Genomic DNA, 115,343 nt, shown 5'->3' with positions numbered 1-115,343 from the left:
TCCGCGATGCTGCGGTCCACCTCTTTCCAGCCGGCAATCCGTTTGTCTTCGTCGGCCTCGCCCCAAAGCGGCAGGATTTTGTTAAAGGTGTCTTCCCCGTCCCAGACAGAGTGCGGCGAAGGACCGAACATGGCAAATCCGGTAGAGGTTGTCGGATCACCCACCGAGTTGCCCCAGTTGTAGAACGCCGCAGGGGCCAGTTGATCCGCCGCGCGCAATTCAAAGTGTTTGGCGATTTCGTAGACTTCAATCTCTGCCTCGATCCCGACACGCCGCCACAAGCCGACGATGGCCTGCACCATTTCATAGTCTTTGGGTTTGAACCCTTTGGTGGTCTGGATCTTGAACTTTACCGGATTGTCGGTGCTGAATCCGCTATCAGCCAGCAATTTCTTGGACAGCTCGGGGTCGTAAGCGACCTTGATGCTGTCGTCGTACCCGACGTAATCCGGCGTTTGCAGCGTGTCGATGGGCACACCATAGCCCGACAGCAAACGGTCGACGATCAGCTGCTTGTCAATCGCATGCGCGGCCGCTTTGCGCACGTTAGGATCTGTCATCGCTTCGATGTCATTGAGGAAGATCATGCCGATGTCGGAAATCGGTTCGGCCACACCGGCCAGGCCGTCCTTGGCCTTTAGGCGGTCGAATTCCTCGTAAGGGATTTCAAGCGTTACATGGGAATTGCCTGACTCGACTTCTGCCACACGGGACGCCGCATCGGTGACGAATTTGATCGTGACGGTTTTGAATTCCGGCGCGCCACCCCAGTAGTTTTCATTGGCTTTCAGACGCACAAACGCGTTGCGCTCGAATTTCTCGACCATATAGGGGCCGGTGCCAATCGGCGCGGCCTCGAACCCGTCGGCACCTACTTCTTCGTAGTATTTCTTGGGCATGACATAGCCGGTCAGGAAAGACATCCATTTAAAGAATGTCGGTTCATATTCCGGCATATCGGCAGTCACGCGGGTGCCTTCGGCTTTGATGTTGGTGATCTTGCCCCAGATGAACTGGATCGGGCTGCCCGTATCAGGGTTCGCCACACGGGCAAGGGACCAAGCGACGTCTTCCGCCGTCAGGGGATCGCCATTGTGCCAGGTGACGCCTTCGCGCACGTCCATCCAAATGGCGGAGTTGTCGTCGTTCCATCCGTAATCAGTGATGATGCCGGAGCCAAAGCTCAGATCGGGGTTCTGCGGGATGAACAAATCAAAAACCGACTGGTAAAATCCCTGAATGGTCGGGTTTACCGCTGAAAGGCCCACGGTCGGGTCCCAGCTGGGCAAGTTGACGTTATAGGCAATGACCAGTTCGTCGATCGCTTGCGCAAAGGACGGCAGGCCGACGGTGGCAAAAGCTGCGGCAGCGGCGGTGGTTTTTAAAAGACTTCTTCTTGAGAGTTTCATGGTGATTTTCCCTGTTAGGCTTTGGTTTTATGTTTATTTTCCGGCAAGTTTCTTCGCCAACAGGGTGCCGGACCCTGCGCCTGTGCCTGCACCGGGCCAAACAGCGGCGCCGGTGTGATACAGGTTTTTGATGGGAGTGGTTCCATCGGCAAATCCCCGTGCGGGACGGTTCATGAAATGTTGGTGCAAATGATGACTGCCGCACACCTGATCCCCGCCCACAAGGTTGGGGTTGTCAGCTTCAAGCATGTCGGGTGTGACAATGTGCTGGCCCAGAATTTTGGCGCGCGTGCCGGGGGCGTAGCTTTCCAGAATATTGAGGGCGCGTTCGGCAAAGGGTGCAGCGGCATCCTGCCAGTTTCTGTCAGGAATGGTGCCGGCGGCATCGCCTTTGATCTGGCCGGGGGCCATGCGGACTTGTAGCCATAAAACATGTTTGCCCGCCGGGGCGCGTGACGGATCAACCACCGTTGGTTGCCCGACGACAATGACCGGTTCATCGGGGAGCAAACCGGCCTTGGCCTGAGCGTAGGTGCGCGCCATCTGGTCGAGCGAGGGCGCGATGTGCACATAGGCAAACCGTTTGAGTTCCGCGGCGGTCCAGTCGGGCAGGGCGTCCATCGCCAGATGGATCATCATCGTACCCGGCGCGTGTTGGTATGTGGTCATCGCCGTGTCATGGCGCGCATCATCCGTGCCACCGGTCAGCTTGTGCAACGCGGTGGGCGAGACATTGGCGATCACGGCTTTTTCAGCCTCTACCAAAGTGCCATCTTCCAGAATAATGCCAAAGGCGCGGCCTGCTGCATGTTTGATGCCGGTCACCTTGGCCCCGCAATGCACTGAACCACCGCGCGATTCGATCATTTTGACCATCGCTTTGGTCATTGTGTCGGCTCCCCCTTGACCCAACACCATGCCAAACGCCTGTCCGGCCATCGCTTCGAGATAGGGAAACACCGCACCGCCGGCGATGTCGGGGGCAAAATCAAGGTGCATGCCCCATGCGGCAAGGGTTGCTTTGACGTGATCACTTTCGAAGGTTTGATCCAGCCATGCGCGGGGGGACATCATCAGGAAACGGGCGAGATCAAGCGTGCCGCCGCCCCCCCGTTTGCGCCAGGTTTTCCAGCCCAACGTGGAAATCGCCCGCAAATCCATCGACGCCCCAAGCACCGCAAAAATCGATTCGGCTTCGGTCGGGAAATTATTTGTCAGTTCGGTCCATACTTCGGCGTCGGCGTCGGAAAACCCCCGCACCCGTGCGGTTGTCAGGGCGGCATCATTGGAAACACCCAACCAACGCCCGTCAGGAAAGACCGAGGCAAACGGATTGCCGGTTGGTGCAAAGCTTAATCCGTTTCTGGCAAGTTCATCTGCGTTTTCAGTGTGAAAGGCGGAGCCAGCAAAGAGGGACAGGTTCATCGCCGCCCAGTCATGGCGAAACCCCGGCAGTGTATATGCGCCTGATTTAACCGCGCCGCCCGCTTCGGCCGCTTGTTCGTATACGGCGACTTTCCAGCCGCGCGCGGAAAGATGACATGCACAGGCCAATGAGTTGTGTCCGGCGCCGATAATGACTGCGTCTAATGCGTTTGACATGCGTTTCAAGCACTCCCTTGCGATAAGATAATTGCAAACGCATATAATTTTGTCTAGCTTTGATTCATCATACAACCGCGAAGTTAAACGAGCGGGACACAGGGAGATTAGAAAATGAGCGCATCTGTTATTTTGGGAAACCTCGGGGCCATGCTGGCTTCTGGCGGTGTTGAAGTCGTCGATTGTTCCGGCGTGCTGGGACCGGACACACCGATCCTGCAACTGCCGCCGGATTTTGCCAAGAACACACCAAAGGTCGAAATTCACAAGATCAGCGAATATGACAATGACGGCCCGTTCTTTGCGTGGAACTGGATGGTTCTGGGTGAACACTCCGGCACACACTTTGACGCGCCGCATCATTGGATTACCGGCAAGGATTATGATGACGGTTATACGGACAAGCTGGATGTGCAGCGTCTGGTCGCGCCGGTCAACGTCATCGACTGCTCAAAAGAGAGTGCTGAGAACGAGGATTTCCTGCTGACCGCCGACGGCGTCAAGGCGTGGGAGAAAGAGCACGGCGAGATTGGCGCAGGCGAATGGGTCGTCATGCGCACCGATTGGGACAGCCGCGCGGATGATGAGGCCAAGTTCCTTAATGCAGACGAAACCGGTCCCCACTCCCCCGGCCCGACACCTGATTGCATCGAGTACTTGCTGAGCAAAAAGATCGTCGGTTGGGGTACGCAATGCATTGGCACGGATGCCGGTCAGGCTGGCGGGATGGAGCCCCCTTATCCGGCGCATAACCTGCTACACCGCGACAATTGCTTTGGCCTTGCGTCATTGGCCAACCTGTCACAGGTGCCAGCCAAAGGGGCAATCCTGATTGCTGCACCGCTCAAGATCAAGGATGGTACCGGTTCGCCGATCCGCGCCTTGGCTTTGGTCCCGAAGGCCTGAACCGGTGGCCGCGTTTGATCATCTGATTATCGGCTCGGGCATCAATGCCTTGGTGGCTGGCGCATTGCTGTCGCGTAAGGGCGATAGCGTGCTGGTGGTCGAGCGCGAAGACCGCGTTGGCGGTTGCATGTATACCTCGGATGAGGTGACGCTTCCGGGGTTCCATCACGACGTTATGGCCGCGACCTTTGTGCTGTTTCTGACCAGTCCCGCCTATGCCGCGTTGGCAGAAGATCTGAGCAAACACGGGCTTGAGTTCTGCCACAGCGCACATCCCACCGCCGCGCTGCGCCCTAATGGCACCTCGATTGTTCTGGGCATGGACCGCGCGGCGAATGTTACGGCGTTCAATGCGCGAGCGGGAGGGGACGGCGATCAACACGCGCGCGATGTGGGTGCTGTTGAAGCGGATGCAGAGTTCCTGTTTGCGCTTCTCGGCCAACCTTTGTGGTCCCGCCAGACAATAACGCTGTTGGCGAAACAGGCGTGGAAAAAGGGTCTTGGCCCGCTTAAGACATGGTTTGGCGAGGCAATGGAACCGTCGCGTGGTTGGCTGGAAACCCGGTATGCATCGGCCGATGTTCAGGCGCTTTGGGCGGCATGGGTGTTGCACGTCGGTCTGACGCCTGAAGCGACCTATGGCGGGCAAATGTCGCGTGTGATCGCCTTTGCACTGGAAGCCGCCGGCGCGCCGGTTGTGAAGGGCGGGGCAGGGCAAGCCGCGGCCGCGTTCCGATCGCTGATCGAAGCCAATGGCGGCATCATTCGCACAGGTGTCGAAGCGACGAAAATTATCGTCGAAAACGGCAAAGCCATTGGCATAGAGACGGCGCAGGCAGAAAGAATACTGGCCAAGAACGTGATTGCCAGCACCGCGCCCGGACAGCTTTATGACGGGTTGCTGGGCGGCAGTCCACAACCTGAAACGGCCAAAAAATTCCGCCACGGGCGGGGGAATTTTCAACTGCATTTCGCCTTGGACGGACCGGTCGATTGGAAGGCCGACGATCTGGAGGACGTCGCCCTGATCCATTTGACCGACGGTATTGATGCGGTGTCAAAATCCAGCAACGAGGCAGAGCGCGGCATGTTGCCCGCCGTGCCGACGATATGTGTGGGTCAGCCGAACCGGCTTGACCCCACGCGGTGTCCTGAGGGCAAGGCGATCCTGTGGCTACAGATCCCTGACGCACCGAGCGTGATCAAAGGTGATGCCGGTGGTGAGATCGAAACCACGGCCGACTGGACAGAATACATGCGCGAGGCCTTTGCCGACCGGATCGAGGGTATCCTGTCTGGACACATCAATAACTGGGATCAGATCAAACTGGCGCGGCGGGCCTATTCGCCCCGCGATCTTGAGCAGATGAACGTCAATCTTGTGGGCGGCGATCCCTATGGCGGGGCCTGCACGCTTGACCAGTTCTTTGTCTGGCGTCCTGTCGCGGGGCAGGTCAACAACGCGACGGCGATCAAGAACCTGTATCACATCGGTGCCTCAACACATCCCGGTCCGGGATTGGGCGGCGGTTCTGGATTGAACGTGGCGAAAGGACTGGGCGCATGAACAAACCCGTGAAAGATCAGGTCAAGGCGCAAGATTTGGGCGAAATGGGCCTTGGCAATTTCGCACCCTATCTGATGAACCGGATCATCGGGCGGTATAACGCGGCGATTTCCAGTGAAATGGCAGAGCAGGGGTTAACCACCCCGCAAATGCGGTCGCTGGCGGTTTTGTCGGTGATTGACGGTATTCTGATCCGCGAACTGGCCGTTTATGCGGTTGTGCAACAATCGACCCTAAGTCGCGCATTAGACACGTTGGATCAGAACGGATTGATCCGGCGCGAAACCGATCAACAAGACAGTCGCGCCACCCGTGTGTTTATCACGAAGGCGGGGCGTGAAGTATATGACCAGCTTTGGCCGCATATGTCAGCGGCGTATGACGCGATGTTCAAAGGTATCGATGACGCAGAAAAACGTGCCTTTGTCGGCACGTTGCAAACCATGCTGCGCAACATCCGCAAGCACGATTTCTAAGGAGTAAAAATGGCTGAACGTTCATTCAAGGCCGAGGTGGAACACCTGCGCAAAGGCGACGGCGACGTCTTTACCGGAGAGGGGATTCTGGCGATTACCAAGGCGTTGTTGGAAAATGGCGTGGGCTATGTTGGCGGCTATCAGGGGGCGCCAATTTCGCATCTGATGGATGTGCTCGCCGATGCCGAAGAACTAATGGGCGAATTGGGTGTGCGTTTCGAGGCAAATGCCTCCGAAGCGGCGGCGGCAGCGATGTTGGCGGCGTCTGTGCACTATCCGATCCGGGGTGCGGTGACGTTCAAAGGGCCGGTTGGCGTGAACGTAGCCTCGGATGCTTTGGCGAACCTGTGTTCGAGTGGTGTGAACGGCGGTGCTTTGGTGATTGTCGGCGAGGACTATGGCGAAGGGTCTTCGATCATGCAGGAGCGCAGCCACGGGTTCGCGATGAAATCGCAGTTCTGGATGCTGGACCCGCGTCCGAACCTGCCGTCGATCACCAAAGCGGTGAAAGACGGGTTCGAGTTGAGTGAGGCCAGCAATACGCCGGTGATGTTGATGGTGCGCATCAGATCGTGCCACGTAACCGGCAGTTTCGCGACCCGAGATAACGTGCCACCCCCGCTGACGGTCAAGGATGCCATCGCCAACCCGCAGTCCGATTTCAACCGCGTGGTATTGCCGCCAATGTCCTATGTGCATGAACAGGACAAGATCAAAAACCGCTGGCCCGCCGCCGAGAAATTCATCGTTGAGAACAAGTTGAACGAGGTTTTCGGACCGGACAAGGCCAAGCTGGGCATCGTGGTGCAAGGCGGCATGTACAACGGGTTGATCCGCGCGTTGCAGCGCCTTGGGCTGGCGGATGTCTTCGGGAAGACAGAGGTGCCGATTTATTGTCTGAACGTCACATATCCCATTGTTAGAGACGAATTTGACGCCTTTTGCGAGGGCAAGGATCACGTGATGATCGTTGAGGAAGGGCAGCCCGATCACATCGAACAGCAACTTGGGTCATACCTTTATAAAGCGGGTCGCAGTCTGAAGCTTCATGGCAAGGACGTTCTGCCGATGGCGGGGGAATATACCGGTCAGGTTTTGCTGGACGGGGTGACGGCATTTTTGAAATCTGCGGCTCCCGATATGTTGCCCGGACAGGTGCGCGCGCCGAATATGGAAGCGCCAGCGATCCCGGATCTAAGCGAAACCGTGCCTATCCGTCCGCCGGGGTTTTGTACCGGCTGCCCCGAACGACCGATTTTTGCGGGGATGAAACTGGTTGAACAAGAGCTGGGCAAGCACCAGATCACCGGCGACATTGGATGCCATTTGTTCGGCTCACTGCCGCCGTTCGAAATCGGGGGCGCGACCATGGGCTACGGTCTTGGCCCGGCGGCAAATGCGGCCTTTGACGGGGGCGGTGAACGTCGTGCGATTTCCATGCTGGGCGATGGCGGGTTCTGGCATAACGGGCTTAGTTCCTCGATCGGGAACATGGTGTTCAATAAGTCGGACAATGTCGTTGTGATCGTCGACAATTATTATTCTGCCGCGACCGGCGGGCAGGATGTTTTGTCCAGTCGCGCGCAAAACGATACCAAATCCACCGGCAATCCGATTCAGGCGGCCTTGAAAGGTGTTGGTGTTGAATGGATCCGCCAGATTGATCACACCTATGACGTGGGCCATGTGCGCGACACGGTGCGCGAGGCGCTGACGACGGATTTCAAGGGGCCGAAGGTGATCGTTGCCTCGTCCGAATGTATGCTGAACAAGCAGCGGCGTGAAAAACCGATCCGTAACAAGGCGATCAAGGAAGGGCGCCGCGTGGATGTGCCGCGCTTTGGTGTGGATAGCGATGTTTGCACGGGTGATCACGCCTGTATCCGCTTGTCGGGGTGTCCGTCCCTGTCATTGAAGCGGCTGGATGATCCGCTGCGCGATGACCCGATTGCGCATATCGACCAGACCTGCGTGGGGTGCGGCAATTGTGGCGAGGTCGCGGATGCGGCTGTGCTGTGTCCGTCGTTCTACCGCGCGGATGTGGTTCATAACCCCAGCGGGTTTGAAAACTGGCGTGCCGGGTTGCGCAGCAAGATCATCGGCTGGTTGCAAGCGCGCCGCGATGGCAAACGCCTGCGGCTTGAAGGGGCGATGCAATGAATATGGTACTGCCGCAAAAAACACCGGATGCACGGGTTGGCCAGATCATAAAACTGGTTGTGATGGCTGTAGGCGGTCAAGGCGGCGGCGTGCTGACCGGCTGGATCGAAGCGGTCGCGCGGGCGCAGGGTTTTACCTGTCAGGCGACCAGCGTTGCGGGGGTGTCCCAGCGTACGGGTGCAACGGTTTATTACGTCGAGATGATGGAAGCGGCGGCTGAATCGCCGGTCTATGCTTTGGCCCCATCGGCGGGGGATGTTGATATCCTGATCGCGTCGGAAATGATGGAAGTCGGGCGTTCGATCATACGCGGGTTCGTGACGCCGGATCGGACGGTGTTGATCGGGTCGACCCACCGCGCCCTGGCGGTGTCGGAAAAGATGGCCCCGGGTGATGGCATTGCCGATGCGGATGAGGTGGTTGCAGCGGCAGAGATCGCAGCCCAGCAACTGATCCTTGCGGATATGGACCGGTTGGCCGTTGATCAGGGGTCGGTTATTTCATCAAGCTTGTTTGGTGCACTTGCCGGATCAGGCGCATTGCCGTTTCCGCGCGAAGCTTTCGAAGATGCAATCAGGGCAAGCGGCAAGGGTGTCGATGCGTCGTTGCGTGCGTTCAATGCGGGATTTGATGCCGCTGTGAACGGCGTCGTGGAAGAAGAAGTTGAAACCGACGTTGCCCAACCGGCTCTTCAAGGTCCGGCAGCAGAAATGCAGACATGGGAAACGCTGGTCGGACGGGCAAAGGCCCTGCCTGCACCAGTTCAGCAAATGGCTTTGGCGGGGTTGACCAAGGTCGTTGATTTTCAGGATTGCGCTTATGGTGCCACCTACCTTGACCGGCTTGACGCGGTGATTGCACGCGATAGTGCCGCGCAAGACTGGCAGTTGGGCGCGACCGCCGCGAAATATATTGCCAACGCGATGGCGTATGACGACATCATTCGGGTGGCGGATTTGAAAACCCGTGCGCCGCGTCTGGACCGTATCCGTCAGGAGATGGGCGCAAAAGAAGCCAATCTGGTTGAACTGACCGAATTCTTTCACCCGCGTGCCGAAGAGGTGGCCAGTTTGATGCCCGCCAGAATGGGCGCGAAATGGGAGGCGAACCCCAAACGTATGGCTTTGCTGAACCGGTTGTTTGGCAAGGGTCGGCGGTTGCGCACCCATACATTGCGCGCGTTTTTGATGCTGCACTTTCTGGGGGGGCTAAAGGGCTATCGAATGAAAACCCGCCGACATGAGGTCGAGGTTGCGCATCTTGAAAGCTGGCTGAGCGAGAGTCTGGCAATGGTGGAACACGACTATGCGCTGGCCGTCGAGATGTTGAAAAACCGTCGTTTGGTCAAAGGATATTCGGACACGCACGCGCGCGGCCTGACAAAGTTCGGCACAGTCATGGGTGCAGTCAGCTTGCTTAAGGGGCGTGAGGATGCGGCGGCCTGGATGAGCCGTTTGCGCGAAGCAGCTTTGCAAGATCCCGAAGGCAAGGCGCTGGAAGGGGCGTTGCGTACGGTGCGCAGTTTTGTCTAAAGCGCGGCTTTAACGATCCTTGAAAAACTGTAGGGTGCCGGTGATATGAGCGATTCACCGGTACAGCCTAAAAAAGTCACTGCGATTTTGGTCGTGGCTGCGGGCCGTGGTCGCCGGTTCGGGTCTGACGTGCCCAAGCAGTATTTGCCTATCTCGGGGATTTGCGCCTTTCGCCGGTGTCTGGATACGTTTCTGGACCTTCCCGAGGTGTCGTGCATTCAAACGGTGATCCACAGGGATGATCAGCAAGCCTATGCACAGGCGATCGAAGGGTTGAACGACAGCCGCCTTTTGCCCGCAAGCTTTGGCGGTGAGACACGGGTGGAGTCGGTATTGAACGGGCTGACGGCCTTGGCCGGTCACAAGCCGGACACTGTATTGGTGCACGACGGTGCGCGGGCCTTTGTGACACAGCGTATCGTGCGTGATGTCATGGCAGCACTTGTACAATCTGACGCGGCTTTTGCGGCTTTGCCGGTTGTTGATGCATTGTGGCGTGCCGAAGGTGATCGTGCGACATCCCCTGTTGCGCGGGATGGTTTGTGGCGGGCCCAAACGCCGCAGGGGTTTCGGTTTGATGTCCTGCGTGCGGCCCACTTGGCTTATCAGGGGGATGCCGCGGATGACGTGGAAATCGTGCGTGCCATGGGAACGCAGGTGAAAATCGTGCACGGCGATCCGGCAAATTTCAAAATTACGACGCCGGACGACTTGCAACGGGCGGAACGATTTGTGGCAGGCGACACCGCCGACAAAGCGCAGCGGTAAAAAACCGGTGGCCCGAAAGCCGGTGTCGTGTAAGAATGTGGGTGATTTAAGCAGAAACGACCATGCCCGGATTATCGAGCATACTGGAGAATATAATGATTTATTTGAGAAGTTTACCTTCGACGCTAAGTGCTGTTTTGCTTGCTGCGGTTTTGATGGTTTCGGCATTTGGCCAAGCGGCACAGGCACAGCAGAACCCGTTCGCCGGCGGCTGGACCTTGCAACCAGAGATGTCTGCGTTGAATTTCCAGTCTGTCAAAAAGCAGACTGTCGTCGAATCCAGCAGTTTTGCCACGCTGGAAGGGACGATCGCTGCGGATGGCGCAACCGAGGTACGGGTCCTGCTTGATTCCGTTGATACGAAGGTTGATCTGCGTAACGTCCGCATGCGGTTTTTGTTTTTCGAAACGTTCAAATTCCCCAGCGCAACCATCACCACCCAGATTGATGCGGCCGTGTTGAATGATCTTGCCACCGTGCGGCGCAAGACTGTGCCGGTCACCTATACGATGGATTTGCACGGGGTGAGCAAAACCTTTGATGCAAACGTTGCCGTTACATTGTTGAGCCAGGATCTTGTGTCGGTGGCCAGCACAACGCCGGTTTCGATCAGTGTCGACGATTTCAACCTGACAGAAGGATTGGAAAAACTGCAGGATGCCGCAAGCGTGACGATTGTGCCTTCCGCAACGGTATCGTTCGATTTCGTGTTTGCCCGCAACAGCACAACGGCAGCCGTCGCACCGGTGGTCACGCAAAAGCCCGAGTCGGTGGCGCTTGAGGTTGAAGGCGACTTTGATCGCGAGGCGTGCAAGGGTCGTTTCGAAATTCTGTCGCGCACGGGCAACATCTATTTCCCTTCCGGCAGTGCGCGTCATGACGCCAAAAGCGAACCATTGCTCAACAGCCTTGCCGGTATCATCGCCCGCTGCCCCAATATGGTGATCGAAGTGGGCGGGCATACGGATTCGGTTGGCAGTGATGCCACAAACCAGCGTCTGTCGGAACGCCGCGCGGCGTCAGTCAAACAGTATTTGGCCTCGCGTGATCTTGATCCGAATGTGCTGGTCAGCAAGGGCTATGGCGAAAGCAGTCCGATCGCGACGAACGACACGGCCAAGGGCCGTTGGGCGAACCGTCGGATCGAATTCAAAGTGCTGAGCAACTAAGATAAAAGGGCCTGTGACGTGAGAGTAACGATTGGCCGGATGGCTGTGTTGATCACCCTATTGGTATGGGGGATGGCGGGTATTGCGGCGGCACAATCCGACGCGCCGCGCATTGCGCTGATTGTGGGCAACGGTGGCTATAGTTCCGTCACGCCGCTGGACAATCCAGTGTCGGATGCCGAATTGATGGCGCAGACGCTGGAGGCGCGCGGATTTGTTGTGACCTTGTTGCCCGATGCCAATCAGGTGACGATGAACCGTGCGATTGCGCAGTTCGGCCGCGACCTGCGCAAAGGCGGCAAGGACGCGACAGGGCTGTTTTATTACGCCGGACATGCGGTGCAATCTTTCGGGTCGAACTATCTGTTGCCCACTGATGCCAGCCTGATTAACGCTGCGGACCTAAGCCTTGTCGCGGTGCCTGCGCAGGCGGTGTTGCGGCAAATGTTTTCGGCCAAGAACAAGACCAACATCGTTATTCTGGACGCCTGCCGGAACAACCCGTTTGATGACATTCCTGAACTGAACGACAATGGTCTGGCGGAAATGAAATCACCAACAGGGACGTTTTTGGCCTATTCAACAGCGCCGGGCGCGGTGGCATTGGACGGGGTCGGCGGTAACAGTCCGTTCACATTGGCGCTTGCGGATCAGATTCCGGTTGCCGGTCTGCCGATTGAACAGATGTTTAAAAATGTCCGTGTGGAAGTGATCGAACAGACCGGCGGGCAACAGACACCGTGGGACAGTTCGTCCTTGACCAATGATTTCTTTTTCACCGCTGGTGTACCGTTAAGTGCGGAAGAGCAAGCCGAAGAACAGCTGTGGGCGTCGGTTCAAAACAGCACCGATCCGGTGCCGGTTGTCCTGTTCATGCGCGGCTATCCCAACAGCAAATATATCGACGAAGCGCGGGCCTTGCTGGATCGTATCGTTGATGCCGAACGCACCCCGGCGGCAGAGCCTGTTGATACCACCGCCGAACAGGAGCGGTTGATCGGCATCGCCCAAAGCTCCGGCAGTGTCGCAGATTACGAGGCCTATCTGGCCGCCTTTCCCGAAGGCATCTATGCCGAATTCGCCGCTTTTGAGTTGAAGATTCTGGCCGAGAAGGCCGAACGTGCCACGGCGCAAGATGAAACAGAGGAACCGACTGTTGTTGCGTCTGTTGCGTCCCGCGCGCCGGCTGCACCGATGGGGCCGGAATTGACGTTCCTGATGCCATTCACCAGCGGTGATCCGGCGATCATGGGCAAAAGCATCGAGGAATTGGTCACCGGTTCGCCGTTGTTTTCCCCGATCGAAGGGCTGCCAGAGGAGTTGTGGAAAGAACAGAACTGTTCCAATTGCCATCAGTGGACCAAAGAGGCGCTTTGCACCCAAGGGACCACTTACGTGAACGCCGGTGACGATGAAGCCGTGTCAAAACAGCATCCCTACGGGGGCGGGTTCAAATTGAATTTACGGGCTTGGGCGTCGGGCGGGTGCAAATAGCGGCTCCCGCCCTGTGCACCTAGACAAAGCGGTTTACGATATTTTCCAGAATTTCCTGACGTCCCGAACGGGGTTGCGGCCCTGCGCTGTCGGGATCGACCAGACCGGCAATTCCTGACAGGTCCATATCCAGCATGGCTGCGGCTTGCGGCGTCTGCCACCCCGCATAACGCTGTTGTTTGGCGGTTTCCAACGCGCCGTCTTCCAGCATCGCTGCGGCGGCTTTAAAGCCACGGGCGCAGACATCCATCGCCCCCGCATGTGCGGCAATCAGGTCTTCGGCATCCAGCGATTGGCGCCGCAGCTTGGCATCGAAATTCGTGCCCCCTTTGGTCAGCCCGCCGCCTTTCAGGATTTCATAATAGGCAAGCGCGACCTCGGGCACATTGTTGGGGAACTGGTCGGTGTCCCAGCCGGATTGATAGTCATTGCGGTTCATATCAATCGACCCGAAAATGCCCAAGGCATTGGCCGTCGCGATTTCATGTTCAAAGCTGTGGCCGGCCAGAATGGCGTGGCCCTGTTCGATGTTGACCTGCACTTCGTTTTCCAGCCCGAACCGTTTAAGGAAACCGTAAACCGTGGCCACGTCGTAGTCATACTGATGTTTGGTCGGCTCTTGCGGTTTGGGTTCGAGCAGGATCGCACCCTTGAACCCGATCTTGTGTTTGTACTCGACCACCTTCGACAGAAACCGGCCCATGTGTTCGGTTTCCTGCCGCAAGTCGGTGTTCAGCAGAGTTTCATACCCCTCGCGTCCGCCCCAAAGCACATAGTTTTCACCGTTCAAGGCGTGTGTCGCATCCATGCAAAGCTTTACCGTGGCCGCGGACCACGCAAAGACATCGGGATCGGGATTTGACGCAGCACCGGCCATGAAGCGGCGGTTGGAAAACAGATTGGCGGTGCCCCAAAGCAGGCGGGTTTTGCGGGTTTCCATCTTTTCGGCAAAGATGTCGGTGATTTCCTTAAAGTTGCGTTCGCTTTCGGCAAAGCTGGCCCCTTCGGGCCGGATATCGGCGTCGTGAAAGCAAAAGAACGGCACGTTGAGGATATCGAACATCTCGAAGGCAATGTCCGCTTTCAGTTTGGCGTCCTCCATGGTTTCGCCAAACCACGGCCGTTCAAATGTCTGTCCGCCAAAGGGATCGCCACCGGGCCATGCAAAGCTGTGCCAATAGGCGACCGCAAAACGCAGGTGATCCTCCATACGTTTGCCCATCACCACTTCGTCGGGGTTGTAGTGGCGAAAGGCAAGCCCGTCGGACTCGGGGGCATAGCTGAGCGGTGTCAGGTCTTGGAAAAAGCGGCTCATGGGGGTGGTTCCTTGGGGTAAGTCAGAGGTTTTTGAGTGTTTGATAGGCGGCGCGATAACGACCGTGACCGTCGGAAAATGCCTGTGTTAGAGCCTTATCCGGCTCGAAGCCGCGGGCGATTTCGGGAGGTGTTGCAATGCTTTGGTCGGCACCGGTGGCGGCCATCATCCCAAGACGCGCAGCCCCCATTGCGGCGCCGAATTCACCGCCCTTGGGCAGGTGCAGCGGAAAATCCAGCGCAGTGGCAAGGACCTGCAACCAGTATTCTGATCTTGCCCCGCCGCCCAAAGCCAGCGCGCTTTGGATACGGGTACCGGTGCTTGCCAAAGCGTCACGGCAATCGGCGAAGGCAAAGGCGACCCCCTCAAGCACGGCGCGCGTGGCGGCCTGCGTATCGGTTGCGTGGTCGAGATGCAGAAACTGGCCCCTGATCTGCGCGTTGTTATGCGGGGTCCGTTCGCCCCCGAGGTAGGGGAGAAACAGGGTCTGCGACGGAGGTTTTAGGGACCCAAGATCCTGGGTCAGAACCTGCGCGGATTGGCCGGTCAGACGCGACAGCCATTCCAATGCGTCCGTGGCGGCAAGGATTACGCCCATCTGATGCCATGTGTCGGGTACAGCGTGGCAAAAACTATGCACCGCGCTGGCGGGATCGGGCCGGTAGGCGTCATTCGCGGCAAACAATACACCGGATGTGCCCAGCGACAGGAAGGCGGTGCCGTCCTTGATCACGCCGGCACCGATGGCGGCGGCAGCATTGTCACCAGCGCCCCCTGCAACGATCACGTTCTGTGCGCCAAGGATGGCGGCAAGGTCGGGGCGCAGCGTGCCGGATGGCGCGGACCCTTCGACAAGGTGGGGCATTTGACTGCGATTAAGATTGCAGGCGCTGAGCAGTGGATCGGACCAATCGCGCGCGGCGGTATCAAGCCAGGCGGTGCCCGCAGCATCCGACATTTCAGAAAAATGCTCCCCCGTCAGGAACAGGCGCAGCGCATCCTTGGGCAGCAGGATTTTTGCAATCCTGTCAAAGACTGCGGGTTCGTTCCGTCGAACCCATTCAACCTTGGGTGCGGTGAAACCGGGGAAGACGATATTGCCTGTTGTGGCTCTAAACAGCGGGTTTGCATCTATTTCACCCGCTTCGACATGGCTGCGCGTGTCGTTCCACAGCATGCAGGGGCGCAGCGGTTTATCATTGGCGTCAAACAGGGTCGCGCCATGCATATGGCCAGAAAGTCCGACACCTTTCACGCTGCTGCAATCCGCCCGCGAAGCCAGTGCAGCCAGTGCTTGTTCCGCGGCATTGAACCAACTGGTGGGGTCCTGTTCGGACCATCCGTCATGGGGGCGCTGTACTGTTAGCGGGACGGTATGTTCGGCCAGAACGGTTTGCGCATCATCGATCAGGATCGCCTTGAGCGAGCTTGTGCCAAGGTCGAGACCAATAAACATTACGCCGCCGCCTTGGGGTTTTTGCCAAGGATAATCATCGACAGGATGTCATCTTCGGTCACGTCCTCGACCCGTTCGGTGCCGACCATCTGGCCGTTTTTCATCACCGAAACACGGTCGCACAGGTCCATCATTTCGCGGGTGTCATGGCTGATCAGGAAAATACCAAGCCCCTGTTTCTTCAACTCCTGAATCAACTCCGCGACCATTGCAGTTTCATGCACGCCAAGGGCGGCGGTGGGTTCGTCCATGATCAGGATTTTCGCGTTGAAATAAACCGCACGGGCGATGGCCACAGATTGGCGTTGCCCGCCCGACAGCGCGGAAACGGGTTCTTTCAATTTCTTGAAGTTGGGGTTGAGGCGGGCCATGATTTTGCGCGTCTCGGCCTCCATCCGGTCATCATCGACAAAGCCAAGCGGCGTGGTCAATTCGCGCCCCAAGAACAGGTTCGACGCGGCATCAAGGTTATCGGCCAGCGCCAAAGTTTGATAAATCGTTTCGATGTTCTGGTCACGCGCGTCGCGGGGGGTGGTGATCGACACTTTCTTGCCGTTGATCAGGATTTCGCCGCTGTCCATTTTGTAAGCGCCGGACAACATCTTGATTAGGGTCGATTTACCTGCGCCATTATGGCCCAAAAGGCCGACAACTTCGCCGGGATAGAGACTGATCGAGACGTTATCGACGGCTTGCACGCCACCGAACGCGATGGAGACATTTTTCATTTCTACGAGGGGCGTTGTCATTACTTTGCTCCTGTGCGCTTGCGGTATTGGATGTCGATAAAGACGGCAAAGACCAGCACGGCGCCGACGACGATATTTTGCAGGGGCGCATCCACGCCGACCATGGCCATGCCCGATTGCAGCGATTGCATGATCAACGCGCCAAGGATGGCACCGTAAATCGTGCCGATGCCACCCGAAAGCGCGGTACCCCCGATGACGGCGGCGGCGATGACGCGCAATTCATCAAGCGTGCCCAGATCGTTGGAATGATTGGCAAGACGGGAGGACGCGACCACAGCGGAGATGGCGCAGAGTATTCCCATCAGGGCAAAGATTTTCACGGTCAGGAATTTGGTGTTGATGCCGGACAATTCTGCCGCGTCAGGGTTGCCGCCGGTGGCAAAGATATAGCGGCCAAAACGGGTGCGTCGGGCGATGATGGTCATGATGATCGCGATGCCGACCAGCAACAGGACCGAGATGGGCAGGCCGTAGACGGGGGTGCATCCTTCGGCGGCCTCGCAGCCGAATTTCGCGGGGTCGCGGGCGACGACACGTTCGGGCACGGAATAGTTGGTCAGGATGGCAATGAAACCTGCGATCGCGGCGGTACAGATGGCCGCAAGGCTGACTTCGGCCCACATTGGTTTCACGGGGAAACCATGTGCCACTTTGGTGCGGCGGGCGCGAAAGATCAGGACAACGCTCGCAAGGATGGCGAGGATGCCAAGCGCCCAGCTGAGCGGGCCACCGAGGGTGCCGTTGATGCCGCCGAACGTCATAAAGGTCTTATCAAGTGGGCCAATGGTTTGGCCGCTGGTCTGGTACCAGCCGACGTTGCGCCAGACAAGGAAACCGCCAAGGGTAACGATGAATGCGGGGATGCCTTGATAGCCGATCAGCCAGCCGTTGAAGGCCCCGATCATGGCTCCAAGGATAATACCTACGCCAATCGCGATCCACGGGATGGCCCAATGGCCGATTTCGAACCCCATACCGGGCAGGAAACGCACCTGTGTCATCGCCATCAAGGCAGAGCAGGCCGCCAGCACGGCGCCGACAGAAAGATCGATATGGCGGGTGACGATGACGAAAACCATGCCGGTGGCCATGATGGCAACGGATGCGGTTTGGATCGTCAGGTTAAAGATGTTGCGTGGGGTCAGGAACCGACCCTCGGTCAGGATGTTGAACACCAGCGCCACAAGGACAAAGGCGCCAATCATGCCAAGCAGCCTTGTGTCCACTTCGAGGGTGTTCAGCAGGCTGCGGCGCGGGGCCGGTTTGGTGGTGGTTTGATCGGTCATCGGGCGTGCCTCGCAGCTGTGCGGTTTGGCGTCGCGACAAAAGGGCCGGGACGGGTGCCTGTAGTGAAAGGGTTGAGGGGTCTTGTCGGGACGCGCCCGAGAGAGAGGGGGCGGCGGTCAACCCGCCACCCCGCAATAGGTTTAGTTACAAGGGGCAGGGCCGCCTGTGACGCCTTGGCACAGTTTGTCCTGTGCGATCCAACCGGCATCGGTCACGGCTGTCAGGTTGTCCTTGGTCACGGGCACCGGCGCAAGGAACTTGGCCGTCATTTTGGTGCCGGCGGGGGATTCCCATTCGGCAGCACCGTCAACCGACATCATGTCGCCGTCGTTTTCGGCCAGTGCCACAGCGATTTCGCCAGCCGCTTTGCCCAATTCACGTGCGTCTTTCCAGACAGATACGGTTTGGGTGCCCAGTGCCACGCGGTTCAATGCGGCGTGATCGCCGTCCTGACCGGACACAGGAATGCCTTCCATGCCTTGCGCCGTCAGGGCTGCGACAACCCCACCCGCGGTGCCGTCATTGGAGGCCACAACCGCATCAACGCCATTGTCGTTCGCTGTCAGGATCTGTTCCATGTTGCGCTGCGCATTGGCGGGCAACCAGCCGTCGGTATAGGCTTCGTCCACGATGGTGATGTCGCCGGCGTCAATCGCCGCTTGCAGCACTTCCTGTTGGCCACCGCGCAGGAAATCCGCGTTCGGGTCGGTGGGCGACCCCTTGATCATGACATAGCGCCCTTTTGGGGCAGCGGCGAGAACGGCGCGGGCCTGCATGCGGCCCACTTCGACGTTGTCAAAGGTCAGGTAAAACGCGCGGTTGTCTTCGATCAGGCGGTCATAGCCCACAACCGGAATGCCTTCGGCAGCGGCGGCTTCGATTGCGGGGCCGATGGCGGCACTGTCTTGTGCAAGGATGATCAGCGCGTCGACGCCTTGGGCGATCAGGCTTTCAACGTCGGAAAGCTGCTTGGCCGAGGATGACTGCGCATCGGCGGAAAGGTAATTTGCACCGGCGGCGTCAAGCGCACCTTTGATGGCGGCCTCGTCCGTTTTCCAGCGTTCTTCCTGAAAGTTGGACCAGCTGACGCCAACGGTCAGCCCTTCGGCCAAAGCTGCGGATGCAAAACCTGCGACAGCCACGGCTGCCGCTGCGATTAATTTCTTCATGTTTTCCTCCCAGAAACGTTTTCCCTTCCGAAAGGAAGAGTGCCCGAGTCGTTGCCCCGGCTGACCTATTTTGGCTTATTTAATTCAGTTGTCAAAATAAAAAAATCGAGCAGAGCAGGTTTATTGCAAAAATGGCTTTCTTTTCTTTCGAAACCGCGCAATCCTTTTGCCGAAAGCATGTTTTTCGTGCTGCATCAGGATGCTTTAGTTTAGGTAGTGAAATTTATGGATGGCGAAGCTGATTCAACGACGATCCTTGTTTCTGACGGGTGCGGCCCGTTGCTTGTGGATACGTTGGGCCAGCTGAAACCCTTGCGTCAACGGGTGTTTGAATATGTGCGCGCGCAATCCAGCGCGGCCCGCAGTGACATCAGCCGCGCGCTGGAAATCAGTCCGGGGTCTGCAACCACGTTAACGGCCGACCTGATCCGCGCCGGTTTGTTGCGCGAGATGGCTGAAACAGAACGCGACCAGACCCGCGGCCGTCCGCGCGTCGCGCTGGAAATCGTGCCCGACGCGGGCTTTGTCATCGGGATCAAGCTGGGGGACGGGGTGCATACAGCGGTCTTGGCGGATTTTTCCGGTGCGATGGTCAGCAATGCCAGCATGACCGTATCGCGCGCAGTGCGGCCCGTGACGCAGATGCTGGATGATGTGGAGGCATTGATGACCCTGCTTTTAGAAAAGGCAGGGCGCGGTATGGAACACGTGCGTGGCATCGGGATCGGGATGGCGGGGTTGATTGATCACACCCACGGGCTGGTGCGGTGGTCGCCGCTGTTGGAAGCGCGCGATCAACCTTTTGGCGCGGCGGCAGAGACGCGATTTGACCGGCCTGTGGTATTGGAAAACGACGCGAACATGCTGACGCTGGCAGAGCTGTGGTTCGGGTCGGGTCGCGCAAAAAGCGACTTTGCCGTTGTCACGATCGAGAACGGCGTGGGCATGGGGTTGGTGTTGAACAACGAGCTGTATCGCGGGTCGTTCGGGATGGGGCTGGAGTTGGGGCATACCAAGGTGCAGATGGAAGGGGCCTTGTGCCGCTGCGGGCAGCGCGGATGTCTTGAGGCGTATATTTCCGACTATGCGCTGGTGCGCGAGGGGGCGACGGCGCTGAACCTTTCGCTGGATCAAAATGTGAACGCTCGCGCTGTGTTAGAGACACTTTTTAAGGAAGCCTCGGCCGGGAATCCGTCAGCCGAAAAGATATTCAAGCGTGCAGGCCGGTTTCTGGCGCTGGGATTGTCCAATGTGGTGCACCTGTTTGATCCGGCGCTTATTATCCTGTCGGGTGAGCGGATGACCTATGATTTTATGTATGCGGGTGAAGTATTGACCGATGTGCAACAATTGACTTTGTCACGCGGGCAGATGCCCTGTCAGGTCGAGGTACATCCCCACGCGGATCTAGATTGGGCGCGCGGGGCGACTGCGCGGGCCTTGGCGCAGGTCACGGATATGATGTTCACGGCGGAGGCCGCAGGCTGATGCGCCTGCCCTTGGCAGCGTTGATGGTTTGTGCCCAGGGTGCTGCCGCGCAGGTCGCTTTCGAGGATCGTTCGGCTGGACTGCCGGAACATATCTATTCAGGCGGCTGGGAACATTTCGTTGGCGGCGGTGTGGCGGTTTTCGATTGCGACGGCGATGATCTACCGGATCTTTTTGCTGCCGGTGGCGAAAGCCCTGCCAAGTTGATGCGAAATGCCGGCGATTTCCGGTTTGAAGCCGTGCCCGTGCCCGAACTGACCGGTGTGACCGGTGCCTATCCTTTGGATATGGACAGCGACGGAAGGATGGACCTGTTTGTGCTGCGGGTCGGGCCGAATGTCGTTTTACGCGGCACCGGCGATTGCGGTTTTGACGATGTAACCAAGGTATGGGGCATCCCCGCAGGTAAGCGGTGGAGCACGGCCTTTACCGCGTGGTGGAAAGCGCAGGATGAACGCCCCCATCTGGCGGTTGGCAACTATGTGGACCGCGATGATCCAAACGGCCCGTTCGAGGCCTGCGACGACAATACGCTTTTGACACCAACCGTTCAGGGATATCGTGCAACGGCTTTGAGACCGGGTCACTGTGCCTTGTCGATGTTGGCGGCACAGGATGCTTGGGGCAAACTGCGTCTACGGGTGTCCAATGACCGGCATTATTACGTGTCGGGGGGAAAGGAACAGATGTGGGATGTTGCCACTGGCCGGTTTCTGACACCGTCGGATGGCTGGCCGGACCTTTCGGTTTGGGGCATGGGCATTGCGTCGCGTGATATCACCGGTGACGGGCGCGACGAAGTTGTCCTGACCTCGATGGGGGATCAGTTGTTGCAGCTGGCGGGCAGCGGCGGATATCGCGCGGCACCTTTCGACATTGGCACCTATGCGCATCGCCCGCATGTGGGCGGTGACGGGCGGCCCTCAACCGGATGGCATGCCGAATTTGGCGATGTCGATAATGACGGGCGGCCCGATTTGTTTATTGCCAAAGGGAACGTGGACCAGATGCCTGGCATGGCGACGCGCGACCCAAACAATTTGCTGATGCAGCAACCCTCGGGAGTGTTTGTCGAGGCGGCAGCAAAGGCGGGTGTCGCAACGATGGCCCGCGCGCGTGGCGCTGCGCTGGCAGATTTTGACGGCGACGGGCGGCTTGATCTGGTGGTGATGAACCGGCGCGCGCCGATGGAACTTTACCGCAATGTGACGCAAGACACCGGCAACTGGGTCAAAATCAAGCTGGCGCAAACAGGTGGCAATCGCAATGCCGTGGGTGCGCGGGTGGATGTCGTGGTGGGCGACACCCGCCAGTCCATGCAAAAACTGGTCGGTGGTGGCCATGCGGGCGGGCAGGCAGTGCCGTTGCATTTTGGTTTGGGGCAAGGTGCGGGCGCGCAGGTCGTGGTCAGATGGCCCGATGGCACCCTAACGGCGCAAGCGGTGAAGGCCGGCCAGACCGTCACTATTAGACACGAAAACTAGGGGTTGGGAACCGGCAGACCACTGGGGACCGTTTCGGGAATGCCTAGTCCGCCGGTAAGGGCGTTTTTGTCCGTCAGGGTTTCAAGAAAACTGACAATATCGGCAACGTTCTGACGGGTTAATGCGATCGCATCGTGTTTGACAGCGGCACCGATCGCGGCGACTTGTTCGGGGTCCTGCATCACCGTGAAGTCCTTTACCGGCAGCGCGGGCAGGCGCACGCGGCGCGGATCAAAGCGGGCAAGAGCGGATATCGGGTCGGCGTGGTTGGTGACGAACTGCGTCAGATCGGCCTCTGCCCCTGTGTGCCCGTAAGGGCCGGTTAGGGTCACATTTCGCAACGAAGGCGTGCGAAACGCGAACAGATCGGCAGGATTACCGGTGACCAGATAGCGGCCGGTATCGGTGTGATGATCCTCGAAGGCGGCGGACTTACCGGGCCCGATCTGGGGGGCCCCCATCGCGTGAAAACGGTGGTCCGTCTGGAATGGACCGCTGTGGCAAGAGGCGCAATTGGCCGTTCCGTAAAACAGGTTCTGACCGCGCAATGCACCCCCCTCAAGTGTCGCTTGTCCGCGTAGGACTGCATCAAAAGGGGCCGTATCAGAACGCCATTCGAACGCCATGAAAACGGCAATCGCATTGGAAATGTCGGTAAAGGCAATATCATCACTGCCGTCGATATGCGGATAGAGCGCGCGAAACATTTGCGTGTATGCGGGCACGTCGGCCACGCGCCGCGCAATCAGGTCCCACGCCCCGCCTTGACCTGTGATCAATCCCTGACGTACCGCGCGGCCAATATCGTTTTCACGAAACCCGCCCGCCATTTCGTCCCTGCTGAGCACCGGAAACATCGTTTGCGCCGACAGAACAGAGGCAAAGCCGCTGACCATATCCGCATCCATCGGGGTCCTGATCCCGCCCGGCTGTGTCGGATCAGATTGTAACCTGCCGTCGTGGAACATGGTTGAAAATTCATAAGCACCCAGATTGAACAGCGCGGGGGCATTACGCGGAATACGTTCTTCGGGCATGTGATCGGGGTCACTGCGCCGTTTCGGGCCAAGGCCGACGCCCCCTTCGCCAATGGCAAGGGGCACACCATCGGACGTGCCGAATGCAGGATGATGGCAGGTGGCGCAGGCGATGTTCTTGTTTCCCGACAGCAGCGGATCATAGAACAGCAACCGGCCCAGCGATGCCTCGGCCAGTGATACCGGTGCGAACATGTCATCAGTAACAGGGGGCGGAAGGGAGTCGGCCCGTACGACAGCAGCGCAAAGCGTGAAGATGGACAGCAAGAACGAGAGGCGCATGAGGCAGGGCAATCCGAAAAACCAAGCCTGCGTGTTGGCGGGCCGTTCGGATACGGTAGCGCGGATTTGGAAAGGTGCAAAGCCGTAGATTTTACCAAGCCCGATAAATAACTTGCCCTGTCAGAGGGGTTTTGACAGGCTTGTTTAACTGAAACCGTTCGTTGCGAGGGACAGATGAAACTAACTGCATGTGCATCGTTGCTGGTGGGTCTCTTACATTCGACAGCGGCACTGGCTCAGGTCAATCTGACGGCTGAAACCACCGGTCCGGGGGGATCGACCTATCTGGCCACAAGTCATTTGGCCGAAGTGGCGGGCACGGCGGGCATTGCGAATATTCAGCTTTCTGATGGCCAGACGCTGACCAACGCCGTGCAGAATGTGGCCGAAGGCAAAACAGATATCGCAAGCGCGCCCCATATCCTGCCGTTTCTGATGCAGCGCGGCGTCGGGCCATTTGGGGCCTTGGGGGCTGAAGAAGGGGCGGCGCTCGCGGGTAATTTGCGGGCGATCTACCCTTACACATTGGGGGTGTTTTTCCTTTATGCTTATGATGCCAAAGGGATAGAGGGCTGGAACGGGCTGGAGGGCAAAAAGATATTTAATGGCCCGCCGCGCGGGGGCGCATTGGCGAATGCGCGCGCTATGATCCAGATTGTTACGGGTCTGAAAGACGGCGAAGGGTACGAGGGTGTACAGGCCAATTGGGGCCAGTCGACAGCGATCATCAGTGGGGGCGAACCCGATGCGGTCATCCTGCCCGAGCTTTTTCCAAGTGCGCGGATTTCGACCCTTGGGGCGTCTGGCAGGTTAACAGCTTGGTCGCTGCCACAAGACATTTATGACAGCGAAGCAATGCATAAATACAGCCGCGCGCCGGGCAGTGCGCCGTTTGAAAGGCCCGTCGCGGAGCTTGCCGCGATCCTTGGTGAAAACTGGACCTTCGTTTCCGAAGACGACAGTTTTCGCGCGATCGCTACCATCGGCGGGGATGTCGTGCACAAGGATATGGACGAGGATCTGGTGTATCAGTTGGTCACCGCCTATATCGCCGCACTTGATGCGTTGAAGGCCAAGGCACCCTTCGGTGAAACGGTAAATTATGACAACCCCGCGTTGGGCATGTGCGGTGCCAACCCCGTCAAGTATCACAAGGGTGCAACCCGTGCTTGGGAAGATGCAGGATATGCGATTCCGGCCTGCGCAAAGGACGGGTAATCCCGTGAAAATGCGTCTCTAACCTTAGGAAAGTCGGCATATTGAACGCAGAGGACAGGGCGGCATTTGTGGCGAGTTTTCCCAATCGCTGGCTTTATGCCCTCGCGTTGATTTTTGTGTTTGCCGGCATCGTCAACAGCACCCCCGCGATCCCCGGCTGGACGGAAATGTGGCGCGGTTTGAGCGGCGACAGCACGCTGCGTGTTCGGGCCTTTGCGACCGAATGGTTCTATCCGGTCGTGTTTCTTATGATGATGACCATCGTTGCCCTGAAACACTCGATGTGGCGAGCGTGGCGGGGGACCCCTTGGGCAGGGTTTGGCCTGTTGATGGATGTGGCGCTGGTTGCGGCGGCCGCACTGATTGCGCTGACCTATCTGATCGAAATCGACAGTGTTTGTTTGATTGACCGGTTGAATGGCGATCGTGCACGGTTGATCGGTGAAACGCTCAAGGCCGAGGTTGCGTTCGCGAAAGAATACGGTTTGCCGGTGCCCGATACCGTGGATGATCCGAAATGTATCACGACCACAGGGGTGTGGCTGGTGCTGATCATGGGTGCGTCGGTGCTGGTGTTTCTGGGCTATACCGTTCGGGTCTGGGGGCTGGCCTTGGTCGTCGTCGCGCTTGGCGCGGCGGTTTATGCCATCACGACGGTGCTGGTGTGGTATTTTCACGGACCCGATGACATCAACAAATACCTGATGACCAAGCTGGGCGGCGAACCGCGTCAGTTTCTGGATGGACGGCCCAATGTGCATGATGCGCTGGTCAACAATGCCTCGGGGATGTTGGGCCGATTCATGTATGTGACGATGAATATGGTGTTTCCCTATATCATTCTGGGGGCGCTGTTTGGCAAATCGGCGGGGGGGCGGTCACTGATCAAGCTTGCCTTTCGCTGGACGCGTCATTTGCGTGGCGGACCGGCGCATGGCGCGATTGTGGCCTCTGCGATGTTTGGAACAATTACCGGCGGGCCGGTCAGCAACGTGATGTCTACAGGTGCGCTGACCATTCCGATGATGATCAAACGCGGGTTTTCGCCGGTCTTTGCCGGGGGGGTAGAAGCGGCAGCCTCTTCCGGCGGTGCGATCATGCCGCCGATCATGGGGGTCGCCGCCTTTGTTTTGGCGGCAATGACGGGAACACCTTACGGCAATGTGATCATTGCGGCGACGATCCCTGCGGTCGCCTATTTCTTTTGTCTGTTCCTGACGGTCACGTTTCAGTCACGCAAACTGGGGTTTAGTGCCTATGGTGCCCTGACCGAAGACATGCTGATGTCGCGCCGCGAATGGCTGTTGCTGGCGCAGATTGTTCTGCCGATCCTTTTGATCCTGATCTTGTTGCTGACACCGAAAGATGGGGTTGGATGCGGATTGTTGGGGTGGGTGCTGGGTGCGCAAACCGATACGCTGACGGGTGTTTGTCGCGCGACTGACCTGCCGTGGGTTTTGCAGATCTATCAGAATGCGGCGGGGGATGCGGGGGCCACAGGATGGTGGGGTGCTGCGTTCGTATGTGGGTTGCTGTTTCTCGACAGGGATTTTCGCAAAAGCCCGCGCAAAGTGTTCGACGCATTGGCAGAGGCGGGGATCACGGTTTCATCGCTGTATCTGATGTTTCTTGCCGTGACCGTGATCGATGTTTGCCTGAACTTTACCGGCCTGTCCAAATTCGTGGCCGTTGATGTGCTGCGCTTTTTGCTTTCGCTTGATCTGGGCGGGGAAGGGTCTGTGGTATTCCTGTTTGTGGCACTCGGTGCGACCATGGTGCTGGCGGTCTTGCTTGGCATGGGAATGCCAGCGGTGCCGGCCTATATCAACGCGGCGCTTTTGATGGGGCCGCTTTTAATCGGCCTCGGAATTGCAACGTTCACGGCCCATATGTTCATCTTTTACTTTGCCGTTGCGTCAGCCATTACGCCCCCCGTGGCATTGGCCGCCTTTGCCGCGGCGGGCATCACGAAAGCGGAGCCGATGGAAACGGCAGTAAGTGCGGTGCGTTCGGGCATTGTGATGTTTTGCATCCCGCTTGTGTTCGCCTTCTACCCGGAAATATTGCTTATAGATCAGGCGCTTATTGACCCTCAGAGCCTGAACCGGAGCTTTCTGCCGGGCTATGAAAACGGTGTGCAGGTTTTGCCGTTGTTCTGGCTGCTCGTCAGACTGGCGCTTGCGCTTTATCTGGTGGCCAGCGCCCTGTCGCGGTTCGACATCGCCCCCTTAGGGGCGATGTGGGTTACGTTGCGCCTTGCCATTGCAGCGGGCCTGTTGGCACGGCCGGAGGTCATTCACCTAGGCGCAATCGTTGCTGCACTTGCGGTTCTCGCCCATCACAGGGCGCGCAGCGTCGTGGGTTAAGGCTTGGCGTTGAACACGAACAAGGCTTCGCCGTTGATTTTATAGTTATTAATCAACTCAGCCGCCTTGGGGGACACCAACCAGTTTTCCAATGCGGCGACCGCGTCGGTGTTGACATGCGGGTGGCGTTCAGGATTGACCGGCAAATATGCGTATTGGTTGAACAACACGGGATCACCGGAAAACAGCAATTCCAAACCGGCCTTGTTGCCAAAGTTCAACCAGCTGGCGCGGTCGGCCATGATATAGGCATCAACCCCGGACGCGGTATTCAGGCTGGCACCCATTCCGGCGCCAACCGCTTTATACCACGGGCCAAAGCTGTCGGGATCAAGCGTTGAGTCCTTCCACAACGACAGCTCCTTTTTGTGGGTGCCGCTGTCGTCACCCCGGCTGACAAAAGCCGATTGCGCAGTGGCGATTTTTTGCAGGGCATCGACGGTTGTGGCGCTGCCCTTGATCTTGGCGGGGTCGCCAGAGGGGCCGATCAGGACAAAATCGTTATACATAATTTCGCGGCGATGTGTGCCGTGACCCGCGGCGAGGAATGCTTCTTCGGCGGGTTTGGAATGTACCAGAATGGCATCGACATCACCGGCTTCGCCCAAACGGATCGCCTGACCTGTGCCGACAATCAGCAGCTGGACGTCAAGTCCGATGTCTTCCTTGATCACCGGAAGAAGGACGTCGGACAGACCGGAGTTGTTAAAGCTGGTGGTCACTGCAAGCTTCATGGTTTCTGCGTGAAGCTGGGTGGTGAAAACAAATATCAGGGCAATAAGACTGCGGATCATTCGACAATGTCTCCTTTAAGAAAGGCTTGCGCCTCGGGTGTGCGGGGCGCGTTAAAGAATTCTGAAGCGGGGCCGCTTTCGTGCACAGCACCGTTCAGCAGGAATATGACCGTTTCGGACAAACGCATGGCCTGTCCGATGTTATGGGTTGTCATGACAATCCTTGTTCCCGCCTTGGTTGCCACTGTCAAGAGCGCCTCGATCTCGCGGGTGGAACGGCCGTCAAGGTTCGCGCAAGGCTCGTCAAGGAAGAGAACTTTGGGTTGGCGGATCAGGGCGCGCCCCAAGGCCAGTTTTTGTTTTTCCCCGCCTGACAATCGCGGGGCTGGCGTGTCCAGCATGTCCTCAAGCCCGATGTTGCGCGCCCACGTCGCAACGCGCTCTGCAGTTTCATCCTTGCCGATCCCAAGCAGTTGCAGCGGGTAGGCCAGATTTTGGCGCACCGACCGACGCAGCATGATAGGGCTTTGGAATACATAGGCTTGGGCCTGTCGCGCCTGTTCATCGGGGACCGACCACTGCGCCGTCCCGCTTGAGACCCGTTCGACGCCGTGAAGCACCTTGAGCAATGTGGTTTTCCCAGCACCGTTCGGGCCGATCACGATCGTGAAACGGGCCGCGCCAAGGTCAAGGTTTACCGGCCCCAGCACGGTTTTCCCGCGCCGCTTCACGACGACATCGACAAGCTGGACGGACATCTGCGGATCTACCATGTGCCCTCCCGTTCCGTGCGTGACAGGGCATGGATAGTCAGGTTCACCACCAACGCCAGTGCGATCAACACAAATCCCAAACCCAGCGCGAGCGCAAAATCACCTTTGCCAGTTTCAAGTGCAATGGCGGTTGTCAGCACGCGTGTGGCGTGATCAATATTGCCGCCCACGATCATAATCGCCCCGACCTCGCCGATGGCGCGGCCAAATCCGGCAAGGGCTGCGGTCATCAAGGTACGCCTGCCGTCCCAGATCAGGGTCATCACCCGCTGGCGTTTACTGGTGTTCAGGGAAATCAAAAGGTCGTGGTATTCCGCCCAAAGTTCCCGCATCGCCTGATGGGTGATCGATGCAATCAACGGTGTGATGATGATGACCTGCGCGATGATCATTGCGGTCGGGGTGAACAAAAGCCCCAGCACCCCGAAAGGACCAGAGCGGGACAGCAGCAGATACACGATCAGCCCGACAACAACAGGCGGCAGCCCCATCAGCGCATTCAATGTGGCGATGGCGGCGCGGCGATACCTGAAACGGCGAATGGCCAACCAGGTGCCAAATGGCAAGGCGATCAGGGAAGCGACAACAAGGGCCGAAAGACTGACGCGCAGTGACAACAGGGTGATTTCAACAAGGTCGGCATCAAGCGTGAGGATCAGCCGGAATGCCGCCTGAAGTCCGGCCCAGATATCGTTCATTGCAGGATGTCCTAGCCGGCCCTATGCAGTTCAGTTGCCAAGACGAACGGTAGGGCCTGCCGTGCGATCCTGACTTGAGAAACCGGCCTGTTCAAGCACGGTGTTCGCCCCGACAGCAATGACGGCAACGGCCAGAAATGCGAGCAGCATGGCTTTCATCTTTGTTTTCTCCTTGCACCGCTAAAAGGTGTCGATCTGCGGGTGCGCATGACTATTGCGCCGGTGTCGCGTTTGCGCGCTGTGTTTCGTCGTGTGCCGTAACTTCGTCTGCCCAGATGGAATGGTGTTCGCGGGCCCATTGTTCTTCGACTTCGCCGCTGGTCATTGCGTCAGCGGCACCTTCCATCCCGACGGTGCCGATATAGATATGCGCAAAAATAATTGCCATCAGCACGAAACTGACAATCGCGTGCCACAGCTGTGCGTATTGCATTTCTTCGTGCGGGGCGAGGGTTTCGCGCAATTCGCCCAGACCTAAGGCACCGGATATGCCGAAAGCGTTCAGCTTGGCAAAGGTGGCCGCGAACATATTGATTTCGAAGGGAAACAGAAGCGCGAGACCCGAAACAGAGATCGAAGTTCCCAGCACGATAACGGACCAGAAGATCAGTTTTTGACCCGCATTGAATTTTTTGGCGGGCGGATGCCCCTTGGAAAAGATTCCGCCGCCTTTCAGCAGCCAGTTGATGTCGGTCCGGTCAGGCAGATTGTGGATGACCCACATGATAAAAATCATGACGAGCCCCAGCATGAATGCCCAGGACACGTTGTTGTGCACCCATTTGGACCCCACAGCGAGAAAGGCGAATGCCTCGTGACCGAATGCGGGGATCAGTACCTTACGGCCGAACAGGGAAATCAGACCGGTAAGCCCCAGCAGCAGAAATGACCCCGCGAGCAACCAGTGACCAAAACGTTCAATCATTTTGAACCGCAGAAGTGTGCGACCGGTTTTCTCGCCGTCTATCTTGATGCGTCCGCGGATCAGATAGAACACCGCCAGCAGCACAAGCGTGCCGATCAACAGGTATGCCCCATAGGTTGCCAGCGGACCCTGCCGGAATTGCAGCCATTTCATCCCGCCGTCCTGCACCAGTACGGTTGCGGCGGGGCCATTGTTCGATGCGGTGACATCGGCCGTACCAAAGCGCAGGGCACGCCAGAGTTCGGGATCGGACGCGCCGCCCAATGTGCCAAGCTGGTCCGCCATGCCTGCAGCGCTGTCCGGGTCACCGGTGGCCTGACTGCGGAAACTGTTGTCCACGTCCTCGCCCCGCTGGCGGGCCAGAATATCATCAAGGGTCTGTGCACCACCCGTCGCGCTGCGATCAGGTGTCGCGGCGTCTTGGGCGTGTGCGGTCGATATGAAAGACAGGGTCAGCATCAAAGCGATCAGGGCGCGCAACATGTCAGATCCTCAATGGGTGTGTGTCGAAAAGGGCGACCCGTTGGACCGCCCTTTGGTGTTCACATATTCAGACGGGGGGCATCAACCGCCTTTTTGTTCGTAAGCTGTGCCCCAGCCCCATGCGCCTGATCCAAACCCGCGTGCAACGACACGTTCGCGGTAGATGCCGGACACGACGTCACCATCGCCAGCCAACAGTGCCTTGGTCGAACACATCTCGGCGCAGATCGGCAGTTTGCCTTCGGCGATCCGGTTGCGTCCGTATTTGGCGAACTCGGCGGAGGAGTGGTTTTCCTCGGGGCCACCGGCGCAGAAGGTACATTTGTCCATCTTGCCGCGGGATCCGAAGTTGCCAGCCTGCGGGTATTGTGGCGCGCCGAAGGGGCACGCGTAGAAACAATAACCGCAACCGATGCAGAGGTCTTTGGAGTGGAGCACCACGCCTTCTTCGTTCTGGTAGAAACAATCGACCGGACAGACCGCCATACAAGGGGCATCCGAACAATGCATACACGCGACCGAGATGGAGCGTTCGCCCGGCTTGCCGTCATTGATCGTAACGACCTTGCGCCGGTTGATGCCCCACGGCACCTCGTGTTCGTTTTTACAGGCTGTGACGCAGGCGTTGCATTCAATGCAGCGTTCGGCGTCGACGAGAAACTTTGCTCTTGCCATTGGTTGGTCTCCTTATGCTGCTGAAATCTTGCAGAGAGTACATTTCGTCTCCTGCATTTGCGTGACCGAGTCATAACCGTAGGTCTGTGCGGTGTTTGTACTTTCACCCAGAACATAGGGGTCGGCACCGTCGGGGTACTTGCTGCGCAAGTCCTCGCCTTCCAAATGGCCGCCAAAGTGGAACGGCATAAAGGCGACGCCCTCGCCAACCCGTTCGGTGACCATGGCCATGACTTTGACCTTGCCGCCTTCGGGGCCTTCGACCCAGACCTGTTTGCCATCACGAACACCCAGATTGTTGGCGTCCCGTGTGTTGATTTCGACAAACATGTCTTGCTGAAGTTCTGCGAGCCAAGGGTTGGAACGACTTTCGTCACCCCCCCCTTCGTATTCAACCAGACGACCGGAGGTCAGGATAATCGGGTAATCCTTGCTGAAGTCCTGTTTCTGGATCGAGGCATACATGGTCGGAAGGCGATAGAATTTGCGATCCTCATATGTCGGGTAATCCTCAACCAGATCACGGCGGTTGGTGTAAAGCGGCTCGCGGTGAACCGGTACCGGATCCGGGAAGGTCCAGACCACGGCACGGGCCTTGGCGTTCCCGAAGGGCGCACATTCGTGGGCGATCGCAACCCGCTGGATGCCGCCGGAAAGGTCGGTCTTCCAGTTGATTTTGCTGGCCTTTTCGTTGAAGTCCGACGGGAACGGCGACATCGACTGTTCGCCGACTTCCTCATCCGCACCCTGTTCGCCCGACGGTTTGGTCAGGCCGCTGGCCGCGGCTGTATCGGTCGCTTCTTCGCCATCATCCGCATTGCCAACATCGCCTTCCTTGACGTCGCCAAGCGAAACACCGGCGACTTTTGCAATCGAGCGGCGTTCGGCGTCGGTCAATTCGCTGTCCCAACCCAGATCAACCAGCATCTGGAAGGTGAATTCGGGATAGCCGTCCTGAATATCACTGTCCTTGCTGTAGACCCCTTCGGCGAGCAGGTTGTCACCGTCACGTTCCACACCAAAGCGGGCGCGGAAGGTCAGACCACCTTCGGAGACACGTTTGGACATGTCATAAAGGTTCGGCGTACCGGGGTGGTTCATCTCTGGTGTGCCCCAGCAGGGCCATGGCATGCCGTAGTAATCGCCATCTGCAGGGCCGCCAACGGCCTGCAAAGTGGTGCGGTCAAAGGTATGCTGGTTCGCCATGTGTTTCTTGATCCGCTCGGGGCTTTGACCCGTATAGCCGACCGTCCACATGCCCTTGTTGAACTCACGCGTGATGCTTTCAACGTTCGGCGTTTCGGAATCGTCCATTTCGATGTTGCGGAACAAGCGATCCGCCCAGCCGAATTTATTGGCGAACTTGGCGATAATAACCTCGTCCGGCAGGCTTTCGAACAGGGGATCAACCACCTTGTCACGCCACTGAAGCGACCGGTTTGATGCGGTGACAGAACCACGCGTTTCAAACTGGGTACAAGCTGGCAGCAGGTAAACGCCGTCGGTGCGGTCATGCAGAACGGCAGATACTGTTGGATAGGGGTCGATCACGACCAGCATATCCAGCTTTTCCATTGCTGTTTTCATTTCCTTCTGGCGGGTCTGCGAATTCGGCGCATGCCCCCACAGCACCATAGCCCGTACCTTGTCGGGGTTGTCCATGTTGTCAGGGTCTTCAAGCACGCCGTCAATCCAGCGCGACACGGGAATACCCGTAAGGTTTTGCAGTGACTTGTCCTTGCCGTCGGCACCTTTGGTCATTGCGAACTGGTTCTTCAGCCAATCGCTGTCTTCACCCCAAACGCGGCCCCAATGTGCCCATGCGCCTGCGGACAGACCGTAATAACCCGGCAATGTGTGGGACAGAACGCCCAGATCGGTCGCCCCTTGAACGTTATCGTGGCCACGGAAGATGTTTGTGCCGCCGCCTTCGGTGCCCATGTTGCCAAGCGCCAGCTGGAGAATGCAATACGCGCGGGTGTTGTTGTTGCCGTTGGTGTGCTGCGTGCCACCCATGCACCAGATTACAGTGCCGGGGCGGTTATTGGCCAAGGTGCGTGCAACGCGACGCAGCTGTTCACCCGGCGCGCCGGTGACGCGCTCGACTTCTTCAGGGGTCCATTTGGCCACTTCGTCCTGAATCTGGTCCATGCCCCAAACACGGGTGCGGATGAATTCCTTGTCCTCCCAACCGTTTTCAAAGATGTGCCACAGAATACCCCAGACCAGCGCCACATCGGTGCCGGGACGGAAACGCACATACTCATCAGCATGGGCCGCCGTGCGGGTGAAGCGCGGATCACAAACGATCACGGGCGCGTTGTTCTGTTCCTTGGCTTTCAGCAGGTGCAGCAGGGAAACAGGGTGCGCCTCGGCAGGGTTGCCGCCGATGATAAAGATCGCTTTGGAATTGTGGATGTCGTTGTAACTGTTGGTCATGGCGCCGTAGCCCCATGTGTTCGCCACACCAGCCACAGTAGTGGAGTGACAAATACGCGCCTGATGATCGACGTTGTTCGTGCCCCAATAAGCGGCGAACTTGCGGAACAGATAGGCCTGTTCGTTATTATGCTTGGCCGAACCGAGCCAGTAGACAGAGTCCGGTCCGCTTTCTTCACGGATGTCCATCATACCATCGCCGATCTCGTTGATCGCCTGATCCCATGAAATGCGCTTCCACTCGCCGCCTTCTTTTTTCATCGGGTACTTAAGACGGCGTTCGCCGTGGGCGTGTTCGCGGACTGCGGCGCCTTTCGCGCAATGCGCGCCAAGGTTGAACGGGCTGTCCCAGCCGGGTTCCTGCCCCGTCCAGACGCCATTGGCGACCTCGGCGATGACGGTACATCCGACCGAACAGTGGGTACAAACGGATTTGATGGTTTCAACCGCACCGTTTACGGCGGTGGCGGCGTTGGCCTGTGTGACCGAACCGGCAGTTGCCGAAATCGCGGCAAGCCCCCCGATGGCCAGACCGGATCCGCGCAGAAACGCACGGCGGTCCACAGATTTTTCAGCGATGTCAGACAGGATGCCGGTCCGCTGGGGGCGTCGCGCAACCCCGTTGGTCTTTTTCCTAAGCATTTTCGTTCTCCCTTGCTTGCTCGGGCATTGCCCTTGCTTGCTTGGTTAATATTGGGGCCTCGGACAGTCGGGCGTCACGCAACCAGTCGTCCTTGGATCGTAAAACAGCGTCCTAGAAGCGGGCGCTGTCGAGGTAGGCGCGGGTGTGCGCCGTGTCTTGCATCTTTTCCGATGTCAGGTCGGCCGGTTTGGCCTCTGCCGCTGATGTGCCTGCGGTTAGCGCCACAGCCGCAGCAGGTGCCGCAGTACCGGCAAATTTTAGAAAATCGCGCCGGCTTGCGCCGTCTTCGGTCTTCTTGGTCATGGGGATGTCTCCCTCCCTTGTGGTGGCGGGCATCCCCGCCGGTTAAACGCGGCCCCGATCAGGCCGCTGTCATTCTGAATGCTTCGCGCTCGATCTCCATGAACGCCCGCCCGACGCTGCCAATCGACGCGTAAAGAACCGAGTTTTTCGCGGCTTCGAGATCGGAAAAGAAATGTCCGGCCCAAGGCGCGATATGGCGGTTAAAGAACACTTTCTGGTCGGCCAGATCGGCCGGCGTGGTAAAGCGACCCACGATCATCCCGCCCATCATTTCCATCAAAGACGCGATGTTGTCTTCTGGTTCATAGACATTGGGCGATCGGGTCATCCCGCGTGTCGACATATCGGTGCGCAGGGTCGCGAGCGGTTTTTCGTTAAGGAAACCGGTCAGATAATAGCTGGCGTAAGGCAGCAATTCACCGCGCCCCAAGCCGACAAACAAAGCGTTGAATTCGCTTTCGACCTTTTTGGGTTTGGAAACGCGCGCAACCCGCGACAAACTGCCGATGGCTTTGCCGAGGTCGCTGTCATCGCCTGACAGGGCCGCGCATTGATCAAGTAGCATCTGTCCGGGTGGTCCCGACAGCATCAGCCCGATGAAGTTATACAGATCAGCGCGCAAACGGTCCTCGGATGGGATTTTGATGTCTTCGGCGGCGTTCACGCGGCGCTCTCCTCGATTGTGAATTTCATCCGGCGCGGGCTGGGGGCGATCACCGGTTCGTCCGCCTCGGCCTGCTGAGTTTCGACATACGCAACAGGTTCTTCGACGTCTATGGCGGTGTCGGCCAACACTGCGTCTTCTTCTGGATCTTCTTCAATCACCTCTGGCGGATTTTCACGCTCTTCGGCCTGTCGGGTCATTTCCTCTATGTGTTTCAACATGCCTTTACCAACCTGATAGGCGGTTTGCATGTTCTCCACGACCATTGCGGAATCGGTGAAATCCTCGCCGTAATCAACCAGTGAATCGACATTCGCCAAAACCGGATTTGACCGCCAAAGCACGCGCAAGGCACGCCGGCGGATCCGGTCGGGGACGGCTTTGGCCATGAAGGCCGAAAAATCATCCCCCGCCGTAAGCAGATCGGGATCGGGTAAATTGAGGTCGGCCAAAATTTCCGCATCGGATTTTTCATCCAAAGCAGCCTGCTGTTCTTGCACGGCTTGCTGTTCCAAAGCGGCTTGCGCGGCCTGTTCTTCGGCCTGCACGCCGGCTTTGCGCCTTGCCCAGAAATCAACACGGCCGCTCAATGCACGATCTCCTTGCTTGAAGGCGCACGGTAAACGTCGGATGTCTGGCGGATACGGGCGTCGCCGATACCGTCTTCCTGTTTGTCCACACGGGATTTGTCACGGCGGCGTTTGATGAACACCTCATCCTCGTGATGCAGCTCGACAAAATCACGTATCCACGCAATCAGCCCTTCGGGCATCGGCACTTTTTCGACCAGTTCCTCGCCCGTGTCGGCGTAATCCTGCGCCTCGTAAGGGGAAGCCGTAGCGAGAACCAACTCAAGCGGATGTGCCCCGCCGGTTTCACGCATGACCACATAGATTGCTGGAACCTTGGCGGATAGCCCGTGCAAATAGGCTTCGGTGTCGGTGCGAAAAAGTTCGAGCGGCAGGGTCGCGGCGTGATACTCGACGGTTTCGCCGTCACGGCGCAGTTCTTTCCACGCGGCATTGCCCGCACCGGGCAAGACGGCAACGGCCTGCCAAACGTGTGAAACCCAGCGCGTCACGCCGGGTACCTTACGGATCACGATCCCCAATGGCATCGAAACAGATTTTCGCGGGCTTTTGGTCAACAGACCTCCAGTGTATTCTTTGGCATACTGCAAGTTTGGCTTACCGGGAGGCAAAGGCAAAGTAATTTTTTCCCGTAAAAGGAAACGAGGCGGGCCTTTTGCGGCGCAGAAAAAACCGATTTCGGCGAATTGGACGGCTTATGGACCTGATAGGGCGCTGTAACGCGACTTTCTGCAAAAAGCGGTTCGCGCAAATTTTTTATGATGCAGTCGCAGCATTGTCGGATCGGTGCAACATCTTGAAGAAACACGGTTTACGAGTGGTGCGAATCACGACTAGCCTGACGGGCGCGCGGCTGTTTCGGTCCGCATCGAGAGGGGCTTTGACGTGGCAAAGAAACTGATTTTATGTGATTGTCTCGGGTCTCAGGCCCTGGATGCGGATGCCATTTCACAAGGGGCCGGTCTGGCTTGCTCAAAGGTGTATTCCAACCTTTGCGGGGACCAGATTGATCACGCGGCACAGGAACTTGCGCAGGGGGATGTAATCCTTGCCTGCCAACAAGAACGTCAAAGATTTGAAGAGCTTGCAGAAGAATTAGCGGTCGAAGTGCCAGGGTTCGTCGACCTGCGTGATCGTGCGGGCTGGGGCGAAGGGAATGCCACGCCCAAGATGGCGGCATTGGCGGCAGAAGCGGCAATGTCGGTGCAAACGGGCCGGTCTGTTGATGTGATTTCCGAAGGCACTTGTCTGATCATCGGTGGCGAGGCCGCGTTAAAAGCGGCAGCTGATCTATGCGAGACGCTGGCGGTGACTGTTTTGCTGGGCGACGCTGATCTTGTGCCCACGGATCGGCGGTTTGATTGCGTGATCGGTTCGGTGCGCAGTGCGGCTGGTGCCTTGGGCGGGTTTACTGTAAAATTTGACGCGCTGCAGCAGGTGGTCCTTGGCGGACGCGGCGCGTTTCAACTGACCGCGCCACAAGGCGGCGCAGTGTCGGAATGTGATATAATTCTAGACCTGTCCGGCGGCATCGCAATGTTCCCGGCTCCGGAAAAACGCGAGGGCTATCTGCGCGCCGACCCCAGCCATCCGCCGTCAGTTGCCGCCGCAGTTCTTAGCGCATCCCAGATGGTCGGTACATTCGAGAAACCGCTTTATGTGCGGCTTGAACCCACGATCTGCGCACATAGCCGCGCAGAACAACCCGCCTGTTCCAATTGCCTGAATGTTTGTCCGACCGGTGCCATCACGTCGGCAGGGGAACATGTGGCGATTGACCCGATGATTTGCGCCGGCTGTGGTTCCTGTTCGGCGGTGTGCCCCTCAGGTGCGATCACCTATGACGCACCGCCTGTAGAGACGTTGTTTCGCCGGCTTTCCACGCTTGCGTCGACCTACCGCAAGTCGGGGGGGCAAGGTGCCCGCCTGTTGGTCCATGATGCGATTTTCGGGGTCGAAATGATTGCATTGGCCGCACGTTTTGGCCGTGGGTTGCCCGCAGATGTCATCCCGCTGGAAGTTGATGCGTTGTCGGGTTTTGGCCACGCCGAAATGCTTGCGGCGTTTGGTTGCGGGTTTGAAAGGGTGGACATTCTGATTTCACCCCGGGCTGAACTGGATGTGATTGAAGCGCAGACAGAACTGGCTAAAGCCCTGTCTGGCGGTGACATCATCCGGCTTTTGCAGCCTGCCGACCCTGACGCGTTATGTGCGTTGCTTTACACAGATTTAGATGCGCCTGCGCGCATCGCGCCGATCCTGCCTGTCGGATCACGCCGCCAGGTGACCCGGCTGGCGGCCAAGGCGTTGCAGCCTGATGCGGGTGTTATCGACCTGCCGGAACATGCGCCCTATGGGGCCGTTCTGGTGGATACAGATGCCTGCACCTTATGCCTGTCTTGCGTGTCGCTGTGCCCTTCGGGCGCCTTGGGCGACAACCCTGATATGCCGCAACTGCGTTTTCAGGAAGACGCCTGTTTGCAATGTGGTTTGTGCAGTAATATTTGCCCCGAAAATGCCATCACGCTGAAACCGCAAATGGACCTGAGCGATGCGGCCTTTACCCAGCGGGTGTTGCACGAGGAAGAACCTTTCGCTTGTATTGAATGCGGTGGGCTGTTTGGCGTGAAATCAACGGTTGAGAAGATCACCGAAAAGCTGGCGGGCAAACATGCGATGTTCGCAACCTCTCAGGCCGCGAAGATGATCCAGATGTGCGACAATTGTCGCGTTCAGGCGCAGTTCCATTCAACGAACAACCCGTTTCAGGGGGGCGAACGCCCGCAAGTGCGCACCTCTGACGATTATTTCTCGAAGCGCAAGGATCATTGAGATTGAAGCGGAGCACCAAGATCGGCAGGGCTGATCAGGGCGACAAATCCGACAATCGCGGCGATCTCTTCCAAGGTTACCTCGATTGGGGCGATGGGCGAGGGCAGATTGTCGGCAAAATCCTCCGTCACCTCGGCGACCTGCGTAAACGCGGGATGGGGTTTGCGCAGAAAAAAGGTTTCGAACCGTTCCTGCCAGTCGGGAAAGCCGCGCATCAGCGCGAAGGACGGTGTCGACCCGATGGCCTTCATCCGGTTGGTGTCGTTGACCACATGACACCGCCCGCAGCGTTTCAAACTGACCGCTTCGCCAAGGGCGGCGTCGCCCGTAATTGCCGCGGGCTCCACGGTCGTGGCGTCGCTCAGTTGTGCGCTGAACAGCGGCGTGCCTTGCGGTGCAAATGCTTCGATGGTGCGTTTGCCGATGTCAGACAGCAACCATGCCTCAAAGGTATCAACGGCATCGCCCCCGGTGCCCGACAAATGCCAAAGCGTTTCACCCGCTTTGAAAACCGGCGTTCCGGTCGTGCCAAAAGCGGCATCAGCGGTCCCTGTGACGGGCGTGATACGGATGCCGGTTTTCAGCGAAAAACGTGGCAGCAGATGTTTGAGAAACCCCGTTTCGGACAGGGATGCGGGTGCTTGCAGGGTAAACGCCTTGTCCTGAGCGGAAACAGGGCTGGCAAGCAGACCGGCCATCACGGCGATTTGTTTCAACATTCCATCCGCTCCAATCTTGCGCCCCAGCCTAAGAGCGTTAGGGTCGCAGCGTCAACATTTCAGATAATTCAAGGGGCTATGCCATGAGCGAAGACTTCAACATGTCGATGCGCAAATTTCTCAAACAGGTCGGCGTGACGTCCCAACAAGCGATCGAAGAAGCGATGCGCAAGGCGGGGGATACGTCTGGCAAAACCTATGAGGCCAAAATGGTGCTGACCATTGATGGCGTTGATCTGGAACACGTCGTCATCGGCAAGATTGAAGGTTCCTGAATGTCCCTGACCCGTGAAGATGTCCTTGCCTGTCTGAAAGAAATCAAAGCACCTTCGGGCGTGGATCTGGTAGAGGCCGGATTGGTCCGCGCATTGAACGTGGACGGCACCAGCGTGCGTTTCGTGATGGAGGTCGACAGCCCCGAACCCTTCATGCCAGCCAAAGCCGAAGCCGAGGCGGCGTTAGCGGCCTTGGGTGCCGCGTCGGTGTCGATCGTGATGACGGCGCATAGCAAACCGACACCCCCACCGGATTTGAAAGCGGGCCGCAAGGCCGAACCCGCAGGGCCGGAAAAACTGCCCGGCGTGGACCGTATCATCGCCATTGCCTCCGGCAAGGGTGGCGTGGGAAAATCCACCGTTGCGGCAAATCTCGCTTGTGCCTTGGCAGCCGAGGGATGGCGTGTCGGCATGTTGGATGCGGATGTTTACGGCCCGTCGCAGCCGCGGATGCTTGGCGTATCCGGTCGCCCGCAAAGCCCTGATGGCAAACTGATTTTGCCGCTGCGCAACTATGGCGTAACGATGATGTCGATCGGGTTGATGACGAACGATGATCAGGCTGTGGTCTGGCGGGGGCCCATGTTGATGGGCGCCTTGCAGCAGATGTTGACGCAGGTGCAATGGGGTGCGCTGGATGTGCTGATCGTCGATCTGCCGCCGGGCACCGGCGATGTGCAAATGACGCTGGCCCAAAAGGCGCAGCTGGACGGGGCAATCATTGTGTCGACGCCGCAAGATGTGGCGTTGCTGGACGCCCGCAAGGGGATCGACATGTTCAACCAGATGGGCACGCCAATCATCGGGATGATCGAGAATATGAGCACCCATATCTGTTCGCAATGCGGACACGAAGAACACGTGTTCGGCCACGGCGGCGTGAAGTCGGAGGCGGAAAAGTTGGGCGTGCCTTTGCTGGCTGAAATCCCCCTGCATCTGGACATACGGATGGCGGCGGATGGGGGGGCACCGATTGTGGTTTCCAAACCCGATAGCGTGCAGGCGCAAGCGTTTCGTACCGTCGCCAAATCCCTGATCGAGATGGGCAAGGCATGACCGCACCCAGCTTTCCACCATTGTTCAGCGGGCTTGCCGTCGAGGGGCAGATCGATCCGTTCGATAAGGCCTGTGTCGAGGCGGCGCGGGGCTGTGATGCCGGATTGGTGGTTTACAATCTTGGTGCCAATACTTTGCAGGCCGCGTTGGTTTTTGCGCCTGATGTTGTGTTGGCGGATGCCATGGCGATGATGCCCCTGTGTGGCGTCGGGTTTCAGAACGCATTGGGCGCTTTGGCCCCGCCGGAAGTCGCGGTACATCTGGATTGGGCTGGAGGGTTACGGATTAACGCGGCATCCTGCGGACGTTTGCGCGTTGCGGCGTCCGGGCGCGATCCTGCGGCAGAGCCGGACTGGCTTGTGATCGGCTTGGAACTGCCCCTTTGGCCGACCAGCGATGCGCCCGGCGAAACACCTGATCAAACAGCACTTTATGCCGAAGGTTGCGCCGAAGTGGATGCGGTGGACTTGCTGGAATCCTGGGTCAAACACACGCTGGTTGGCATCAACACATGGCAAGACGAAGGCGTCGCACCCTTGCATAAAGAATGGCGTGGGATCGCCCATGGGATTGGCGAAGACGTTGAAATTTTCGGGGAAACCGGCACCTTCTTAGGCGTAGATGAAAAATTCGGGATGCTCTTGCGCCGCGAGGATACCACGCGCCTGATCCCGTTAACTGATGTATTGGAGGGCTCATAAAATGATGCTCGCACGTGCGATCCATTTTGACGAAAGCGACATGAATGTTTTTCACAAACCTGCGCGCACCGGTGAATGGTGTATCGCTGGGGGGTTTGAGTTCTCCAATTGGTCGCAGGCTGATCTAAGTGGCAAGGCGCGGCAGGCATTCTCGAACGGTTGGCTTGGCGTTGAAACATTCGGTCGTGTGACGTTTGTTGCCGTGACCCAGATTGAGCCCGCCGAATTCGAAATGCTGAGCACCGCCCTCGCTGAGCATTTCGTTCAGATGTATGGTGCCCCTTCGGTCGAGGCCGCGGCGCAAGTGGCGCAAGACGAGCTGCGCCATATGGTTGAGCTGTGCGACGATCAGGAACCCAATACGCTGCTGACCGTGGCACGGGAACTGACCGAAGCAGGTGTAAAAGAGAGCTTTCGCATGATCGAACCGCGCGACGCGGGGCTGGATCAATTCGCAATCCATGGGTCATTGGACGAAGAACCTCATCGCCATTAGGTTGCATTTTGGGGGTCGATTACGTGGGTTGGCCCGGAGCTGCATTAAAACTTCAGTGTAATTGATCCCGGCACTATCAAAGGTTTCACCAAAAGGCTGAAACACTTTGGCCAGTGGATGGATAAAGGCCCGCGCGCGCCGAAACGCTGAACCCTTTTGACTGTTGGGTGCTTCGCCCGGCCAGGGGGCGAATAGCAAACGCGTGAAGCTCGCGCGGTAGGAGAGCGGTTCGCAGCGCATGCACGCAGAGTGTTCAGCATGTGCAATACCGCCACGGTCCTTACATGCAGCGGAAGAATAGTTCTTTCTTGTTGCTAGAGTCCTCTAATCCGCATATCAACTCAAGATAGAAGACCAGCGTTTTGGGTGGCTAAACGCCTATAAATCAAGCGCCGTTACCAAATGTTAAGATTGTGAGTGTGCAGTGGCTTCACGGTTGGAGATTTTACTCGTCGTTGTAGGCTTGGCGCTGACGGGCATTGTTTGTTTTGTAAATATCCAGAACAACACAGAACTGGCAGAACAGGAATTCCAGCGTCTGGTCGACGAAAGCGCCGAGGCGCTGAGCGAGCGGATGAAAGGGAATCTGCAAACCGTGCGGGGCACAGCGGCCTATATCTCGGCCTCTGACGATGTGACCCTGACTGATTTCAAAAACTATGTCGACGCCCTTGAGATCGAGACGCGCCTGCCCAGCCTTATGGGACTTGGTTATGTTGTCGAAGTTCCAGATGCCGAACTGGACGCGTTTGTCAGCGCCCAGCGGGCGGCAGGGCGTCCGGATTTCGAGATCCGTCGCAGGTCAGACCGCGATCTGCATACGATTATCAAATATATCGAACCTGTCGGAGAAAATTCAAACGCAAAGGCTGTTGGTCTGGACCTGAGTTTTTCAACTGAGCGCGCCGAGGTTCTGACACGAGGGCGCGAGACCAACCAGGTCCAGATGACGCCGCCCGTACAGTTGGTGCAGGAGGACAAGACGCGACCGGGTTTTGTGACCTACATGCCGATATTTTCGAAAGCTAATGGAACAGGCGCGCCCGCAGTTTTCAAGGGGTGGGTGAACGCCCCGTTTGTGGCTGACAACCTGCTACAGGGGCTGACCCTGAGCCAGGGTCAGCTGTATGCGCTGCAAGCGTCCGATGTTTCCACTGTGCAAGGCAACGTGCCGATTTTTGACGGTTTGCCAGACATAAGCGAACGGGGCAAATTTTCGCTGACCCGTGAAATGCATCACTTCGGTCGAACCTGGATGCTGACTTTTAACAGTACCGACAGATTTGATACGTTGGTCAAATCTTATCAACCGCTCACCTTTCTTATTGAGGGGCTGGCGCTGACAGCGTTCCTTTTGCTGGTGCTGCGCCATATACAGGAACGCGCGGAACGTTTGCGCGACACCGCACGCCAAAGCGCCCGTCAGGCCGAAGCGCGCGCCGAAGAAAACCGTTCGATCGTCGAAAATGCGGTGATCTCTGTATTGGTACTTGATGCCAACGGTACGGTGCTGGTTGCCAATCAGGCGGCACGTAAATGCTTTGGCTTCACGGATGCCGAAATGAACGACAAGTCGTTTGATGCATTGGTCACTGAAATTGCTGATCCTGAAGGTAGTCATAACGCAGTCGGAAAAACCAAAACCGGTCAGGTTCTTGAGTTGGACCTGCATTGCAATAAGTGGCGCACCAGCGAGGGTGAACAACGAACGACGGCCATTATTCGCGATCTTACCGACCAGAACAAAGCCGAGCGGGAGTTAAAACGCCATAAATCGCTAAATGATATGGCATTGCAAGGGTCGGAAATCGGGGTGTTCGATGTGGATCTCAATACAGGCATGTCGGATGTTTCCGAAACCTGGTGTCGCCTTATGGGCTTTGACGGGGACTGCAATGGTATGGACACCCAGCAGAATTTTCTGGAACGGGTTCATCCGGACGACCTGATATTGCTCAAGGATGCGGACCAGCAGTGTATCGACGGTCTGACAGAACGATCCACTGCCGAATACCGGTTGAAATCTCTCGATGGAAACTGGCGTTGGATGCGTTCGGACGCAGTGGTTGTTGAACGTGACAAAGACGGCAAGGCGCTGCGCCTTATCGGTACGCAGACAGATGTGACCGATTTGCGTCGGGACAGAATTGCGCTGGAAGCAAGCGAACGGCAATTCCGGCAGGTTCTGGCAAGTGCACCGATTGGCATGGCTTTGATGAACGACAGCGGTAAATTCACCGGTGTGAACAAAGCCTTTTGCCAACTGACGGGACGCGAAGAAAGCGAATTGGTTAACGGCGTGGACCTTGCAGAGTTGATGCCGGACGAAGATCGCAAAGTACTTTACCGGACAATTGCGCAGATGATGGAGGATGGGAGTTCATCCATCTACACCGCAGAACATCGCATTCTGGGCAGCACGGACGAGGAACGTTGGGGGTTGGTGAACGTTTCATGGAGCTTTGACAGGAACGCCCGCAGCAACTTTTTCATTGCCCAGATTATTGATATTACGGATCAGAAAAAGCTGGATCTGGTAAAGAACGAATTTGTGTCGACGGTGAGCCACGAATTGCGCACGCCGCTTACGTCGATCAAGGGTGCGCTGGGGCTTTTGACGGCGTCCAAAGGCAGCAATCTGACCAGCGGTCAGGAACGACTGATTGAAATTGCAGAGTCAAACGCCGGCAGGTTGACAGACATCGTTAACGATATTCTCGACCTCGAGAAAATTTCTTCCGGTGAGATTTCATTCGAATTTGATGAACTGGATCTGGCAGAAGTCATTGAGAATGCTGCGCTGGAAATGGCACCTTTTGCCACCACGCACGAAAGTTCGCTGCGCGTGGATATGCCCGAAGATACGCTGAGCGTGCATGCCGATATGGGACGCACCAAACAGGTTCTCGCCAATTTGATTTCCAACGCTTGCAAGTATTCGGACCCGAACAGCGAAGTTCTGATCAAGGCAGAGCGGCTTGATGACATGGCGATTATCTATATTCAGAATACCGGCCAAGGCGTGCCGGAAAGCTTTAAGAGCCGGATATTCAAAGCGTTTTCGCAGGCGGACAGTTCGGACACACGTGCCAAAGGCGGCACCGGGCTGGGCTTGAACATTTCGCGCCAGATCGTTCTGCGTCACGGCGGGCAGATCGGGTACGAAAGTATCGCGAACGGCGTCACTGTTTTCTGGTTCACAATGCCTCTCACCGAAAACGTGCTGAAATCTGAGCCGCAGGTTCACCACACCCGTGATGCCAACGCCAACGGCAAGCTCTCCGTATTGCATGTCGAAGATGACCACGACTTTGCTGAAATTGTTGCTGAAGCGCTGGATGATTTTGCTGAGGTTTCGCACGTTAAATCCATTGCCTCTGCGCGACAATTTATCGGGACCGACCCTGTGGATGTGGTGATCCTTGATTGGGGGCTGCCTGACGGTGATGCAGATCAATTGTTAGAGGATATTTTGAGAGCTCAACCGGATGTGCAGATCATTGCCCTGTCCGCCGACGCCGAGCGCGAAAACGATCCGAGATTGGTCGCCAATATGATAAAAGGCCGGACCGACCTTGCGACAGTTGCGGCCGAAGTTAACCGGTGTCAGGCATTGGCGTCTTGAGGGTGGCGATGAAGAAATGTGCAAATGTGGTATGCTCGCCATATTAATGCCGCCTTTACCATTCACATTACCCGAGAATTGAATTGAATTGTCGTGCTGGACAGGATCTCTGTAGCGCACCGGCTGGAAAGACGAGGGTAAGACCGTGCCATCGGTTAAACTGAAAAGCGACACCACGAAGGCTGCATTCATTGGTTGTGGATTGGCCGCAGGATGGTACGGAGCCTCTTCGATAATGCTTTCCGGACTCGCTGGTAATATCGTGCCCGCGGCAGGGGCGATTGCCCTGGCGGCGGGTATCCCTGCATTCTTGCGCCGTGATACTTCCGCGGAAAAGTCGGGCAATGCGCAGTCATTAATCCTCAAGCAGCTCGATGCGATGAACAAGCATGCGGGCATCAACGTCGTTGATAACAACGGCCGGCTTACCGAAGTAAATGATCACTTGCTGGAGCTTAGCGGATATACACGCGAAGAGATCGTCGGAAAAAGTGTCAAAGTTTTGTATGATCCATCATCTGTGGCTTTGGCCGATATGATCCACACCAATCTGGAACGCGGCATCCCTTGGCAGGGCCAAACCCAGCTACGGCGCAAGGATGGCAGTATCCTTGTAACCCAGGCCACAGTGATACCGCTGTTTGACAATGACGGAAACTGGACGGGCTCGATTTCCGCGCGCACAGATGTGACCGAAACCAGCACAGTACTGGCCGAACGTCATTCAGCCCAAACCCTGAATGAACTGCGCGACGATATCTGGATCATCGATGCGGAGACTGAAAAGTTCAGCTATATGAACAGCTCCGCAAAGAAACGGATGTTGTTGTCGCATGACGAATATCTGGACGAAACTCTTGCCGAGTTCAGCCGCGCGCATGAAGTTGAAGGTGTGTTGCAAGCCTGTCGCGCGTTGCGCAATGACGGTGAAATGCTGACCCAGTTCGAATCAAGCCTGATGGGCACGCCGATGTATGTCAGCATCAAGTTTTTGCCCGACAGCCGTGGGTCCGGACGCTATCTGATTGTGTTTAACGATGTCTCGCATCGTTTGGAGCAGGAGAAGCGCAAGTCGGCGTTTATCTCTACAGTCAGCCACGAGTTGCGTTCCCCATTGACGTCCATCAAGGGTGCGATGGGGCTGTTGTTGTCCCGTTCTGCCGGTGAACTGCCCGACAAGGCGCAAGCTTTGTTAGAAATCGCTCATCGCAACGCAGACCGGTTGATCCTGATTATCAATGACATTCTGGATCTGGATAAAATTTCCAACGGTCAAATGGATTTTGACATTAAAGAAGTCGATCTGGTCGACCTGTTGGAAGAAGCGAACAACGCGAATGCCATGTTGCAGCAGCGGTTTGGTGTCAATGTCACGCTGAACGGTGCCGACGAACCGGTCCTGTTCAAGACCGATCCAAACCGGTTTATTCAGGTTCTGACCAACCTGATGTCGAATGCCTATAAATTCTCGCCTCCCAACGGTCGTATCGTTTTGGATATTTCAGACCTTGGTGAGCAGGTCCGCATTTCTGTGACGGATGAAGGGCAGGGGATCCCCCTGGCCGAGCAGGGCAAAATATTTGATCGCTTTGCGGATATGACCAACTCCGATCGCGCTACCAAGGGTGGTACCGGTCTGGGGTTAAGCATTTGTAAAGCTATTGTAGAAAATCTTGGCGGGACCATCGGCTTTGATACGGAAGAGGGGTCTGGCACCACCTTCTACTTCAATCTGCCGAAGGCTGTGCCAAATCTTAGGGCAATTGATGAAGACGACGTCAAGCGCATAGCATAATCAGGAGACCCTCGAATGATCAAACTTTTGCACGTAGAAGATGACGCGGATATCCGCGAAATCGCTGAGATGGCGCTAAGCCTGTCGGGTGAATATGACGTAGTGCAGTGTGAGACAGGCGAAATCGCCCTTGCTTATGTCGAGAATTATACACCCGATGTGATCCTGCTGGATATGATGATGCCCGGAATGACCGGTCGCCAGACATTGGAAAAGATGCGCGAGAAGCCGGAGTTCGCGGATGTGCCGGCTATCTTTATGACCGCCCGTGCACAGCATGCCGAGATTGACGAGCTATTGGCGATTGGTGCGGCAGATGTGATCAGCAAACCTTTCGATCCGATTGCACTGGGTGATCAGATCAAGCAGGCAATGGAAAAGGCGCGTCTGACCCAGGCGGCCTGAGGCGTGGGTTAACTTCCCGCTTATTTCCCAAGACTATTGTTAGAGTGGCCCGCGCAAAGCGGGCTTTTCTTGGTTCAAGGGCATGATTTTATAACCGAACTGCAAATCGGGTTCGTTGGCTGGAGGTGGCAACGTGTAAACCACCGCCACATCCGTGAATGCGCGACCAGCTGACCACCGGCGCTTTGGCTTTGTTCAAGGGTTGGACAAATCACCTGGCATGAGTGTCGAAAGCTGATCGGATCCGCCGGTGCGTCGCACGTGCAATTCTAAATTGAGATGGTGCAGCCTCTGTACAAGCTGCAAGGCAAGTTCCGATCAGCTGTCGCCGATCAGATTCTTGCTAAGCGTCAGGAAGTTCCCGAGCAGTTTCATCAAGCCTGCGGGAAGGGTGATCAACTCGCCCTCGGGGCTGCGCAGATGCGAAATGATTTCGTTTTCACAGTCACGTGCCGCCTGTCCAAGCTCGTCAAACCCCAGAGAACCCGCGCTGCCGGCAATTTGGTGCAAAACAGCTTTGGCCGCGTCCAGATGGCCAACAACCTCGCCCGCTACCTTGCTTTCCCAAGCAGCAAGCACGTGATGGGCAATTGTGCCCTGCCGGTCTTTCAACATGTCCAGAAAACGTTGTTGAATGCGTTCGATGCCGGGCAACATATCTGCGATATCCTTCATGCCCGCTGCTCGGCGATCCAGAAGTCCGTCAAGGACCGTTCATGCGCTTCGCTTGCCGCTTCGGCGGATGTGTGGGCCGCTGCCACAGCTTCCATCACCGAGTTCTCTGACTTCCAGATCAAACGGATCGCTTCGCCCGCACTGACCCGCACATAAAGCCGTTGCGCCGAATTGTCATAAAGTTCGGTGCGCGACAAAGACAGGTTCACCGCGTCCATCAGGGCCGTCATATTCGGGCGCCAGCCGCTTTCTGTGACGCACACAAACGTGCCACTCCCGGCGTAGGACATCAGAAACTGGTGGCCTGCCAAAGTATCGGAAATCACCTCTGCCACGTCGGAAACGAGGCTGTAGAATTCAAACGGCGACATGGCCTGATGGTGTTCTTCGATCTTGCGGATCGTGAAGGCAAAAGTGGTCGATCCGAACAATGCACCGCGCGAAAGCTGCGCGACATAGTTTTGCATCGCCATGTATTCAATCACATTATCAACGTCATAGATCGAAATCGGTTCGTGCAGCTCAAGCGCATTTTCCGGTGCGTCGGGCTGTGTCGGTGCCGAAATATTCTGCGTTGCGAAAATCTTGCGGGTGCGTGACTGGCGTGCTTGCACCAACCCTTCAACCAATCCAAGACGTGCACGCAGTTCGGGCACTTCAAACGGTTTGGTGACATAATCGGTTGCACCAGCGGAAAATGCCGCGTCCACATAACGCTTGTCCGACATCGCGGTCAGCATCAATATCGGCGTGTCGGCATATCTCGTCGAGGCGCGCACATGTTTGGTTAAGGTGATGCCGTCCATCTGGGGCATCTGGATATCGAAGAGAAAACAGTCGAAAGCATCAGGTTTAGAAGACGCCAGCAATTCAAGCGCTTCGGGACCGGACATGGCAGTCGTGAGCTCGTGTTCACCAATCGCGGTCACAAACTGGTCCAGCAGCTCTAGAATAATTGGATCATCATCGACCGCTAGAATTTTCATTTTCTTCTCCGTTGCCTGTGTCCGCCGTACTGGCGGGGGCAGGTGTCCTAATCTCTATCCTCAACTTGGAGGTGAAAGATGGCCAAATTTGGGCGTTTTGAAACAATCCTTCAAAAACATGCAGATTGTCATGGAATTCGCCAAAGCCACCTGTTCAGATTTCCTGCGTAAGCCTGTTGTCTAACCTTGCGAACAGGTCGTTTTCTTCGTCCTGTGTTAGATTGTGGATGTTGCCATCGTTAGACAAACATTCCCGCAGCTTGTCGCTTGCCGACAGATTCGACCACATGCGTTGGCTGGAAACGGCCCGAATATGACAGGTTGGTGGCACCGGAACACCGGTTTGGGCAAAATCCCAATCGGCTTTCAGGCGCTCTTCGAATGCCTTTGTCAGGGCGTCGTGGTCAAGGCGCTTGCGCTCCATGATGCTGCCGAAAAATTTACCGCTGCCGACATAGGAGAGCCTGAAATTGTAGTCAGCCATTGTCGCGACGGCGGCCGTTGCAATTGTCTGCAGGCATTTGCGGAATGCCGGCGCGCGTACGGTGCGATAGATGCCGCGCATGCCGGAAATGTTTACGGTAAACATCGTCATCGCAAAGCACCCTGCATTGCACCGCAGCAGTTCGTTTTCATGGGCCAGAATGTTTGACACGCCGTCGACTTTCAAATCGACAGGTTCTTCGAATTTCAACTTCAACTGCTCGCTGAGGGTACTCATGGTGTGCTGCGCCTGGGCGAGGCTTTTGTTCAGCAACCCGGCCATCACCACCCGTCCGGTCAACTCCTCGGGCTTGAGCGGCTTGTTGATAAAATCCGTTGCACCGGCTTCGAAGGCCCGCGCCATCAAACCGACTTCATTGCTGCCAGTGATCATCAGGATCGGCGTTGCGCTACATTGCGTCGTCTGGCGCAAAAGCTCGCACATCTGGATGCCGTCCATGCCGGGTAACATGATGTCCAGAAGGATGCAGTCAAACGGCTCTTTTGATTTGTGCAAGGCTTCCAGCCCGCTTTCGGCCGAAGCGTACATGTGAAGGTGATACCCCTTGTCTTCCTTCAGGGTGTCAGCCAGCAGATCCAAAATTACGGGATCATCATCCACTACCAAAATACGCATTGCTGTCGTTTCCTATCTAAGGGCGGTGCTCGTTATCGGTTCGCCATTGTTTATCGTTCCATAGAAGCTGACATCCTCGGCAAATGAATGTTCTGTTTGTGGAAACATTAAGACAACTTCTGATGGAATAAGGCGGAAGTCGTTCATTTTCCGGTAATCGCCCAGAAAAGGCATAGTCTTTTCACAAAATTGTCTAGATTGTGCGGGAGTGTCTAAAATCAACTTATGGTGTTGGAGTGATGAATATGAGAGTGCTGGCTGTCGATGACGATCCGGTTATCCTGGATTTGCTGCAAGTGATCTTGCGGCAAGAGGGTCATGAAACAGTTGTTGTCAGATCAGGCTCTGCTGCTTTGGACCTGCTTGCACCTCCTGACGAGCGCTTCGATGTTTTGGTGTTGGACATCACAATGCCGGAAATGGATGGCGTCGAGTTATGTGGCCGCATTCGAAACCTTCCGCTTTACGCCCATTCGCCAATCATCATGCTTACAGCAATGTCCGATAGCCACTCGATCGAGACAGCATTTTCGGCGGGCGCAAATGACTACATCACCAAACCGTTCGACGTGAAAGGTATTGGCCCCAGACTGCAAGTTGCAGAACGCATGATGGCTGAAAATCGCAAAGCTCTGGATGTGGGGCCGATGGTGCCCAAACCCTTGGAAATGAAAGGCGAACACGACATTGCCTTTGAAGACGCGGCGCTGATTAATGGGGTGGACCATCATACAGACGAGTTTTCCCTTGGGAACTACCTGTCGACAATGGAAAAGCATCGTGTCGAGCAATCATCGGTTTTTGCCGCACATATTTGTGCGTTCGACAGATTGTACGAGAACTGCACAAAGCAAGAGTTGCAGATCATTCTGAAAGAAACATGGATCGCGATTGCAGCGGCCGCAGATCATGCGCGCTTTTTGGGGGCATATGTCGGGTCGGGAAACTTCATTCTGATTACGACCTCAGAAATCCAAGACGAATGGAACGGGCTGGAACTTTTGATCGAAGCAAATCTGGCGTGTTCGGAACCGCTGAAGAAAGCGAACCTGACATCTTCGGTCAGGGTTTTGCTCGGGCGGCCTTTTCGTCCCAATGCAAGCAAGACCAAACGTGTAAAGCCCACCTTTGATCGTGCCCGTCTTTTGCTGCAGAAACGTTTGGAAATGGAATCAGACGCCGGTTAATCAAACCGGGTCGATTCGGGCGACATGGGCCGCCCTTCAGACCGGCCAAAACCCGAGCAGCAGCCTGTTGCCTACATTGAAACAGCGCCTTGCCGTCGTCGGCGTTGCTTCCCCTTTCAACTTGTCAAGCGTCTGCGGCCGTCAGGCTTCTGGACTGGTCAGCCGTAAAACGTTTTGCGGGTGGGCTGTTTCGGCGCCCCCAATATCCGAGTAAAAGAATCGGAATTGACAAGCCTTACTAAATCAATCAGGTTTAACAGCAAGCCAAGCAACCTGTTCAAGGCAGCCAGGATCCCCGGACTTGAACAGGTGATGTTTTGGAACAGAAATTTTACAGAGACGACAATCCAGTGAATGCGACCCTGAAGTTAAACACCTCAAACATGGCTACGATGCTGGCCTCCTCCGGTCTTGCCCGACATGGCGATAAATCCATGCGTGCGGCCCTTCGGTTGGGGGTGGCGTCATGAATATGATAACGCCAAAACCCAAGGCGCAGGACCCACTGTCGCATGATGCGCGTACCCTGATAGGGGCCGGCGATCAGGCGAAAATCGTTCTGGACGGTGTGGTTTACGTGCTGCGGATCACGCGGGCGGGCAAGTTGATCCTGACAAAATGACCGTGCACTCAGATTTCCCGGCTCAACCCCGAACAAACCCGCGCGGCGCAGCCCCGGTCGGCATGATTCACGAACTTCCGCCGCTTGAAGCCACCGCAATCCTGTTTTTGCGGGTTTGGTGTCAGGGCGGCTTGGCCCGCGATACGATTGCTGCGGATTTCGCCAGCGTCACTGCCAAACCCAAAGCTGCACAGGCGCTGGCCGACTTCGATGCGCTGATGCGTCTGGTTCTGTCGCAGTCGCGCCGCACATTAATGCGCCATGACTGCAAGTGTTCCTGTTTTGGCGGGGACGAAAGCGCCTTTGCGAATATGATCGCTGCGGCGGCGATGGCGGATGCGGACGAAGCGATGCTGTTTGCCACTACGCTGCTCAAGGCACCCGCCGCATATGAGGCCGTGCGCCTTGCCCGCGCCCTTGCGCATCCTTTCCTGTGCCTTGCGCGCAATTCCTTAAATCCTGTCGCACCCGTTGGATCGCAGCGGGTTCATTAATCAGAAAGAAACCTTATGTCCCGATTGCTGTTTGCTGCATTTGCTACAACCGCGCTCTGTGCCCTTCCTGCCTATGCCGTGGAAAAAGAGGCCGTATTGACGACCTACGCCGATATTGCCGCCGCAAAATACGACGACAGCCTGATCGCGGCGAAGTCCCTGCAAGACACGATTGAGGCCTTCCTTGCCGCCCCGTCTGACACAACCCTCAAAGCCGCGCGCGCGGCGTGGCGGGAGGCGCGGGTGCCATATATGCAGACAGAGGTGTACCGTTTTGGCAATCCGATGGTGGATGATTGGGAAGGACGCGTGAATGCATGGCCTCTGGATGAGGGTCTGATTGATTACGTCGATGCGACCTATGGCGGGGCGACGGACGAAAACGCCTTTGCCGCGCTAAACGTAATTGCAAACCCCAGCTTTACCCTTTCCGGTCAAACGGTTGATGCCAGCCGGATCACGCCCGCGCTGCTGGCAGATACCTTGCAAGAAGCGGACGGGGTCGAAGCAAACGTCGCAACCGGATATCACGCGATCGAGTTTTTGTTGTGGGGTCAGGATCTGAACGGCACCGACGCAGGTGCCGGCGAACGGCCGTGGACGGATTACGCCAGCGGAGCCTCCTGTACCGGCGGAAACTGCGACCGCCGTGCCGCATATCTGCGCGTTTCAACCGCACTGCTTATCGACGAACTGGCGTTCATGTCAGCGGCTTGGTCAGAGGGCGGCGCAGCGCGCGACGCGGTTCTGGCCGATGACACGAACGGCATTTCGATGATGCTTACGGGCATGGGGTCTTTGTCTTACGGTGAACTTGCCGGTCAGCGCATGAAGCTGGGCGTGTTGCTGAATGACCCCGAAGAGGAACACGACTGCTTTTCCGACAACACCCAGTACAGTCATTATTATGACGGCATCGGCATCCAGAATATCTATCAGGGCAGCTACACACGCCTTGACGGTACGACGGTGTCCGGTCCTTCGCTAAAAGAGTTGCTGAACGAAACCGATCCGGCCATCGCGGACCAGTTGGAAACCGACATCGCCGCCTCCGTCACATCGTTGAAAGACATTGTTACCGCGACTGAAAACGGCATGGCGTATGACATGATGCTGGCACGTGGCAATGCAACGGGCGAGGCATTAATCCTTGGGGCCGTCGACACGCTTGTTGCGCAAACGCGATCTATCGAACGCGCTGTTACCGCGCTCAAGTTAAATGCAATTGAACTGGAAGGGTCCGACAGTCTTGATGCGCCCGACGCCGTGTTCCAATAAGGTCGCAGGATGGGTATTGCAGGATGCGATACCCGTGCCTTTTCAACGCATCCTCTTCGCGACAACAGAAAGCTGACCCCCGTTGATGCCACGCTTGTGCTGCCCTGCATTCATGCTGACCCTTGCCATCGCCGGTGCGGGTTCCGCAATGGGGGATACCGTCGCGCTGACCCGTGATCTGGTGCAGCCCCATTTACAGGTGGTGCCGCGCACGGCGCAGGAAACCACCCGTATCGCCAAAGCCGTCGCGCCGACCACTGATTTTAGCGGAGCCGAGCCGTTTGAGACAAACAGTGGTGGCGGCGCGACTGTGCGGGCACGCGACAATGCCGATGCGTTTTCTCTGGTTTCGGGTAACGCCCCATTTGAACGTCAGCTTGATTTCCAACTGGGCAATGGCCTGTTTACCAAAATCTGGGTGTCTTCGCCGTCTTCTACGCTGGCCTCTGACGGGTTGGGTCCATTGTTCAATGCCCGCTCTTGCCAGTCCTGCCATCTGAAAGACGGGCGTGGCCATCCCCCCGAAGGACCGGATGACAGCGCGGTTTCGATCTTTTTGCGGGTTTCTGTCCCTGTCGAGGGAACAGAGCATATGAGTGCGATCGAAAGCTATCTGCATGCGCTTGATCCCAACACTGAACGCACAGCGCCAGATCCAGTTTACGGTGGCCAGTTGCAGGACTTTGGTGTGCAGGGCCATGCCGCAGAATATAGTTTCGGCGTTACCTACAAGGAAACCGAGATCGCCCTTTCTGACGGGGAAACCGCGTCCTTGCGCCAGCCAAGTTACCGGGCGGCGAATCTGGGGTATGGTCCTCTTGCCGAGGGCGCGATGTTGTCGCCAAGAGTGGCCCCACAAATGATCGGTCTGGGTTTGCTTGAGGCGATCCCTGCACAAGACATCCTTGCGCTGGCAGACCCAGAAGATGCCGACGGTGACGGGATTTCCGGTGTGGCACAGGTTGTCTGGTCCCATGAATATGACCGCCCGATGTTGGGCCGCTTTGGTCACAAGGCCGGTCAGCCGACGATCCGGCAACAATCGGCAAGCGCCTTTGCCGGTGACATCGGCATCTCCAGCACGTTGTTCAATACGCCAGCCGGCGATTGCACTGCTTTGCAAACGAAATGTAGGGCTGCGCCGGACGGCAGCACCGGCACCGACGCGTTGACTGAAATCAACGACGAAGGGCTTGATTTCGTCACCTTTTATTCGCGCAATCTCGCTGTGCCTGAACGCCGGGATGTCGATGATCCGGTGGTGCTGCGCGGAAAAGAGGTGTTCTACCAAACCGGCTGCACCTCGTGTCATGTCCCTAAATTTGTCACCGAACGCCTTGCCGAGCAGCCGGAGCAGAGTTTTCAATTGATCTGGCCTTATAGCGATCTCCTGCTGCACGATATGGGGGAGGGGCTGGCCGATAAGCGTCCCGAAGGGCGCGCAAACGGGCGCGAATGGCGTACGGCGCCGCTGTGGGGCATTGGATTGACCGAAACAGTGAGCGGCCACAGTTACTTCCTGCATGACGGACGGGCGCGATCCCTGTTGGAAGCTGTCCTGTGGCACGGTGGAGAGGCAGCAAACCAACGCGATGCGGTAATCGACATGCCCGCCGAAAGCCGTGCTGCATTAATCCGCTATCTGGAAAGCCTATGAAGTACGTCATTGCCCTCATCACCTGCTTGGCCGCTGCTCCTGCATTTGCGGATGTTGCGCAGACTGTGGATCAACATATTCTGCCAGGCTACGCCGCCTTTGACAGTGCCGCCGCTGATCTGGCGACTACCGCGCGCGAAGATTGCAGCATTCAGGCGGTGCAGCCCGCGTGGCACACTACATTTGATGCTTGGATGCAGGTCAGCCATCTGCGGTTCGGTCCGGTTGAAGAAGCAGGCAGATCCGTGAGTATTGCCTTTTGGCCGGACACACGCGGGGCAGGGCGGCGCGCGCTTGCTACATTGATCGCGGACGGCGATCCGGTGATTGATACCCCTCAGGGCACTGCACAGATTTCGGTTGCAGCACGCGGCTTGGTTGCCTTGGAGTATCTACTTTTTGATGCCCAATTTGCCGATGCGGGACCCTACGGCTGCGCCTTGATCCGTGCGCTGACCGCCGATCTTGCGGTGATGGCGCGGGAAACACATGACGCATGGGTTACGGGATATGCCGACGTTTTGCGCACTGCGGGGGCTGTGGGGAACCCTGCGTTTCTAACGGCGCAGGAAGGCACACAGATCCTTTTCACCAGCCTGATCACGGGATTGGAATTCACAGCAGATCAACGGCTTGGTCGCCCGATGGGGAGTTTCGAACGCCCCCGTCCCAAACGCGCAGAAAGCTGGCGGGCAGGGCGCAGCCTGCGCAATGTGGTGTTGTCGTTAGAGGCGCTGCGCGACCTTGCGCGCCATCTGACACAGGGCGATGCGCCGCACACGCTTGCCGCTTTCGACAAGGCGCTGGGATTGGCCGCTGATCTCGACGATCCAACGCTGGCCACCGTTTCAAACAGCCAGGGGCGGTTCAGGATCGAAGTCTTGCAGCAATCTGTCGACGAGATCCAAACCGCTGCCTTGACTGAAATTGGTGCAGCGCTCGGTGTGGCACCGGGGTTCAATTCTGCGGATGGGGATTGAATGCGCACGCGACGCGGCTTTATCGCTTCCGTTCTGGCAACGGCGGGCCTGCCTGCGCTGACATGGGCCGATGTGGGCGGTCCGTCTTACCTCGCGGCAGCGCGCGCCCGAGATGGCGCGTTTGTCCTGTGCGGGCTGACCCCGACCGGACAGGAAACTTTCCGCATCGCCTTGCCTGATCGCGCCCATGCCGGTGCGCCCCATCCGAACTATCCCGAAGCTGTGGTTTTTGCCCGCAGGCCCGGTACTTTTGCGCTTGTGATTGATTGTGTATCGGGGCGCGTTGCACAGGAGCTCATGGCACCGCAGGGGCAGCATTTCACAGGCCACGGGGTATTCGCACAAGACGGCGAGACCTTGTTTACCGGCGAAATCAGCAATGCGACCGGTGCAGGCAGCATCGGCGTTTGGGCGCGCGCTGAAGGCTACCGTCGGGTCGGACAATTTGCATCGGGCGGCATTGGTCCACATGAAATCCTGCGCCTACCAGAACAGGACGTTCTGGTTGTAGCGAACGGGGGAATTATTGCTGCGCTCGACGACAAACGCACCAAGTTGAACATTGACGAGATGCGGCCGAACCTGACCTATGTTTCCGCCACGGGCGAGATCATCGACCAAATGACCCTCCCGTCCGAGCTGCACAAAAGCTCTATCCGTCATTTGGCTGTCAATGGTCGCGGTCAGGTCGCTTTTGCAATGCAATGGGAGGGCGAGGCGGGTGCATCGCCGTCGCTTGTCGGGCTGCATCAAAGCGGGCAGGCTGCGCGTTTGCTGGATGTTCCGACAGCGGTTTCCTACCAGATGGCAGGCTACGTCGGCAGCATCGCCTGCGCCAAAGACGACGGCGGCATCGTGGTCAGCTGTCCAAAGGGCAATCTTTTGGTCCTATTCTCAACTACGGGCGATTTCATCACCGCGGTGCAAAGACCGGATGTATGCGGGCTGGCCGCCGCAAACGGGCGGTTCATCGCAACAGACGGGTTTGGCGGTATCAGTTCCGTGACCGACCAAGGAATCCGCCCCTTGCGGCAGGGAAAACTCGCTTGGGACAATCACCTGATCGCGATCTGATACCGGATTATGATCGGGTACAATCGCGCTTTTCTTCTCAAAACTGGCATACTATCATACCAGAATGCGTATTCTGTCAGTAAGGAACCTAGGAAATGAGCGACTTTCCAGTTGTGCAAGCGAGTGAAGGCGTCTTGCGTCAGGTCTTGGCCGATCATCCGGACCTGATGGTCGTGGCTTTTCAATTCCAGACCGCCGGGGCAACCGGCGCGCGGCACAATCATCCCCATGTGCAATCCACCTTTGTCGAAAGCGGGCGGTTCCGGTTTTCGATCGAGGACGAAAGTTTTGAAATCGGGCCCGGCGACAGTTTTGTCATTCCCTCGGAGGCGGCGCACGGATGTGTCTGTCTTGAACCGGGCCGCCTTGTGGATTGCTTCACGCCGCGCCGTGATGATTTTCTTTAAAAGGACGACCCGATGACTGTTAATAGTGAAACCCGCTATGCCATTGACCCCATTGCGGCCAAAAGTATGGACACCACCGCCTTGCGTGAAAATTTCCACAAAAGCGGGCTGTTCAGAGAGGGCGAAATCAACCTTGTGTACACCCATTACGACCGCCTGATTTTTGGTGCTGCCGTGCCGGGACAGACCGGGCTGACGTTGGATCACATGGCAGAAACCGGCACGGCGCATTTTCTGGACCGGCGTGAAATGGCGGTTCTGAACATCGGGGGCACAGGGCAGGTTTCAGTGGGGGGCGACACCCACACCGTCGCATATGGCGAAATTCTGTACATCGGCAAGGGTGCCGGCCCTGTTACGTTTTCCGGTGCGGGCCGGTTTTACATTACCTCAGCACCTGCGCATAAAACCTGTCCTACCAGACTGGTGACACCTGCGCAGGCGCGCCGCATTGAAATGGGCACCCCTGAAACGGCAAGTGAACGGGTCATCGTCCAGTTCCTGCATCCCGACGTCTGTGAAACATGCCAGTTGGCGATGGGTTATACGCAGTTTCAGCCCGGTAGCGTCTGGAACACCATGCCCGCGCATACGCATGACCGACGGATGGAAGCATATTTGTATTTTGACCTCCCCGAAGAGGCGCGCGTCTTTCACTTTATGGGACGCCCTGACGAGACGCGTCACCTTGTTATCGCCAACGAAGAAGTCGCGATTTCACCGCCTTGGTCGATCCATTCGGGCGCCGGCACTGCGGCCTACACATTTTGCTGGGTGATGGCGGGGGACAACATTGATTTCACCGATATGGATATGGTCGCCATGCAAGATTTGCGGTGACATCGCTGCCCTGCCTATCGCACAATACATCTATGGAGCAGTTTAAATGGCGATAGCGGACGGGTTTTCCGACACCTCGCAACTTACCGCGAAAGGTGCTGCACGACCGGATGTGCGCATCGTTCACCTTGGTTTGGGGGCATTTTTTCGGGCGCATGGTGCCAGCTATCTCGCGGATCTCGGCGGTTGGGGTGTTTTGGGCGTCAGCCTGCGCAGCCCCGCCGTGCGCGACGCATTGGTGCCACAAGACTGCGTTTATACAGCCGCCGAACTGACACCGGACGGGATAAAGCCACGTCAGATCGAGGTGCTGCGCGATGTGTTGGTCGCGCCGGAAAACCCGCAAGCGGTGATCGACGCGATTGCCGATCCAAATGTCTGCATTGTCAGCCTGACCGTCACTGAAAAGGGATATTGCCACGATCCCGCAAGCGGCCGTCTGAACATGTCACATCCCGATATTGTGCGTGATCAGACGCAAGACCACCCAAGGTCCGCAATCGGATATCTGGTGCGCGGTTTGCACGCGCGTTGGCGGGCGGGGGCGGCACCGCTGACGATCATGTCTTGCGACAACCTGCCGGATAACGGCGCACTGACCCGCCGCGTTGTTCTGCGCCTTGCGCAAGAAATCGCACCGGATGCCGTCGACTGGATCACGGCAAACTGCACCTTCCCGTCAGCGATGGTCGATCGGATCGTGCCCGCGACAACATCCACGGATATTGAAACGCTTAATACGCTGGTCGGGCAGCGGGATGCCGCCCCTGTCATGCACGAACCCTTTCGCCAGTGGGTGATCGAAAATGAATTCGCCGGCGACCGCCCCGTCTTTGAAGACGTCGGTGTGCAGTTGGTCGATGACATCTTGCCGTTCGAATTGATGAAGCTGCGTATGCTTAACGGGGCCCATTCTGCACTGGCCTATCTGGGATATCTAAGCGGCCATAATACCGTGTCCGAAGCGGCGGCAGATCCGGTGCTGGCCACGTATTTGCGCCACCTGTGGCAGCGTGAAATCGCGCCAACGCTGATCGCACCGCCAGACACCGATCTGGACCACTATGCCGCAACCTTGCTGGAGCGGTTTGCGAACCCCGCAATTCAACATAAGACCTATCAGATCGCGATGGATGGCAGTCAAAAGCTTCCCCAACGTCTGTTAGGCACGATTCTGGACCGGTTGAATGACGGGCAGGATGCAGATGCGCTTTTGCTGGGCGTCGCCGGTTGGATGCGGTTTACAGGGGGTATCGACGAAGCGGGTACCCCGTTTGATGTACAAGACCCGCTTGCTCCAGCCTTGCGCGCTGCCCAATCCACTGATCCCGCGACGACCGTGCGCAATCTTTTGGCATTGGGCGAGATATTCGATGCCTCTTGCGCTGCGCGGATCGAACCTGTGCTCGTCCGACTGTATCAAGGGCTGTCAGATCATGGTGCCCGCCATATGATGTCTGCGCTGACCAGCTAAACGTGCCCCGTCTGCCTGCGTTACCCAAGCACTGACGGCAGCCACAATGAAAACGCAGGCACGAATGTGATCAGGATCAACGCAAACAGGATGGCCAGATAGAAGGGCCATATCGTTTTAAGCGCGTCTTCGATCTTGACCTTGCCCACGGCACATCCAACGAACAGGCACGTCCCGACAGGCGGGGTGCATAACCCAAGCCCGAGGTTCACCAGCATCATGATGCCGAATTGCGTGGGATCCATCCCCAAACCTTTTGCGATGGGCAGGAAGATCGGCGTACAGATCAGGATCAACGCGGCCATGTCCATGATCATGCCAAGCACCAGCAAAATCAGGTTGATCATCAGCAGAATAATGATCGGGTTTTCAGAGATCGACACCAGCAAATCGCTGAGCTTGCCCGGCACCTGATAGAGAGCCAGAAGATAGGCAAAGGACGAGGCAAACGCGATCAGGATCATCACCATCGCAGTGGTGCGCACAGCGCCTGTTACGGCCATGACAAAAGCATGCCACGTCAGGGTGCGGTAGTAAAACTTGGTCAGAAACACCGCATAAAGGGCGCCAAATGCACCGGATTCAGTGACGGTGAAAACGCCCGACAACGTGCCACCGACGATAATAACAGCGGTAATAAATCCTGGAATCGCATCCGCAGCGGTGCGCCCCACGACACCCCAGCCGGGGAACGGTTCAGCAGGGTATTTGTGTTTGATCGCCATGACATAGGCCGCAACGGCAAGGCTGAAACACATCAGCATGCCGGGAATAACGCCCGCGAGAAACAGTTTGGAAACAGAAATGCCACCACCGGCGGCGACGGCAAAGATGATCATGTTGTGGCTTGGCGGAATGACAATCCCCGCGATGGAGGAAGTGACCGTAACATTGACCGCAAAATCCGGCCGATACCCGCGTTCTTTCATCACCGGAATAAGCAGCGAACCAAGGGCGGAAATATCTGCCACAGCTGAGCCCGAAATGCCGCCAAACAGCATGGACGAAAAGATATTTACCATCGCCAGGCCACCTTTCAGGTGACCCACAAGAGCAGAGGCAAGGCGCACCAGTCGCGCGGCGATGCCGCCATGCAGCATGATCTCGCCCGCGAAAACGAAGAACGGAATGGCCAGCAGGGAGAACACCGAAACACCCGCCGTCGCCCGTTGAAAAGTGATGAGCGCCGGAAACCCTTCGTACCAAAAGGCAGAAGCGGCGGCGATCCCCATCGCGAAAGCCACAGGCATTCCGGCGACAACGAAAAAGCCGAAAGTGAGCAGCAGAATGGTCAGGCCCATGTGTCAGATTTCCAGATCTTGAGGGACTGTGTGCCAGTCCGAGAAAGAAAGAATGCGCACAAGGGCCCGCAAACCGGAGAAAAGAAAGATCAACGCGCCACAGGATGTGATGGCCAGCGTGCGAAAGCTTTCGGGGATATCGAGCATCGGTAAAAGCGTGTCCCAGCCAAATCGCATCAGGACAATACCCGCGATCAGCATGACCAGACCGAACCCTGCAAGGATAAGATCAATAGCGATCATAAACACCTTTTGCACCGCTACGGGCATCATATCACGAAACAAGGACACGCCCAGATGGGTGTTTTCCTTGACCCCGGCAGCGGCACCCAGAAAAGCAATGTAGCACACCAGCAGCAGGGCCAGTTGTTCCACCCATGTGGGCGTGGCGTTCAATACATATCGGCCAAAGACCAGCCAGCCAAACGTCGAGACCAACAGGACCAAAGCTGCGGATGCGATAAAGATGCACGCTTTGCGCAGAGCATCTGTTGCCACCTCAAGCTTGGCAAGTTTGGAAGAATGTCCCACCACCGTCATCTCCTCATCTGCGCGATCAAATGCTGTAAGAGTGCGCGACGACGAAGGCCCGTTTGCGATGAAACGGGCCTTCGCTTGATCAAATCCGCATTAATCCGCAGTGCGGATCATATCGACAAGACCTTCAAGATCGGGGTTCGCGGCCAGAAACGTCTGGTATACAGGTGCCATTGCGGCCTGAAACGGACCTTTGTCAGCGATTTTGTTCACGGTCGTGCCGCCATCCTGAACGGTTTTCATGCTTGCCGCTTCACGCGCCTGCCACAGTTCGCGCTGCAATGTCGCGCTGGCCTGACCGGCCTCTTTCACGATGGTCTGCTGCTCCGGCGTCAGTTTTTCCCATGTCTTCAGGCTCATGCACAGACATTCGGGAATGATGAGGTGTTCCGTCAATGAATAGTACTTGGCCACTTCGAAGTGGTTGGTGGATTCGTAAGACGGCGGGTTGTTCTCTGCCCCGTCTACAACGCCGGTCTTGATGGATTGATAGACCTCGCCAAACGCCATCGGTGTCGCGTTCCCATCCATGGATTCGACCATGCCGACAAACAGATCGTTGCTCATCACGCGGACTTTCAGACCCTCAACATCGGCGGGTGTGTTGATCGGACGGACGGAGTTGTAAAACGACCGCGCCCCGGCGTCGTACCACCCAAGCGGCACCATGCCTTTGTCCATCATACCAGCGCCGATGGCCTCGCCCACTTCACCATCCATCAATTCATACATCTGCGGGATGGATTTAAAGATGAAGGGCAGGGAAACAACGTTGGTTTCAGGGATCGATTGGCCCATCGGTCCAAGGCTGAATTCACCGAAATCAATGATGCCAAGGCGAATTTGTTCGATCGCATCCGGCTGGCTGCCCAAAACGCCGTTGTGATAGGTCTTGCCGGTGATTTCACCTCCGGTTTTCTCGGCCACTTCGGCCATGAACGATTCCATTGCAATGGAAACCGGATAGTCCTCGACGTGGATGTTCCAGCCGCGCAGTTCTTTTGCGCCTGCTGATGTTCCAACGATGGCCATTGCGCTTACCAGTGCGGCCCCGATGAGCGTTTTACGTCGTGTCGTCGCATTCATATTCTGATCCCTCCCGATCATATTGGTTCCCTTCAGCGGCCGGATCGCCCGGACATGCCAGAAGATATTCCTGTTCTTGCCGTGCTCCGCTCAAGCAAACCCTGAGTCTCTGCGGCAATTGGGATACTAGTATTTCAAGTGCGGGGATGAGTCAATTACCCAGATTTTGAGGAGCCCTTATCGGAACGGTTTTGGCAAAAAGAAGGGTCTAAACACGCAAAAACCCTGCCATCGGGGCGCTTGCCGATGACAGGGTTTTCGCAAACTATGGCAAAAGCCGGGGGAGGTTAGTCTTCGAAATACTCGGGGTTACGTGCGAATATCGCATCAATCGTTGCGTCAAGCCGGGTAAGGTGGAGCATCCCCGCCTCAACGGCGCGTTCCCTGTCACCCGCCTTGATACCTTCGGCAATCGCACGGTGATCTTCCAACAGCTGGCCCATTCGGTCTTCCTTGGACAGGCTCAAACGGCACAAACGGTCAACGCGGCTTTTCTCAAAGGAAATAACCTCAAAGGCGAATTCGACCTTTGCAATCGCGCATAGCGTTTTGTGAAAGGCATAGTCCAGATCCGTGAATTCTTCGTAATTTCCATCGTCAACAGCCAGCGCTTGTCGCGCCAGATTGGAGTCTAGCATCTTGCCGTCTGCCTCGGTCGCGCAATCAGCAGCGCGCCGCAAGACCTCGGCTTCGACGCTGGAACGCACAAAGCGGGATTTGGTGACTTCGTACAGCGAGAACCGTTTCACTTCGGTTGCTTTTTGCGGCCGGATCAACAGCAGGCCAAGGTTATCGAGCCGGCTGAAAGCGTCCCGTACCGGTTGACGTGACACGCCGAACTTTGCCGCAATTTCCGCTTCGGAGATTTTGGCACCGGGCAACATCTCAAGCGTCACAATAGCATCGTAGAGGTCATCGAACACAACGTCGACGCTGGTTCTGCGTTCTTTGGTGCGTGCTAGTGATGACATTTTCATTCCTCTTTTTCCGGGCAACCTAATGGATGGAGGTTCGATTTGCCATCCTACCCTTTAGCGCAGCCTGCCCATTGCCGCGAGGTCCATCGGTTAAAGCCGGATCGGGTATAGCGCCAGCCCCTACAACCGTTAAGTTTCCGTGTTGCGGCATGGAGTCGGTCAGTTTGTCATTGCATTTCAAACCAAGATGTATTCTAGCATACCAGATTACAGATCAGGAAGCCAGCAAGATCGGCATGATCCTGGGTCGACGCAAACCAATGGAGCAAATTCATGAAGCTAGAGGGAAAAACCGCAATAGTGACCGGCGCGGGGCGTGACATCGGGCGGGCTTGTGCGGTTGCGCTTGCTGCCGAGGGGGCCAATGTTGCCCTGAATTATTACTCCAGCAGCGAAGGTGCCGACGCCGCAGTTGCCGAAATTACTGCGGCAGGGGGCAAGGCATTTGCAAAACAAGGTGACCTGAATACGCAGGACGGTGTCGATGCCTTGGTTAAGGCCACGCTTGACGCGTACGGCAGCATTGATGTGCTGGTGAACAACACCGGCGGCTTGATCGCGCGCAAAACCATCGCGGAAATGTCGCTGGATCACTGGAATGCGGTGATGGATCTGAACCTGACCAGCACCTTTATGATGACCAAGGCCAGTTTGCCCCATCTGACATCCGGCACCATCGTCAATCTGGCCAGTCAGGCCGGCAGGGACGGCGGCGGACCGGGCTCGGTTGCTTATGCCGCGTCAAAGGGTGCCGTAATGACGATGACGCGGGGGCTGGCCAAAGAACTGGGGCCGGATGTGCGGGTCAACGCCATTTGCCCCGGCATGATTGATACCGATTTTCACAACATTCACACACCCGATGCCGCGCGTCGTGGACTGGAAGCCTCAGCTCCGGTCAGACGTCAGGGATTGCCAGTGGATGTGGCTAATCTGGTGGTGTTCCTTGCCAGTGACGACAGCGGTTTCATTACGGGTACCAATGTCGACATCAACGGCGGAATGCTGTTCAGCTAAAGCGCCGGTCGCGCGCGCATGTCTTTGGGACAGCGCGCGCGTTTCGCAACAAAACCTAAAGTTTATAAGCTCTCTTGGCCAACCCATAGGCAAGATCCACGGCGACCTCTGCCGCATCCGCGCGGCTTAGCCGGCCGGTTTCAACCAAAGTGGCAAGATACCCGCAATCCACCCGCCGCGCGACATCATGGCGTGCAGGGATCGAACAAAAAGCGCGCGTATCATCGTTAAATCCAACAGTGTTGTAAAAGCCTGCCGTTTCGGTCGTCATTTCACGGTAGCGGCGCATGCCTTCGGGACTGTCAAAGAACCACCAAGCCGGTCCGATTTTCAACGCCGGATAAACCCCGGCCAGTGGTGCCAGTTCGCGGGCATAGGTTGCCTCGTCCAGCGTGAATACGATGAGAGACAGCGCCGGATCGGTGCCGAATTTGTTCAGCAGCGGTTGCAGCGCTTTGGTATATTCAGCGGCTTTCGGAATATCAAAGCCCTTGTCAGCACCGAAGGTCTCGAACATCTTCGTTGAATGGTTGCGGTCTGCACCGGGGTGGATTTGCATCACCAACCCGTCCTCGACACTCATCTGCGCCATTTCGGTCAACATCTGGGCGCGAAACAACCTGTGATCCTCCGCGGTGCCGTCACCGGCGGTAACCTTGTCAAACAGCGCTTCTGCCTCTGCACCACCAAGATCGGCAGTTGTTGCATCAGGGTGCCCGTGGTCAGTGGCCGTTGCCCCCATTTTGATGAAATGTTGGCGCCGCTTCTGATGCGCTTTCAGATACCCGCACCATGTCTGCGTATCTTCGCCTGTGACCTGCCCCAAAGCGGTCAGGTTCTTACTAAAATCACCCGCATCAGGGTCGATAACGGCATCAGGGCGATAGGTTGGAATGACCCGCCCGCCCCAATCCGACGTTGCGATTGTCGCGTGATGCGCAAGCGGGTCCAATGCGGCGTCGGTTGTGGCCAGCGCTTCGATTCCAAAGCGATCAAACAAGGCACGGGGGCGAAAGGACGGATCAGCAAGGCAGGTAGAAAGGTGGTCATAAATCGCATCAGCCGTGTCTGCCGACAATGCGTCCTGAACGCCGAACACATCGCTTAATGCGTGATCAATCCACATCTTCGAAGGCGTTGCGCGCAAAAGGTAATAGTGCTGCGCGAACAAGCGCCAGATGCCGCGCCCGTCTGTTTCGAACGCGCGGCCGTCGCGGGGCGCGATCCCCAGACGTTCCAACGGCACGCCTTGGGAAAACAACATGCGAAAGACGTAGTGGTCAGGCGTGACGAACAGTTGCGCGGGGTCGGGAAAACGCGCATTTCCCGCGAACCAGGCCGGATCGGTATGGCCATGCGGGCTGATGATCGCCAGCTCTGCTACCTGTTCATAAAGCGAACGCGCCAGAGTTCTTGTGGCGCGTTCCAATGGAAACAGTCGATCAGGATCAGGCATAAGCTGTTCAATGTCCGTGTTAGACGCAATGGGGCAGGGGATGCATCCCGCTTGCCCTGATCTAGCACAGGCGACCTCTGGTATACCAGTGCGTTGACACGGTTGGCCGTGATCCGGGGTGGCCTGCGCCCCTGTCCTTTAGGATTGCAGCCCGAGTATCTCGCGCGCTTGTTGCCATGTTGCGACGGGACGTTCGTATTTCTCGCATAGATCAACGGCGCGTTGCACCAGTGCCGCGTTTGACGGCGCCAGTCGCGCGCGATCCAGACGCACGTTGTCCTCCAGACCGGTACGGGTATGGCCGCCCTTGGAAATCGCCCATTCGTTGATGGTAATCTGCGCAGGTCCGATACCCGCAGCACACCATTGCGCGTCCGGTGCAAGCCGTTTGAGGGTCTCGATGTAAAAGTCGAAAATCGGCTCGTCAGCCGGCATTGCGTTTTTCACACCCATCACAAACTGCACATACAGCGGCCCCTTTAGCCTCCCGTCTGCGGCCATCCGCGTGGCCTGTACGATATGGCCAAGGTCAAAGGCTTCGATTTCGGGTTTAACGCTGTGCGCCAGCATTTCAGCGGCCAGCCAGTCCACCAGATCAGGGCTGTTTTCATAAACACGGGTTGGAAAATTATTCGACCCGACCGACAAGGACGCCATGTCAGGCGAAAGCGGCAACATCCCGCCCCGTTCGCGGCCTGAACCGGAACGGCCACCGGTTGAAAGTTGGACGATCATACCGGGGCAATGCGCCTCGATCCCTTCTTTCAGGCGGGCGAAACGTTCTGGATCGGAGGTCGGTTTGCCCGCGTCATCGCGCACGTGGCAATGCGCGATGCTGGCACCGGCCTCGAAAGCCTGATGCGTGCTTTCGATCTGTTCTGCGACGGTGATTGGCACAGCCGGATTGTTGTCTTTGGTGGGCAGGGAGCCGGTGATCGCGACACAGATAATGCAGGGGTTGGTCATAAGAACCTCAAATATCGAAAAAGATGGTTTCGTTCGGCCCTTGCAGGTGAACATCGAACCGATAGCTGCCGTCATCTTGCGGCGCTGCAAGCAGGGTCGGCACACGGTTTTGATGTTCAATCCGCGTCAGGATCGGATCGGCAGCATTCGCGTCGGGTTCGTCGGCAAAATAGATGCGGGTATGCAGGCCGATGTTGATGCCGCGTGCGACAATCCACGCTGTGATATGCGGGGCTTGCATCCGCCCGTCGGGAAAGGGCACGGCCCCCGGTTTGACGGTTTCAAAAGTGAACTCGCCGGTGTTCATATCCCCTGGCGATCGTCCCCAACCCGTGAAATTAGGATCCGCTGTACCGCGTGTTTCATTGGCCGAGGCAAACAGACCCGCAGCATCAGCTTGCCAGATTTCGATCATCGCATCACGCAGGGGCGTGCCGGTGCCGTCGTAAACGATCCCTTTGATGGTGATCTCCTGACCTTGCACAGGCCCTGATTTCATCACCGTCCCAAGGTCACCGCCATAGATGTCGATACCGGTAAAATTAGGCGTACAGCCGATGTGCACATAGGGACCTGCCGTCTGGCTCGGGCTTTCGCGAAGATAGTGAAGAGGTTGCACCATGATCAAAGACCCTCCTTGCGGTTCTCGAAATAGGTCTGGCGCTGGCCGCGCAGCACGATGTCGAATTTGAACGCGCGGCTATCCATCGGTACCGTGCGGTTCATATCCAAAGGTGCGGTCAACGCGTCAATCGCCGCTTGGGTTTTCAGGATGCCCACGATGGGGCAAAGTTTGATATGCGGATCGCCCTCGAAATACATCTGGGTGATCAGGCGCTGCGCAAAGCCGTGGCCGAATATCGAAAAGTGGATATGGGCGGGGCGCCAGTCGTTCATCCCGTTGGGCCAGGGGTAGGGGCCGGGCTGAATGGTGCGGAATTCATAGCTGCCATCCTCGCCCGTGATCGTGCGCCCGCAGCCGCCAAAATTAGGATCCAGCGGTGCCAGATAGCTTTCTTTCTTGTGACGATACCGCCCGCCCGCATTGGCCTGCCAGAATTCCAGCAAAGCCCCCGGCACACCGCGACCGGTTTCGTCCAGAACCCGCCCGTGCACGATAATGCGCGGCCCGATCGCACTTTCACCGGCTTGGGCGTAGTTGTGGATCAGATCATTGTCCAAATCGCCCAGCATGTGATGTCCGAAAACAGGCGAGGTTTCTTCGCTTAGCGTGCTTGGGAAGGACAAAAGCGCGGATTGCGGACTGCGTTTGATGCTGGTTTTATAGGGCGGCGTCAGCGCGTCGGGCTGCCAGTTGCGGTCGCGCGGGATGTAGCCACCGGATTTGGGCGGTGTATTCGGGATGCTCATATGGAAATTCCCATCTCTGCATAGGTCTGTTTGGCAAGTTTAATCGCGTGGTTCGCTTTTGGCACGCCCGCATAGACGGCCACATGCATAAAGGCCTGCACGACATCCTGTGGGCTGGCACCGGTATTGGCGGTTGCGCGCACGTGCATCGGGATTTCATCAAAATTGCCGGTCGCGGCAAGCAGGGACAGCGTAAGCATGGAGCGTTCGCGTTTGCTGATGCTGTCATCCGACCACAAGGTGCCCCAGGCCCCTTCGGTGATCATGGTTTGAAAAGGCGCATCGAATTCGGATTTATTCGCTTCGGCGCGGTCCACATGGGCGTCGCCCAGGACCGCACGGCGGGTCGCCATGCCCTTTTCAAATTGGTCGGACATTCACGCTCTCCTTTTGCAAACGGGTGCTGATTTGGGCAAACCGCTGTATCAATACGGCAGGCCAACATAGTTTTCCGCCATCGCCTGTTGCGCCGCCTTGTTGGTGCGCAGGAATTCAATTTCGGCGGTTTGCATCTTGAGGTCAAATGCTGATTGATCGGGGTATGTATGCATAAGCGACGAAAACCACCAACTAAAGCGTTCGGTTTTCCAAACCCGTGCCAGAGCTTTTTGCGAATACGCGTCGATGCCGTCCGTGCTGTTGTTTTCGTAGAAATCACACAGCCCGTTATACAGGTAATTCACGTCGGACGCGGCGGTGTTCAGCCCCTTCGCCCCCGTGGGGGGCACAATATGTGCGGCGTCCCCACACAGAAACAAGCGCCCCCAGCGCATCGGTTCCGTCACAAAAGAACGCAAAGGCGCGATTGATTTTTCGATGCTCGGCCCGGTTACCAGCTTTGCGGCTTGCTCCGCGGGAATGCGGCGTTTGAGTTCCTGCCAGAATGCCTCGTCTGTCCAGTCATCGGGTTTGTCCGACAGCGAACACTGGATGTAATAGCGGCTTAGGTTCTCGTTACGCATCGAACACAGCGCAAAGCCGCGCGGCGAATTGGCATAAATCAGTTCGTGATTGACCGGTGGGGTTTTCGATAGAATTCCGAGCCAGCCGAATGGATAGACCTTTTCATATTCGCGGCGCACCTCCAGCGGGATGGCCTGTCGGCTGACACCATGAAACCCGTCACAGCCTGCGATAAAATCACAGGCTAGTTTGCGCGTCTGACCCTCAACCACATAGGTCACATAGGGCGCATCCGTATCGCCGTCGTGGATCACGACATCCTCTACGTTGAATTCGATTTTACCGCCGGCCTTTTCGCGCGCCTCATACAGGTCGCGCGTCACCTCTGTCTGGCCGTATACCATCACCGGCTTACCTGTGTGTTCGGTGAAATTAACGCGGAACATTTCCTCGCCATAGGAAATCAGCGTGCCATCATGTGCGATGCCCTCGGCATGCAGACGCGTCGCACATCCGGCTTCTTCCATCAGGCGGACCAGCCCCTGTTCCAGCACGCCCGCGCGGATGCGGCCAAGCACATAGTTTTTAGTCTTGCGCTCCAGCACCACGGAGTCGATGCCGCGCGTATGCAACAGCTGCGACAACAGCAAACCGGACGGACCACCACCAATGATTGCAACCTGAGTTTTCATGACATCCTCCCGCACCAGTTGTCGAAACCCTTAACCTGTACATCGCATAGTTTTATGGATATTCAAAATGAGATATCGTGCAGCTTAGTTTCCCAAAAAGGCAAGAATATGGATCGACGGATCAAGTTTCGCCACCTTGATGCCTTTAGTGCAATTGCGCGGGCCAGCAGTTTCAAGGCCGCGGCACAGCAATTGAACCTGACCCAGCCGGCGATTTCCAAGACCTTGAAGGAACTAGAGGAAATACTGGGCGTCGTTGTCATGAAACGCAGTCGCGCGGGCGTGAGCCTGACGCCGGAAGGCGATGTGTTTTTGCAATTTGCGGAGCAAAGCACCACCGCGTTAAGGCACGGGTTGCGCAGCATCCAAGCCACAAGCAGTGGTGCAGGCCATCTGCGGGTGGGCGCGTTGCCCAGTGTTGCGTCTTCGTTGCTTCCTGATGTCGTGTTGCGATTTGCAGCCACCAGCCCCGACACGTTGATCGAAATACACGAAGGGCCGCATAATGATTTAACCGCACAGCTGCGAAGTGGTGGCCTTGATCTTGTTGTCGGGCGGCTTGGCAGTTTCGACACGATGACCGGACTGAGCTTTCAACAGCTTTACGCCGAAGAAGTTGTCATCGTGGCCAACCCCCAAAGCCGCGCGACACAGATCACCAGCTTTGCAGCGCTGGATGGTTTTCGCGTGCTGTACCCGCCGAAAAATTCCGCCATCCGCCCCTTGGTCGCCCGCATGTTGATTGCCCAAGGCGTACCCCTGTTTCACAACCGGATCGAAACCGCGTCACCGGCTTTCGGGCGGGCTGTCACGGCCGCCGACCCCGACACGGTTTGGGTCATCAGCAAGGGGGTCGTTGCCGAAGACATCGCGCAAGGACGTTTGGTACCGTTGAAGCTTGACATGACCCAGACCCTAGGCGCCGTCGGCATTATGAGCCGCGCCGAAGAGGTACCGTCGGTTGCCACACGGGCGTTTTCAAAACTGTTGAATACAGTCTGCGCTCAAACAACCGGTATGCTGTAGGAAAGCACCATCTTTTTTTACATAATTCATATTATCAACATTCGGCAATTGCAGCCTTCCGAAATCACCGGCGGCAGTTGAAACACAATAGGGGCAGCCCAATGGACTGCCCCTATTCTTAATCATCAACGCTGCCTTACTGCATTGAGTTCAGGCCGAACATATTGCCTTCTGTGTCCTGACAAAGCGCGACCCATCCGTATTCGCCGATCGAAAACTTTGGCCGGATCACTTTTCCGCCTGCTTCCTCAACGCGGGCTTGTTCCACTGCGCAATCCTGAGCCGCGAAATAAATGATGGTGCCACCGACACCGGGGGACGCGTGTGGCGATTTGGTCAAAGCCCCCGCAGCGCCATAGGCCCCCATGTCGGCGGGAAAGCTCATCATCTGCGTTTCGCCGGTTGGATCACCCATTGCTTCCAGCTTTTGACCCAGCACGGTTTCGTAAAAATCGACGGCCCGTTCCAGATCATCCACATAAATATCGAACCATGCTACTGCGTTCATCTTGGTCATCCTAATCTCCATTTTGTGTGTCGCTATGACACCTGACTACCAAGGCCCCGTCGCACAGTATTGTAGATTTCAGACATCGAACTTTCGGGCGTATTTTCCCGGAGTGTAACCCGTAGCCTTGCGAAATGAGTGGATGAAATGGGACTGATCCGCATAGGACCATGTGTCATTTCCGTTCAAAGATTGCTGCAATCTCAATATCTTAAGCAGATCATGCGGGGCAAAACCGGTGGTCTTTTTCAAGGTACGCTGCAACTGGCGCGGCGAGAGGTTTGACAGTTCGGCCATGTCCCCCACGGTCAAAATATCATCCAGATGCTGGAAAATTCTTTCGGTGACCGGATTTGGCGCGACCAGCTTTTGGTCGATCAGATGTTCGACCAATCCCACAAGCAAATCCTGACTGTCGTCGAATTTCCGCGCGGCGAGTTTCCTGTTGATCTCGAGCAGCGGCAGATCGCCGGCATAGGGCAAGTTGACCATCCCTTGGGCCAAGTCTTCAGGCGCACCTTGCCAGACACCGGGCAGGAAACGGATGTTGATGAAATGAAACGACTTGCCCAGATTGAACTCTTCCGATTGCGCCCGCAATCTGGCAAGGCCGGTGATGTCGCGGTTCAACTGGTCAAAGACGACATAGGTACAGGCGTCCGGCAACGCATGAAATCGGTAGTCTTCGGGCAAGTCACCGTGGGTGTTCAGTTCCAGAAACCGGTGCACGATCCCTTGCAGATGGGCGGGCGGCTCGACCTCGGTGAACGCGACCTCGCGCACCGACTTTTCTTTACCGTTGCCTTTTGGATTATACATACTGCCCAGTCCGGTTTTTATGTGCACCCTTAATTTAGGGGATGCCCCAAAACACGGTGCCGGGCAATCATCAACAGACCTTGATCAGCGGCACGCCTGCAACGATTTTGCCGCCATGGCCCGTGCTGTCCCCGATGCGCATGACACCTTTGCCGTTGATCTTGACCTTTGAAGATCCCTTTTTGTGCTTGTCGGGTCCGGGCAAACCGGCACATAGGGCGGATCCCCCTTCAACGGCCCAAGGAATACCGTTGAACTTTACATGACTTTGACCAGCGCTGATTACCGGTCCGCCAACATGCGGTCGGGGGCCGGACGCCACCTTGGGACAGACATGCATCATACCCAGAATGGCAAGGGGTTTACTGCTCATATCACGGTTCCTTTCATCCCGCGGTTGCGGGGTCTTGGGCGGCTTTGGCCAACAACAAGGCTACGTCTTCTTCGGACGGGGGCTGGATGCGCAGCGGCATGCCGGTTTCGATCAAATCGACATGACGGCTTTGCAAACTGCCATCAGAACGCAATTTGTGACGCTGCAACAGCCTGTGATCCCCGTGGGTTTCCGCAAAAATCGCCGTGATCCCGCGCAGAAAACTGCTGCGCTGGGTTTCGTCGAACGTCGGCAGATACGTGTTCAAATGCTGCGGACGGTAATATTTGAAGAAATAGCTCATACCGTCTTCGTCTTCGATTTTGATGAACTTTTTCATCTGCGTCTTCAAACGCATAAGCGGCAAACGGGAATGTATGACAATGCCCCAGTTTTCGCCGTACCCGTCCTCGACAAACCAGTCCCATGCATCGCCGTAGCGGCGCAACTCGACCAGCCATGGTCCTACATCACTCAGATCTTCGAATGCAGCACCGTCAAACAGGCAGCGCGCAGGTTCTGAAAACGCTTCGGCACAGACAGGAATATCGGGATTGATCGAAGCATCCAGCAACAGATAGGCCTTGAGCGGCGCGGTTTCTTCGTCTTTGGCGTCGGCCCGTTTGGCTTCATCCGCTTCCAATGGATCGAAAATCAGCGCATCCAGCGCCAGTTCAACCGCTTCTTTCTCGGGTGGCGGAGAGATAAATTCAGGCAGGTCCATGGATTACTTCCCCTTACAATCCTGCGCGAACGGCTTGTCCGATTTTAACGCATCGACCTGATCCGGCGCGCCGGAGGTGAAATCAACCTTGGGGGATTTCACCTTGAGGTGTTTGGTTTTGATCGTGATCCCGCTGTTGTCGATGATGATCGTGCCACCGGGGCCCCCGATGACAAACTTGTCCTTGGCATGCAGCGTATGTTTGCGGGTGCGGCTGAAAATTGATTTCTTGGTCTCGAGGTCGTAATCCTCGCCCACTTTGGTCTGCATCAGCTTACCCACCGAGGTGGTCAATACGTTACCGACCAGCACGTTCTTGGCCAGCCCCACCTGTTCGGTGGACCCCGCACCGACCGTTTCCTTTTTGTATTTCTCAACCGTCACATTCATTGTTCCTGTGGACGGCATGATCATTTGCAATAGCCGCGCCATGGTCGCGCCTTTGCCCAGCTGGTCCGCTCCGCCTGCGCTGCGATGTCCGCCCGATCCAGTGAACTGACCCTTCATCGCAATCGCCGCCAATTCGTTCGGCAAATCGGAAACCCCCGCCACAACGCCCGCAAAACCGCCAACACCAGCGCCTGATCCCGCTTTATTGGCACCCTTTTTCATGAACTTGCCGCCTGCCTGCACCAGCGGCATCAACATTTTCAGCAACCCCATGCCGCCGCCACCGACCGAAATGTTCTTGTTGGCACCGACCCGTTCCATCGAGTTGGCAGCAACATTAAGCGAGGCATTGGCCCCGATCTGTTCAACGCGGTTGGCCGAGATATTGGCACTTTGGTCATTCAGCACGCGGATTGTTTGATCCTTTTGCGCATGGATGGCCATGTTTTCCTGACCGGCCTGCGCTTCAAAGCTGATCTCGTTGAAACCGGCCCCCTCGTGGGTGTCGGCGCGGATCACATGTTTGGTTTTATGTGCGGGCAAACTGTAGGGGCGGTCGGTCTTGCCGTTGAACACACAGCCGGTGACCAGCGGCTTATCGGGGTCACCTTCCAGAAATTCGACCACTGCTTCCATGCCGATACGCGGAATAACCATCCCGCCATATTCTCCGGCTGCCGAATGTTGCAAAACGCGGCACCGCATCGAATAGGCCTTTTGCAAATCCCAGTGGAAGTGCACCAGAATGCGACCGTATTCATCGCAATCAATTTCACCCTCGCCCACAACCATCGCGGTTTGTGGGCCGTGGATACGTGGAACATGCGTCTTGCGCGGCGGCAGGATCGGCGCATCCACCGGTGTCAGCACATATTCACCGCTGAACGATGCCATGTCGCCCCCCGACCCGCCGGACTGATACCCGTTGGCCGAGTAGCTGTGGCGCGCCTCCAGACAGATTAATGTGCCGGCTTGGCGGCCCGGAATATCGTCACCCGTCAGATCCAGCGACATACCCGACGACAAGGACGGCGCGTTGCCGACCATGCGTTGACGGAGATCTGCCGATTCAATCTGTTTGAGCCGGGTTTGTGACAATCCTTTACCGATTCCGGCTTCCAGATAGTCGCCGGGATAGGCGTAGGATTCAATCTGCCCGTGCGGATGACTGCGGTTTGACAGCTGACTGACCTGCATCGACGCTTTGGGTGTTTTGAAATTGAAATCGGTAAGTTTGACAGCGCCAGTCGTCAGCCCCCTGCCCGACTGCCAATCCCAAAAATGTTCATCATCGGCGTTATGATCCTCAACCGAGTTGTAGTAATCGCGTGTGCCCCCCGCGATGGTAGAAAAACTGAGCGGATCGTCCGTCATCACCAGCGTATGCGCGCCGGCCTGATGGTCAAAACAATAGTTGATGCCGAACCGCTCCATCTGGCGGCAGATGAAATTGCGGTCTGTTTCACCGAATTGCACAGTATATTCGAGAACGGGATAATCCTGTAGCAACCGGTTATCAAACAGCGGCTGGGAGGCTTCGGCCCAATCGCCGAACACTTCCTCGATAATCTCGACCACAGTTTTATTGTGAAAAATACGCTGGTTCTGGCGTTGATCCGCCAGCCACAACCACGGGCGCAGGGTCAGGGAATAAAGGTATCCGCCATCCCCGACACCCAATGTTTCTGCGTCGGTGATAATTCCGTCATAAAATCGCGGACCATGCTGCTGATTGGAAAACGCAACATGCGCATGAGTGCCCATGAGTGCATTCAAATCAATATCAGCGTTCAGCGATACGGCTTCGACCCGATATTCGAACAGATCATTCACCGCGTCCTGTCCGGTAAACCGCAGCAGAACCAGTTCTGTTTCGCCCAACATTGTGGTCAGGATCGCCGGCCGGTTTTCTTGATTGAGAACTAAATTCATAAAACCCACTGATCTTATCTAGAATCAACCAAAGAGTAGCCCTTTGGCAGTGCATCAATCAAATAGGGATGCGCCTTTAAGTAGAATGGAAAACTTCTGGCTGATGTACAAGTAGGCAGAGGGGTGCCAGACACTGCAAATATCGTGGTGCGCGCGAAACAGATAAGTCCGGTGATGGATTGACGTAGCAGTTTTTTCGGCGAAACTCTGCTTTCATGGCTCCGAACGATCATGTGACCTCTGCCGAACCGGACAAAACGCAGCCCCCGTTGGCCGCGTTGCGCTATGCGACGCCCTCAGAACTCTATGCAAAAATGCCGCATGTTTCCCAGCTGACACTGCACCGGCCTGATGTCGCTGAACGGGCAATCGAATACCTGTACCGGCTGCGGGCCTCCACCACCCCAGAGGAGGCGGTGACCTATACCGCCTTTGCGACAATGCCCAAGATGGGGGTGTGGTGGGGCTATGAATGCCTGCGCCTGTCCGGCGACGACCTAAGCGCGGCCGACCGTCAAATGATGGAACTCGTGGCGAACTGGACACAGTACCCCGACAACGAGAACCGCTACCGCGCGATGAAGGCCGCACTTTACGCACCCGTGCTGACACCTGCGACTTACCTTGGCCTCGCGGTCGGTTGGTCCGGCGGGTCCATTGCGCCCAATGACCCTGCGGGGGTACCCGCCCATCGGGGGCCGCGTGCGCTAAATACTGCCGTATTGTCCTGCCTTGCGCAGTCCGATTTGCAATCCCGACCGATCCGTCTGGCGCGGTTTATCGATCAGGCGTCGGTTCTCTATCACGCAAACTAGGGCAGCAGTATGACGCCGGTTTGCCCCGCTTGTTCAGGGATATCCCACTGGAATTGACGGTAATTTTGGCGCAAGTTGGTCGCTAATGACACTGCGTATGCGAATCGATAATTTTGACACGCTCGACGACGGCGGCCCGACATGGATCACTCTTGACCAAAGAGGGGCGAGTGTCGGCAGACGTGCGTCGATGGATTGGATCCTGCCCGATCCGGCCAAACATGTCTCCAGCCACCATTTCGATATCCAATATGACAACGGCGCATATTGGCTGCGCGACGTGTCGACAAACGGAACCTATCTGCAAGGCAGTTATTACCGGATCGACGGTCCGCTTCACCTCAAGGGCGGCGAGCGGTTGATTGTCGGCCACTATATCATTGCCGTTGAACTAAGCACCCGACAGGCAGCGCCGCCGCGCCAGCAACAATCCGGTGTTACAATTGACCCTTGGGGCGGCATTGGGACAGATGCGGATCCTTGGGATATGAGTCCAGGGGCAGAGAGCGGCGGACTTGCGCCGGTGAACCCCCTGCCCCATCGCGCCGCCGATCCGCATCATTTTGATGACATGGCGCAGGATTTCGTGCCTTTGCAGCAGCCGTCCAGTCCCCACCAACGCGCTGGCGGTCCCGCGCCGCTTCAGCAGCCCGATATGCATCCGGCACAAAGTGATGCAGTTCAGCAACCGCCGCCGCAACAAGACCCCGCAAACCCGCCGCCCCTTGCAGCACCCAAAGCTGTGCCGATGCCACCCTTGGGCAACCCGTCGGAAACCATGATCAAACCGCCACCGCGCCGCACGTCGCCGGCCCCGGTTCCCGCCGCCGCGCCACCTGTGCCACCCCCACCGCAGCCAGACGGCCATGCGATCCTTGCCGCCTTTTGCGCCGGTGCGGGGCTTGACCCGAAAGACGTTGAAGGGGTCGATCCGCTGGCACTGGTCGAAGCGCTTGGCAAAAGCACGCGGGTGACGGTGGATGAGATCATGCTGATGCTGAAAGACCGCGCCAGTGTGAAACAGTTCACCCGCGGTGGCGAACGCACCATGCGCAGCGCAACAGGCAACAACCCGATGAAGTTTATGCCTGATGCAGACCAAGCCTTTGCTGCGCTGTTCATCAAACACCGCGAAGGGTTTGTGACCGGAGCAGAAGGGTTCGAAAACGCGCTCAGCGATTTGCGCCGGCATCAAACGGCTGTATTTGCGGCCCTGCAACCGGCGCTGGCTGAGGTCTTGACCGGTCTTGCCCCTGACGAAATTGCGGAACGCGAAGGCACCTCGAGCAATTTGTTGAGCGGATCGAAAAAAACGCGCAACTGGGATGCCTTTGTCAAACGCTGGGACAACAAGGCAAGCACGGGGGATCACGGCATGCTGGATGTGTTCCTGCGGGCCTTTGCCAAGGCCTATGCAGATGCGACAGGGAAATCCGGTCAATCTTGAAATATACAGAACCTCGCGAAGTACACGCGACACATGAAATGGGGACGAACTTGTGACCTTAGATGAATTGCTGACGCCCCTGTCCGACGCGGCCCCCTGCGGTCCTGATCTCGATGCGACAATGGACGCGGGTTATGAGGATTACTATTTTGGGGCCTTGGGGCGTTTGCCCGCCTATTATTATCGCCCCGGCGTGGAACGCCCCGACGGCACTGCCTCTCATGACATGGTTTTTGACAGTGGCGAGGTAGACATCAACGCCGAACGGCGCGCGATCGAAACGCTGCTGTCACGCAGCCGCGATATCCGCCTGCTGGTCCTTCTGGCCCAATGGGAAGCGCTAGCTGGCAGGATCGATCCATTGGCCGATGCCATTGAAGGGATTGCAGCCCTGATCGAAACTTTCGGCGACGCGGTGCACCCCGACCTGTCCGACGGGACATCTGCCCGCCGTGATGCATTGGGCGATCTCAACAGCCAGATCACCATGATCCAGCCCCTGCAATTTCTGGGCCTTACAGGCACCGACGAAGTCAGCCTGCGCAAAATTCGCGTGGCAAGCGGTGCCGTAACCCCATTGCAAAGCGAACAGGACCTGACCCCCGGCATGATGAGCGACGCACTAAGCGATCCGGGAAATAAGAAGCGGCTTGAGGTAAACCACGGCGCGCTTCTCCGTGTTGCCGACGCGCTGGCGCGCATATCAAAGGCCTGCCAGACCCACGCGACGGCTGCCTTTACGCCTTCGCTGGACTTGGTGACATCCACCGTTCAGGAAATGTTAGCTGCGATCAGTTCTGGGCGTCCCGAATTAAGCGTGCCCGAGGCACCGGCAGACACCGCCCCCGATCCGGCCCAAGCTGATACGCCGCAAGACAGCCCCGGTGCCGCCACTGAAACCCCGCTGGCCCTTTCGATTTCCAGTCACGACCATGCACGGCTGACGCTTGAAGCATGCGAGCACTATTACCGCCGCAACGAACCCTCCTCGGCTGCATTACTGCTGGTGACCCAGGCGCGCCTGTTGATCGGCCGCCCCCTGATCGAGGCCTTGGAAACCCTTTTGCCGGACAAGGCCGGTCAGGCCATCGTGGATTTTGGGCCGCAAACCGGTTTTGCCCTGAACATCGACCGTCTGCGTCAGTTAACCGACAGCGCCCCACAAAGCACTCCCCCCCAAAGTGACACGCAAGGACCCGACATCAGCCCCCCGGACATTGATACCGGCGCAGCGGCCGCAGGGGCCATGCGTGCGGTCGAAATCTACTTTCAAAAAGCCGAACGTTCATCCCCCGTCCCGATCCTGCTTCAACGCGCTAGAAGTTATCTTGAGCGGGATTTTCAATCATTGGTTGACGAACTGGTGCCAAGTGTGGAAACAAACTCGTGAGAATGAATTGTTTGTCAAATATCCTTTTGCGCCAACGCCTAAGATATAGGGGGTCGTTGACTTTGATGGTTAACGCTGCTTCACTTTTGATTGAAAAACCAAAGTTACTTTCTTGGAGTACTATGAATGGCGTCTGATTCTGGTTCCGGTTTCATTAAACGAAACCGCCCGCCCCGCGTGCAAATTCAATACGAAGATCCCTACGACAGCGAAAAAATGGTCGAGCTGCCATTTGTCATGGGCGTGATGTCGGATTTGTCGGGCAATAACCCCGGGGTTGAACCCGAAGCTGCGGATGACCGCAAGTTTTCGGACGTGACCAAAGACACGCTAGACGACTATATGGGTGCCACCAAACCCGGCATGACTTTTATGGTCGGCAACAAGCTTGACCCGGACAGCGGTCAGAAAATGGGCGTGGATCTGCAATTCGAGAAAATGGAAGACCTCGAGCCCGCAGCGATTGCGCGTCAGGTGCCAGCGCTCAAGAAAATTCTTGAAGCCCGCGAGCAGCTTGCAAACCTGCAGCGCTACATGAGCGCCAAACCCAAAGCGCAAGAGCATCTGAAAAAGCTGCTGAGCGACCCTGAATTGATGGCTGCCCTGGCGGATCGTGCCGGACCTGACACCGATGATGACTGATGTAGGCGGCACCAGCCCCAACTGTCAGCAGATAAGCCGGAAAAGAGATCAAGATGAGTAATGAAGCCCAACAGGAAAACCAGCAAGGCGCAGAGGCGCTGAACGAGCTTTCCGAATTCTCGGATATCCTGAAACAAACGATCAAGCCGCGATCTGATGTGGCGGCCAAGGAAGTCGACAACGCTGTTGTGGCCCTGGTGCGCGAGGCCATGGGCGACCAGTCGCTGATCGCCGAAGATGTAATTGATACGCTCGACGCGATGCTGGCCAAGCTTGACGAAAAGCTGACCGACCAGATGAACGAGATCATTCATAACGAAGAATTCCAGCAATTCGAAAGCAGCTGGCGCGGTCTGGCCTATACGCTCAATAATGCCGAAACGGACAGCACCCTGCGCGTTAAGGTTCTGAACATTTCGAAAAAAGAATTGCAGGCAATGATGCGCCGTTATCCCGGTGCCAAGTGGGACAAATCCCCGCTGCATGACATGGTATATGAACAAAACCTCGGCACCTTGGGCGGCAAGCCTTTCGGGTGTCTGATCGGGGATTATCATTTCAGCCAGTCCTCGCCTGATGTGAACCTGCTGAACTCCATCGGTAAAATCGCCGAAGCGTCATTGGCCCCCTTCGTGTCCGGCGCATCGCCCGAATTGCTTGGCCTCGACAGCTGGAACGAAATTTCTGTGCCACCGGATTTGAGCGAGATCTTTGAGACACCGGAATATGCCCAGTGGAACAGCCTGCGCGACAGCGAAAATGCGCGTTTCCTTGCGCTGACCCTGCCCCGTGTTCTGGCCCGTGAACCCTACGGCCCCAACAGCAATTCCGTGGTCGAAGAATTCAACTTTGTCGAAGATACCGACGGTCACGGCGGTCAGATGTATTCGTGGATGAATGCAGCCCACGCCATGGCCGCGAACATCAACCGTGCCTTCAAGGAAAGCGGTTGGACCGTGCGGATTCGTGGCGTGACGTCGGGTGGCGAGGTTGCGAACCTGCCGACACATCTGTTTGACACCGGTGACGGATCGAAGGATCTGAAGTGCCCGACCGAAGTGTCGATCACCGACCGTCGTGAGGGAGAACTTTCCCAGGCAGGTCTGATCGGCCTGATCCACCGTCAGCACACGGACAAGGCGGCGTTCATCGGGGCACAATCCCTGTACCGCCCCAAGAAATATGTCGACGATCTGGCCACCGCATCTGACAATATGTCGTCACGTATTCCTTACATTTTCGCGGTATCGCGGTTCAGCCATTACCTAAAGGCGATGGTGCGCGACAAAATCGGGCAGAGCCCTGACAGAATGCAGCTTCAGATGGACTTGCAGGCGTGGATCAATAAATATGTTTCAGGAAATCCAGACAGCGCCAGCGAATTTGAAAAGGCAAAAAAACCTTTGGCCGGCGCGAAAGTCGAGGTGGTCGAGGACGAATTGAACCCCGGTTACTATCAGGGCAAATTCTTCCTCAAGCCTCACTTCCAACTGGAAGGCATGGATATCGGGATGAGCCTCGTCTCCAAGCTGCCAACAGGTAAATAATAGAGAAATGACCCGCTGCGCAATTACGCGCGTCGGGTTTCAAAGCCCCTAAAGGAGTGAATTAGATGGCCATTGATTGCTTTTTGTATCTCGACAACAACATTGTAGGTGAGTCTCAGGACGACAAGCACCGCGACTGGATCGATATCCTGTCATGGGATTGGGGCATGGTTCAGTCCGGCACCACCCATCAGGGCGGCGGCGGCGGTGGCGGCAAGGTTGATGTCCGTGATATCACAATCAGCAAATACGTCGACAAAGCCACACACGACCTGATCGCGCGCTGCTGCTCTGGCGAGCACATCAAAAGCGGCCAGCTGGTAGTGCGTAAATCGGGCGGCCAAGCGCCGGTTGATTACCTCAAGATCGACATGGAAGACATCATCATCAGCACCTACAACACAGGTGGCAGCAAGGATGGTCTGGACCGCGTTCAGGAAACACTGACGCTGAACATGCGTCGTTTCCAGGTGACCTATACCTTCCAGGAGCAGTCCGGTGCCGCAGGCCCCGAAAGCATGGCCGGCTGGGAAATCGCCGAGAACAAAACCTGGGGCAAGTAAGACCGGCCTTTGCCGTCCACTTGTTTCGATATCAAAGAGGCTGGCCTTCGGGCCTGCCTCTGCGTCTGAGGACCTTGGGGATTGCCAACCATGGTTGGCCCGAACGCAAGCGAGATTATGCAAAACGCCCCGACCGACAAACGCCTTGCCACCCGCCGCAACTGGCGCAAAGGCGAGCGCGCCAAAGTTTCCATTCTTCAGGTTTTCCGCAATTCCTTTGAAGCAGGCGATGCACAGGGCAGCGGCGTAACCGCGGGTCCGCGCAGTCTGCAACGCCGTGACGGTTTGGACGAAGCGACCCTGCGCAAGTATTTAGAGACTGATTTAAACGCGCTGCTGAACACGGTTGAACTGGGGTCTGTGGTTAGTTTGCAAGATATGCCGCATGTCGCCGCGTCGATTGTGAACTACGGTTTCGGGGATCTGTCCAGCGTTGCGGCTGCCGATATCAACAGCCCCCGCATCAAGGAAACCATACGAAAATCCCTGATCAACCATGAACCCCGTCTGGTGCACGACAGCATCGAAGTCACTGTGGTGGAACCTGACGGCGACAACCGGCAACGGCTGTCCATCTCGGTTTCTGCCGAACTGATGGGCGATCCCATTGATATTCCTTTGGATTTCGACGCCGAGGTTGATATGGCCGCAGGCAAGTTGAAAATGTCCAAACTGAGGATACAGGCATGAACAGGGTACCGGCATGAAACGCGCCCTGCGCGAAGCCTATAACCGCGAACTGTCGCTTCTTAAGGAACGCGCAGCGGAGTTTGCGCAGGATTACCCCGGTCTTGCCGACCGCCTTGGCGGGCTGGTCGAGGAAAATCTTGATCCCACGGTTTCAGGCCTTCTCGAGGGCAGCGCCCTGTTGGCCGCCCGCGTCCAGACCAAGATGCAGGACGAGTTCAAGACATTCACCCATGAACTGCTGGATCAGGTGTTCCCCGACGCACTGGCCCCGACCCCTTCTGCGATGCTGGTGCAGGCAAATCTGCCATTGGAAAACACCGATCTGGCCAAGGGGATGACGTTTGACGCCGGTGCCTATATGGATGCCCGTTTCAAAGATGCCGACAAACAAATCGCCTGCCGCTTTGCCCTGACAGCGCCGCTGAAGCTCTGGCCGCTTGGGGTGAAGGACGTGAAATACCACGCCGGTGCCGGCCCCATCGGTGCGTTGGGACAAGAGATCGCGCAGGGCACCAAAGCCGGCATTGTGCTGACGCTTGAACGGCTTGGCGCGAAAGGGGCTGATCCGGCTGATCTGACGCTTGCAGGGCTGGGCGGCGATGCCGGACTTGATGAACTCGTGGTCCATCTGACCGGCCCCCTCAAAGACAGCGTTGCCCTTTTTGAACAACTGTTCTGCGACACCACCCGCATTTCGCTACGCTGGCTGAACGCGCAGGGCGATCCGGTGTTTGCCACCTTACCGCAGCACAGTCTTGAACAGGTCGGTTTTGATCGGAATCAACGTTTGTTCGCCCATAACACCCGCCTGTTCGAAGGCTTTGCCTTTCTGCGCGAATTCTTTGTTTTCCCACGTAAATTCGCCGGCTTCCGCCTAAGCGGTCTGGCCGATATCCTCCGCTATGTGCGCCAGACACAGGTCGAACTGGTCTTTGAATTCGACACCGTGAACCGCGTCCTTGCCTCACGTCTTGAAAAGGAACATTTCGCATTGAATGCCGCCCCTGCGGTCAATCAGTTCGAAGAAATGTCATCGCAGGTGCGCATCAATACCAAAGAACACGAGGCTGTGGTCACGCCCAACTCCACCCCGATCACCCACTACGAGGTCCAATCAATCAAGGACGTCTGGGCATTCTATCAGGGCCAGCAGAACAAGGTACGGGTTTATCCGCTGTATGCTCTGCCCCCCGATGCCAAGGATCCGCGGCAGGTCTTGTATTATACCTACCGGCGCCGCCCGCGCCGGTTGACCGCATCTGAACAAAGGTATGGCGCGTCAAACTATCGGTATCGCGGCACCGAAACCTTTGTCTCGATCTATGCCCCGCCCGGTGATGACGTCGTGCAACGGTTGCAGGTCAACACCCTGTGTTCCAACCGGCACCTGCCTGAATACCTGCCGATTGCGCAATCAAAGGATGACTTCTTTCTCTGCGATGATCAGGAGATTACGCTCGCTTGCATCGCAGGGCCCACCCCCCCTGCCGACAGCCTTGCCGATCTTGAATCCGGTGCTGCCCACCGCACCACATCGGGCGATGTCTATTGGCGGCTGGTGTCTTATCTGTCGCTAAATCACTACGGGTTGGAAAGCCGCGATGGCAAGGACGCCGCCGCCAGCATGCGCGAGATGCTGTCACTGTTTACCGACCTGTCCGACAATGTGAGCGAAGCGCAGATCGCGGGACTGAACAAGGTCGAAACCCGCCCCGTGGGCCGTACGATCCCACATGCAGACGGGTTTCACACCGCCCGCGGAATAGAGGTGACGCTGACCTTTGACGAAGAGGAATACGAGGGGTCGGGCGTGATGTTGCTGGCCGCCGTGCTGGACCGGTTCCTGTCGGAATATGCGGCCGTCAACAGCTTTACCCAAACGGTGGTACGCACCGTGCAGCGCGGCGAGATCAAGGTGTTTCCCCCCCGTTCGGGTTCAGGACCGTTGCTATGAGCAAGCCGAGCAAGACCGAAATCCTGAACCAACAGGATGCGCAGGCGAAAGCGGCGTTCGGTCAGGGGCTGTTCAACGTGCTGCGCCGTCTGGAGCGTGAGGGACAGGACGCGCCGCGCATCGGGCAGAACACGCGGCTTAAGGAATCGCTGGTACGCTTGGGACAGGATCCGTTTCTGGCCTTTCCCGATGCCGACATGGCGCGGGTTGATCTGGACGCCAGCCCGCCAATGATCCGCGCACAGTTTATGGGTTTCTTCGGACCCCAAGGCGCGCTGCCCTTGGTCTGGACCGAAGAGGTGCGGCGCTGGTTCGATGCAGGCGATCCGAGTTTCGTCGCCTTTACCGATATCTTTGCCGCCCGCTTTCAAGAACTGTTCTTTCGCGCATGGTCCGACGCCCGCGCGATCACCCAGTTTGATCACGAAGCCCAAGACCGGTTTTCCGCATATATTCTATCTCTCACCGGCAGCGGCTCGCCCAGCTATCGCAACCGTGACACGGTACCCGATACCGCGAAACAACGGCTTGCCCCTTTGGCCGCAGGGCGGATCAAAAGCCCGGTAAAACTGCGCCAGATGCTACAGGTACACTTCGGCGATACGGTAAAGGTCGACATTGATGAATTCGAACCAGCCTGGCTGGAATTTGAACCCGACGCCCTGTGCCAGATGGGACGCCAATCCGCGACGATGGGGCGCGATGCCACCCTTGGGGAACGCGTCCTGTCGATCGGTGAGAAAATTACCATCCAGATTTATGTGGAAAATTACGATGCCTATCTGCGCTTTCTGCCCGGTGGCGCGGACCACGCTCATCTGCGCGATCTGACGTTCTGGTATCTGGGCCGTGCCTTTGACATCGAAGTGGCGTTGTGGCTGCCCAAACCTGAAATACGCCCCGCCGTTCTGGGCCAGACGATCATGATGGGATGGATGGCCTGTATCGCCCCAGATCCCGATAATCCCGACCACCTGTTGCGCGTGACCCGCTTTGAACTCGCCCCCCTCGGCGACACGCAGGGCGACACCGAAACCAGACCCGCCGCCGCCTAGAATACCGAAGGACACCCGATGACCGAGATCACAATCGAGAAATATGCCGGCAAGATGAACCGCGCGGGCTATGACGCGTTTTTGCAGGCGATGCGCCATGCGCGCAGTGAACGCAACCGGTCGGTCGAATTGTGTCACTGGCTGTTCTATTCGCTCTCGAACAAGGATGCGGACCTGTCGGTGACCTTGGCTGAACTGAACCTTGATCGCGGGCGGGTGCTGAAAGACCTCGACAAGGCGATGAGCGCGCTGGACAAGAACGTCACAGAAACACCGGGCATTTCCGATTTTCTGTCGGATGCGCTGAACCACGCGTGGACATATGCGACCCTATTCTTTGGTGAACCGCAAATTCGCACCGGTCACGTCTTGGTCGCACTGCTCAGCGATCCACATCTGAAACGCCAATTGACCCGCTACTCCATGGTGTTTGACGAAATATCAGCCGACCAAATCTCTCAGGACAGCCGCACCATCTGGGCCAATTCCGAAGAAGACTCCATGCCGCCGATGGATGGCACCGGATTGTCCTCGCCCAGCGTTGATAGCGGGGGCGAGGATCGCAAGGGCGCCGCCACACCGTTGGGGCGTTTTGCCAAGGATATGACAGCCGTCGCCGCCACCACCGACCCGATCAAAGGGCGCGGCGACGAAATCCGCCAGATCATTGATGTGCTGCTGCGCCGTCGCCAGAACAACCCGATCCTGACGGGCGAGGCGGGCGTGGGCAAAACCGCCGTTGTCGAAGGCTTTGCTCAGGCTTTGGCCGCGGGCGACGTGCCGCCCAAACTGCAAGGCACCTTGCTGTATGAATTGGACATCCAGTCGATGCAGGCCGGCGCCGCGATGAAGGGTGAATTCGAACAGCGCCTCAAATCCGTGATCGACGAGGTACAGAACAGCCCGACGCCAATTATCCTGTTTATCGACGAAGCGCATACGCTGGTTGGTGCCGGCGGTGCGGCAGGCACCGGCGATGCCGCCAACATCCTGAAACCGGCGTTGGCGCGCGGCACGCTTCGCACCATCGGCGCCACCACGTGGTCAGAATACCGCCAGTATTTCGAAAAAGACCCCGCCCTGACCCGCCGTTTCCAACCGGTCAGCGTGGATGAACCCAGCGTTGAGCAATGCTGTTTCATGCTGCGCGGCATCCTTGGCCCGATGGAGGCACATCACGGCGTGCGTATCTCGGACGAAGCGATTGTTTCAGCCGTGTCGCTTTCCCACCGCTATATTCCCGCGCGCCAACTGCCGGACAAAGCAGTGTCTTTGCTGGATACGGCTTGCGCAAGGGTAGCGGTCAGTCAGGCATCCGTACCGGCGCGGATCGCCGATACCAAAGACAAGATCGAGGCACTGAGCAGCGAGATCGCCAGCAAAATCGCCGAACGGGATTTGGGTGAAACTGATGAGGAACGCCTTACCGAAGCCGAAAATGAAAAGGCAGAACTCGCAACGCGCCTGACCGAACTGGAGGCCAGTTACACCGCCGAAAAGGAAGTTGTGGATCGTATTCTGGAATTGCGCCTGTCGCTGGCTGCACAGAACCCAGAAGAAGACGCACCAGACCCTGAAACCCTACGCGCCGAAATGTATGAAAAGATGGCAACGCTGGATGGCGGTAACCCCGACAACCGTATGGTTTATGCCCATGTCGATGCCCAGGCCGTCGCGAGCGTGATCAGCGACTGGACCGGCATTCCCGCAGGGCGCATGGTGCAGGATGAACTGCAGGCCGTGCTGCAACTGGCCGATCGATTACAAGAACGCGTTATCGGACAGGACCACGGGCTGAAGGCCATCGCCAAACGGATCGAAACCAACCGCGCGGGCCTGTCAAACCCGAACAAACCCATCGGGGTGTTCATGCTGTGCGGGCCATCCGGTGTGGGCAAGACGGAAACCGCACTGGCCTTGGCAGAACAGCTTTACGGTGGTGAACAAAACGTCATCACCATCAACATGAGCGAGTTTCAGGAAGCCCACACCGTTTCCCTGCTCAAAGGGGCGCCTCCCGGTTATGTTGGCTATGGCGAAGGCGGCCGGTTGACCGAAGCAGTGCGGCGCAAACCCTATTCCGTGGTGCTGCTGGACGAGATCGAAAAGGCCCACCCGGATGTGCACGAGTTGTTCTTTCAGGTCTTTGACAAAGGCGTAATGGAAGACGGCAACGGACGCACAATTGATTTCAAGAACACCATCATTTTGCTGACCTCGAATGTCGGCACCGATGTAATCATGAAGATGGCCGAAGCGGGCGAGACCACACCGGATCTGGATGAACTTGAGGTCGCAATGAAGCCCTTCCAGCTCGACGTTTTCCCACCAGCCCTTCTGGGCCGGATTGTTTCGATCCCGTATTTTCCACTGGGCCGCGACGTGTTGACGGGTATCACCAAATTGAAACTGGGCGCTGTTGAACGCCGCCTCAAGGGCGCGCATGGCGCGGTGATCACCTATGCGGACGGAGTCATCGAACATATCGTCGCACAATGCCGCGACCCTGATAGCGGCGGGCGCATGATTGACAACATCATCACCAACTCGATCCTTCCAGACCTCAGCCGTCAGGTCTTGAGCCGGATGGTATCAGGGGATGCTTTTGCAACGGTTGAAGTGTCGGTGGTGGACGATGGGTTTAGGTATAATTTCATATAATCGATAGGGAGAAGAAGATGGCGGCGGAAAAGCTGGATTGGGTGTTGGTTCAAAGCTATGGCAATGATGCCATTGGAGCGGTTGGTTTTATCGGCAACAAAGCCGTATGCGTAACAGCCTTTCATGATGATTGGGATGCAAACAGGGACGGCACCGTGAAAGGTGCCGAATTCTTTTTGTCAAAGATGCCTTTCCTCAGTCTTGAAGGGAAAAATGTAGTCGAGGTCGCTCGGCAAGGTCAGTATCAGCAAGATATCCTTAAGCGCGATGCTGGTTTCTCAAATATGGCGACCAAGCTTTACTTGAATTTTGCCCGTGGGTTGGTGCTTGACGGTATATATACGGTGTATTTTTCTCGTGCTGTAAAAATGCAGGCGCGCGGTGCTGCAAAAATGATCGGCGGCGGCACAGTCAAGGAATTTGCGATCCGCAAAGGGTATGAAAAAGCGGTGAAGGAAGCGTTTAACGCGGCAACAGCGCGGTAGACGCCTTCGGCCTAAAGCTCCGCCAACATCGCATCCACCGCTTTTCGATAGGCCAAAGCTTCGGGCGGGATGCGGCGTACCGGTGCGGGGCTTGGCATACCATGCCCGCGCCGCCGCATTTTGCGGTCGGACCACGCTCGCAAATCGGCAATGGTTTTGCCGCGCAAGAACGGGTTCGCATTCACCACCTGCGCGCCCATCACTGATAAAACCGAAGCCTCCGCATCCGCCCGCAAGGCTTTATGCGCCCCCGCCGGCCCCAGAAAATGGGCAAGATAAAGACGCCCCGCGGTGATCAGATGACCGCGCGCGCGCAGGAAAGCTTCGTTTTCCCGCGCCAGATTGCGCACCATTGCGCGGCTCAGCGCGGGATCCGTGCGCAGCGCCAATACCTGTGACCGGCTCATCTTGCGCACCAGATCGGGCCGATAGTCCCGCATCATCCGCAACCACGTGCTCTGGATAAACTGACCAAGACCGGTCGCCGTCGACAGTGGGTTTTTGGCCGTCGCAACACCCGCGCTTTCGACACGGATGATCTGGTTCACCAAAGCATCGACCGCCTGTGTCACACCACCGCTGCCGCCCCCCGCATAGGTGAGCGGGTCAAGCGGCTGGCCGTCGACATGCAGTTCGAAATGCAGATGCGGACCGGTGCTGCGGCCGGTGGTACCGACGAACCCGATCACCGACCCGGCGGAAACCTGTGTGCCCTTTTTCAAGGTCTTAGCAAAGCCATCCAGATGGGCATACCGTGTCTCTACCCCATCTCCGTGATCCAGATAAATGACGTTGCCATACCCGCCGCCTTGGCCCGCCCGCGTGACACGTCCGGCCGCCACCGCGCGCACCGGCGTGCCGGTAGGTGCTGCCCAATCCACCCCGTTGTGGTTGCGTAACTGGTTCAGAATAGGGTGATGGCGCGGCCCGAAACCGGAGGTTTTTACGCCATCGACCGGCACCAGAAATCCGCCGCCAAGGCCACCACCGGTGCCCGCAGGCCCCTCGAAATCAAAACAGCTGAAGTCATCTGCGCTTGCCAGAACATAACAGCGCATGTTTTGCGTTTTACCGTGGATCCCGACATACAGCACTTCGCCCAAACCCCGCGCCAAAGGTCCCGGATCAGCAGCACGCAGCACCACCATTTCGTCGTCATCCGCGACAAAGCGTTCCAGATCGAAACGCTGCGACATCAACACAATCAGTTCACCGACAACACTTGTCGACATCCCGTTGCGGATCGCCGCAGAATATAGCGCATCCAACAGCCGGACCTCACCGGGCTTGCCAACGTCCTGACCGATATCACCGGAGCGCGACAAAAGATCCGCATCAATCCAAGGATCTGCCGCGGGTTCAAACCGCCCTGCACCGATCTGCGCAAGGCTGGCCAAATATCCATCCGGCCCATAAACCGACATCGACATCAAGCGCCCCGCAATCGCATCGGGCCGCAGACGCAACGCCACAACCGACCCACGGGGCAAAAGTTCGGGCAGGTTCAGTTTCTGTTCAGCGGCGCGTGTAACGCCAGCCGTTTCGTTTCCGCTTAGCCCACCCGACACCAGAATATCCGGCAAGCGCCGCGCAGTCTGAAGCACAATGATCTCGTCCTTGAACAAAACGCTGCGCTGACTTTCGCGTAACGTGACGGCTGTGCTGGTGGTATTCTCTATCTGCGTTTCGACATAAACGGCAGCCTGGGTTGGCGCATCCTGTCGGGTTTCCGCCCCCTCGATAAGCGCGCCCCAACTGCTGTCTTCTTCAACAACGATCAATGCACCTTCTGACACGGGTGGGACGTTGGCTTTATCTGTTGCCGCGCGAAACCCCTGACTGCGCTGCGCTTTGAACAAGGCAAAATCGTCGCGGCTGGATGGTAGGGTCGTGATCAAACGCCGTTCTGCCACAAACAAGCTGTCCTTCAGCGCCAGCACAGCGTTCGGCCCATCGCGGGTCAGGCGACCGCGCGCAAACGCCGTCGGGGCGGACAGGGTTTTTGTCTTGTCGTTTTGTACTCCGGCAAACCGCAGGATCATCGGATCGCGGCGCAAATCGACAAAGGAATTCAACCGCTCCACATCGACAGAAGATCGGGCTGTTGCATCGCTTTGTACCAACGCAAGCTCGCTATCTGCGGTGGTCGGGTTATCTGTCTGCTCAAGGCCCGAAACATCACCCGACACCCACAACGCCCAGCCCCAAAACAATGCGGCACAAACACCAGGACCCGAAACGATGGCCCCGATCCAAAGACCGCGCCGCCGCCGGCGTCGGGTTTTGGCATGTCGCGCTGTGGTTTGAAAACGCGGATCAACCTCGAACGGCATAGATTACCGGAACACGCCGCCCAGCCTGCTGCCGGAAATCGTTCGTTTCGGGGCCGCTTTTGCCGCTGGTTTTGGCGCTGCGCGCCGCGTTGTGGTGGCACGCGGTTTGGCAGCGGTGCGGCTGGTTGTTCTGCTCGAACCGGACGATGCTGCACGCGGTTGCGCGGCGGCGGCGACAGGTTTCGGGCAGACAATGTCATCCTGCATAACAATCTGGCGGAACAGATCGACGGTTGGATCAAGCGAAACTGCTTCTACCCCGTCAATCTCGTCAAAGTAGCGCCCGACAGAACGACGCGACCCCGGCCCCCATTGCCCGTCAATGCCGGCTGAATAACAACCCATCCGCGCCAGTTCGGTTTGCAGCGCCGTCGCCAGCAGCGGTGCAGGCGGGTCGAAAGCACCCGAGGCGACTAACGTGCCAAACAACTCGGCATCCTGAGCGCGCAAGGCGCGGCGCGCCTCTAGGTTTTCATAGCTGATTTCGTTGCTCGTCACCTCGCCCAAAGGTTCGGCAGGGCTAAAGGACGCAAGCGTAAGATCCTCGATAATACCGACAATGATAGACGGTTCTGGCAAACCCGCCGCCCGTGGCAATGCCGCCTGTTGGGCCTGCGGTGTGGGGGCAAAAATTACGACCTCGCCTGCATCAGGCGAAGGTGTCGCGGTTTGCAAGGCAACCGGCATCAATGCCACATTGGCAGCTGGGGCGCTGACCGGTGTCAGGGAAACCACTGAATTGCTGACCACATCATTGCTGATCAGCGATACCACAGGCGCAGCCGGCGCAGGCGCGGCGCGCAACACCAAATCGTTCTGCAAGGTGGAGGTGACCGTCACGCCGGCAAGCAGACTGCCAAGTCCGGTGTCGGTCTGGATCTCGGATCTCAGCAAATCGGTCAGCCGCATACCCGTCGCGGGACAATCCGCCCCCGCAACTGTGGAAACCGCGCTTAGCATCTCCATTCCCGGTTGCGGCAGGGGCAGGACAAGATCAACATCCTGAGCCGGGCAGGCCTCGACCAACAGCGCCACTTTGCTCAGGCCGGCGGCCGCCAACCGGCCGACCACATCGTCAAAGCGCAGCGGCCCACCCTCAAGCAGAATGCCCGCACCGTCCTGTGTCAGCGGGCCGGTCAAATAGATCACAGCGCTTTCGTTGCCATCCAATACGTCTAAGGCCGCGATCGCAGCGTCACGGGGTTGATCGCGCAACATTTGCACCACATCCAGCCCGCCACTGCGCAATGCAGCGGCAGCATGGAATGCATCAGAGAATGCACTGGGCACGGCAGGACCGGATTGGCCAATCACAACGCCTTGCCAGTCTTGGGCCATTGCCGCCGTCGACAACATCAAACCAGCCGCACATCCCAGTGATGTCGCCCAGTTGCGCAAACGCCGACTTTGTCCAAAGGGGATCATTCTGCCTAATCTCCTGTCTTCCAAATTATCCTACATCGAAAATCCTGCCGAGAGCGAGTCGTGATTGGCGCAGCTGTCGGGAAATCCCTCATTTCGCGGGCGGATAGATGAAAAAGGTCCAGCGCTCGCTTTTGCGGGTGTCTACTTCGTGAAACCTTGCTTCGATCAGCCCACGCACAAGGCAATCCGCCTCTCCCGTGATCTTAAACCGGTCCGGTGCAACACACATCGGCGTGGCACCTGTCAGTACTTCGCGGCCAAAGACATCCTGCGCGAAGACGTAAAAATATCGGGAGGTCAGGACCTCATCAATCACATTGGCGCATTGATTGGGACCAATTGTCCACCAACCCGAGGTGTTGAACGCCGTCCGTTCATAGGCACCCAGCGCCACGTTGATCACATCAAAGGTCTGGTTGCAGACGGCAAATTGCGCCGCGCCCCGTGACGGCAGACCGTGGATCAGGGCAATACAGCCCGCCAGAAAACCAATCACATTGCGGCGCATTAAACGTCCTGACACAAGATTCCCGCAAATAACCTGTTCACAGACGGTGCTTAGAAGGCAATGATTTCAAAAACTTCCGCCAAGCTGCGTGGGCAAAATACCACAAATTCGATCCATAGCCACAATAATGCTGAAAAACAGCGCAATATAGGCTATATTGCCGCCATGATACGCGTTTTAGGCATAACAGTCGGCTTGGTTATCTTGACCGTTGGTGGGGGCATCGGCCTTTCCAATGCCCATGGCTCCGCAGGAAAGGCGGCGATATCCACGCCCGACCCTTTCGAGCCGGACAATGCTGAACTGCGCCGGATCCCCTTGTCTGTGAAAAAGGAACTGACAGCGGATGCCCCGGATGCTGAGGATATGTCGCATGTGGTGGCTAAAGATGTGTCGCGGGCCAATGTCATGCGCTGGCGTTTGTTCGGATCGACACTGGCACCGGAAACCGGCAAGCGTCCGAAATCACGCAGCAAGGCACCAACACAAACGGCACACGCCTCAAGCGATCTGGTGTTTGATGCGCCGGTTCTATCTTCAGCTGTGACCCCCGTTCTGGCGCCGTCACCGCAACAACGCGTGCTTGCTGTGCCGCCGGCACAGACCCAACCGGTAAAGAAGCATCGCAGCATGCATGATAACCCGAACCCCGGGTTCCTGATCGGCGTTTTCCGCTAGGTCAGCGCAGCATCGCGCCACAGCACAAATTTCCCGTTTCACATCCGAAAATTGCGGCTTTTCCCATGATTCCGATTGACTTGTGACGCAGTTCGCGGCGCTATGGTCAGGCAATTGGTTAATATATTTGCAAGGAAGTCTCATGTTATTTAAGCGCCTTTTTCTCACGACACTCGCCACCACAATCGCCCTCGCCACCTCGTCATTTGCACAGGAAACACCGGTATTTTCGCTGGAACTGAACGGTGCGACCGAAACCGAGGCCGGCAGCTGCCGACTGACCTATGTTGCGGCAAACCGGACCGGCAACGCCCTGGACAGAACCGCATACGAAGTCGCGGTATTTGATTCTCAGGGGGCCGTAACACGGCTTTTGGTACTGGAATTCGGTGATCTGGTTGAGGGTAAAACCAAAATTCTGCAATTTGATCTTGCCGGAACCCCTTGCGGTGCCATCTCGCGCATTGTTGTCAATGATGCGGCGGCCTGTGTCGTTGCCGGTGCGGAGTCACCGATTTGCATGCAATCGCTGACCGCCTCTTCACGCACAGCAATTCAGTTCGGCATCTGATCTTTGGATCACGGCGTGCCTTGGCACGGATGACGACAGAAAGGACGTTATGGAACAGTTCTTGGGGACTTCTTTCAATCCTGCCACGTTGGTAGTGTTTTTTGCTTTGGCGGTGCTCTCCTTGATGTCGGTTACGGTTTCCGTCTTCAAGTTGGTCCAGTTTGCCCGCATCGGCGTTGGCAAAAGGCACCGCGCAGAGGAAATTCTGGATACCTGGCTGTCGGGGCGCGGTGACGATGCGATGCGGCTGGCCTCTGATCGTAAATCGGTCCTGTCGCGCATCCTGCAAGCGGTGTTTTCCGGCGTTCAGGCCAAGCCGGGTGATACCGCCTATGCCGAAGAGCTGGGCCGCCAGACCGCCGTAATCGAACTGGCACGCATGACCGAAAGGATGCGCCTGCTGGAGATGGTGGTACAAGCCGCCCCGATGCTGGGTTTGCTGGGTACCGTGATCGGCATGATTGATGCGTTTTCGGTCTTGTCGCTGTCGGATGGCGGTGTCGATCCCGCGGCCCTTGCCGGTGGCATCTGGACCGCTTTGACAACAACGGCTGTGGGGCTGGCGATTGCGTTGATTGCCTATTTCTTTGCCAGCTGGTTCGAAAGCCGGATCGACCGTGAACGCAACCTGATCGAAGCGGCGATTTCCGCCGCGATCTATGGTCGGGTTGACCCAACCGCAAAGGCATAGCAGGGGCGTGGCAAGCGGCTTTACCCTTAACCTACCAAAAAGGCGGACAAATTACCGCTTTGCATTGACGCCTTTGGCCGATGCAATGTTCCAGCTGTTGATTTTCTTTATGTTGTCATCGGGTCTGACACCCTATTCATTGTTGCCGTTTCAAAGTGCGCAGGCACAGGCCAATGCCGCCCCCACGGTTGCCGGTGAAGAGGGCGAAGACCCCGAACCGCCCGCCCTTGAGGATGCCGGTGATGTCGCCCTTTGGACCATCGAGGCCGAGACAGTTCTGGTCGGGGGGCAACGGTTTGGATTTGACGCGCTCGACGATCTTGCCGACGCGCTTGGAACTGCCGGATCGCCCGGAGCGGTTGTCCTAATTGTGCGCCCTTCCGCACAGGTTCAGGATATCACCACGGTTCTTGCGCGCCTTAGTGCCGCCGAGGTCGCCTCCGTACAGGTGAGTATCGGGGAGGAGTTCTGATATGGCTCCGCGTCGTCGCCCCCTGCCCCGCCCGAGCGACCCGATCAGACCCGATGTCTCGTTGTTCATTGTGAACATCGTTTTGCTGCTGATCCTGTTCTTTCTGGCGACCGGTTCATTGGTCAGTACGCCGGACGAAGGGGTGCGCATATCTGAAACCCGCGACCTGCCGATTGACCAGTTGCCCAAACCGGTGCTGATCGTTGAAGAAGACGGCAGGTTGACACTTGATGGCGAAGAACTGGCGGCCGACGGGTTGCCTCAAGCGATGGTCGGTCACAGCGTTCTGCATGTATTGATCGACCGCACTGCCCCCGCCCTTGATCTGCTGAAACTGGTCAACCGGCCCGGCATGGAAAACCTGGATATCCGGCTTGTCACCATTCACCGGAGTAAGGGAACATGAGCTTTCTACCTTACAGCGCATCCGGTTCCGGCGGATGGTGGGCCGCAACAACAGGGGCTGTTGTCCTGCATGGTGCGGCCATCGCGATCGGGTTTGGCGGATTGCAAAATGTGCTGGCGGTTGCTGCACCTGATCCCGAAGAGCGCCCCGAATACACGATCACAATTGCGCCCCTCGACAGTGACACCATCGCCGGTTTGCTGGAACAGGAGGGCGAGGCGGGCGCGGATGACGGCGACGGAATTGATCCCGCCGCCCCCGAAACCGTCGAAGATGCCGCGCCCGAAGAACTGGCCGCACTTGCACCGGAAGAAACCGTTGCCGCAGAGCCAGTTGCACCGGAAGCCGTCGAACCCGAACCCGTCGAGCCGGAGCCGGTAGAGCCCGAAGCCGTCGCGCAAGAACCTGAAAAACTGGCCGCATTAGAGCCTGAAACACCCGAAGCGCTTGACCCCATTGCCGCCGCCCCGATCGAGGCGGAGCCGGAATCCATCCAACCCATCACCCCTGCCGCGCCCGAAATGCCCGATAGCAATCCCTTGATCCCCGAAACGGTCACGGCTTTGCCATCTGCTGCTGCGCTTAGCCCAGTTGTGCCCGAAGGCACCGCGGGATTGATTGCAACGCCAGTGCCCAGCGGTGCGGAAACGATTACCCGTGTGCCGGCACAAACCGAAATCATCCGCCCTGCCGCCGCTGCTGGCACTGTTGTCGCGGCGATAGGACGCAGACCCGACATCACACCGCCCAAACCGAAAGCCGCCGCGCCTGCCCCTTCCGCGCAGGATATCGCCGTGGGCGAATTGCTGCGCCGGATCAAAACCGCTGTGACCGATCCTTGTCTGCTGGCCTTGCCGCGCCGGGACGGTACAGAGGGTGTCGGTCTTGCCCTGATCGCCAGCTCGGATGCTGCTATGGCGCGGTTCAGTGATACCGTGCTCACCGAGAAAGACACCGACATCCGTCAAACCCGCGTGCTGATTGACGAACGGCAATGCGCCGCGCTGGATTATGTCAGATTGAACCGCGATTATCCGGCGACGCAGCTTGGTCTGCGCCTTGATGCCGCTGAAGTGCCGTCAGGCGGCAACCTTACCGGTGTCCTTCGGGGGACGGCGGGGCGGTATGTGACTTTGGTCCTTATCGACAACAATGGTGTGGTGCAGGATCTGCAACGCTTTATGTCGTTCTCTGGCAACTTCGCGCGGTTTGACGTGCCCGTCACCCGCCCGGGTGCGCCCCGCGATACCAAACAGATGCTGCTGGCCATTGCGACGCGCCGCCCTGCGACAGAAATTCGCGCAAGGGCGGGGCAACTGGCCCAGGATGTGTTTTCCGGCCTGTCCGGCGAGATCGCCAGTCAAGCAGCCCTCGCCGTCACCACCTTTGACGTGCGTTGATCCTAGCCCTCGGGAGGCAACAGCTTGACGTAGCCCACACTGGCGGATGCGGCCCCTTTGCGACCAGAGATTTCCTCAAGCACCAAGGCCAGAAGCTCCGCCGCCGGAATGCCGTCGCCGGCGGTCGCCGTGCGGGCCAGCGGGCTGTCGCTGGCGACGATTAAAACCAGTTGCGGCACCGCCTCCGACCCTTTGGCAAGGGTCAAACCAAAGTTCAGACTGCGCTGCCCCCCCACCGGATCGGACAGGCGTTCCGTCAGGTTAAAGATTGCGCCACTTGGGGTGATCAACGCCGCCCATACCGACTGACGCCCGATATCGCCTATCCGCACTGTCATGGCCTGCCCCGAGACCATCTCGTCTTTTGTCATCTCGATTCTGGGCGCTTCACGTCCCCGACCCTGCAGCGCATGGGTAAATTCAAGGGCCGCACATTGATCCGACGTGATCTGGCGCGGCAGGATCGCAGGACGCGCGCCAAACTTTTCTTCATAGGCGACAGGCAAACCGGCAAGCTCTTCACCGGTTTGGGAAAACACTTCGACCATACCGGCATTGCGACCGGCGGGTACCCGCGTCAGCAAGGTACAGCGGCCCGCGTCGAATTCGGCCAGAAACCCCGCGCGGGTATCGGCACGGCGTGCCGGCATGCCAGCCGTTTGCGTGCCCAGGTCGATGCCGGACGCAAGCGGTGGTGGTGCCTCGCCCAACATGCCCATTTGCCAGGCACCAAATCCGACAGCAGCGCTGATCACAACGAAGGACCCGACCAAAAGACCCAGCGCTTTGTTCCCGCCACGACTTTCGACTTCCTGTTCCGGCAGGGTAGCGGGGCCCATGGTTTGTGGTGTGATTGTGCTGGGATACACGCTGCGTTGGGTCATTGCTGTGGTCGGTATTTGCAATCCGTGCGGCGGCGCGGTGAATTGTCCGGTTGTGGATTCAGACGGATAAAATGCCATCCCTTCGCGGTAGGCCGCCGGTATCAATTCCGGATGATCGACCATTTGACCAACCAGATCCATCGACGCAGGCCGGCGCGTTTCATCAGGTTCCAACATATGGCTCAGAATAGGGCGCAGTGCCATCGGAACTGCCGATAGATCGGGTATGCTCAGACGCGATTGCACCGCCACAACGATAGAACTGCCCATATCAAGCGGCGTGCCGATGGCAGCCGCAGCGGTCAGCAGGGCAAGCCCGTAGATATCCGCAGGCGAGCTGACCTCGCCCCCGCCCAGTTGTTCCGGCGCGACATATTTGTATTTACCGGCAAACTGTCCGTGGGTCGTGCCCTCGGTGACCACAGTGGATTTCGCAATTCCAAAGTCGATCAACCGGGCCTGGCTGACATCCCCACCCGGCAGCATGACGTTATCCGGCGAAAGATCGCGGTGGGTCACGCCCTGCGCATGGGCCTTGGACAAACCGCTGCTTAAGCGTTTGAGCAAGGTCATCACAGCAGGCACAGGAAGCGCGCCGAATTCCTTGATGTGGTCAGACAGCGGGATGCCCTCAATAAACTCCATCACCAGAAAATACTGGTCCAGATCGCGGTCGTGGACATAATTATAATAACGGACAATCGCTTCATGGGCGAGCTGGCGCAGGGTGCGCGCCTCGCGTTTGAACATCAGCCCGGCTTTTTCATCTTCGGCCAGTTCGGGCAGGATCGCCTTGATCGCCACGGGGTCACCGGTGCCGATTTCCACACCGCGATAGACCGCGCCCATGCCGCCGGACTTCAGAACCTGTTCGATCCGGTAGTTGTTATTGATCGTTGTACCAATGCCCAATGCGGTGCTTTGCGGCCGCACAGGCGGCGCGCCGACAGGCGGGTCAAGCGGGGGCAGTTCATCGGACGGTTGATCCGCTTCGTCCTGTGACGGGGCGTTTTTCGGGTCTGGCGTATTGGCGGAGGGATGCGCCTCGAATTGGGTGCGTTCGGCATCCTCATCGGCAGGTTCCACGGGGGGGCGGCTTACGATCCGCGTCTTGTCGTCGTCATCGTCGTCCGATACCGGTGGCACGCTTTGGTTTCCCTTGCTGTTGTCTTTCCCGCTCACACTACCGACCCTGTATCCAAACTACTGTTATCGAGATCATATAGCATCTCATCTTCCGCCGGTGGCGGCGCATCAGAACAATGCATCGCAATAACGGTGACGTTATCGCGCGCACCCCGCCGCACTGTTTCGTCGATAAGCTGCGCGCAAGCTTCTTGCGGTGGATACCTCAGCAGCATTTGTGCAATTTCCGCATCCGCGATGTGTTCTGTCAACCCGTCCGAGCAAATCAGGAACACGTCGCCCAGCTGCAATTCCCCTGTGACCCGTTCACAAATCGGTTTTTCGCTGACACCGACCGCATGGGTGATCACGTTCTTGCGCGGCCAGTTCGCGGCTTCCTCGGCGGTGATTGATCCCGCATCCAACAAGGCGCGCGCTTCGGTATGGTCACGGCTTTGTTGAACCAGCTGACCGTCGCGCAGCAGATACAACCGGCTGTCGCCCGACCAGATGCAATCAAAGCGGGTTTGATGCACCAGAAGCGCTGCGACCGTGGCCCCGATCATGCCGCCCTCCAGCTGCGCAGCTTGTGCGCGGATCACTTCGTTGGCCTGCGTCAATCGCTGGTCGAAGCGGGCAACCAGATCATCCGCCGACACCGCCAGCCCAATCGAGTTCAGTTCATGCACAATGGTCTGGCTGGCAAAATCACCCGCCGCGTGCCCCCCCATGCCATCCGCAACCACCCAAAGCCCGTATTCAGGCCGCGACAAATAGCTGTCTTCGTTGACCTTGCGTTTACAGCCGACATCGCTGCCCTGTCCGGTCTCGAAAGTGAAATAATCGTTCCGGTTCACGCCCCCGCCTCCGCTTCGCCCGCGACACCGCCCAAAAGCCAGCCCAAGGCTTGCGGTTCCGGTAATCCCGCACATCCCAACCACGTTGCCGCGCGATTGACCTGCGCATCGCGCGTGCCTGTTGCCCACCAGTAGGATCGCATCAGCTGCGCGCGTTCAACATCCGGTCCCGCAGCAGAGGCCAGCAAAGCGTCCAGATTGCCCTCGGGGTGATGCGCCCACAAGGTCGGGCCAATCGCCGCGTGGTTCTCGCCCTCGGCCGCAATTTCTATATCCAGCCCTTCCAGCAATGCCGCAGCACCTTTGCCTGCTTGCATCCGGTCCAGATGCGCCGCCATCCTATCCCACGGGGCTTGATCAACCCCCGCGCCCAAGGGTACCGGCACATCCGCGCCACTTGCCAGCAAGATCAGCGGAAATCGCCGGCCAACCCGATCGCGCGAAGGACGCAGAATACCAACAACCGTTTGCCCCAAAACAGAGCGCCCGATCCAGAACCGCAGATCTTGTGCCCCGTCCCAAAACGGGCCCCATCCCTGACCCATTTGATCCCGCAAGACCGGCAGGCAGGCATCGAGCCACCCGTTGAACACACCCAGCACCGGTTCGGGAATCCCTGTTTGCAGAAAATCGCCATATTCGGGGTGCTTACCCATGATGCCGATACCTGCTGTGCCCATCTTATTGCTCCAGTGACGCAGGGCAGGAAAAATCCGCCAATTCGCGCATCAGAAACGGCACCGTGGTGCTGTTGAATTCAATCCGGTAGGTGATCGTGCGCCCGCCTACATCATGGGTAACGTCTACCACGTTATTGCTCACACGGGACCTCCCTTTGCGCAGAAAGTTCACAATGTCCCAGCGCCCTTCGGCAAAGGTGATGTTGGACTGGCGATCATCGGCGCCCGGAAACAACTCCAGCGCCACACCGGAACTTTGACCGGGCCAGCTCAGCGCGGCGGGAATGCTGTCAGGCTGGGTGCGCACAGACCCGCCGTTCATCGACAGGATTGCCAGCTCGACCGACGGGGACGAACTAAGATGCGTGACCGACATATCGACTTTGGGCTCTGACGAGCCGGTTGCGAAAAACGCCAGCTGGATCGCCTGTGCACGGTCAAATTGTTTGAGGGCGGCCAGCGACAAGGTCTGGCCGATGGCGCTGTCGGGCGCCGGCATCAACCCATCCGCGCCACGGATCACATGAGGTTGTAGATAAGACGTATAAAACGTGTCCATCCGCCCGCCGGGCCCGAAGAATTGCCCGAACACCGCAGGCGACAGATGGCGCCCCGTCCCGAAGGGATAGAGCGGCGCAATCAGGTCACGGCAGAATTGCGATACATCGTCGTTCAGCGCGCGGTTCAACTGCGTCATGGTGGCCGCGGTGGCCACGGCACGGAATTCCGTATCGACCTCGTTCAACATGCGCGCGAGATCCTTTGGCAACGCGGTATTGTTGCGCGTCAGCGCCGACAGAGACTGGCTTAGCATGGTTTCATCTGCGGGGGTCGGGGCAACGATAGACTGACGCCGGTTTTCGCGCAGGTCCGCCAGATTGGCGAGGATCACGTCAACGGGGCGGTTCGGCGCTTCACCTTTCAGCAAGCTGTGCCACTGCGCGAAATCGTCGGTCATCCGTTCGACCTGACGGCGCTGCGTGTCTTCTGCCACTGCATTGCCCGCGCGGGTCTGGACCTTGCCCTTTTTCGCGATGTTGTCCAGCACGACACGCTGGAACACGCCGGACTGGCTGTAGATCCGGCGGAACACCGCGTCGCCCATCCCCTCGCTCAACGCGCCGCTAGCGATCTGGTCTGCCGAAATATCGCCGATCTGATCGTACAGCCGCGTCAGCCGCGTTTCTTCCTCGACCGCTTCCACATATTCCAGAATTGGCGACGCCACGGAGGAAGACAAAACCGCAAGTGCCTCATATTGCGGGGCGTCGTTGGACAGGGGACCAAGGCCGATACGGCCAAACATTTCGCGCCAAGCTGCGTTGAATTCAATCCGGTAAGCGCGGTGCAAGTCGCGTTCGAGATTGGACAGCTGCGATTCATATCCCACACGTCCGGCGGCCTCCCCCAGCACCCATTGGTCATCGCGCAACCGGTCCCGCGCCGACGTCAGCTCTTCAAGGAAGAAACCCCAATAGCCCTCGAATGTGTAAATCCCCGGCACGCCCACCGACGCCAGCGGGCTGCCATCCGTGGTTTCAAACACACGCTCGACCTGCCCGGACACCCGTTCCACCAGATTGAAATCCGGCACACCCGAGGTCGCTGCGCGGTCCTTAATCGAGGCATAGGCCTGATCGGCCAGCGGCAGGTTCACGATGGCTTCGCGCGCGCTGCGCACGATTTCGGGGTCAATGGCCAGTGCAGGCAAACGATCCTCGTCCAGACTAAGCATCGCGGCCAGATGGGCGTTGATCCTGTCCCGCTCGTCCGCTTGCCCCGGCCCGGAAAACAACCGCCCCCAGACTTCTTCGAAATAGGCCGCGATGGCGGCGTCATCGCCCTGCCCTTGGCCCTGTCCGCCCAGCAACAGATAGACCTTGAGCGCACGATAGATACCGCCGGTTTCCTTATCGGCGATCAGCTGCGGTATCTCGTTTTCCAGATGCAGGATCATGCGGGGCCGCAGCATCCGTTCCAATCCGTCGGAATAGGCGCGATCGGCGGCCAGCGACACCTCACTATGGCGCGACAGACCGAAACCTTCCCAGACCGGCGGCGTGCGGGTATCGCCGTAACCCGCAGTCATGTTGCGCAGATCCTCAAGATGCAACAGAATGACCGAAGGATCGGTGTTGTCGACCACGGGGCGGGAAATCTCGCGGCGGGCTTTGCTGAAATAACTTTGGGTTTCCAGATCGGCCGTGCGCAGCAAAGTGGCGTTTTGCCAGAAGCTGAAACCGAAAGCACCCATCGCCGCCATCGTCGCCCCGACAATGACGCCAACCGCACCCGTGCGCATAATCCGCGCGCGGCGGATCGCCTTGTAATCAAAGCTGACCCAATCGCGTTCTTCAAAGATCACCCGTTTCAGCAGATCATGCAGGAAGAACGATTTACCCTTGCCCGACATAAACGACGGCTGGAATTCAACGCCGTCCTGATTGCGTGACATCGCCCCCAGAACCTGATCAATCGGCGTGCCTTCCTGTGTGCCGGAGCTGAAATAGAATCCGCGCAGAATAGCGTTGGTTTTATAGCGTGTCGGTTCGAACACCTGCCGGATGAATTCGGCCACATTGGCGCGCATCATTGCCATCTGGCCCGGCAGGCCAAAGACCGCAATACGGCTGACGCCATCGGGTTCTTCGTTCATCCGGTCGATGACCTCATCGCTCAAACGGGCAAGAAGCGCGTCAAACTCGGCCTCCACATTCTTGTAGGTCTCTGCCTTGCGGTCCTTGGTCTGAAAGGTAACTCCCCAAACGCTTTTGCGCCGCAGGGTGCTGAAACTGGCAAAATATTCGCGAAATCCCGCGATCAGATCGGCCTTTGTGAACAGAACATACACGGGAAAATCGATTTTGAGCTGTTCGTGGATTTCACCCAAGCGTTTGCGTACAGTCTGGGCATGGGCAGCCAGATCTTCGGGCGTGGCGTTCAACATCTGCTCCACCGAAAACGCCAGAATAACACCGTTGATCGGCTGGTCAGGCCGCCCGTTTTTCAACAGGTTCAGGAAGGACCCCCAGCTTGCCTCATCCGCAATCGCATCACTGTCCTGCGTGGTATAGCGCCCGGCCGTGTCAATCAGAACGGCGTCTTCGGCAAACCACCAATCGCAATTGCGCGTGCCGCCAAAACCGGCACCCTGTTCCGGCATCGCATCCAGACCCGGGAATTCAATGCCGGAATTTCGCAGTGCTGTTGTTTTGCCTGCACCGGGCGGGCCGATGATCACGTACCACGGCAGATCATAAAGGTAATTCTTGCCGCCGGACTTCTTGAGCTTGTCCAGCGCCAGCTTCATGTTCTCGGCCAGCACCTTGCCGTCGCCGGTCTGATCCGGCAGCAGGCTTTCCTCCAGCTTACGCGCTTTCTTGCGCCGCGACCGCCAGCGCAGCAGATAGATCAGACCGATCAGGCCAAGGATGCCGGCAATAGACGCAAGACGTGCAAAAACCGTGCTGATGACTGCATAACCGGTCAGCGGGAAACCGAACCAAATGGCCGCAAAGATCGCCAGAAATCCGCAGAGGATCAGGAACGCCTTGCCCCATTTGGATTTGAACATCCGTTGCAAAAGCCGGAACAGCCTGACCACCGGATTAAAGATCGCGCGCATGTCAGCTTACTCCGGTGCTTCTTCTCTGGGGATCATGATCTCGACCCTGCGGTTGCGGGCGCGCCCCTCGCGGGTGGTATTGTCAGCAATCGGATCAACCGCGCCTTTGCCCTCGACCAGCAGGCGCGAGGGATCAATCAGAACGCCGCCCAGAATATCGCCTACGGCCTTGGCCCGCGCGATTGACAGCGCTTCGTTGGTTTTGAACTGGCCCCGCCCCGTTGGCGGAATGCTATCGGTGTGGCCGACAACCCGCACTGGACCCTGTTCGTCATCAAAAGTACGCCCGATGGCGCTGGCCAGTTTGCTGAAATCATTGGTCAAACTGGCAGACCCAGACCCGAATTGCAGGACATCCCCGACACGTACAAACACCCAGTCATTGGTGCGCGCCACCTCGACTTCACCGGCCTCGATCTCGGTCGCCAATGCCGCGCGAATACGTTCAAGCTGGGTCGACTGGGGTGCCTCATATCCGCGCACAATCGGTGCGCTGCGTTCAATCGTCACCGGCGGCTGACCGGCATGCAACGCCAGAATACGCCCGCGGACCTCTGCCCCTTCGCGGGTCAGCAAGGTCGAAAGCGTCGCAAACAGCGACACGACCATCACCATCGCAATGGCCGCGATCACCCAAAGCGGCGTGCCGCCCTGCCGCCGCTTCCCGCCCAGTAAAACCGGGGTCCAGCGCACCGACACATCATCATCCGGGCGCGGCTTTACGCGGCGCAGAGTCTCGTACATCGCGGTACGGATGCGGCTGAGTTCGACAGAACCGTTAGGCATTGCGCGGTACTGTCCTTCGAACCCGAGCGACAGGCACGTCAGCATCAGTTCGATCACATTGTAGCGCTGCGCGGGCGCCCGCATCGCCTCGTCCATCTTCTGGAAAAACCCAACACCCGAGGAGCGTTCACCAAAGAACCGTGCCACCATGGAGTATTCCATCCATGTACCGCGATCCGCCCCCGGCAAGTTCTGCACGATATCATCCGCCGTGGCACAAAGTGCGTATTTCGCGTCAAACGCATCCTGTTGCCCGACACCGGCGTTCAGGGCGTTGCGTTCGAACACGTCAATTTCGCGGGTGACATGATCAATCAGCGGCGCAGGCTGCATGTCGACCAGACCCGTGCGCAACCGCCCCAGCAGGATCAACAGGCCGGAAGCGGCCCGCACCAACGGGTTGGACGACCCGCCTGTCTCCGGTCCTGCGGCGCGCAAGGCATCCTGAAACGCGATCCTAGGGCGCGGGGCATATTGCGGGGCTTCCTGTGCGGCACGGATTTCAGGGAAAATCTCTGATCCGGCGGGGCGTTGGCCCGTCCCGGGCTGGTACAGCGGCTGTTGTGGTACAGGCTGCGCATAGGGGTTCTGCAAGGGTGGCGGTGGCGGCGCATAAGACGGCTGGCGCGGCGCGGGTTGCTGCGGATGCGGGTTCAGCGCCCCGCCCAGCCAAGTGTCATCAACGCCGGGATTGTTTATTGGCTGCTGCGCTGGTGCAACGCGCCCGCCCCCCGCCGGCAGACCACTGGTGGGTGACAAAGGCTGACCAAAAACGGTCTTGTCCGCCCCGTCATCCACCGCAGGGGGCGGGCTGGCCGGTGGTGTCCCCGAACCCGATGGCCCGCGCGGTTCCGGCATTGGCAGTCGCTGACCAAAGACGGTTTTGTCGTCATCATCCGACATCACGCGCTCTCCGGTATGGCCCACATTTCTAGTTTCAGATCCGGCCAGTTGCCTGCAAAGTGCATCCCGATTGCAGGTGCTGTCGAGAACTCGCGCCACAGGTCTGTGGACTTATCCAGCACGAAATAGACATTGGTACTGACCACCCTGATCTGGCGCGACGGGTTCGGCAAATGCACGATTCCGATGCCCGGCAGGTTGTTGTTGATGATCTGTTTCATGCTGGTGGACGGGCCCACCTTGGCCAGCTGCGGGAACTGGGTCTGCACCTGTGACAACGGCAGGCCGGAACTGACCTCGATCACAAAGGTCGCCTGCGCAAACAGGTTCCGGTCATTGACCAGTGCTGCATAAGAATTGGCGCGTACTTCTTTCAGCGGCAAACGGATCGCGCGGCCCACATCGCGGGCCAGCAGCCGCTGGATGTCCTGCACCACAGGGGTAAAGCTGGCCTTTGGGTTTTCGTGATCATATCGCGCATAATTCGGAGCCCGCCGCGCGCCCTGATCAAAGGTCGACAATTCGCCCGCCAGCCCGATCAGTTTTTCATAAAGCCGTTCAGGATGTACCGCGGCCATACCTTTGAGGTGTTGCAGCACCGGCAATTCACGGTTCAGCACCATCAGCATCAGATAATCCGTGGCCTGCATGCCGCCGCCCGATGACGGGTCGGAGGCAAAGCGCGCCAGCGTTTCCAACTTGGCCTCGATCCAGCCAACAACGCGGCTAAGGTACCCCTCATAGGCGTTGTGCACCCGCACCACCAAACCTGTTGGCGGGACGGTGTCATCCAGCGTGACAATACCATCGCGCATTTCGATGATGCGGCCCAAATGAATGTTTTGATACCCCGGTCGCGGGGTTTTGCGCAGCACCAGTTCCAGACGCGGATTGGCAATTTCCAAAGTCTGCTCATTGCGCGAGGCTGAAGAGGTTTCCGATACCGTCTCCGTCGATAACAGATAACGCGTTGCAGCGTTTTGCCCTTGGGGCGACACGTTTTGCCCGCCAATGCTGACATCCGGCAGGGTCAGCCAGATCGATAGGCCTTGCGCCTCTTCCTCGGGAACTGGCACGGGCAAGGGCAAAGGCGCGCCGGCAGGGGCGTCAAAAGGGGTGCCATCAGGGAAAATCCCCGCAACAGATGTCAGCCCGATCTTGGCCTGCTGGGCAAGGTCTCGGTTGAACCGCAGCTCGCTCACGCCCCACGGATAGGGCGTAACATCAGCCGTGCGTGCCTGCACCAACCGCTCGGTATAGCGGTCGGCCTGCTGCATATGGTGAGGATGCAAAAAGAGCCCCTCTTTCCAGGCTACTTTGCTGGTCCATGACATCTGCGGGCGGTTTCCTTTTTTGCCGGCACGCGAGGCGCGCGCGCCGTTCGGTTGGCGGTCGTGATCAGTGTGGCCACCCCGAGCCTTGGGGTCAAGCAGAGGTGGTCCTGTTCAGGGCGTTAACCCTAGAACTGGAACCGCATCTGCCCTGTTATGCCATAACTGTCCAGACCGCCCGAGAACCGTCCGTCAAGGCGCACAGACGCATCAAACTGGCGCGCGCCACCGGGTGCGCCGGGTTGCAGCAGCTTGGTATAGTTCATCCCGATTGACAGTTCGGCATATGCCCCCAAGTTGCTGCTGGTGGTGGTCAGCGGCTCCCCTTCGGGCAGGCCGTTGGCATCCAGCGCAAAATAACGGGACGTCGTATCATCGCCAAAGTCGTGGTAATAGGTGACGGTCCCGAACATGTTCAACGCCGCTGTCCCGCTTGGCAAAATCTTGCTGCGTGACAATGTGGCCGAAACAAAACCGACCGTGCTGACGATGTCGTCAATTTCAAGGAAGCCGTCGTCGCCCGCAATGTCAGGCGTACCACCGTCAAAGCGCAGATTGTCGACCGAAGTCCGGCTGTGCGACACCCCGACCGCCGGCACAAAGACCAGACCGGACGCTTCGCTCAGCGGGAAGGCATAGCCGACCGAACCGCTGATTGTGGTGCTGGTGCTGTCGTATTCCTGATCCGCAACGCCCAGATCATCGAGACCGCCGTTTGTGGCGCTGTCGACAAATGCCGTGTTCTTAAGGTCAAACGCCGTCTGGTCGAAACGCAGCTGGATGTCACCAAACAACCGCCCGCGCGACGCACCGATATAGGCACCTGCATAGGTCTGGTTAAAGTCGGTTTTGTTCTCACTTACCGTCTGGCTGCGGTCCAGGCTGACCGTTGTCGGGTCAAACCGGAACACAGGCTGTGACAGCGACCCCGCATTGGCCCCGATAATCCCGCCAAAGCTGAGGTCGAAACCGGCATAGCGGCTGTCGAAACAGGAATAATCGAACCCGACCTGAAGGCCGCCATAGCTTGCCGAAATCTCTGAGTTGAAGTTACCGATCGACGTTGCCGTCTCACCGTTCGCATCCGCAACACCGCCAACGCCGCGCGCCCAGCTGCCAAAGCCGCAAGGGTCGTCATCCTCGGCAGCCAAACCTGCCACAAAGGGGCTGGAGGGGCGGTTCACCACCGTATTGATCAATGATTGGGTCAGTGTCAGCCCCGACGCAATGCCCGCAACTGCGGGGTTCGCACCGGATTCAATGGCAATAGAGTTCGATTCAGCATCAAACTTGAAACCATAGACCAAGGCACCGTTCGCCGGCAGCCCCGTCTGGTCAAAGGTGAAATCATCCGCCAAAGCGCCAAAGCTCAGGACCGTCAGGCCGCCGTTCAACGTGCCGAATTCTTCGCTGAGATCGTTAAAGTCGACCAGAACATCACCGCTTAGCACGCCATCAATCCGGATTTCGTCAAATCCCTGATTGTCAGGGCTCAGGTCGATATCTGCCGTGATCCGACCGTTCAGCACCGCATCACCGGTCACAGTGATCACGTCACCGGTCGCGCCGTCCGCCATGTTGATGACACCCGATTGCGCGTTGGTCAGCGTGCCACCCGCCTGATTGGTGCCCGTGGCCGTGATGACCCCGTTGTTCACAACATCCGCCCCGATCACCGCCCCACCCGGCAAGGTCAGGTTGGCGTTGTTCGTCAATGTGCCAGAGGTAAACTGCCCACCGTTCCCGACCGTCAGATCGGCAGCGTTCAGGAAGCTGCCACCGGACAGGATGCCCCCGTTGCGGAGGGTCACATCCGCATTGTTGGTAAACGACCCGAAGTTTAACGTGCCGACCTCTGCCAGAAAGGTTTCGTCGTTTACAATAGTGCCAACTGTCGAAATCCCCTCCTGCAAGGTCGTCAGGCCGGTATTCGACAAAATGCCGTCCACCCGCCCGCGCAGGTTCAGATCGCTGGCATTCTCGAAATCGCCTGAAACGCCACCGCTGAGAGTCACAATCGCGCCATCTCCGATGCGCAGACGCGCGGTGCTTGCGGCCGGGGCACTGCCATTATTGATGACGTCGCCGGTCACCTCCCCGTCCAGTTCAAGAACAGCGCTGTTGATAATGTCGCCCTCAACCGTGCCGCCGCTGGCAACGGTCAGTTGTTCATTATTGATCACCCCACCGATGTTCGTACCTGTCACCAGAACGGTCCCGTCATTGTCGATTGTACCCGTCTGGGTGCCCGCAATCGTCACCTCACCCGATGCCGCATTGACCACATCACCTGTCATGACACCGGCGATGGTCGCCGTTCGGCCCGAATTGTTCACCAGATCCCCGGTAATTGCACCTTCTGCTGCCAAGGTTCCGTCGTTGGCAATGTTCATCGCAACAGTACCGCCGGTCGAAATTTCCAACGTGCCTGCATTCGCCAACGCGCCGGTGCCCGCAAGACGCCCGCCGATTGTCATTGTGCCCGTGTTGACAACGATGCCGCCGTTATCAAGCGATGTCGTGCCTGATGCGATGGTCAAACTGCCACTTCCGTTGTTGGTAATGCTGTTCACATCACTCAGCGAACCGGTGATGGTCACCTCGCCATCCCCTGCCTCTAGCGACCCGTTCAAGCGGCCGGCAAGATTAACAGTACCGCCGCTGGCATCCACAGTGCCAAGGATCGTACCGGTTGAATCGAAGGTGCCAGCCGTGACCGTGACGCCGCCGTTCAGATCGCCGGTGTTGGTCAACTGCCCACCCGACAGGTTTGTCGGGCCGGAAACCGTGCCGCTCACGGTGGTAGAACCTGCTGTGTTGTTCAGGCTGGTCGCCGAACCGGTCAAGATCAGGGTCGCCGAATTGGTGACCGCACCCGCATCTAGCCCCAAGGTCAAAGAACCCGCCGCGTTGTCGACGCCCCCCACGGTGCCGCCGGACAGCTCCACCGTGCCGCCGTTGATGCTGATGTCACCGATGCTGCCCGCCGTGCTGGAAAAGCTGCCGCCCGTGGTGGTCACATTCGCCATCGTACCACTGTTCGTCACAGCGCCCCCCGCAACGGTGGTTTCACCGCTGATGGTGCCGGTATTGTCAAAGGTGCCTTCCAGATTATTAAGCGCTTCGACGGTGCCCGCGTTGCTGGCTGTACCGGAATTGGTGACCGCCCCCGTTGAACCGGCGCTCGCGACGGTCAAGGTGCCTGCGGTGTTCGCCACAGGGCCCGCCGTGCCCCCGTTGATGTTCACGCTGCCACCTGCGTTTGTTACAGTGCCAACAGTGCCGGCCGTGCTGGTCAAGGTGCCGCCACTTAGATCAACCGCCGCAAGGGTGCCGGTGTTGTCGACAGTCCCCCCGCCGATGGTTGTCGTGCCGCTGACAGTGCCGCTGTTGGCGAAACTGCCGCCCGCAATATTGGCCGTGCCGACCCCGCCCGCATTTGTGGTGGAGGCCGAAGAGGTCAAAGCACCGACCGACCCGCCAGCAATGTTCAGGCTGCCTGCAGTGTTGTTGGCGGTGGCAACCGTACCCGACTGGACCGTGGACGATCCACCCGCATTTTCCAGTGTGCCCACGCTGCCGGAAGTCGTGAAGGTCCCGCCAGAGATTGTCGCCGTTGTGATGCCGCCAGAGTTCGCGAACGACCCGCCACCTTGCGACAACGTCCCGACCGACCCCGCATTGCTGGCGGTCGCGCTGTTGCTCATCGACGTCACATTGCCGCCGGAAATCGTGGCCGAACCGGCGCTGTTGACCAAGGATGCAACCGACCCGCCTGTCACAGCCACGGCGGCCCCGTTGTTGTTCACCGATCCGGTGACCGTACCCGCAGTGCTAAATGTACCGCCCGAAACATTTGCCGTGCCAACCGATCCTGCTGCTTCGTTGGTAAAGGTCGCTCCAGTGACAACTGCTGTCGTCACAGTGCCGGAATTTGTTGTAGTGGCCGCACTGTTCACCGTCGTCACAGTGCCAGCATTGATATCCAACACCCCATCGTTATTCGTCGCCGTCGTCACTGTCCCGCCAGTGACCGTCATGATGCCACCTGCGATTGTCGCAGTCCCTGACACGGTACCAGCCGTCTGGAACGCACCGTCGTTCAGGTTCACATTTGCCAACGCACCCGTACCCGTGAGAGCAAGTGTGCCGCCCTCCACATCCGTTCCGCCCGTATGGATATTCACCCCGCCAAGGCGAAGCGTATCCGTGTCGTTGTTGACGACCAGTTTTCCGGTCCCGTCGATCACCCCGTTGAAATCTGTCGTGGCCGCGGTACCGGTCCCGGCAACAGTCAGGGTATTCCCATTCAGGTGGACAGCACCGGTCCCGTTGCCAGCAAGCGACCCGATGGTTTCATCGGTGCTCATCAGATCAAGCGTACCGTTCACCACAACCGCACCACTATCGACCAGCGTATTGGCATTGCCCAGAAACAGCGTGCCGCTTTCGACGGTAGTCGCGCCTGTATAGGTATTCTCATTAGTTAATGTCAGCGCCCCTGTGCTCGGGGCAATACCCACGGTCAGACCGCCCGTGCCGGACACAATACCGTTGAATGTCGTTGATGCATCGCCTGCAACAGTCAGCGCGCTGCCGGTCCCAACTGTCACCGATCCCGCACCCTCGATCGAGGCGACGGTTTCGCTGGCCATCACATCAAGAACGGCACTTGTGTTAACCGTCACCGCGCTTGAATCCCCGATTGCGCCGCCGCCGCTTACACGCAAGGTGCCTGAGTTGACGGTCGTATCGCCGGAATAGTCACTATCCGCAGTGTTCAGCGTGAATATGTTACCCAAGCCCGCATCCGAATATAGTGCGACACCCCCTGGGGCCCCATCCTTAAATGCGCCGTCAAACGTTGTTGCGCCATTGATCGTCACAGTGGCGGTCGCAGCGGCATTCGATGTCACAACACCTGTACCGGTCAGACTGGAAAAGCTGATATCATTGCCTTTCAGATCCAGCGTGCCATCAACCACACCCCCATTGGCGAACAAGTTCACACTTTGCGAAGTCCCAAGCACCACTGTCGCCAGTTCGCTCACCGTGGTCGCAGCTGCCGCCGAGGCCGTTGTGCTGTTCACCACGACCTGCGCTGCATCCGTGCCATTGCCAAAGGTCAGTGCACCCGTCGCCGTGATCGCCCCCGTCAGCGTCGCGTCGGCACCGGTAATCACGCCATTCCCGGCACCCACAGCAATCCCATTGCTCACCGTTGTTGTACCGCTCACCGCCATCGTGCCGCCGTTCAGCGTGATCAGGCCCGTACCAAAAGCAGCATCACTATTGCCGTCAATCACGCCCGCACCGATTTGCATCCCGCCTGTCAAAGCGGAGTTATCACCCGTCAGCGTCAGCGTCCCGCTGTTCGTCTTGCTCAACACGCCCGACCCGCTCAGCGCGCCGCTGAATGTCTTGTCGCCTGTGCCCGCCACCGTCAGCGTGTTGGCGTTCACATCCACGCCACCCGCGCCCTCAAGCGTGCCGATCGTCTCATTCGCCAGCACTTCGAACGTGCCGCCGTTCACCACTACCGCGCCCGCATCTGCAATCGCCGCACCACCCGTGACCTGCAACGTACCCGCGGTCACCGTCGTCGCGCCCGTGTAGCTGTTCGTGCCGCTCAGCGTCTGGGTGCCGACACCGTCCATCGTCAGACCACCTGCGCCGGAGATCGCGCCGCTGAAGTCAGCCGTCCCGGCCACCGTGCTGCCCACCGTCAGGGTTTGGCCTGCAACAGCCAGATCGACAGAACCCGCACCGTCAAGCAGACCCACGTCTTCCGAGGCATCAACCCGCAGCGTGCTGCCGCCCGACACCACCACAGACCCGTCGTCATCAATCGCTTCGTTCCCCGAAACCACAAGCGTACCGGTCGTCACGGTCGTCGTGCCGGTATAGGTATTGTCCCCCGAAAGCTCGAACACATCCGCCTCGGCAGCCTTGTCCAGCGTCAGACCGCCCGTGCCTGAAATCACGCCGGAAAATTCTGTATCCGTCGCCCCGCCAACCGTCAGCGTGTTGGCCCCCAGCGTCACCTTGCCGGCACCGTCCAGCGCCCCGATCGTCTCGGCCCCTGTCTCCAGCGCCAGTGTGCCGTTCGCGTTCACCGTCACAGCCCCCGCATCCGCAAGCGCGTTGGCCACGTTCAGCGACAAAACGCCGGTGTCGATTGTCGTGCCGCCCGTATAGGTCTGGCTGGTCGTCAGCGAAAATTCATCCGTCGCGAGCCCCTTGTTCAACGCAAGACCCGTCGTGGCCGTCGCGCCATCCGTGATCGTGCCGGTAAAGCTGCCCGGTACAGTGCCATCGCCGCCCACCGTCAGAACCGCCGTGCCGGTGGCCGCGTTGTTGGTCACCGTGCCCGCACCCGACAGATTGCCCGTCGCCGTGTCATTGCCGTTCAGATCCAGCGTGCCGCTCAGCGCAAGACCGTTCGTGAACAGACCCGCACTGTTGCCATTGCCCAGAACCACCGTGGTGCTGCCCGCAATCGTCGTGGCGGAATCCGCGCTTGAGGCTACGGTGTTGTTCAGCGCAAACTCCGAGGTATCCGTGCCATTACCAAAGGTCAGACCCCCTCCCGTCGCCGTGATCGCCCCCGTCAGCGTTGCCGTCACACCATCATCCGTCGCCAGCGTGCCGCCGCCGGCACCCACCGTAATGTCATGCGCAAGCGCCGAGGTCGCCGTCACATTCAGCGTCCCGTTGGTCAGCGCGATGTCGCCCGTGCCGTCGCCAAAGGCATCCGCACCGCCTTCGATCACGCCTGC

At 57.7% G+C, this 115,343-nt stretch carries 97 protein-coding genes (1 of these 97 running past the window's edge); 49 read left to right on the top strand and 48 right to left on the bottom strand.

Features of this window, described 5'->3' with window-relative positions:
- Nucleotides 1–1,409, bottom strand: partial view of an ABC transporter substrate-binding protein gene (locus tag Z947_RS0101825; protein WP_025042604.1) — the 5' portion only. 118 nt of this gene lie to the left of the window's left edge; only the first 1,409 of its 1,527 coding nucleotides appear in the window; it begins with the start codon at nucleotides 1,407–1,409; its stop codon lies beyond the left edge, outside the window.
- A gap of 33 nt (nucleotides 1,410–1,442) precedes the next feature.
- Nucleotides 1,443–3,011 carry a phytoene desaturase family protein gene (locus Z947_RS0101820; protein ID WP_025042603.1) on the bottom strand — a complete coding sequence of 523 codons (1,569 nt, stop codon included), beginning with the start codon at nucleotides 3,009–3,011 and terminating at the stop codon, nucleotides 1,443–1,445.
- A 114-nt stretch (nucleotides 3,012–3,125) separates the two neighbouring features.
- Between Z947_RS0101820 and Z947_RS0101815 the strand changes: the two genes are divergently transcribed.
- From Z947_RS0101815 to Z947_RS0101780, 8 genes are all read left to right on the top strand, one after another.
- Nucleotides 3,126–3,917, top strand: coding sequence for a cyclase family protein (locus Z947_RS0101815; protein ID WP_025042602.1), 792 nt, complete (start codon nucleotides 3,126–3,128; stop codon nucleotides 3,915–3,917).
- A gap of 4 nt (nucleotides 3,918–3,921) precedes the next feature.
- Nucleotides 3,922–5,484: a phytoene desaturase family protein gene (locus Z947_RS0101810; protein ID WP_025042601.1), complete on the top strand. Its 1,563-nt coding sequence runs from the start codon at nucleotides 3,922–3,924 to the stop codon at nucleotides 5,482–5,484.
- Complete coding sequence (locus Z947_RS0101805; RefSeq protein WP_025042600.1) at nucleotides 5,481–5,960, top strand: MarR family winged helix-turn-helix transcriptional regulator; 480 nt, start codon at nucleotides 5,481–5,483, stop codon at nucleotides 5,958–5,960. Before Z947_RS0101810 ends, Z947_RS0101805 begins: the two co-directional genes overlap by 4 nt.
- Nucleotides 5,961–5,969: 9 nt before the next feature.
- Nucleotides 5,970–8,120 carry a thiamine pyrophosphate-dependent enzyme gene (locus Z947_RS0101800; RefSeq protein ID WP_025042599.1) on the top strand — a complete coding sequence of 717 codons (2,151 nt, stop codon included), beginning with the start codon at nucleotides 5,970–5,972 and terminating at the stop codon, nucleotides 8,118–8,120.
- On the top strand, nucleotides 8,117–9,652 hold the full coding sequence (locus Z947_RS0101795) for an indolepyruvate oxidoreductase subunit beta family protein (protein WP_025042598.1): 1,536 nt from the start codon (nucleotides 8,117–8,119) through the stop codon (nucleotides 9,650–9,652). Before Z947_RS0101800 ends, Z947_RS0101795 begins: the two co-directional genes overlap by 4 nt.
- A 45-nt stretch (nucleotides 9,653–9,697) precedes the next feature.
- Nucleotides 9,698–10,420: a 2-C-methyl-D-erythritol 4-phosphate cytidylyltransferase gene (ispD, locus tag Z947_RS0101790; protein WP_025042597.1), complete on the top strand. Its 723-nt coding sequence runs from the start codon at nucleotides 9,698–9,700 to the stop codon at nucleotides 10,418–10,420.
- Between the two features lie 95 nt (nucleotides 10,421–10,515).
- Nucleotides 10,516–11,589, top strand: a complete 1,074-nt coding sequence (locus Z947_RS0101785) for an OmpA family protein (RefSeq protein ID WP_025042596.1) — start codon at nucleotides 10,516–10,518, stop codon at nucleotides 11,587–11,589.
- Between the two features lie 18 nt (nucleotides 11,590–11,607).
- Entirely contained in the window at nucleotides 11,608–13,083 is a 1,476-nt protein-coding gene (locus Z947_RS0101780) for a caspase family protein (RefSeq protein WP_240477497.1), read from the top strand.
- A 19-nt stretch (nucleotides 13,084–13,102) separates the two neighbouring features.
- On the opposite strand, the gene xylA is transcribed toward Z947_RS0101780, so the two are convergent.
- The 5 genes from xylA to xylF all read right to left on the bottom strand — a co-directional run bounded on the left by xylA (nucleotide 13,103) and on the right by xylF (nucleotide 19,062).
- Entirely contained in the window at nucleotides 13,103–14,398 is a 1,296-nt protein-coding gene (gene xylA / locus Z947_RS0101775) for a xylose isomerase (protein WP_025042594.1), read from the bottom strand.
- Nucleotides 14,399–14,420: 22 nt separating this feature from the next.
- The gene (xylB, locus tag Z947_RS0101770) at nucleotides 14,421–15,854 is read right to left on the bottom strand and encodes a xylulokinase (protein WP_025042593.1); all 1,434 of its coding nucleotides are present in this window, start codon (nucleotides 15,852–15,854) and stop codon (nucleotides 14,421–14,423) included.
- The gene (locus Z947_RS0101765; protein ID WP_025042592.1) at nucleotides 15,854–16,603 is read right to left on the bottom strand and encodes an ATP-binding cassette domain-containing protein; all 750 of its coding nucleotides are present in this window, start codon (nucleotides 16,601–16,603) and stop codon (nucleotides 15,854–15,856) included. The genes xylB and Z947_RS0101765 overlap by 1 nt, the downstream gene beginning before the upstream one ends.
- A complete protein-coding gene (locus Z947_RS0101760; protein ID WP_025042591.1) occupies nucleotides 16,603–17,892 on the bottom strand; it encodes a sugar ABC transporter permease in 1,290 nt (429 codons plus the stop codon). Before Z947_RS0101760 ends, Z947_RS0101765 begins: the two co-directional genes overlap by 1 nt.
- Nucleotides 17,893–18,033: 141 nt before the next feature.
- The gene (gene xylF / locus Z947_RS0101755; RefSeq protein WP_025042590.1) at nucleotides 18,034–19,062 is read right to left on the bottom strand and encodes a D-xylose ABC transporter substrate-binding protein; all 1,029 of its coding nucleotides are present in this window, start codon (nucleotides 19,060–19,062) and stop codon (nucleotides 18,034–18,036) included.
- A 225-nt stretch (nucleotides 19,063–19,287) separates the two neighbouring features.
- On the opposite strand from xylF, the gene Z947_RS0101745 reads away from it, so the two are divergent.
- Nucleotides 19,288–20,550: an ROK family transcriptional regulator gene (locus Z947_RS0101745; RefSeq protein WP_025042589.1), complete on the top strand. Its 1,263-nt coding sequence runs from the start codon at nucleotides 19,288–19,290 to the stop codon at nucleotides 20,548–20,550.
- Nucleotides 20,550–22,034 (top strand): CRTAC1 family protein, encoded by a 1,485-nt coding sequence (locus tag Z947_RS0101740; RefSeq protein WP_037938555.1) that lies wholly within the window; start codon nucleotides 20,550–20,552, stop codon nucleotides 22,032–22,034. The genes Z947_RS0101745 and Z947_RS0101740 overlap by 1 nt, the downstream gene beginning before the upstream one ends.
- Here Z947_RS0101740 and Z947_RS0101735 read toward each other — a convergent pair.
- Nucleotides 22,031–23,353, bottom strand: a complete 1,323-nt coding sequence (locus Z947_RS0101735; protein ID WP_025042587.1) for a cytochrome-c peroxidase — start codon at nucleotides 23,351–23,353, stop codon at nucleotides 22,031–22,033. The genes Z947_RS0101740 and Z947_RS0101735 overlap by 4 nt on opposite strands.
- A 174-nt stretch (nucleotides 23,354–23,527) precedes the next feature.
- Here Z947_RS0101735 and Z947_RS0101730 point away from each other — a divergent pair, with 174 nt between their 5' ends.
- Nucleotides 23,528–24,571 (top strand): TAXI family TRAP transporter solute-binding subunit, encoded by a 1,044-nt coding sequence (locus tag Z947_RS0101730; RefSeq protein ID WP_025042586.1) that lies wholly within the window; start codon nucleotides 23,528–23,530, stop codon nucleotides 24,569–24,571.
- Nucleotides 24,572–24,639: 68 nt separating this feature from the next.
- A complete protein-coding gene (locus Z947_RS0101725; protein WP_025042585.1) occupies nucleotides 24,640–26,937 on the top strand; it encodes a TRAP transporter permease in 2,298 nt (765 codons plus the stop codon).
- On the opposite strand, the gene Z947_RS0101720 is transcribed toward Z947_RS0101725, so the two are convergent.
- The 11 genes from Z947_RS0101720 to Z947_RS0101670 form a co-directional block, all read right to left on the bottom strand.
- The gene (locus Z947_RS0101720) at nucleotides 26,934–27,731 is read right to left on the bottom strand and encodes an ABC transporter substrate-binding protein (protein ID WP_025042584.1); all 798 of its coding nucleotides are present in this window, start codon (nucleotides 27,729–27,731) and stop codon (nucleotides 26,934–26,936) included. The genes Z947_RS0101725 and Z947_RS0101720 overlap by 4 nt on opposite strands.
- Entirely contained in the window at nucleotides 27,728–28,444 is a 717-nt protein-coding gene (locus Z947_RS0101715; RefSeq protein WP_025042583.1) for an ATP-binding cassette domain-containing protein, read from the bottom strand. Before Z947_RS0101715 ends, Z947_RS0101720 begins: the two co-directional genes overlap by 4 nt.
- A complete protein-coding gene (locus Z947_RS0101710) occupies nucleotides 28,438–29,142 on the bottom strand; it encodes an ABC transporter permease (RefSeq protein ID WP_025042582.1) in 705 nt (234 codons plus the stop codon). The genes Z947_RS0101715 and Z947_RS0101710 overlap by 7 nt, the downstream gene beginning before the upstream one ends.
- A 30-nt stretch (nucleotides 29,143–29,172) precedes the next feature.
- Nucleotides 29,173–29,301, bottom strand: a complete 129-nt coding sequence (locus tag Z947_RS22435) for a hypothetical protein (RefSeq protein WP_276202370.1) — start codon at nucleotides 29,299–29,301, stop codon at nucleotides 29,173–29,175.
- Between the two features lie 52 nt (nucleotides 29,302–29,353).
- Nucleotides 29,354–30,550: a formate dehydrogenase subunit gamma gene (locus Z947_RS0101700; protein ID WP_025042581.1), complete on the bottom strand. Its 1,197-nt coding sequence runs from the start codon at nucleotides 30,548–30,550 to the stop codon at nucleotides 29,354–29,356.
- 81 nt (nucleotides 30,551–30,631) lie between these two features.
- Complete coding sequence (gene fdh3B / locus Z947_RS0101695; RefSeq protein ID WP_025042580.1) at nucleotides 30,632–31,225, bottom strand: formate dehydrogenase FDH3 subunit beta; 594 nt, start codon at nucleotides 31,223–31,225, stop codon at nucleotides 30,632–30,634.
- Nucleotides 31,226–31,237: 12 nt separating this feature from the next.
- A complete protein-coding gene (locus Z947_RS0101690) occupies nucleotides 31,238–34,306 on the bottom strand; it encodes a formate dehydrogenase subunit alpha (protein ID WP_025042579.1) in 3,069 nt (1,022 codons plus the stop codon).
- 112 nt (nucleotides 34,307–34,418) lie between these two features.
- Nucleotides 34,419–34,610: a twin-arginine translocation signal domain-containing protein gene (locus Z947_RS0101685; RefSeq protein WP_025042578.1), complete on the bottom strand. Its 192-nt coding sequence runs from the start codon at nucleotides 34,608–34,610 to the stop codon at nucleotides 34,419–34,421.
- A gap of 58 nt (nucleotides 34,611–34,668) precedes the next feature.
- Nucleotides 34,669–35,274 (bottom strand): TorD/DmsD family molecular chaperone, encoded by a 606-nt coding sequence (locus tag Z947_RS0101680; RefSeq protein ID WP_025042577.1) that lies wholly within the window; start codon nucleotides 35,272–35,274, stop codon nucleotides 34,669–34,671.
- Complete coding sequence (locus tag Z947_RS0101675) at nucleotides 35,271–35,864, bottom strand: DUF3306 domain-containing protein (RefSeq protein ID WP_025042576.1); 594 nt, start codon at nucleotides 35,862–35,864, stop codon at nucleotides 35,271–35,273. Before Z947_RS0101675 ends, Z947_RS0101680 begins: the two co-directional genes overlap by 4 nt.
- Nucleotides 35,861–36,391, bottom strand: coding sequence for a DUF3305 domain-containing protein (locus Z947_RS0101670; RefSeq protein ID WP_037938551.1), 531 nt, complete (start codon nucleotides 36,389–36,391; stop codon nucleotides 35,861–35,863). Before Z947_RS0101670 ends, Z947_RS0101675 begins: the two co-directional genes overlap by 4 nt.
- A gap of 358 nt (nucleotides 36,392–36,749) precedes the next feature.
- On the opposite strand from Z947_RS0101670, the gene Z947_RS0101665 reads away from it, so the two are divergent.
- A complete protein-coding gene (locus tag Z947_RS0101665) occupies nucleotides 36,750–38,696 on the top strand; it encodes a 4Fe-4S binding protein (RefSeq protein ID WP_025042574.1) in 1,947 nt (648 codons plus the stop codon).
- Here Z947_RS0101665 and Z947_RS0101660 read toward each other — a convergent pair.
- Nucleotides 38,690–39,415 carry a hypothetical protein gene (locus tag Z947_RS0101660; protein WP_025042573.1) on the bottom strand — a complete coding sequence of 242 codons (726 nt, stop codon included), beginning with the start codon at nucleotides 39,413–39,415 and terminating at the stop codon, nucleotides 38,690–38,692. The genes Z947_RS0101665 and Z947_RS0101660 overlap by 7 nt on opposite strands.
- An 83-nt stretch (nucleotides 39,416–39,498) precedes the next feature.
- On the opposite strand from Z947_RS0101660, the gene Z947_RS0101655 reads away from it, so the two are divergent.
- The 7 genes from Z947_RS0101655 (at nucleotide 39,499) to Z947_RS0101625 (ending at nucleotide 47,768) form a co-directional block, all read left to right on the top strand.
- Nucleotides 39,499–39,690, top strand: coding sequence for a DUF6494 family protein (locus Z947_RS0101655; protein WP_025042572.1), 192 nt, complete (start codon nucleotides 39,499–39,501; stop codon nucleotides 39,688–39,690).
- Nucleotides 39,691–40,746, top strand: a complete 1,056-nt coding sequence (locus tag Z947_RS0101650) for an Mrp/NBP35 family ATP-binding protein (protein WP_025042571.1) — start codon at nucleotides 39,691–39,693, stop codon at nucleotides 40,744–40,746.
- A complete protein-coding gene (locus tag Z947_RS0101645) occupies nucleotides 40,743–41,447 on the top strand; it encodes a biotin/lipoate--protein ligase family protein (protein WP_025042570.1) in 705 nt (234 codons plus the stop codon). The genes Z947_RS0101650 and Z947_RS0101645 overlap by 4 nt, the downstream gene beginning before the upstream one ends.
- Nucleotide 41,448: 1 nt before the next feature.
- The gene (locus tag Z947_RS0101640) at nucleotides 41,449–41,943 is read left to right on the top strand and encodes a DUF6505 family protein (RefSeq protein ID WP_025042569.1); all 495 of its coding nucleotides are present in this window, start codon (nucleotides 41,449–41,451) and stop codon (nucleotides 41,941–41,943) included.
- Nucleotides 41,944–42,367: 424 nt separating this feature from the next.
- Nucleotides 42,368–45,568: a CHASE domain-containing protein gene (locus Z947_RS0101635; RefSeq protein ID WP_025042568.1), complete on the top strand. Its 3,201-nt coding sequence runs from the start codon at nucleotides 42,368–42,370 to the stop codon at nucleotides 45,566–45,568.
- Nucleotides 45,569–45,803: 235 nt separating this feature from the next.
- Nucleotides 45,804–47,363 carry a PAS domain-containing sensor histidine kinase gene (locus Z947_RS0101630; RefSeq protein WP_081781093.1) on the top strand — a complete coding sequence of 520 codons (1,560 nt, stop codon included), beginning with the start codon at nucleotides 45,804–45,806 and terminating at the stop codon, nucleotides 47,361–47,363.
- Between the two features lie 15 nt (nucleotides 47,364–47,378).
- Nucleotides 47,379–47,768, top strand: a complete 390-nt coding sequence (locus tag Z947_RS0101625) for a response regulator (RefSeq protein ID WP_025042566.1) — start codon at nucleotides 47,379–47,381, stop codon at nucleotides 47,766–47,768.
- A gap of 318 nt (nucleotides 47,769–48,086) precedes the next feature.
- On the opposite strand, the gene Z947_RS0101620 is transcribed toward Z947_RS0101625, so the two are convergent.
- The 3 genes from Z947_RS0101620 to Z947_RS0101610 form a co-directional block, all read right to left on the bottom strand.
- Complete coding sequence (locus Z947_RS0101620) at nucleotides 48,087–48,443, bottom strand: Hpt domain-containing protein (RefSeq protein ID WP_025042565.1); 357 nt, start codon at nucleotides 48,441–48,443, stop codon at nucleotides 48,087–48,089.
- Nucleotides 48,440–49,429, bottom strand: coding sequence for a response regulator (locus Z947_RS0101615; RefSeq protein ID WP_025042564.1), 990 nt, complete (start codon nucleotides 49,427–49,429; stop codon nucleotides 48,440–48,442). Before Z947_RS0101615 ends, Z947_RS0101620 begins: the two co-directional genes overlap by 4 nt.
- A gap of 154 nt (nucleotides 49,430–49,583) precedes the next feature.
- Entirely contained in the window at nucleotides 49,584–50,549 is a 966-nt protein-coding gene (locus Z947_RS0101610; RefSeq protein WP_025042563.1) for a response regulator, read from the bottom strand.
- 239 nt (nucleotides 50,550–50,788) lie between these two features.
- Here Z947_RS0101610 and Z947_RS21370 point away from each other — a divergent pair, with 239 nt between their 5' ends.
- From Z947_RS21370 to Z947_RS0101560, 10 genes are all read left to right on the top strand, one after another.
- Nucleotides 50,789–51,736 (top strand): response regulator, encoded by a 948-nt coding sequence (locus Z947_RS21370; protein WP_025042562.1) that lies wholly within the window; start codon nucleotides 50,789–50,791, stop codon nucleotides 51,734–51,736.
- 472 nt (nucleotides 51,737–52,208) lie between these two features.
- Complete coding sequence (gene hemP, locus Z947_RS21760; protein WP_064502492.1) at nucleotides 52,209–52,358, top strand: hemin uptake protein HemP; 150 nt, start codon at nucleotides 52,209–52,211, stop codon at nucleotides 52,356–52,358.
- 62 nt (nucleotides 52,359–52,420) lie between these two features.
- Nucleotides 52,421–52,852, top strand: coding sequence for a hypothetical protein (locus Z947_RS0101595; protein ID WP_156026605.1), 432 nt, complete (start codon nucleotides 52,421–52,423; stop codon nucleotides 52,850–52,852).
- 15 nt (nucleotides 52,853–52,867) lie between these two features.
- Complete coding sequence (locus Z947_RS0101590) at nucleotides 52,868–54,130, top strand: imelysin family protein (RefSeq protein ID WP_025042560.1); 1,263 nt, start codon at nucleotides 52,868–52,870, stop codon at nucleotides 54,128–54,130.
- Nucleotides 54,131–54,278: 148 nt separating this feature from the next.
- Nucleotides 54,279–55,787 carry a di-heme oxidoreductase family protein gene (locus Z947_RS0101585; RefSeq protein WP_240477501.1) on the top strand — a complete coding sequence of 503 codons (1,509 nt, stop codon included), beginning with the start codon at nucleotides 54,279–54,281 and terminating at the stop codon, nucleotides 55,785–55,787.
- Entirely contained in the window at nucleotides 55,784–56,767 is a 984-nt protein-coding gene (locus Z947_RS0101580; RefSeq protein WP_037938548.1) for an imelysin family protein, read from the top strand. The genes Z947_RS0101585 and Z947_RS0101580 overlap by 4 nt, the downstream gene beginning before the upstream one ends.
- Nucleotides 56,768–57,841, top strand: a complete 1,074-nt coding sequence (locus Z947_RS0101575; RefSeq protein ID WP_025042557.1) for a DUF1513 domain-containing protein — start codon at nucleotides 56,768–56,770, stop codon at nucleotides 57,839–57,841.
- Between the two features lie 95 nt (nucleotides 57,842–57,936).
- Nucleotides 57,937–58,248, top strand: coding sequence for a cupin domain-containing protein (locus Z947_RS0101570; protein WP_025042556.1), 312 nt, complete (start codon nucleotides 57,937–57,939; stop codon nucleotides 58,246–58,248).
- 12 nt (nucleotides 58,249–58,260) lie between these two features.
- On the top strand, nucleotides 58,261–59,088 hold the full coding sequence (gene kduI / locus Z947_RS0101565; RefSeq protein ID WP_025042555.1) for a 5-dehydro-4-deoxy-D-glucuronate isomerase: 828 nt from the start codon (nucleotides 58,261–58,263) through the stop codon (nucleotides 59,086–59,088).
- Nucleotides 59,089–59,134: 46 nt separating this feature from the next.
- Nucleotides 59,135–60,562 (top strand): mannitol dehydrogenase family protein, encoded by a 1,428-nt coding sequence (locus tag Z947_RS0101560; protein ID WP_025042554.1) that lies wholly within the window; start codon nucleotides 59,135–59,137, stop codon nucleotides 60,560–60,562.
- A 20-nt stretch (nucleotides 60,563–60,582) separates the two neighbouring features.
- Here the strand turns inward: Z947_RS0101560 and Z947_RS0101555 are convergent, their stop codons facing one another.
- From Z947_RS0101555 to Z947_RS0101540, 4 genes are all read right to left on the bottom strand, one after another.
- The gene (locus Z947_RS0101555) at nucleotides 60,583–61,863 is read right to left on the bottom strand and encodes a TRAP transporter large permease (protein ID WP_025042553.1); all 1,281 of its coding nucleotides are present in this window, start codon (nucleotides 61,861–61,863) and stop codon (nucleotides 60,583–60,585) included.
- Nucleotides 61,864–61,866: 3 nt separating this feature from the next.
- Nucleotides 61,867–62,394, bottom strand: coding sequence for a TRAP transporter small permease (locus tag Z947_RS0101550; RefSeq protein ID WP_240477496.1), 528 nt, complete (start codon nucleotides 62,392–62,394; stop codon nucleotides 61,867–61,869).
- A 99-nt stretch (nucleotides 62,395–62,493) separates the two neighbouring features.
- Nucleotides 62,494–63,486 (bottom strand): TRAP transporter substrate-binding protein, encoded by a 993-nt coding sequence (locus Z947_RS0101545; protein WP_025042551.1) that lies wholly within the window; start codon nucleotides 63,484–63,486, stop codon nucleotides 62,494–62,496.
- Between the two features lie 287 nt (nucleotides 63,487–63,773).
- On the bottom strand, nucleotides 63,774–64,457 hold the full coding sequence (locus tag Z947_RS0101540) for a GntR family transcriptional regulator (protein ID WP_025042550.1): 684 nt from the start codon (nucleotides 64,455–64,457) through the stop codon (nucleotides 63,774–63,776).
- A 279-nt stretch (nucleotides 64,458–64,736) separates the two neighbouring features.
- On the opposite strand from Z947_RS0101540, the gene Z947_RS0101535 reads away from it, so the two are divergent.
- Nucleotides 64,737–65,480, top strand: coding sequence for an SDR family NAD(P)-dependent oxidoreductase (locus Z947_RS0101535; RefSeq protein ID WP_025042549.1), 744 nt, complete (start codon nucleotides 64,737–64,739; stop codon nucleotides 65,478–65,480).
- A gap of 55 nt (nucleotides 65,481–65,535) precedes the next feature.
- Here the strand turns inward: Z947_RS0101535 and uxaC are convergent, their stop codons facing one another.
- The 6 genes from uxaC to pobA all read right to left on the bottom strand — a co-directional run bounded on the left by uxaC (nucleotide 65,536) and on the right by pobA (nucleotide 70,868).
- Nucleotides 65,536–66,936 (bottom strand): glucuronate isomerase, encoded by a 1,401-nt coding sequence (uxaC, locus tag Z947_RS0101530; RefSeq protein WP_037938543.1) that lies wholly within the window; start codon nucleotides 66,934–66,936, stop codon nucleotides 65,536–65,538.
- A gap of 138 nt (nucleotides 66,937–67,074) precedes the next feature.
- Nucleotides 67,075–67,902 carry a 3-oxoadipate:acetyl-CoA acetyltransferase gene (locus tag Z947_RS0101525; protein ID WP_025042547.1) on the bottom strand — a complete coding sequence of 276 codons (828 nt, stop codon included), beginning with the start codon at nucleotides 67,900–67,902 and terminating at the stop codon, nucleotides 67,075–67,077.
- Nucleotides 67,903–67,909: 7 nt separating this feature from the next.
- The gene (gene pcaG, locus Z947_RS0101520) at nucleotides 67,910–68,524 is read right to left on the bottom strand and encodes a protocatechuate 3,4-dioxygenase subunit alpha (protein ID WP_025042546.1); all 615 of its coding nucleotides are present in this window, start codon (nucleotides 68,522–68,524) and stop codon (nucleotides 67,910–67,912) included.
- A 2-nt stretch (nucleotides 68,525–68,526) separates the two neighbouring features.
- Nucleotides 68,527–69,273, bottom strand: a complete 747-nt coding sequence (gene pcaH / locus Z947_RS0101515) for a protocatechuate 3,4-dioxygenase subunit beta (protein WP_025042545.1) — start codon at nucleotides 69,271–69,273, stop codon at nucleotides 68,527–68,529.
- Nucleotides 69,270–69,650, bottom strand: a complete 381-nt coding sequence (pcaC, locus tag Z947_RS0101510; protein ID WP_025042544.1) for a 4-carboxymuconolactone decarboxylase — start codon at nucleotides 69,648–69,650, stop codon at nucleotides 69,270–69,272. Before pcaC ends, pcaH begins: the two co-directional genes overlap by 4 nt.
- 48 nt (nucleotides 69,651–69,698) lie before the next feature.
- Nucleotides 69,699–70,868, bottom strand: a complete 1,170-nt coding sequence (gene pobA, locus Z947_RS0101505; RefSeq protein ID WP_025042543.1) for a 4-hydroxybenzoate 3-monooxygenase — start codon at nucleotides 70,866–70,868, stop codon at nucleotides 69,699–69,701.
- Between the two features lie 108 nt (nucleotides 70,869–70,976).
- On the opposite strand from pobA, the gene pcaQ reads away from it, so the two are divergent.
- The gene (gene pcaQ / locus Z947_RS0101500) at nucleotides 70,977–71,894 is read left to right on the top strand and encodes a pca operon transcription factor PcaQ (protein ID WP_025042542.1); all 918 of its coding nucleotides are present in this window, start codon (nucleotides 70,977–70,979) and stop codon (nucleotides 71,892–71,894) included.
- A 136-nt stretch (nucleotides 71,895–72,030) separates the two neighbouring features.
- Here pcaQ and Z947_RS0101495 read toward each other — a convergent pair whose 3' ends face one another.
- The 5 genes from Z947_RS0101495 to Z947_RS20695 form a co-directional block, all read right to left on the bottom strand.
- Complete coding sequence (locus Z947_RS0101495; protein WP_025042541.1) at nucleotides 72,031–72,411, bottom strand: VOC family protein; 381 nt, start codon at nucleotides 72,409–72,411, stop codon at nucleotides 72,031–72,033.
- 69 nt (nucleotides 72,412–72,480) lie between these two features.
- Nucleotides 72,481–73,221, bottom strand: a complete 741-nt coding sequence (locus Z947_RS0101490) for a helix-turn-helix domain-containing protein (RefSeq protein WP_025042540.1) — start codon at nucleotides 73,219–73,221, stop codon at nucleotides 72,481–72,483.
- Nucleotides 73,222–73,291: 70 nt separating this feature from the next.
- The gene (locus tag Z947_RS0101485; protein WP_025042539.1) at nucleotides 73,292–73,594 is read right to left on the bottom strand and encodes a PAAR domain-containing protein; all 303 of its coding nucleotides are present in this window, start codon (nucleotides 73,592–73,594) and stop codon (nucleotides 73,292–73,294) included.
- A 13-nt stretch (nucleotides 73,595–73,607) separates the two neighbouring features.
- Nucleotides 73,608–74,318 (bottom strand): DUF4123 domain-containing protein, encoded by a 711-nt coding sequence (locus tag Z947_RS0101480; RefSeq protein WP_025042538.1) that lies wholly within the window; start codon nucleotides 74,316–74,318, stop codon nucleotides 73,608–73,610.
- A 3-nt stretch (nucleotides 74,319–74,321) separates the two neighbouring features.
- On the bottom strand, nucleotides 74,322–76,640 hold the full coding sequence (locus tag Z947_RS20695; protein WP_025042537.1) for a type VI secretion system Vgr family protein: 2,319 nt from the start codon (nucleotides 76,638–76,640) through the stop codon (nucleotides 74,322–74,324).
- 215 nt (nucleotides 76,641–76,855) lie between these two features.
- Here Z947_RS20695 and Z947_RS0101470 point away from each other — a divergent pair, with 215 nt between their 5' ends.
- The 11 genes from Z947_RS0101470 to Z947_RS0101420 all read left to right on the top strand — a co-directional run bounded on the left by Z947_RS0101470 (nucleotide 76,856) and on the right by Z947_RS0101420 (nucleotide 89,889).
- Nucleotides 76,856–77,455 carry a DUF6931 family protein gene (locus Z947_RS0101470; protein WP_025042536.1) on the top strand — a complete coding sequence of 200 codons (600 nt, stop codon included), beginning with the start codon at nucleotides 76,856–76,858 and terminating at the stop codon, nucleotides 77,453–77,455.
- A gap of 97 nt (nucleotides 77,456–77,552) precedes the next feature.
- Nucleotides 77,553–78,902 (top strand): type VI secretion system-associated FHA domain protein TagH, encoded by a 1,350-nt coding sequence (gene tagH / locus Z947_RS0101465; protein WP_162171851.1) that lies wholly within the window; start codon nucleotides 77,553–77,555, stop codon nucleotides 78,900–78,902.
- A 52-nt stretch (nucleotides 78,903–78,954) separates the two neighbouring features.
- Entirely contained in the window at nucleotides 78,955–80,292 is a 1,338-nt protein-coding gene (locus tag Z947_RS0101460) for a type VI secretion system protein TssA (RefSeq protein ID WP_025042534.1), read from the top strand.
- Nucleotides 80,293–80,418: 126 nt separating this feature from the next.
- Complete coding sequence (gene tssB, locus Z947_RS0101455; RefSeq protein ID WP_025042533.1) at nucleotides 80,419–80,934, top strand: type VI secretion system contractile sheath small subunit; 516 nt, start codon at nucleotides 80,419–80,421, stop codon at nucleotides 80,932–80,934.
- 53 nt (nucleotides 80,935–80,987) lie between these two features.
- Nucleotides 80,988–82,481 carry a type VI secretion system contractile sheath large subunit gene (gene tssC / locus Z947_RS0101450; protein ID WP_025042532.1) on the top strand — a complete coding sequence of 498 codons (1,494 nt, stop codon included), beginning with the start codon at nucleotides 80,988–80,990 and terminating at the stop codon, nucleotides 82,479–82,481.
- 65 nt (nucleotides 82,482–82,546) lie between these two features.
- On the top strand, nucleotides 82,547–83,044 hold the full coding sequence (locus Z947_RS0101445) for an Hcp family type VI secretion system effector (protein WP_025042531.1): 498 nt from the start codon (nucleotides 82,547–82,549) through the stop codon (nucleotides 83,042–83,044).
- Nucleotides 83,045–83,134: 90 nt separating this feature from the next.
- Nucleotides 83,135–83,734 (top strand): type VI secretion system baseplate subunit TssE, encoded by a 600-nt coding sequence (tssE, locus tag Z947_RS0101440; RefSeq protein ID WP_025042530.1) that lies wholly within the window; start codon nucleotides 83,135–83,137, stop codon nucleotides 83,732–83,734.
- Nucleotides 83,735–83,747: 13 nt separating this feature from the next.
- Nucleotides 83,748–85,688, top strand: coding sequence for a type VI secretion system baseplate subunit TssF (gene tssF / locus Z947_RS0101435; RefSeq protein WP_025042529.1), 1,941 nt, complete (start codon nucleotides 83,748–83,750; stop codon nucleotides 85,686–85,688).
- Nucleotides 85,685–86,743 (top strand): type VI secretion system baseplate subunit TssG, encoded by a 1,059-nt coding sequence (tssG, locus tag Z947_RS0101430; protein WP_025042528.1) that lies wholly within the window; start codon nucleotides 85,685–85,687, stop codon nucleotides 86,741–86,743. The genes tssF and tssG overlap by 4 nt, the downstream gene beginning before the upstream one ends.
- 18 nt (nucleotides 86,744–86,761) lie before the next feature.
- Nucleotides 86,762–89,404, top strand: coding sequence for a type VI secretion system ATPase TssH (gene tssH / locus Z947_RS0101425; RefSeq protein WP_025042527.1), 2,643 nt, complete (start codon nucleotides 86,762–86,764; stop codon nucleotides 89,402–89,404).
- A 17-nt stretch (nucleotides 89,405–89,421) separates the two neighbouring features.
- A complete protein-coding gene (locus Z947_RS0101420; protein WP_025042526.1) occupies nucleotides 89,422–89,889 on the top strand; it encodes a hypothetical protein in 468 nt (155 codons plus the stop codon).
- An 11-nt stretch (nucleotides 89,890–89,900) separates the two neighbouring features.
- Here the strand turns inward: Z947_RS0101420 and Z947_RS0101415 are convergent, their stop codons facing one another.
- From Z947_RS0101415 to Z947_RS0101405, 3 genes are all read right to left on the bottom strand, one after another.
- On the bottom strand, nucleotides 89,901–92,078 hold the full coding sequence (locus Z947_RS0101415; protein WP_162171850.1) for a peptidoglycan DD-metalloendopeptidase family protein: 2,178 nt from the start codon (nucleotides 92,076–92,078) through the stop codon (nucleotides 89,901–89,903).
- 147 nt (nucleotides 92,079–92,225) lie between these two features.
- Entirely contained in the window at nucleotides 92,226–93,647 is a 1,422-nt protein-coding gene (locus Z947_RS0101410) for a hypothetical protein (protein WP_025042524.1), read from the bottom strand.
- An 88-nt stretch (nucleotides 93,648–93,735) separates the two neighbouring features.
- Nucleotides 93,736–94,155, bottom strand: a complete 420-nt coding sequence (locus Z947_RS0101405; RefSeq protein WP_025042523.1) for a DUF1036 domain-containing protein — start codon at nucleotides 94,153–94,155, stop codon at nucleotides 93,736–93,738.
- A gap of 195 nt (nucleotides 94,156–94,350) precedes the next feature.
- Here Z947_RS0101405 and Z947_RS0101400 point away from each other — a divergent pair, with 195 nt between their 5' ends.
- From Z947_RS0101400 to Z947_RS0101375, 6 genes are all read left to right on the top strand, one after another.
- A complete protein-coding gene (locus Z947_RS0101400) occupies nucleotides 94,351–94,833 on the top strand; it encodes a hypothetical protein (RefSeq protein WP_156026604.1) in 483 nt (160 codons plus the stop codon).
- 142 nt (nucleotides 94,834–94,975) lie between these two features.
- Nucleotides 94,976–95,404, top strand: a complete 429-nt coding sequence (locus tag Z947_RS0101395) for a hypothetical protein (protein WP_025042521.1) — start codon at nucleotides 94,976–94,978, stop codon at nucleotides 95,402–95,404.
- 49 nt (nucleotides 95,405–95,453) lie between these two features.
- Nucleotides 95,454–96,095: a MotA/TolQ/ExbB proton channel family protein gene (locus tag Z947_RS0101390; RefSeq protein WP_025042520.1), complete on the top strand. Its 642-nt coding sequence runs from the start codon at nucleotides 95,454–95,456 to the stop codon at nucleotides 96,093–96,095.
- Nucleotides 96,064–96,567, top strand: a complete 504-nt coding sequence (locus tag Z947_RS0101385; protein ID WP_081781091.1) for an ExbD/TolR family protein — start codon at nucleotides 96,064–96,066, stop codon at nucleotides 96,565–96,567. The genes Z947_RS0101390 and Z947_RS0101385 overlap by 32 nt, the downstream gene beginning before the upstream one ends.
- Nucleotide 96,568: 1 nt before the next feature.
- Nucleotides 96,569–96,973, top strand: a complete 405-nt coding sequence (locus Z947_RS0101380) for a hypothetical protein (RefSeq protein WP_025042518.1) — start codon at nucleotides 96,569–96,571, stop codon at nucleotides 96,971–96,973.
- The gene (locus Z947_RS0101375; protein WP_025042517.1) at nucleotides 96,970–98,373 is read left to right on the top strand and encodes a hypothetical protein; all 1,404 of its coding nucleotides are present in this window, start codon (nucleotides 96,970–96,972) and stop codon (nucleotides 98,371–98,373) included. The genes Z947_RS0101380 and Z947_RS0101375 overlap by 4 nt, the downstream gene beginning before the upstream one ends.
- A gap of 2 nt (nucleotides 98,374–98,375) precedes the next feature.
- Here the strand turns inward: Z947_RS0101375 and Z947_RS20690 are convergent, their stop codons facing one another.
- The 7 genes from Z947_RS20690 to Z947_RS0101340 all read right to left on the bottom strand — a co-directional run.
- Nucleotides 98,376–100,439: a serine/threonine-protein kinase gene (locus Z947_RS20690; RefSeq protein ID WP_052880574.1), complete on the bottom strand. Its 2,064-nt coding sequence runs from the start codon at nucleotides 100,437–100,439 to the stop codon at nucleotides 98,376–98,378.
- Nucleotides 100,436–101,239, bottom strand: a complete 804-nt coding sequence (locus Z947_RS0101365) for a PP2C family protein-serine/threonine phosphatase (RefSeq protein ID WP_025042516.1) — start codon at nucleotides 101,237–101,239, stop codon at nucleotides 100,436–100,438. Before Z947_RS0101365 ends, Z947_RS20690 begins: the two co-directional genes overlap by 4 nt.
- Nucleotides 101,236–101,919: a type VI secretion system-associated protein TagF gene (tagF, locus tag Z947_RS0101360; RefSeq protein WP_025042515.1), complete on the bottom strand. Its 684-nt coding sequence runs from the start codon at nucleotides 101,917–101,919 to the stop codon at nucleotides 101,236–101,238. Before tagF ends, Z947_RS0101365 begins: the two co-directional genes overlap by 4 nt.
- Nucleotide 101,920: 1 nt before the next feature.
- The gene (gene tssM, locus Z947_RS0101355) at nucleotides 101,921–105,544 is read right to left on the bottom strand and encodes a type VI secretion system membrane subunit TssM (RefSeq protein WP_025042514.1); all 3,624 of its coding nucleotides are present in this window, start codon (nucleotides 105,542–105,544) and stop codon (nucleotides 101,921–101,923) included.
- A 6-nt stretch (nucleotides 105,545–105,550) separates the two neighbouring features.
- Nucleotides 105,551–107,233 carry a type IVB secretion system protein IcmH/DotU gene (icmH, locus tag Z947_RS0101350; protein ID WP_025042513.1) on the bottom strand — a complete coding sequence of 561 codons (1,683 nt, stop codon included), beginning with the start codon at nucleotides 107,231–107,233 and terminating at the stop codon, nucleotides 105,551–105,553.
- Nucleotides 107,233–108,567 carry a type VI secretion system baseplate subunit TssK gene (gene tssK / locus Z947_RS0101345; RefSeq protein WP_025042512.1) on the bottom strand — a complete coding sequence of 445 codons (1,335 nt, stop codon included), beginning with the start codon at nucleotides 108,565–108,567 and terminating at the stop codon, nucleotides 107,233–107,235. The genes icmH and tssK overlap by 1 nt, the downstream gene beginning before the upstream one ends.
- Nucleotides 108,568–108,692: 125 nt before the next feature.
- Nucleotides 108,693–115,343: autotransporter-associated beta strand repeat-containing protein (locus Z947_RS0101340; protein WP_025042511.1), on the bottom strand; the 6,651-nt coding region annotated here is incomplete at its 5' end.

This window comes from Sulfitobacter geojensis (assembly GCF_000622325.1).
GTDB classification, from domain to species: Bacteria; Pseudomonadota; Alphaproteobacteria; order Rhodobacterales; family Rhodobacteraceae; genus Sulfitobacter; species Sulfitobacter geojensis.
Note: the sequence above shows the minus strand (reverse complement) of the source record. Positions and strands in the feature narration are given on the sequence as shown.

Coding starts and splice junctions, on each gene's coding strand:
- Z947_RS0101820 (WP_025042603.1), bottom strand. CDS start 3,011: ATGTCAAACGCATTAGACGCAGTCATTATCGGCGCCGGACACAACTCA.
- Z947_RS0101815 (WP_025042602.1), top strand. CDS start 3,126: ATGAGCGCATCTGTTATTTTGGGAAACCTCGGGGCCATGCTGGCTTCT.
- Z947_RS0101805 (WP_025042600.1), top strand. CDS start 5,481: ATGAACAAACCCGTGAAAGATCAGGTCAAGGCGCAAGATTTGGGCGAA.
- Z947_RS0101800 (WP_025042599.1), top strand. CDS start 5,970: ATGGCTGAACGTTCATTCAAGGCCGAGGTGGAACACCTGCGCAAAGGC.
- Z947_RS0101795 (WP_025042598.1), top strand. CDS start 8,117: ATGAATATGGTACTGCCGCAAAAAACACCGGATGCACGGGTTGGCCAG.
- ispD (WP_025042597.1), top strand. CDS start 9,698: ATGAGCGATTCACCGGTACAGCCTAAAAAAGTCACTGCGATTTTGGTC.
- Z947_RS0101785 (WP_025042596.1), top strand. CDS start 10,516: ATGATTTATTTGAGAAGTTTACCTTCGACGCTAAGTGCTGTTTTGCTT.
- xylA (WP_025042594.1), bottom strand. CDS start 14,398: ATGAGCCGCTTTTTCCAAGACCTGACACCGCTCAGCTATGCCCCCGAG.
- xylB (WP_025042593.1), bottom strand. CDS start 15,854: ATGTTTATTGGTCTCGACCTTGGCACAAGCTCGCTCAAGGCGATCCTG.
- Z947_RS0101765 (WP_025042592.1), bottom strand. CDS start 16,603: ATGACAACGCCCCTCGTAGAAATGAAAAATGTCTCCATCGCGTTCGGT.
- Z947_RS0101760 (WP_025042591.1), bottom strand. CDS start 17,892: ATGACCGATCAAACCACCACCAAACCGGCCCCGCGCCGCAGCCTGCTG.
- xylF (WP_025042590.1), bottom strand. CDS start 19,062: ATGAAGAAATTAATCGCAGCGGCAGCCGTGGCTGTCGCAGGTTTTGCA.
- Z947_RS0101745 (WP_025042589.1), top strand. CDS start 19,288: ATGGATGGCGAAGCTGATTCAACGACGATCCTTGTTTCTGACGGGTGC.
- Z947_RS0101740 (WP_037938555.1), top strand. CDS start 20,550: ATGCGCCTGCCCTTGGCAGCGTTGATGGTTTGTGCCCAGGGTGCTGCC.
- Z947_RS0101735 (WP_025042587.1), bottom strand. CDS start 23,353: ATGCGCCTCTCGTTCTTGCTGTCCATCTTCACGCTTTGCGCTGCTGTC.
- Z947_RS0101730 (WP_025042586.1), top strand. CDS start 23,528: ATGAAACTAACTGCATGTGCATCGTTGCTGGTGGGTCTCTTACATTCG.
- Z947_RS0101720 (WP_025042584.1), bottom strand. CDS start 27,731: ATGATCCGCAGTCTTATTGCCCTGATATTTGTTTTCACCACCCAGCTT.
- Z947_RS0101715 (WP_025042583.1), bottom strand. CDS start 28,444: ATGGTAGATCCGCAGATGTCCGTCCAGCTTGTCGATGTCGTCGTGAAG.
- Z947_RS0101710 (WP_025042582.1), bottom strand. CDS start 29,142: ATGAACGATATCTGGGCCGGACTTCAGGCGGCATTCCGGCTGATCCTC.
- Z947_RS22435 (WP_276202370.1), bottom strand. CDS start 29,301: ATGAAAGCCATGCTGCTCGCATTTCTGGCCGTTGCCGTCATTGCTGTC.
- Z947_RS0101700 (WP_025042581.1), bottom strand. CDS start 30,550: ATGTTGCGCGCCCTGATCGCTTTGATGCTGACCCTGTCTTTCATATCG.
- fdh3B (WP_025042580.1), bottom strand. CDS start 31,225: ATGGCAAGAGCAAAGTTTCTCGTCGACGCCGAACGCTGCATTGAATGC.
- Z947_RS0101690 (WP_025042579.1), bottom strand. CDS start 34,306: ATGCTTAGGAAAAAGACCAACGGGGTTGCGCGACGCCCCCAGCGGACC.
- Z947_RS0101685 (WP_025042578.1), bottom strand. CDS start 34,610: ATGACCAAGAAGACCGAAGACGGCGCAAGCCGGCGCGATTTTCTAAAA.
- Z947_RS0101670 (WP_037938551.1), bottom strand. CDS start 36,391: ATGCCATTGGGGATCGTGATCCGTAAGGTACCCGGCGTGACGCGCTGG.
- Z947_RS0101660 (WP_025042573.1), bottom strand. CDS start 39,415: ATGTTGAAACAAATCGCCGTGATGGCCGGTCTGCTTGCCAGCCCTGTT.
- Z947_RS0101655 (WP_025042572.1), top strand. CDS start 39,499: ATGAGCGAAGACTTCAACATGTCGATGCGCAAATTTCTCAAACAGGTC.
- Z947_RS0101650 (WP_025042571.1), top strand. CDS start 39,691: ATGTCCCTGACCCGTGAAGATGTCCTTGCCTGTCTGAAAGAAATCAAA.
- Z947_RS0101645 (WP_025042570.1), top strand. CDS start 40,743: ATGACCGCACCCAGCTTTCCACCATTGTTCAGCGGGCTTGCCGTCGAG.
- Z947_RS0101640 (WP_025042569.1), top strand. CDS start 41,449: ATGATGCTCGCACGTGCGATCCATTTTGACGAAAGCGACATGAATGTT.
- Z947_RS0101630 (WP_081781093.1), top strand. CDS start 45,804: ATGCTTTCCGGACTCGCTGGTAATATCGTGCCCGCGGCAGGGGCGATT.
- Z947_RS0101625 (WP_025042566.1), top strand. CDS start 47,379: ATGATCAAACTTTTGCACGTAGAAGATGACGCGGATATCCGCGAAATC.
- Z947_RS0101620 (WP_025042565.1), bottom strand. CDS start 48,443: ATGAAGGATATCGCAGATATGTTGCCCGGCATCGAACGCATTCAACAA.
- Z947_RS0101615 (WP_025042564.1), bottom strand. CDS start 49,429: ATGAAAATTCTAGCGGTCGATGATGATCCAATTATTCTAGAGCTGCTG.
- Z947_RS0101610 (WP_025042563.1), bottom strand. CDS start 50,549: ATGCGTATTTTGGTAGTGGATGATGATCCCGTAATTTTGGATCTGCTG.
- Z947_RS21370 (WP_025042562.1), top strand. CDS start 50,789: ATGAATATGAGAGTGCTGGCTGTCGATGACGATCCGGTTATCCTGGAT.
- hemP (WP_064502492.1), top strand. CDS start 52,209: ATGATAACGCCAAAACCCAAGGCGCAGGACCCACTGTCGCATGATGCG.
- Z947_RS0101595 (WP_156026605.1), top strand. CDS start 52,421: ATGATTCACGAACTTCCGCCGCTTGAAGCCACCGCAATCCTGTTTTTG.
- Z947_RS0101590 (WP_025042560.1), top strand. CDS start 52,868: ATGTCCCGATTGCTGTTTGCTGCATTTGCTACAACCGCGCTCTGTGCC.
- Z947_RS0101585 (WP_240477501.1), top strand. CDS start 54,279: ATGGGGGATACCGTCGCGCTGACCCGTGATCTGGTGCAGCCCCATTTA.
- Z947_RS0101580 (WP_037938548.1), top strand. CDS start 55,784: ATGAAGTACGTCATTGCCCTCATCACCTGCTTGGCCGCTGCTCCTGCA.
- Z947_RS0101575 (WP_025042557.1), top strand. CDS start 56,768: ATGCGCACGCGACGCGGCTTTATCGCTTCCGTTCTGGCAACGGCGGGC.
- Z947_RS0101570 (WP_025042556.1), top strand. CDS start 57,937: ATGAGCGACTTTCCAGTTGTGCAAGCGAGTGAAGGCGTCTTGCGTCAG.
- kduI (WP_025042555.1), top strand. CDS start 58,261: ATGACTGTTAATAGTGAAACCCGCTATGCCATTGACCCCATTGCGGCC.
- Z947_RS0101560 (WP_025042554.1), top strand. CDS start 59,135: ATGGCGATAGCGGACGGGTTTTCCGACACCTCGCAACTTACCGCGAAA.
- Z947_RS0101555 (WP_025042553.1), bottom strand. CDS start 61,863: ATGGGCCTGACCATTCTGCTGCTCACTTTCGGCTTTTTCGTTGTCGCC.
- Z947_RS0101545 (WP_025042551.1), bottom strand. CDS start 63,486: ATGAATGCGACGACACGACGTAAAACGCTCATCGGGGCCGCACTGGTA.
- Z947_RS0101540 (WP_025042550.1), bottom strand. CDS start 64,457: ATGTCATCACTAGCACGCACCAAAGAACGCAGAACCAGCGTCGACGTT.
- Z947_RS0101535 (WP_025042549.1), top strand. CDS start 64,737: ATGAAGCTAGAGGGAAAAACCGCAATAGTGACCGGCGCGGGGCGTGAC.
- uxaC (WP_037938543.1), bottom strand. CDS start 66,936: ATGCCTGATCCTGATCGACTGTTTCCATTGGAACGCGCCACAAGAACT.
- Z947_RS0101525 (WP_025042547.1), bottom strand. CDS start 67,902: ATGACCAACCCCTGCATTATCTGTGTCGCGATCACCGGCTCCCTGCCC.
- pcaG (WP_025042546.1), bottom strand. CDS start 68,524: ATGGTGCAACCTCTTCACTATCTTCGCGAAAGCCCGAGCCAGACGGCA.
- pcaH (WP_025042545.1), bottom strand. CDS start 69,273: ATGAGCATCCCGAATACACCGCCCAAATCCGGTGGCTACATCCCGCGC.
- pcaC (WP_025042544.1), bottom strand. CDS start 69,650: ATGTCCGACCAATTTGAAAAGGGCATGGCGACCCGCCGTGCGGTCCTG.
- pobA (WP_025042543.1), bottom strand. CDS start 70,868: ATGAAAACTCAGGTTGCAATCATTGGTGGTGGTCCGTCCGGTTTGCTG.
- pcaQ (WP_025042542.1), top strand. CDS start 70,977: ATGGATCGACGGATCAAGTTTCGCCACCTTGATGCCTTTAGTGCAATT.
- Z947_RS0101495 (WP_025042541.1), bottom strand. CDS start 72,411: ATGACCAAGATGAACGCAGTAGCATGGTTCGATATTTATGTGGATGAT.
- Z947_RS0101490 (WP_025042540.1), bottom strand. CDS start 73,221: ATGTATAATCCAAAAGGCAACGGTAAAGAAAAGTCGGTGCGCGAGGTC.
- Z947_RS0101485 (WP_025042539.1), bottom strand. CDS start 73,594: ATGAGCAGTAAACCCCTTGCCATTCTGGGTATGATGCATGTCTGTCCC.
- Z947_RS0101480 (WP_025042538.1), bottom strand. CDS start 74,318: ATGGACCTGCCTGAATTTATCTCTCCGCCACCCGAGAAAGAAGCGGTT.
- Z947_RS20695 (WP_025042537.1), bottom strand. CDS start 76,640: ATGAATTTAGTTCTCAATCAAGAAAACCGGCCGGCGATCCTGACCACA.
- Z947_RS0101470 (WP_025042536.1), top strand. CDS start 76,856: ATGGCTCCGAACGATCATGTGACCTCTGCCGAACCGGACAAAACGCAG.
- tagH (WP_162171851.1), top strand. CDS start 77,553: ATGCGAATCGATAATTTTGACACGCTCGACGACGGCGGCCCGACATGG.
- tssB (WP_025042533.1), top strand. CDS start 80,419: ATGGCGTCTGATTCTGGTTCCGGTTTCATTAAACGAAACCGCCCGCCC.
- tssC (WP_025042532.1), top strand. CDS start 80,988: ATGAGTAATGAAGCCCAACAGGAAAACCAGCAAGGCGCAGAGGCGCTG.
- Z947_RS0101445 (WP_025042531.1), top strand. CDS start 82,547: ATGGCCATTGATTGCTTTTTGTATCTCGACAACAACATTGTAGGTGAG.
- tssE (WP_025042530.1), top strand. CDS start 83,135: ATGGTTGGCCCGAACGCAAGCGAGATTATGCAAAACGCCCCGACCGAC.
- tssF (WP_025042529.1), top strand. CDS start 83,748: ATGAAACGCGCCCTGCGCGAAGCCTATAACCGCGAACTGTCGCTTCTT.
- tssG (WP_025042528.1), top strand. CDS start 85,685: ATGAGCAAGCCGAGCAAGACCGAAATCCTGAACCAACAGGATGCGCAG.
- tssH (WP_025042527.1), top strand. CDS start 86,762: ATGACCGAGATCACAATCGAGAAATATGCCGGCAAGATGAACCGCGCG.
- Z947_RS0101420 (WP_025042526.1), top strand. CDS start 89,422: ATGGCGGCGGAAAAGCTGGATTGGGTGTTGGTTCAAAGCTATGGCAAT.
- Z947_RS0101410 (WP_025042524.1), bottom strand. CDS start 93,647: ATGATCCCCTTTGGACAAAGTCGGCGTTTGCGCAACTGGGCGACATCA.
- Z947_RS0101405 (WP_025042523.1), bottom strand. CDS start 94,155: ATGCGCCGCAATGTGATTGGTTTTCTGGCGGGCTGTATTGCCCTGATC.
- Z947_RS0101395 (WP_025042521.1), top strand. CDS start 94,976: ATGTTATTTAAGCGCCTTTTTCTCACGACACTCGCCACCACAATCGCC.
- Z947_RS0101390 (WP_025042520.1), top strand. CDS start 95,454: ATGGAACAGTTCTTGGGGACTTCTTTCAATCCTGCCACGTTGGTAGTG.
- Z947_RS0101385 (WP_081781091.1), top strand. CDS start 96,064: ATGGTCGGGTTGACCCAACCGCAAAGGCATAGCAGGGGCGTGGCAAGC.
- Z947_RS0101380 (WP_025042518.1), top strand. CDS start 96,569: ATGGCTCCGCGTCGTCGCCCCCTGCCCCGCCCGAGCGACCCGATCAGA.
- Z947_RS0101375 (WP_025042517.1), top strand. CDS start 96,970: ATGAGCTTTCTACCTTACAGCGCATCCGGTTCCGGCGGATGGTGGGCC.
- tagF (WP_025042515.1), bottom strand. CDS start 101,919: ATGGGCACAGCAGGTATCGGCATCATGGGTAAGCACCCCGAATATGGC.
- tssM (WP_025042514.1), bottom strand. CDS start 105,544: ATGCGCGCGATCTTTAATCCGGTGGTCAGGCTGTTCCGGCTTTTGCAA.
- icmH (WP_025042513.1), bottom strand. CDS start 107,233: ATGTCGGATGATGACGACAAAACCGTCTTTGGTCAGCGACTGCCAATG.
- tssK (WP_025042512.1), bottom strand. CDS start 108,567: ATGTCATGGACCAGCAAAGTAGCCTGGAAAGAGGGGCTCTTTTTGCAT.